At 61.7% G+C, this 115,343-nt stretch carries 93 protein-coding genes and 2 tRNA genes (1 of these 95 only partly in view); 48 read left to right on the top strand and 47 right to left on the bottom strand.

Features of this window, described 5'->3' with window-relative positions; genetic code table 11:
* The first annotated feature begins 98 nt into the window (after positions 1 to 98).
* Together HRF45_03595 and HRF45_03600 are read left to right on the top strand one after the other, a co-directional pair.
* On the top strand, positions 99 to 485 hold the full coding sequence (locus HRF45_03595; protein MEP0765610.1) for a cupin domain-containing protein: 387 nt from the start codon (positions 99 to 101) through the stop codon (positions 483 to 485).
* A 365-nt stretch (positions 486 to 850) separates the two neighbouring features.
* Positions 851 to 3,250, top strand: coding sequence for a hypothetical protein (locus HRF45_03600; protein MEP0765611.1), 2,400 nt, complete (start codon positions 851 to 853; stop codon positions 3,248 to 3,250).
* Positions 3,251 to 3,724: 474 nt separating this feature from the next.
* Here HRF45_03600 and HRF45_03605 read toward each other — a convergent pair whose 3' ends face one another.
* The 4 genes from HRF45_03605 to HRF45_03620 all read right to left on the bottom strand — a co-directional run bounded on the left by HRF45_03605 (position 3,725) and on the right by HRF45_03620 (position 6,337).
* Positions 3,725 to 4,075, bottom strand: a complete 351-nt coding sequence (locus tag HRF45_03605) for a hypothetical protein (protein ID MEP0765612.1) — start codon at positions 4,073 to 4,075, stop codon at positions 3,725 to 3,727.
* Between the two features lie 4 nt (positions 4,076 to 4,079).
* On the bottom strand, positions 4,080 to 4,634 hold the full coding sequence (locus HRF45_03610; protein ID MEP0765613.1) for a hypothetical protein: 555 nt from the start codon (positions 4,632 to 4,634) through the stop codon (positions 4,080 to 4,082).
* A gap of 52 nt (positions 4,635 to 4,686) precedes the next feature.
* Positions 4,687 to 5,148 (bottom strand): hypothetical protein, encoded by a 462-nt coding sequence (locus HRF45_03615; protein ID MEP0765614.1) that lies wholly within the window; start codon positions 5,146 to 5,148, stop codon positions 4,687 to 4,689.
* A 322-nt stretch (positions 5,149 to 5,470) separates the two neighbouring features.
* Positions 5,471 to 6,337, bottom strand: a complete 867-nt coding sequence (locus tag HRF45_03620) for an RHS repeat-associated core domain-containing protein (GenBank protein ID MEP0765615.1) — start codon at positions 6,335 to 6,337, stop codon at positions 5,471 to 5,473.
* Between HRF45_03620 and HRF45_03625 the strand changes: the two genes are divergently transcribed.
* Positions 6,336 to 6,518 carry a hypothetical protein gene (locus HRF45_03625; GenBank protein ID MEP0765616.1) on the top strand — a complete coding sequence of 61 codons (183 nt, stop codon included), beginning with the start codon at positions 6,336 to 6,338 and terminating at the stop codon, positions 6,516 to 6,518. The two genes, HRF45_03620 and HRF45_03625, sit on opposite strands and share 2 nt — an antisense overlap.
* Positions 6,519 to 6,534: 16 nt before the next feature.
* On the opposite strand, the gene HRF45_03630 is transcribed toward HRF45_03625, so the two are convergent.
* The 3 genes from HRF45_03630 to HRF45_03640 are packed head-to-tail and all read right to left on the bottom strand — an operon-like array spanning position 6,535 to position 10,063.
* Complete coding sequence (locus HRF45_03630; GenBank protein MEP0765617.1) at positions 6,535 to 8,757, bottom strand: pyruvate synthase; 2,223 nt, start codon at positions 8,755 to 8,757, stop codon at positions 6,535 to 6,537.
* A complete protein-coding gene (locus HRF45_03635) occupies positions 8,738 to 9,751 on the bottom strand; it encodes a 2-oxoacid:acceptor oxidoreductase family protein (GenBank protein MEP0765618.1) in 1,014 nt (337 codons plus the stop codon). Before HRF45_03635 ends, HRF45_03630 begins: the two co-directional genes overlap by 20 nt.
* A 48-nt stretch (positions 9,752 to 9,799) precedes the next feature.
* Positions 9,800 to 10,063, bottom strand: coding sequence for a YfhL family 4Fe-4S dicluster ferredoxin (locus HRF45_03640; GenBank protein MEP0765619.1), 264 nt, complete (start codon positions 10,061 to 10,063; stop codon positions 9,800 to 9,802).
* A gap of 354 nt (positions 10,064 to 10,417) precedes the next feature.
* Here HRF45_03640 and HRF45_03645 point away from each other — a divergent pair, with 354 nt between their 5' ends.
* The 11 genes from HRF45_03645 to HRF45_03695 are packed head-to-tail and all read left to right on the top strand — an operon-like array spanning position 10,418 to position 20,147.
* Positions 10,418 to 10,777: an NADH-quinone oxidoreductase subunit A gene (locus HRF45_03645; protein ID MEP0765620.1), complete on the top strand. Its 360-nt coding sequence runs from the start codon at positions 10,418 to 10,420 to the stop codon at positions 10,775 to 10,777.
* 4 nt (positions 10,778 to 10,781) lie between these two features.
* A complete protein-coding gene (locus tag HRF45_03650) occupies positions 10,782 to 11,318 on the top strand; it encodes an NADH-quinone oxidoreductase subunit B (protein ID MEP0765621.1) in 537 nt (178 codons plus the stop codon).
* Complete coding sequence (locus HRF45_03655) at positions 11,315 to 11,824, top strand: NADH-quinone oxidoreductase subunit C (protein MEP0765622.1); 510 nt, start codon at positions 11,315 to 11,317, stop codon at positions 11,822 to 11,824. The genes HRF45_03650 and HRF45_03655 overlap by 4 nt, the downstream gene beginning before the upstream one ends.
* Before the next feature lie 47 nt (positions 11,825 to 11,871).
* Positions 11,872 to 12,951, top strand: a complete 1,080-nt coding sequence (locus HRF45_03660; GenBank protein ID MEP0765623.1) for an NADH-quinone oxidoreductase subunit D — start codon at positions 11,872 to 11,874, stop codon at positions 12,949 to 12,951.
* Positions 12,952 to 12,980: 29 nt separating this feature from the next.
* Positions 12,981 to 13,979 (top strand): NADH-quinone oxidoreductase subunit NuoH, encoded by a 999-nt coding sequence (nuoH, locus tag HRF45_03665; GenBank protein ID MEP0765624.1) that lies wholly within the window; start codon positions 12,981 to 12,983, stop codon positions 13,977 to 13,979.
* Positions 13,976 to 14,509 (top strand): NADH-quinone oxidoreductase subunit I, encoded by a 534-nt coding sequence (locus tag HRF45_03670; protein MEP0765625.1) that lies wholly within the window; start codon positions 13,976 to 13,978, stop codon positions 14,507 to 14,509. Before nuoH ends, HRF45_03670 begins: the two co-directional genes overlap by 4 nt.
* Complete coding sequence (locus tag HRF45_03675; protein MEP0765626.1) at positions 14,509 to 15,093, top strand: NADH-quinone oxidoreductase subunit J; 585 nt, start codon at positions 14,509 to 14,511, stop codon at positions 15,091 to 15,093. The genes HRF45_03670 and HRF45_03675 overlap by 1 nt, the downstream gene beginning before the upstream one ends.
* On the top strand, positions 15,041 to 15,355 hold the full coding sequence (gene nuoK, locus HRF45_03680) for an NADH-quinone oxidoreductase subunit NuoK (protein ID MEP0765627.1): 315 nt from the start codon (positions 15,041 to 15,043) through the stop codon (positions 15,353 to 15,355). Before HRF45_03675 ends, nuoK begins: the two co-directional genes overlap by 53 nt.
* A gap of 3 nt (positions 15,356 to 15,358) precedes the next feature.
* Positions 15,359 to 17,257: an NADH-quinone oxidoreductase subunit L gene (gene nuoL / locus HRF45_03685; protein MEP0765628.1), complete on the top strand. Its 1,899-nt coding sequence runs from the start codon at positions 15,359 to 15,361 to the stop codon at positions 17,255 to 17,257.
* A complete protein-coding gene (locus HRF45_03690) occupies positions 17,257 to 18,726 on the top strand; it encodes an NADH-quinone oxidoreductase subunit M (GenBank protein ID MEP0765629.1) in 1,470 nt (489 codons plus the stop codon). Before nuoL ends, HRF45_03690 begins: the two co-directional genes overlap by 1 nt.
* Positions 18,723 to 20,147 carry an NADH-quinone oxidoreductase subunit N gene (locus HRF45_03695; protein MEP0765630.1) on the top strand — a complete coding sequence of 475 codons (1,425 nt, stop codon included), beginning with the start codon at positions 18,723 to 18,725 and terminating at the stop codon, positions 20,145 to 20,147. The genes HRF45_03690 and HRF45_03695 overlap by 4 nt, the downstream gene beginning before the upstream one ends.
* Here HRF45_03695 and HRF45_03700 read toward each other — a convergent pair.
* From HRF45_03700 to HRF45_03710, 3 genes are read right to left on the bottom strand one after another with little or no spacing between them, the layout of a single operon-like run.
* Entirely contained in the window at positions 20,144 to 21,457 is a 1,314-nt protein-coding gene (locus HRF45_03700) for an HlyC/CorC family transporter (GenBank protein MEP0765631.1), read from the bottom strand. The genes HRF45_03695 and HRF45_03700 overlap by 4 nt on opposite strands.
* A 57-nt stretch (positions 21,458 to 21,514) precedes the next feature.
* Positions 21,515 to 22,372 carry a 2-oxoacid:ferredoxin oxidoreductase subunit beta gene (locus tag HRF45_03705; protein MEP0765632.1) on the bottom strand — a complete coding sequence of 286 codons (858 nt, stop codon included), beginning with the start codon at positions 22,370 to 22,372 and terminating at the stop codon, positions 21,515 to 21,517.
* A complete protein-coding gene (locus tag HRF45_03710; protein ID MEP0765633.1) occupies positions 22,365 to 24,149 on the bottom strand; it encodes a 2-oxoacid:acceptor oxidoreductase subunit alpha in 1,785 nt (594 codons plus the stop codon). The genes HRF45_03705 and HRF45_03710 overlap by 8 nt, the downstream gene beginning before the upstream one ends.
* Positions 24,150 to 24,403: 254 nt before the next feature.
* Between HRF45_03710 and HRF45_03715 the strand changes: the two genes are divergently transcribed.
* From HRF45_03715 to HRF45_03725, 3 genes are all read left to right on the top strand, one after another.
* Positions 24,404 to 25,801 (top strand): NAD-dependent malic enzyme, encoded by a 1,398-nt coding sequence (locus HRF45_03715; GenBank protein ID MEP0765634.1) that lies wholly within the window; start codon positions 24,404 to 24,406, stop codon positions 25,799 to 25,801.
* Positions 25,802 to 25,873: 72 nt separating this feature from the next.
* On the top strand, positions 25,874 to 28,321 hold the full coding sequence (locus HRF45_03720) for an alpha-galactosidase (GenBank protein ID MEP0765635.1): 2,448 nt from the start codon (positions 25,874 to 25,876) through the stop codon (positions 28,319 to 28,321).
* A gap of 178 nt (positions 28,322 to 28,499) precedes the next feature.
* On the top strand, positions 28,500 to 31,079 hold the full coding sequence (locus HRF45_03725) for a hypothetical protein (protein MEP0765636.1): 2,580 nt from the start codon (positions 28,500 to 28,502) through the stop codon (positions 31,077 to 31,079).
* A 12-nt stretch (positions 31,080 to 31,091) separates the two neighbouring features.
* Here HRF45_03725 and uvrC read toward each other — a convergent pair whose 3' ends face one another.
* A complete protein-coding gene (gene uvrC / locus HRF45_03730; protein MEP0765637.1) occupies positions 31,092 to 32,912 on the bottom strand; it encodes an excinuclease ABC subunit UvrC in 1,821 nt (606 codons plus the stop codon).
* Positions 32,913 to 33,110: 198 nt separating this feature from the next.
* Between uvrC and HRF45_03735 the strand changes: the two genes are divergently transcribed.
* The gene (locus tag HRF45_03735) at positions 33,111 to 34,499 is read left to right on the top strand and encodes an NAD-dependent malic enzyme (GenBank protein MEP0765638.1); all 1,389 of its coding nucleotides are present in this window, start codon (positions 33,111 to 33,113) and stop codon (positions 34,497 to 34,499) included.
* Between the two features lie 45 nt (positions 34,500 to 34,544).
* On the opposite strand, the gene HRF45_03740 is transcribed toward HRF45_03735, so the two are convergent.
* From HRF45_03740 to HRF45_03795, 12 genes are all read right to left on the bottom strand, one after another.
* Positions 34,545 to 35,048 carry a hypothetical protein gene (locus HRF45_03740; GenBank protein ID MEP0765639.1) on the bottom strand — a complete coding sequence of 168 codons (504 nt, stop codon included), beginning with the start codon at positions 35,046 to 35,048 and terminating at the stop codon, positions 34,545 to 34,547.
* Positions 35,049 to 35,193: 145 nt separating this feature from the next.
* Complete coding sequence (locus tag HRF45_03745) at positions 35,194 to 36,315, bottom strand: glycosyltransferase (GenBank protein ID MEP0765640.1); 1,122 nt, start codon at positions 36,313 to 36,315, stop codon at positions 35,194 to 35,196.
* Positions 36,316 to 36,831, bottom strand: a complete 516-nt coding sequence (rimM, locus tag HRF45_03750) for a 16S rRNA processing protein RimM (protein ID MEP0765641.1) — start codon at positions 36,829 to 36,831, stop codon at positions 36,316 to 36,318. It lies immediately after the preceding gene.
* 5 nt (positions 36,832 to 36,836) lie between these two features.
* Entirely contained in the window at positions 36,837 to 37,070 is a 234-nt protein-coding gene (locus tag HRF45_03755; protein MEP0765642.1) for a KH domain-containing protein, read from the bottom strand.
* Between the two features lie 25 nt (positions 37,071 to 37,095).
* A complete protein-coding gene (gene rpsP / locus HRF45_03760; protein MEP0765643.1) occupies positions 37,096 to 37,599 on the bottom strand; it encodes a 30S ribosomal protein S16 in 504 nt (167 codons plus the stop codon).
* Positions 37,600 to 37,618: 19 nt separating this feature from the next.
* On the bottom strand, positions 37,619 to 38,968 hold the full coding sequence (gene ffh, locus HRF45_03765; protein MEP0765644.1) for a signal recognition particle protein: 1,350 nt from the start codon (positions 38,966 to 38,968) through the stop codon (positions 37,619 to 37,621).
* A gap of 43 nt (positions 38,969 to 39,011) precedes the next feature.
* Positions 39,012 to 41,855, bottom strand: coding sequence for an alpha-L-rhamnosidase N-terminal domain-containing protein (locus HRF45_03770; GenBank protein ID MEP0765645.1), 2,844 nt, complete (start codon positions 41,853 to 41,855; stop codon positions 39,012 to 39,014).
* A complete protein-coding gene (carB, locus tag HRF45_03775) occupies positions 41,848 to 45,072 on the bottom strand; it encodes a carbamoyl-phosphate synthase large subunit (protein ID MEP0765646.1) in 3,225 nt (1,074 codons plus the stop codon). The genes HRF45_03770 and carB overlap by 8 nt, the downstream gene beginning before the upstream one ends.
* Before the next feature lie 261 nt (positions 45,073 to 45,333).
* On the bottom strand, positions 45,334 to 46,626 hold the full coding sequence (locus HRF45_03780; protein MEP0765647.1) for a cytochrome C: 1,293 nt from the start codon (positions 46,624 to 46,626) through the stop codon (positions 45,334 to 45,336).
* A 424-nt stretch (positions 46,627 to 47,050) separates the two neighbouring features.
* On the bottom strand, positions 47,051 to 47,791 hold the full coding sequence (locus HRF45_03785; protein MEP0765648.1) for a glycosyltransferase family 2 protein: 741 nt from the start codon (positions 47,789 to 47,791) through the stop codon (positions 47,051 to 47,053).
* Positions 47,788 to 48,516: a M48 family metalloprotease gene (locus tag HRF45_03790; protein ID MEP0765649.1), complete on the bottom strand. Its 729-nt coding sequence runs from the start codon at positions 48,514 to 48,516 to the stop codon at positions 47,788 to 47,790. The genes HRF45_03785 and HRF45_03790 overlap by 4 nt, the downstream gene beginning before the upstream one ends.
* A gap of 22 nt (positions 48,517 to 48,538) precedes the next feature.
* Positions 48,539 to 49,636: a GNAT family N-acetyltransferase gene (locus HRF45_03795; GenBank protein MEP0765650.1), complete on the bottom strand. Its 1,098-nt coding sequence runs from the start codon at positions 49,634 to 49,636 to the stop codon at positions 48,539 to 48,541.
* Positions 49,637 to 49,739: 103 nt separating this feature from the next.
* Here HRF45_03795 and HRF45_03800 point away from each other — a divergent pair, with 103 nt between their 5' ends.
* From HRF45_03800 to HRF45_03810, 3 genes are all read left to right on the top strand, one after another.
* On the top strand, positions 49,740 to 50,936 hold the full coding sequence (locus HRF45_03800) for a glycosyltransferase (GenBank protein ID MEP0765651.1): 1,197 nt from the start codon (positions 49,740 to 49,742) through the stop codon (positions 50,934 to 50,936).
* Between the two features lie 82 nt (positions 50,937 to 51,018).
* Positions 51,019 to 52,095, top strand: a complete 1,077-nt coding sequence (locus HRF45_03805) for a type IV pilus twitching motility protein PilT (GenBank protein MEP0765652.1) — start codon at positions 51,019 to 51,021, stop codon at positions 52,093 to 52,095.
* Positions 52,082 to 53,290 (top strand): PilT/PilU family type 4a pilus ATPase, encoded by a 1,209-nt coding sequence (locus HRF45_03810; protein MEP0765653.1) that lies wholly within the window; start codon positions 52,082 to 52,084, stop codon positions 53,288 to 53,290. Before HRF45_03805 ends, HRF45_03810 begins: the two co-directional genes overlap by 14 nt.
* Positions 53,291 to 53,359: 69 nt before the next feature.
* Here the strand turns inward: HRF45_03810 and HRF45_03815 are convergent, their stop codons facing one another.
* Together HRF45_03815 and HRF45_03820 are read right to left on the bottom strand one after the other, a co-directional pair.
* The gene (locus tag HRF45_03815; protein MEP0765654.1) at positions 53,360 to 56,566 is read right to left on the bottom strand and encodes a family 78 glycoside hydrolase catalytic domain; all 3,207 of its coding nucleotides are present in this window, start codon (positions 56,564 to 56,566) and stop codon (positions 53,360 to 53,362) included.
* Between the two features lie 117 nt (positions 56,567 to 56,683).
* Positions 56,684 to 57,625, bottom strand: coding sequence for a MerR family transcriptional regulator (locus HRF45_03820; GenBank protein MEP0765655.1), 942 nt, complete (start codon positions 57,623 to 57,625; stop codon positions 56,684 to 56,686).
* A 282-nt stretch (positions 57,626 to 57,907) separates the two neighbouring features.
* Here HRF45_03820 and HRF45_03825 point away from each other — a divergent pair, with 282 nt between their 5' ends.
* From HRF45_03825 to HRF45_03845, 5 genes are all read left to right on the top strand, one after another.
* Positions 57,908 to 58,129: a DUF378 domain-containing protein gene (locus HRF45_03825; GenBank protein MEP0765656.1), complete on the top strand. Its 222-nt coding sequence runs from the start codon at positions 57,908 to 57,910 to the stop codon at positions 58,127 to 58,129.
* Between the two features lie 163 nt (positions 58,130 to 58,292).
* Positions 58,293 to 58,733 carry a fasciclin domain-containing protein gene (locus HRF45_03830; GenBank protein ID MEP0765657.1) on the top strand — a complete coding sequence of 147 codons (441 nt, stop codon included), beginning with the start codon at positions 58,293 to 58,295 and terminating at the stop codon, positions 58,731 to 58,733.
* Between the two features lie 69 nt (positions 58,734 to 58,802).
* Entirely contained in the window at positions 58,803 to 59,204 is a 402-nt protein-coding gene (locus HRF45_03835) for a fasciclin domain-containing protein (GenBank protein ID MEP0765658.1), read from the top strand.
* Between the two features lie 154 nt (positions 59,205 to 59,358).
* Positions 59,359 to 60,348: an NAD(P)-dependent alcohol dehydrogenase gene (locus HRF45_03840; protein ID MEP0765659.1), complete on the top strand. Its 990-nt coding sequence runs from the start codon at positions 59,359 to 59,361 to the stop codon at positions 60,346 to 60,348.
* Positions 60,349 to 60,399: 51 nt separating this feature from the next.
* Entirely contained in the window at positions 60,400 to 62,058 is a 1,659-nt protein-coding gene (locus tag HRF45_03845) for a hypothetical protein (protein MEP0765660.1), read from the top strand.
* Here the strand turns inward: HRF45_03845 and HRF45_03850 are convergent.
* Entirely contained in the window at positions 62,033 to 63,067 is a 1,035-nt protein-coding gene (locus HRF45_03850) for an alkaline phosphatase family protein (GenBank protein MEP0765661.1), read from the bottom strand. The two genes, HRF45_03845 and HRF45_03850, sit on opposite strands and share 26 nt — an antisense overlap.
* 435 nt (positions 63,068 to 63,502) lie before the next feature.
* Positions 63,503 to 63,979, bottom strand: a complete 477-nt coding sequence (locus tag HRF45_03855; GenBank protein MEP0765662.1) for a CopD family protein — start codon at positions 63,977 to 63,979, stop codon at positions 63,503 to 63,505.
* 118 nt (positions 63,980 to 64,097) lie between these two features.
* Between HRF45_03855 and HRF45_03860 the strand changes: the two genes are divergently transcribed.
* Genes HRF45_03860 through rfaE2 form a run of 4 tightly spaced genes read left to right on the top strand, consistent with a single transcriptional unit; the run spans position 64,098 to position 67,505 of the window.
* Complete coding sequence (locus HRF45_03860; GenBank protein MEP0765663.1) at positions 64,098 to 65,000, top strand: lysophospholipid acyltransferase family protein; 903 nt, start codon at positions 64,098 to 64,100, stop codon at positions 64,998 to 65,000.
* Between the two features lie 25 nt (positions 65,001 to 65,025).
* On the top strand, positions 65,026 to 66,018 hold the full coding sequence (locus HRF45_03865) for a glycosyltransferase family 9 protein (protein MEP0765664.1): 993 nt from the start codon (positions 65,026 to 65,028) through the stop codon (positions 66,016 to 66,018).
* The gene (locus tag HRF45_03870; GenBank protein MEP0765665.1) at positions 66,011 to 67,024 is read left to right on the top strand and encodes a glycosyltransferase family 9 protein; all 1,014 of its coding nucleotides are present in this window, start codon (positions 66,011 to 66,013) and stop codon (positions 67,022 to 67,024) included. Before HRF45_03865 ends, HRF45_03870 begins: the two co-directional genes overlap by 8 nt.
* A complete protein-coding gene (gene rfaE2, locus HRF45_03875) occupies positions 67,008 to 67,505 on the top strand; it encodes a D-glycero-beta-D-manno-heptose 1-phosphate adenylyltransferase (GenBank protein MEP0765666.1) in 498 nt (165 codons plus the stop codon). Before HRF45_03870 ends, rfaE2 begins: the two co-directional genes overlap by 17 nt.
* On the opposite strand, the gene HRF45_03880 is transcribed toward rfaE2, so the two are convergent.
* The 7 genes from HRF45_03880 to HRF45_03910 form a co-directional block, all read right to left on the bottom strand.
* Positions 67,413 to 68,102 carry a 1-acyl-sn-glycerol-3-phosphate acyltransferase gene (locus HRF45_03880; GenBank protein ID MEP0765667.1) on the bottom strand — a complete coding sequence of 230 codons (690 nt, stop codon included), beginning with the start codon at positions 68,100 to 68,102 and terminating at the stop codon, positions 67,413 to 67,415. The two genes, rfaE2 and HRF45_03880, sit on opposite strands and share 93 nt — an antisense overlap.
* 65 nt (positions 68,103 to 68,167) lie before the next feature.
* Positions 68,168 to 69,130 carry a class II fructose-bisphosphatase gene (gene glpX, locus HRF45_03885; protein MEP0765668.1) on the bottom strand — a complete coding sequence of 321 codons (963 nt, stop codon included), beginning with the start codon at positions 69,128 to 69,130 and terminating at the stop codon, positions 68,168 to 68,170.
* Positions 69,131 to 69,545: 415 nt separating this feature from the next.
* A complete protein-coding gene (locus HRF45_03890) occupies positions 69,546 to 70,061 on the bottom strand; it encodes a hypothetical protein (protein ID MEP0765669.1) in 516 nt (171 codons plus the stop codon).
* A 35-nt stretch (positions 70,062 to 70,096) separates the two neighbouring features.
* On the bottom strand, positions 70,097 to 70,792 hold the full coding sequence (locus HRF45_03895) for a hypothetical protein (protein ID MEP0765670.1): 696 nt from the start codon (positions 70,790 to 70,792) through the stop codon (positions 70,097 to 70,099).
* Positions 70,789 to 72,006 (bottom strand): MFS transporter, encoded by a 1,218-nt coding sequence (locus tag HRF45_03900; protein MEP0765671.1) that lies wholly within the window; start codon positions 72,004 to 72,006, stop codon positions 70,789 to 70,791. Before HRF45_03900 ends, HRF45_03895 begins: the two co-directional genes overlap by 4 nt.
* A gap of 42 nt (positions 72,007 to 72,048) precedes the next feature.
* Positions 72,049 to 72,186 (bottom strand): hypothetical protein, encoded by a 138-nt coding sequence (locus HRF45_03905; GenBank protein MEP0765672.1) that lies wholly within the window; start codon positions 72,184 to 72,186, stop codon positions 72,049 to 72,051.
* On the bottom strand, positions 72,183 to 72,368 hold the full coding sequence (locus tag HRF45_03910; GenBank protein MEP0765673.1) for a hypothetical protein: 186 nt from the start codon (positions 72,366 to 72,368) through the stop codon (positions 72,183 to 72,185). The genes HRF45_03905 and HRF45_03910 overlap by 4 nt, the downstream gene beginning before the upstream one ends.
* 179 nt (positions 72,369 to 72,547) lie before the next feature.
* On the opposite strand from HRF45_03910, the gene HRF45_03915 reads away from it, so the two are divergent.
* Positions 72,548 to 73,798 (top strand): DUF438 domain-containing protein, encoded by a 1,251-nt coding sequence (locus HRF45_03915; protein MEP0765674.1) that lies wholly within the window; start codon positions 72,548 to 72,550, stop codon positions 73,796 to 73,798.
* Positions 73,799 to 73,811: 13 nt separating this feature from the next.
* Here the strand turns inward: HRF45_03915 and HRF45_03920 are convergent, their stop codons facing one another.
* The gene (locus HRF45_03920) at positions 73,812 to 76,400 is read right to left on the bottom strand and encodes a hypothetical protein (protein MEP0765675.1); all 2,589 of its coding nucleotides are present in this window, start codon (positions 76,398 to 76,400) and stop codon (positions 73,812 to 73,814) included.
* 127 nt (positions 76,401 to 76,527) lie between these two features.
* A complete protein-coding gene (locus tag HRF45_03925) occupies positions 76,528 to 79,425 on the bottom strand; it encodes a hypothetical protein (protein MEP0765676.1) in 2,898 nt (965 codons plus the stop codon).
* 67 nt (positions 79,426 to 79,492) lie between these two features.
* On the opposite strand from HRF45_03925, the gene HRF45_03930 reads away from it, so the two are divergent.
* From HRF45_03930 to HRF45_03960, 7 genes are all read left to right on the top strand, one after another.
* Positions 79,493 to 82,549, top strand: a complete 3,057-nt coding sequence (locus HRF45_03930) for an alpha-mannosidase (protein ID MEP0765677.1) — start codon at positions 79,493 to 79,495, stop codon at positions 82,547 to 82,549.
* Between the two features lie 28 nt (positions 82,550 to 82,577).
* A complete protein-coding gene (locus HRF45_03935; protein ID MEP0765678.1) occupies positions 82,578 to 82,874 on the top strand; it encodes an ATP-dependent Clp protease adaptor ClpS in 297 nt (98 codons plus the stop codon).
* 6 nt (positions 82,875 to 82,880) lie between these two features.
* Complete coding sequence (locus HRF45_03940; GenBank protein MEP0765679.1) at positions 82,881 to 83,267, top strand: ATP-dependent Clp protease adaptor ClpS; 387 nt, start codon at positions 82,881 to 82,883, stop codon at positions 83,265 to 83,267.
* Positions 83,268 to 83,326: 59 nt separating this feature from the next.
* A complete protein-coding gene (gene rpmE, locus HRF45_03945) occupies positions 83,327 to 83,533 on the top strand; it encodes a 50S ribosomal protein L31 (GenBank protein MEP0765680.1) in 207 nt (68 codons plus the stop codon).
* Positions 83,534 to 83,535: 2 nt separating this feature from the next.
* On the top strand, positions 83,536 to 84,702 hold the full coding sequence (locus HRF45_03950) for a DUF1385 domain-containing protein (protein MEP0765681.1): 1,167 nt from the start codon (positions 83,536 to 83,538) through the stop codon (positions 84,700 to 84,702).
* A gap of 363 nt (positions 84,703 to 85,065) precedes the next feature.
* A tRNA-Ala gene (locus HRF45_03955) sits at positions 85,066 to 85,141 on the top strand.
* Between the two features lie 345 nt (positions 85,142 to 85,486).
* A tRNA-Met gene (locus tag HRF45_03960) sits at positions 85,487 to 85,563 on the top strand.
* Between the two features lie 195 nt (positions 85,564 to 85,758).
* On the opposite strand, the gene HRF45_03965 is transcribed toward HRF45_03960, so the two are convergent.
* A complete protein-coding gene (locus HRF45_03965; GenBank protein MEP0765682.1) occupies positions 85,759 to 86,493 on the bottom strand; it encodes a hypothetical protein in 735 nt (244 codons plus the stop codon).
* A 228-nt stretch (positions 86,494 to 86,721) separates the two neighbouring features.
* Here HRF45_03965 and HRF45_03970 point away from each other — a divergent pair, with 228 nt between their 5' ends.
* The 4 genes from HRF45_03970 (at position 86,722) to HRF45_03985 (ending at position 90,159) form a co-directional block, all read left to right on the top strand.
* Positions 86,722 to 88,173, top strand: coding sequence for a tyrosine--tRNA ligase (locus tag HRF45_03970; protein MEP0765683.1), 1,452 nt, complete (start codon positions 86,722 to 86,724; stop codon positions 88,171 to 88,173).
* Between the two features lie 110 nt (positions 88,174 to 88,283).
* A complete protein-coding gene (locus HRF45_03975; GenBank protein ID MEP0765684.1) occupies positions 88,284 to 88,844 on the top strand; it encodes an NAD(P)H-dependent oxidoreductase in 561 nt (186 codons plus the stop codon).
* A 4-nt stretch (positions 88,845 to 88,848) separates the two neighbouring features.
* Positions 88,849 to 89,421: a septum formation protein Maf gene (maf, locus tag HRF45_03980; GenBank protein MEP0765685.1), complete on the top strand. Its 573-nt coding sequence runs from the start codon at positions 88,849 to 88,851 to the stop codon at positions 89,419 to 89,421.
* 69 nt (positions 89,422 to 89,490) lie between these two features.
* Entirely contained in the window at positions 89,491 to 90,159 is a 669-nt protein-coding gene (locus tag HRF45_03985; protein MEP0765686.1) for a hypothetical protein, read from the top strand.
* 298 nt (positions 90,160 to 90,457) lie between these two features.
* Here HRF45_03985 and HRF45_03990 read toward each other — a convergent pair whose 3' ends face one another.
* Positions 90,458 to 91,678, bottom strand: a complete 1,221-nt coding sequence (locus HRF45_03990) for a hypothetical protein (protein ID MEP0765687.1) — start codon at positions 91,676 to 91,678, stop codon at positions 90,458 to 90,460.
* 238 nt (positions 91,679 to 91,916) lie between these two features.
* Positions 91,917 to 92,855, bottom strand: a complete 939-nt coding sequence (locus HRF45_03995) for an ROK family protein (GenBank protein MEP0765688.1) — start codon at positions 92,853 to 92,855, stop codon at positions 91,917 to 91,919.
* A gap of 101 nt (positions 92,856 to 92,956) precedes the next feature.
* Between HRF45_03995 and HRF45_04000 the strand changes: the two genes are divergently transcribed.
* Positions 92,957 to 93,874, top strand: a complete 918-nt coding sequence (locus HRF45_04000) for a glycosyltransferase (GenBank protein ID MEP0765689.1) — start codon at positions 92,957 to 92,959, stop codon at positions 93,872 to 93,874.
* Between the two features lie 65 nt (positions 93,875 to 93,939).
* Here the strand turns inward: HRF45_04000 and alaS are convergent, their stop codons facing one another.
* From alaS to HRF45_04020, 4 genes are all read right to left on the bottom strand, one after another.
* A complete protein-coding gene (gene alaS / locus HRF45_04005; protein ID MEP0765690.1) occupies positions 93,940 to 96,654 on the bottom strand; it encodes an alanine--tRNA ligase in 2,715 nt (904 codons plus the stop codon).
* A gap of 285 nt (positions 96,655 to 96,939) precedes the next feature.
* On the bottom strand, positions 96,940 to 98,109 hold the full coding sequence (locus tag HRF45_04010; GenBank protein ID MEP0765691.1) for a hypothetical protein: 1,170 nt from the start codon (positions 98,107 to 98,109) through the stop codon (positions 96,940 to 96,942).
* 117 nt (positions 98,110 to 98,226) lie between these two features.
* Entirely contained in the window at positions 98,227 to 99,615 is a 1,389-nt protein-coding gene (locus HRF45_04015; GenBank protein MEP0765692.1) for a Sapep family Mn(2+)-dependent dipeptidase, read from the bottom strand.
* Positions 99,616 to 99,713: 98 nt separating this feature from the next.
* The gene (locus HRF45_04020) at positions 99,714 to 101,234 is read right to left on the bottom strand and encodes a DUF922 domain-containing protein (GenBank protein MEP0765693.1); all 1,521 of its coding nucleotides are present in this window, start codon (positions 101,232 to 101,234) and stop codon (positions 99,714 to 99,716) included.
* A gap of 179 nt (positions 101,235 to 101,413) precedes the next feature.
* Here HRF45_04020 and HRF45_04025 point away from each other — a divergent pair, with 179 nt between their 5' ends.
* From HRF45_04025 to HRF45_04040, 4 genes are all read left to right on the top strand, one after another.
* A complete protein-coding gene (locus HRF45_04025; GenBank protein ID MEP0765694.1) occupies positions 101,414 to 102,781 on the top strand; it encodes an NCS2 family permease in 1,368 nt (455 codons plus the stop codon).
* Between the two features lie 127 nt (positions 102,782 to 102,908).
* Positions 102,909 to 104,171, top strand: a complete 1,263-nt coding sequence (locus tag HRF45_04030) for a PAS domain-containing protein (protein MEP0765695.1) — start codon at positions 102,909 to 102,911, stop codon at positions 104,169 to 104,171.
* Complete coding sequence (locus HRF45_04035) at positions 104,168 to 105,376, top strand: HDOD domain-containing protein (protein MEP0765696.1); 1,209 nt, start codon at positions 104,168 to 104,170, stop codon at positions 105,374 to 105,376. The genes HRF45_04030 and HRF45_04035 overlap by 4 nt, the downstream gene beginning before the upstream one ends.
* On the top strand, positions 105,373 to 106,545 hold the full coding sequence (locus HRF45_04040; GenBank protein ID MEP0765697.1) for a response regulator: 1,173 nt from the start codon (positions 105,373 to 105,375) through the stop codon (positions 106,543 to 106,545). The genes HRF45_04035 and HRF45_04040 overlap by 4 nt, the downstream gene beginning before the upstream one ends.
* Here the strand turns inward: HRF45_04040 and HRF45_04045 are convergent.
* Genes HRF45_04045 through HRF45_04055 form a run of 3 tightly spaced genes read right to left on the bottom strand, consistent with a single transcriptional unit; the run spans position 106,542 to position 112,514 of the window.
* On the bottom strand, positions 106,542 to 107,720 hold the full coding sequence (locus HRF45_04045) for an HDOD domain-containing protein (protein MEP0765698.1): 1,179 nt from the start codon (positions 107,718 to 107,720) through the stop codon (positions 106,542 to 106,544). The genes HRF45_04040 and HRF45_04045 overlap by 4 nt on opposite strands.
* 1 nt (position 107,721) lies before the next feature.
* Positions 107,722 to 108,861 (bottom strand): response regulator, encoded by a 1,140-nt coding sequence (locus tag HRF45_04050; protein MEP0765699.1) that lies wholly within the window; start codon positions 108,859 to 108,861, stop codon positions 107,722 to 107,724.
* Complete coding sequence (locus HRF45_04055; protein MEP0765700.1) at positions 108,858 to 112,514, bottom strand: PAS domain S-box protein; 3,657 nt, start codon at positions 112,512 to 112,514, stop codon at positions 108,858 to 108,860. Before HRF45_04055 ends, HRF45_04050 begins: the two co-directional genes overlap by 4 nt.
* 248 nt (positions 112,515 to 112,762) lie before the next feature.
* Between HRF45_04055 and HRF45_04060 the strand changes: the two genes are divergently transcribed.
* Positions 112,763 to 114,043: an alpha-L-fucosidase gene (locus HRF45_04060; protein MEP0765701.1), complete on the top strand. Its 1,281-nt coding sequence runs from the start codon at positions 112,763 to 112,765 to the stop codon at positions 114,041 to 114,043.
* Between the two features lie 76 nt (positions 114,044 to 114,119).
* Here the strand turns inward: HRF45_04060 and HRF45_04065 are convergent, their stop codons facing one another.
* Positions 114,120 to 115,343: the 3' portion of an enterotoxin gene (locus HRF45_04065; GenBank protein MEP0765702.1), read on the bottom strand. The gene runs 666 nt beyond the window's last position; only the last 1,224 of its 1,890 coding nucleotides appear in the window; the start codon falls outside the window, past its right edge; the stop codon is at positions 114,120 to 114,122.

The following is a 115,343-nucleotide window of genomic DNA, read 5'->3' on the forward strand; positions in this document are numbered from 1 at the left end:
CACCACTTGAGCATCGGGGGTCTATCGTTTCGTCGGGATGCGACGGCGGACGTACCTCATCAGTCGAAGCATCCCTTGCAACCTTAGGAGGTAAGACGATGCACGTTTCCATGCGCGACGTGGAAGTGACGATGGAGATTCCAGGAGCCGTGGTCCGACAACGGATGGACTTCGGTGACGCTTCCGGCTACGGCAAGATCAGTGCCGAGTACTTCAGTCTCTCGGAGGGCGTGGATACGACCGCGCTGTTCGAGGGATTGGACGGCAACGCGTGCCAGTGCCCGCACTGGGGCTTCGTGCTCCGTGGTCAGATCACCACGACTGACGCGAGTGGAGCGAAGGAGACGGTTAGACAGAACGACCTTTTCTACTGGGCTCCCGGGCACAACGTGAGGGTAGATGCGGACGCGGACATCATCATGTTCAGCCCTCAGCGCGAACACAAGCATGTCATTGACCACATGTTGGCGAAGGTGCAGGGCTAGGCCTAGCGCAGCGCAGCAGGGCGGATGCATGGGGTGCCGGCAGGTCGCTGGCAGCCACCTCACGCATCCGCCCTCCTGCCTATGTCCCGTCCCCACGTCTGGCTATGCTGCCCGTGCGAGCTACACGTGTTCGGCGACAACGGGCACTCCCTGCGCAAGCCTCGCGATCTTGGCCATCTCTTTGCGGCATCTGCGTGACTATACAGGCCCGCCCGCAGCGCCTGCATTGGCATGATGCGCACACGTTTCGGCTGCCGCTGCCGCGATTCTCTCGGCAGCGCTAGGTCAGCAGCCGAAGTGTTTTTGCACGTAGAACAAGGGCTGCCAGCTCACGTATCTTAGTGGTCGCCCTGTACAATGGGGCCATGAACGGACCCGGACGCCTCAGATCGCTCCCGATCCTCTTCCTCGTCTCAGGTCTGATTGCGCTATCGTGGTCTGCGGGTTGGGCACTGTCGGGGCCACACACCACGATCCTCGTTCCTCTGTCGGCCTCGCCGACCTGGAAGGACATGGTTTTCCTCGCCGCCGTGCCAGCAGCCACTGTGGCTAACGACGGAGCGCCGTCCGTAATTGCCTTGGATGCGTCGCTCCAGATCGGGCCCGAGATACAGGACTATGCGCGAAGGTACCGCCCCGACAGAGTCGTTCTCGTCGCCGACGGGCACGCCGATGTAGTGCTCGGCGCGCGCAAGGCGCGCACGATCCTAGCCAAGTCTGCCGAGGAAGCGGCTCTGGCCCTGAGCAGCGCGTACTGGAAGACGAGTCGCATGGCGGTCGTCTGCTCAGAAGACGATTACGCCTCGGCCCTCGTGGCCGCTCCGCTCGCCTCACTCTTGAGGTCACCGCTGTTGTTCTCCCGGCGGCAGGGTGTGTCCGACGCGACGGTCGAGGAACTGGCGAGGCTCGATGTGCGTGAGGTGATCGCAGTGGGACTGGACCAGAGTCTGGTGCGCAGTCGGGCTTGGAAGCTCACCACTTTGCGGAACGCGCTGGACGTTGCCGCGTGGATGCGGTCGCGTGGGCTCGCGGTCCGGTATCTGGCCGCCGTCAATCCAGAGGACCGAAGCCGAACGGTAATCAGGAAGCTCTCGCTGGCAGGGGCCCTACTGGCGGCTGGGCGCGGTGGCCTCGTCGTTCCTCTCACGTATGACGTTCGCTGGAAGCGAGCAGCCCGATCCTTCGCACTTGACGGAGCGGTTCCGGATGGCGTCCCGAGATCTGTCGCACCCGCCAAGTCAGGCACCATCGTGCTTGATCGAGAGACGTACCCGTACGTCCTGATGGGTGAGCCCGAAGAGCGGAATCTACGCCTATCGCTCGATGCGAATCGAGATGGGCTGTTCGGCCAGGTGGGGGAAGGACCGTTCGCTTCCGGTGACACGGTCCAACTTGGCGGGAAGACCTACGCGATCTCCCTCGGGACGCGCACCAGCTTTGGCAAGACTGATGTGCACCTAACTTGGCCGACCGCAGAGCAACTCTGTAGCGACCTCCGCCGCTTCTACCGCGCGCTGGGAGCACCACCAGAGAGCCTTTGCTTAGTCGGATTCCCGGATGCCATTCCGCAGGCCATCATCGGTCACGGAGCAGTGGTCGAGGAGCAGGCGTCCGACCTGCCCTATGCCAACGCCGATGAAGATCCATTTGCCGAGATAGGAGTGGGGAGGGTCATCGCCGAGAACGTGTCGCTTGCGACGCTCTACGCCAGCCGCGTCCTGACCTACCGCGACCTGCTTAGTCCTGAGTGGCAGGACCGGGCATGTCAGGCCGAGTGGGAGACCACCTACAAAGGGCTGTTCGAGAACGTCGGCTTCGACGCAAGCTACGTACACACGGAGGAGGACCTAGCGTGGGTAGACCCTCCCGCCGACGGAAGCCCTGGCGTCCGCGCACAGAGCTTCAGCCAGCACTCGCCTCTGGCCAACTGCGCCGTGATGAGTCATGCCAGCCACTCCTGGTGGCGTGGCCTGGGCAGCACCTTCTCGTGGGACGCGACGGTGCTGATGGCCCCTGCGGTCGTCGAGTCGGGCGGGTGCGGCACGGCATGCATCGATCGCGAGCCGGACTATCGATCGGTCGTTGCGCGCCTGTTTCGGCAGGGGGCGGTCGCTTTCCGTGGGGCGACAAGGGAGATCCCAGCCGAGGCTGAGCCAGGACGTCAGGAGTTTTGGAACGGAGTCTTAGCAGGTGCCCCCATCGGTCAGGCTCACAGGCGTGCGGTGAACAGTACGATACTAGCAGTACTGGACCTGAAGGAAGGTCCCGATGGGATTTATCGCTACTCTCTACATATACACTCGCTGTTCGGCGACCCTGCCTTCGTTATGCACCTGCCAGCGAAGCCGCGCTCGCGGCCGGCGCACGTGGCCGTGGCGGGTCACACAATTTCCGTTCACGCGCCGCAGCAATGGTGGCCTGTCAAGTTCACTCCTCCCTCGGACTGGAAGGAGTGGGCGGACAAGGATCTGTACGTGATTCGTGGCGCGGGAGCGTATGCGCTGTCCGACTGGTGCGGGCAGGGCTACAACCTCGAGCAGATGTATGTCACCGCGGAACTCACGTCGCGCCGCCGTGTCACGAGTGTGGAGCAGGTCCAGACTCCCCCGGCGCCGCTCGGATGGCGAGGAACCTGGTACTGCGATCCCAACCCGGACGGCTCATACACCTACCGCTGGGCAGTGCGACTGATAGACTTCGACCAGATCGCCGGCAAGATCAAGAACTCGATAGAACGCCTAGACTACGAGGTGTCATTCGAGTAGCTGCACTGCGCGCTGGCGCTAAGCACTGAGCGATGGCAGACCTACCCGTTCCAGCGGAAGGGGTTGTCGTTCACCACGTTCGAGTGGCTCGCAACCAGGCTCCCCCACGCGTGTTGGAGCTCGGTCGGGCTACGCCCTCCCTCTCTCCAACACGCTCCGTGCCACAATCATCACCAACGCGGGAGGACTCACCTTAAGATGTCTTCCAAGAAGGGGGCAGGCCACCAGCTGCTCTTTAGGGGCTCCCCCTCTTCCTATACCACCACGTGCACATGGAGTGTCGCCTGACGGGTCTCTCGATCAACCGCCGCCGGTACTAGGTCGAGCTCTCCATCGTGGATCAGCGATGCCAGTCGATCCAACTCGGCGCTGTCGTGAACCTCGAATAGGACTGTGCGGTCGTTCACCATAGTGTTAGTTCAATCTGTCTCAGAGCGAAGCAGTGTGGGCCCAGGCGCCCAGCCCTAGCCCGTGTCAGGACAGTGACGCAAGTGCAACCCAAGCCAGCACGAAGCCGATCGCCATGCCACTCCCAAGGAGTGCACAGCCGGGTTTCTGGCGTGCTGGGGTGGTCACTCGCCAGGACGGATCGGTGTAGTGCGCGGGCGGGTCTTCATACAACTCGAGCAGCTTCAGCTCGGTCGCCCAGGCCTTTACGTGCGCAGGTCTATCTAGTCCATCCCACACCCGGTAATCTGGATCGTCCGAGTCGAAGAACTCCTGATCCATTGCCAGCTCATCGCCTGAATCGTACAACGTGTCAGCATCGGACGGGTCGTATCTGAACTCCACACGAAACGGTGGCTGTGGTTGCTCCGGTTGCACTACCTTACCACCCTTGCCATGGTCGATGGCGGCCTATGGCGCCACCCGGTCCTTCGAATCCCCTGTGATAGTGCGGCCACCTCCACCAGGGCGCTGGAGGTCCACCCTTCTTCGGCACCCACCTGTGGATGTCTGCCGCGAACACTCGCTCTCCACGGTTGTAGAAGTTCAGGCCGCCACCTCCAGTATTGCGATAGCGCATGAGCTTGGCACCACGCCCCCACGCGGTACCACCAGCCTGGAATCCTCCGCCAATGCCGATCGACAGTCCGGCGCCGGCAACCTGGCCGCCCATGTACCAGCCAGAGCCCGTGTCCACCACATCGCCAAGCCCTCCGAGGTCCCTAACGATCTCCGTGGCGCCGATGGACAGGAAGTCCCCCATCCCCGCGAAGAAGTCGGTGAGGTTGTCGAACCAGTCCCTCGGCTTAGGAGTGATCCGCGAGACAAGGTCGGCGACTTCCTCCATGTCGTAGCCCGGCCCGTCCGTGGTCCAAAGTCCGGCCCACCACGGAGCCGGCGTGGCCGCGCGCAGACCGGCTGGGTCGGCGGCTTCCACAGGGTTGTTGGCGCAGTAGGCACAGAGGTTCGTCGCTGAGTCCCGGAGTCACTCACGGCACAAACTCCATCGTCAGCATCCCGATCCAGGTGTGTCCTGGCGGTGTGGGGCCGTCTGAGAGGTCCCATCCACCCCACGAATGAGCCATGAGATGATCGTGATCGGCCACTCCGCGTGCCAAGTGCCCTTGGAGGACTCCTTGGATGACCGCGAGCCCTCGCGAGTCGGCAGCGATGCGTAGCTCAGTGCGCTCCGCCAGGCTGACCAGGATGTAGTGGTCCTCCGTGGTGGCCTCCGTGGCTGTCAGAATTACGGCGTCTATCAGCCTGTTTCTCCCCCAGCGGGGCGTAGCGCAGGTCTCATCAGCGCCCAACGCCGAACTCCCCAGAAGTCTCTCCCCGCCAGATACTGCCAGCGCGCCGAGCGTGTCGGCCAGCAAGCGTCCACCATCGGCGTTGTAGAACAGATACGCCGTGGGTTCTGGCCGTGAATCGTCAATCTCTGCGCTTATCATCGGGCTTGCTCCACTACCGCATCGGCCAGCGTCGCTTTCTCGGGCCTTGGTTGCCCGGGGACCCTAGGGTAGTTCACATCCACATGAGGGCCATGAGGTGGACCGTGATCAGGATCCAGGTGATAGGAGAAGCCAGACCTTGGGTTGACGTAGCCACCTCGTCCAGAGACCGGATCAGGACCTCTTGGGACAAGCCCCTTCTTCCGAAACATCTCATCCAGTTCCTGTGGTGACTTGCCTTTGAACGGGCTCTGCCACCCTCCGCCTCCTCCGCCACCGGCTGCTGCCCCAGCGAGGCCGACGCCGATCCCGACGTAGTTCTCTAGGACCTGCTCGGCGCCTCTCGCGGCCGTTTGTCCGATGGCACGAGCCCCGTTTCCGTACTGGTCATCAGATCGGCAAGTTCGTCGCCTTCCTCGGTACCGTCGCGGTACGGGTCGCCCGTGATCGCCTCGAAGCCAGCCGTTCCAGGCGCCAGCTTCGTCTGGTTGTACCCCAGAACCCACTTCAGCGCCTTCCACGGCAGGCTCAGGAGCCATTCGGTACCGCCCACGACGCAATCCCACCAGCTCTTCTCATCGGACAGATTGCTCGCCCGCCCCAACGCCGCGAAGTGGCGCAGGCCGTCGGGGTCGGCGGCTTCCACAGGGTTGTTGGCGCAGTAGGCGTAAAGGTTGGGGTGGCCGCCGGACATGCCGATGGGGTCGCGCTGAAGCCAGCGGCCCACCGTGGGGTCGTACTCCCTCGCCCCGGCGTGGTACAGCCCGGTCGGCGCGATGTACCGGTACCCGACCGACCCGTTCCAGCGGAAGGGGTTGTCGTTCGCCACGTTCGAGTGGCTCGCAACCAGGCTCCCCCACGCGTCGTAGGTGAAGGTGCGTGATCCCGCACTCATCAGCCGGTTGGTGTCGTAGGTGAACGTCACCCCGGCCCGACCGGTAAGATTGAAGCCATCGTCGTAGGCGTACGAGTCGGCACCCGGTCCCGACTCGCTGCCGAGCTGCCCGATAACCGGCGTAGGCGGCGCCATGCGTCCGCCGCCGGTAAAGGCACCCCCGGCTCGCCACTGCGTCTGTGGCGTCTGGTCTGGAATCGTGCTCTGCGCCCGGACAAAGGCAGCGCTCGGTGCGAATAGCACTACAAGTAACGCGATTCCTCTTGTCACGAAGGAGACCATCATCGTCCGCATGAACGAACCCTCCGTTGTCGTTTCGCCAGTGACGCTTCGCGAAATGGCGTACACGGTCATTCTGCCAGCATACGGCTTCTTCCTGCCAGGTACTTTTACGGTGTTGCGCTTTTTGACGCGCAGCCCAACCGCAGCCGGCCCGGGGGAGTTGGTTGCCCGGGCCGGCGGTTGTCGGGTCTAAGGAGGAGGGAGGTGCGTTACAGCGTCGGGTCCTCGTGCATCGCCTTCAGGCGTCGCCAGCGGCGGTCCACCTCGGCCTGCAGGTCCGCGATCTCCTGAGCATGGTTCTCACCGCGCAGGTACACGCCGGCTTTGCCCATTTCGCCGAACAGCTGGTCCACCGGGATTTTCTTCCCCAACGCCTCGGGGTCATAGTTCAGCTTCGTGATCCCGTTCTCGATCTCCAGTAGCGGGAAGAAGCAGCTATCCAGAGCCTTTTGCACGATCTGCGGGCCGGACCAGTCGGGTGTCACCCAGTTGAGCGGGCACGCGGAAAAGGACTTGGCGAACACGAAGTTGCCGTCGCGCACCATCTGCTGCGCCTTCCGCGCCTTGCGGATGGCATCCTCCACGTGCGTCTCGGCTATGGTCACGATGTAGCGGCAGTGTGTGCCGCGCATCAGTTCGATCATGTCCTTATGGTGGAAGCCCTTGCCACCCGGCGAGGTGGTGGTGAACAACCCTTTGGGTGCCGTGTAGCACAGCTGCGCGCCGGTGTTCGCATACACGTTGTTGTCGTACTCGAAGTAGATGAACGGGTGATTGCGAATGGCCGCGCTAAGAAGTTGGTCGAGGCCGATGTCGCCCGACCCGTCGCCGCCTACGGCGATAACCGTGGTCTCCTCGGTGATCAGGCCCTTGGAGCGTGCCAGGCGGTACGTCTCGACGATGCCTACCGCGGTGGACGAGTTGTTGTGGAACAGATTGTGCATGTAGGGAACACGGAACGACGTGTCCGGGAAGCCCGTGGTGACAACCATTCCGCATCCGGTGTTGAACAGCAGGACCGTAGGCCCGTCGATCCCCGAGAGGAAGATGTCCAGGTTCACGAACGCGCCGCACCCAGGGCAGGATTGGGGATGCGCGATGCGATGTGGCATGTCCGAGGCCAGCGTGCGAAGCGTCTGGATGTTTACTCGCTCACCCAGCCCTTCGTTCACCACGAAGTCATTCGGGTCTTCCGGTTCGAACCGCTTCGGCGGCAGCTTCTCTGGCGAGCCTGGCCAGTGGCCGTAGTAGTCGAACTTGGGCACGTCTTCACCCCGGTTCGCGGCCATGGCCTGCTCGAACAGCTTCTCCGCATCCTGCCAGGTGAAAATCAGTCCCCCGAGACCGTAAACACGGGTCAGCAGCCGGCAGTGGTTGCGCTTTTCTTGTAGCACAGTGGCGATCTCGTTGGTGACCCATCCGGCCGGGCCACCGTACTGATCGGCGCGTTCGGCTATAAGCGCCGTCTTCGCATCCTTGAACGCGTCAGCGACCTCCCTGGAAGGGAAGGGGCGCAGCACGCGGAGCGAGATGGAGCCGACCTTCTCGCCCTTCTCGCGCAGCTTGTCCACGGCATCGCAAACGGTCTCGGACGCAGAGCAGAGAGAGAACATCACGGTTTCCGGCTTGTCCTCCATCCTGTAGGTGTCTATGACGTCGTACTTGCGGCCCGAAAACGCGGCGTAGTCCTCCAGGATGCCAGGGATAACCTCCATGGCTTCCTTCATTGCCAGGTGTAGTTGGTACTTGTTGTTGATCAGGTCGTCGTTCATGTAGGGCCCGAAGGTTTTCGGGTTATGGATGTCCAAGATGGATGGGCGCGGAGGCTTCGGTCCAACCCATGCTTTCACGTCATCGCGGTTCGCGAAGATCTCGATGCGTCGGGTTCCATGGCTGGTGAAGAAGCCATCGTACACCACCATCGCCGGCAGGCTAACGCGCTCTGCCCACTTCAGCGCGATGATGTTCATGTCGTACACTTCCTGCACGTTGTTGGCGAGCAGGATCAGCCATCCCGTACCCAGCGTGTGTAGGAAGTCCGAGTGGTCGCACTTAATGTTCAGCGGGGCCGACACGGCGCGCGCGGCGATGTTCATCACCATGGGCAGTCGCAGGCCGGAAAGCACCGGCAACTCCTCGAACTTGAGCAGCAACCCTTGCGACGAGGTCACGTCTACGGCCCTCGCGCCTGCCGCAGCGGCGCCCGTACACACGCCGATGGCCGCCAACTCGCTGTTCGCAGGCACGAACACCATTTCCAGCTCGCCCTTGGCGATCTTTGCGGCGACCGCTTCCCCCACTTCGCTGGACGGCGTAATCGGATAGAAGCCCTCGAGGTCGTAGCCGATTGCAGCGATGGCCTCGGCGGCGGCGTAGTTGCCACTCAGGACGGCCACCTTCTGTTCGGCAGTCTTATGCGTTAACAGCGTCACCGGTCTTCACTTCCTTTCTTCCTGCTGGGTTCTCTGCCACCAGGTCTAGATGCTCGGCCTCGATGGCCTGGGTCAGCGCCTTGCCCTTCTTGGTCTCCGGGCAGACATAGATGCACCGAAGGCACCCTTTGCAGAAATCGTAGTCGATCCCGATCATCTGGCCCCCGGAGAACACCACCGAGCCTGGGTCGGGGCAGGTGAAGTAGCACTTCACGCAGTGGATGCAAGCCGCGGCATCGAAGATTGGTATGAGGCCCGCGCGCATCGTCTTCGTAGAGCGGATGTTCAGGTGCTCGACGTTCTCCACGACCGCACCAATCTGCTGGTTTTCATAGCCGATGTCGGGCTTGCGGTCGTAGTCTACGGGCACGAGCGGATACTTGCCGTCCGCTGGGTAGGAGGCAAACACGCTGTGCGTAGCAGCCGCCTCGTAGGCCGCCAAGTTCGCATCCTTCAGCTTCGGCCACTGCCCGGCGATCATCTCCTTCATCTTGTCGTCCGAGAAGCCCAGCGTGTGGGCTAACAGCGCAAAGAGCGGGATGTTGATGCGCGACTTCGTGCTCGTGGCGATCTCTGTCGCGTCCAAGCAGATAATGCGGCCGCTGTGCAGCTTCAAGCGTTCACGCACTTCGTCCGGCGTCAGGCGGGTGTTGACGATCACCGTTGCGTTCTCCTGGAGTCCCTCATTCAGGCGCATTGCCTGGATCAGGTGCTCGCGAAAGACGACCAGAATGTGCGGGGTCCTCGTGGGTCCGACTTGCCGCACGGGCGTGCCTACTTCACACAGCTTCACCGAGACGGAGGTCGGAGTGCCCTTCTTCTCGGAGCCGTATGCCGCGTCGTACCCGCCGTCCAGGTCCATCACCTGAACCGCCGTGTCGAACAGCATCTTGCCGAGCGAATTGGCTCCATCCCCGCCCAACGCCACCATGGAGATGTTGCAGAAACCTAGTTCGTCTCGATAGGGCAATCGAGACTCGTTCGAGTTGGACATGCTTATCGTTCCTCCCTATCGTTGCGGCGGTAGCGTTCCTCTCCGAAGTTAGTCGCGCGGGAACCGTTCCGGGTGGAGTTGGACAGCCTTCGCCATCAGTTCTTCAGACGTCTCACGTCGGTTGGGATCGTCCTGGATGCCGTCCACGGGACAGACCTCGGCGCAATGAGGTCTGTCGTAGAAGCCCACGCACTCGGTGCATCGCTCTTCGCGTACCACGTAGATGGTCCCGTCGAGGACAATGGCGTCATTCGGGCACTCGGGCTGACACAGCCCACAGGCGATGCAGTCTTCGGTGATTAGCCTGGCCATCGTTCTATTCCCCCCTCGGTTCGCTCCGATGACGGTCTCGAAACCCGTCCGCCCCCCACAGGCGAGATCCGGGGCCTGAGCCGGGAACCGACATGGGCTTGCGGGCGGAAGAGGCAACATTCTGAGGCGGTCCCTTACCACCTCTAATTATCGAGCGCGCGCCCAACTCAGTATAGCATGAGCGCGAACCTGCCCGAGGGGATTCGTGCTTTTTTGCGCAACTAAGCAGGCAAAGGTCCCATGGGCCCTGGCCACTTCGCTGCGATGGGGTTCGGACGATTATTGGAAGGAGTGACGAGGGCTCCGCAGAAGTCCTTAGCAACCATTACTTTTCTCATCGGAGAGCCGGCAAAAATGCTGATCGTGCTGATCGTTTTCACGGTGATGGGGTTGGCGTTTATTGCGACGACCCTCTTTGTTTCGCGTCTCTTGAGGCCGTCGAACCCCACGCCGGTGAAGCTGGAGGCCTATGAGTGCGGCCCACAACCGTTCTCGTCCGCATGGCGCCAGATGAACTTTCATTACTACACTTTTCCGCTGCTCTTCGTGCTCTTCGATGTGGAATCTGCGTTTCTTTTTCCCGTAGCCGTGATCGCCTCATCCATGCTTAAAGGAATGCAAGTCGTGGTCTTCGTGGAGATCCTGGTATTCGTGGCGATCTTGGTCGCCGGATGGTTCTACGCCTGGAGGGTGGGAGGACTAGAGTGGGAGTAGTCGGATGAGCAACCTCAGCGACATGCTGGTAAAAGTGCCGGGCGGAAGCATCCTTGTCGGCCCGATTGACGAGATCTTCAAGTGGGCGCGCAAGTCCTCGATGTGGTCACTCACCTTCGGACTATCTTGCTGCGCCATCGAAATGATCTCGACGGCAGCGTCTCACTACGATCTCGATCGGTTCGGGATCCTATTCCGCGCGACGCCGAGACAGGCCGACGTGATGATCGTAGCGGGATGGGTCTCTGTGAAGATGGCTCCGCTCATCCGACGTCTGTACGAGCAGATGCCGGAACCCAAGTACGTGGTGGCGATGGGAGGCTGCGCAAGCGCCGGCGGACCGTACCGAGACTCCGAGACCATCGTGAAGGGCGTGGATAACATCGTGCCTGTAGACGTATACGTCTACGGCTGTCCCCCGCGGCCCGAAAACCTGATCCACGGTCTGCTGATGCTGCAGGAGCGAATCAGCAATGAGTCGCTCGTCCGCGATGTCGAAGACCCGTCCGCCAGACCAGAGCCCATCGTGATCCAAGCATGAGTGAGACCGCGGACCTAGGCTTCCTTCCCCAGTTGCAGGCACGCTTTGGCGATGCAATATCGGCAGCTGAATGGACTGGACGCGATGCCAGGGTCACCGTAACGCTGGATGTCCTGCCGGACCTGCTTCGCTTCGCCCGCGACGAGTTGGACCCTCCGATGACGTATCCCGCGATGCTGACCGCCTACGACACTGGCGAGCAGATGGTCCTCGTCTACCGGCTTGCGTCGCTAGAACGCCGGCAGTCGCTCCTGATTCACACGTCTCTGTCACGAGCGGACCCCGTCGTGCCAACGTCAACCTCTCTGTGGCCCGGGATGAACTGGCACGAGCGTGAGGTCTTCGACATGTTCGGCATACGCTTCGAGGGACACCCCAACCTCGCGCGCATTCTGCTACCGGAAGATTGGGAGGGTCATCCCTTCCGAAAGGATTACGTCTCCGTTCCGAGCGGCGATCCTCTCCGAGGTCCGCAACCTGCGGACCCGGTGGGAGGTGGCAAGTGAACGAGGCACCCACTACCCTCGAAACGCGCGAGATCGTCTCCGAGGGCATGGTAATCAACATGGGTCCGCAGCACCCCTCGACGCACGGGGTGCTGCGGCTCATACTTACGCTCGACGGCGAAGAGGTGATCGAGTGCGAGCCGGTGATTGGCTACCTACATCGTGGTCTGGAAAAGTTTGCAGAGCGCAGACCGTACGCTCACTTCATTCCCTTCACGGACAGGTTGGACTACCTCTCCGCCCTTTCGTGTAACCTTGCATGTGCGCAGGCCATCGAGCGCCTCGCAGGCATCGAAGTTCCCGAGCGAGCCAGCTACCTACGCGTGGCCTTGATGGAGCTCAACCGTATCGCCAGTCACCTGGTGTTCCTCGGCACTTTCGGAGCGGACATAGGCGCAACGACCGTGCTGCTGTATGCCTTCCGCGAACGCGAGCTGTGCCTGGAACTACTGGAGGCTATTACCGGCGCGCGGCTCACCTACAATTGGGTCCGAGTGGGAGGCCTGCCCGCGGACATGCCGGACGGTTGGGATGCCGGAGTACTGGAGTTCTGTGAGCACCTGATAAGGCGCCAGGAAGAGAACGAACGCCTGCTCTCGGATAACCCCATCTTCCGCTCACGCACCGAGGGATTGGGTGTGATCCCACCAGAGATGGCAATAGCCTATGGCTTGTCCGGGCCGACGCTCAGGGGCTCTGGCGTCGCGCATGACGTGCGCCGGTTCTGGCCCTACGAGGTGTATGACCAACTCGACTTCGAAGTGGTCACCGAGGATGTTGGTGACGTGTTCGCGCGGTATCGGGTTCGGCTCCGAGAGATCACCGAAAGCGTTCGAATCTTGCGACAGGTATTCGACCGAATGCCCGAAGGACCCATCCGATCGAAGACGCCGAAGGTGCTGAAGCCACCGGCCGGTGAAGCCTATTCGTTGGTAGAGAGCCCGAGGGGAGAGATCTCCTTCTATATGGTAAGTGACGGTTCGGCAAATCCCGTTCGCTGTCACATCCGAGCGCCTTCTTTCTGCAACCTGACCATCCTGCGCGATTTGGTGTTGGGGCAGAAGGTGGCTGATGTGGTGGCGATACTCGGCAGCCTGGACATCGTGCTCGGCGAGGTGGATCGTTGAAAGAGTGGTTGGCGTCCGTGTTGCAAGGAATGCCCTACGCGCAAGCGTTCGTGCACGGCGCGATCATCATCACATTCATCCAAGTCTCGGTCCTGCTACTCATCTACATGGAGCGAAAGGTGGCAGGTTTCATCCAGAGCCGTGTTGGACCTTTGCGAACCGGGCCCTACGGCTCGCTGCAGACGCTCGCCGATGCAATCAAGCTGATGGCCAAGGAGGACATCGTCCCCGCGGCAGCAGACCGCTTCTTGTTCCTCTTAGCCCCTTTCATAGTGCTGCTACCGACGTTCTTGGTGTTCAGTGTACTGCCGTTTGCCGAGAGCTGGTTGGTGCAAGAGTTCAGCGCAGCCCTCATCTTCATCGTTGGTGCCTCCACGATGGCAATCACTGGCATCATCATGGCAGGTTGGGGCACGAACAACAAGTACTCGCTGTTAGGTGGGATGCGATCTGCTGCCCAACTCATCAGCTACGAAATTCCGATAGTCCTCGCGCTGCTCTGTGTCACCTTCTACGCGGGTTCGATGAACACCGTAGAGATCGTGGCGGCACAGGCCGGTGTGCGATACTTGTTCGGAATCCCGCTGCCGAATTGGTTCATCCTACATCCGCCTCTCATGCTCGCCGCGCTCATCTACTACATCGGCCAGTTGGCCGAGACCAACCGCACTCCCTTCGACCTTCCGGAGGCGGAGTCCGAACTCGTGAGCGGCTTCCACACCGAGTACTCGGGGATGCGGTTCGCGTTCTTTTTCCTCGCGGAGTTCGCGAACACGTTCTTCGCTGCTGGTCTGGGTATCGTGCTATTCTTCGGCGGATGGGACGGTCTCGGTGGCAACTGGGGTGCGCTGTGGTTCCTAACCAAGAGCTACGTGGGGGTGTTTTTCCTGATGTGGATTCGGTGGACCCTGCCGAGAGTGCGCATTGACCAGTTGTTAGGCTTTGCGTGGAAAGTTTTAGTGCCGATGGGCCTGATCGCTGTTCTTTGGACCGCTGCGGCGGTGGTGTTCGGGGGGACGGCACGATGACCGCACTCACCTCGCTAATCGTCGGCTTCGTGAACATTCTGAAGGGCATGAGCGTAACGCTCGCCAACTTCGGTGCGCGCAAGGTCACCGTGCAGTACCCGCAGCAGCGACGAAGAGTCAGTCCTCGCTATCGCGGAATGTTCTATCTCAAATGGAATCCAGAGAAGGAACGTCTCAACTGCGTCGGCTGCACGCTGTGCGCTCAAGCGTGCCCGACGGACGTGATTACAATGCACAAGGTGGGGAAGGGAACTGATGCCGGAGTGGACGAGTTCACGATGGATCTGGGTCGGTGCATGTTCTGCGAACTCTGCGTGGAAGCATGTCCCTTCGATGCCATCTACATGGGGCAAGAGTACGAGTTCGCGACGTACCAGCGGGATCAGTGCGTGATGACGATCGACGCACTCGCACAGGGAGGCGACGCCAACGTACGACTGAACAAAGAGACGCTGCTGCGGCTCGAGCAGGAAGCCGAGAAGAAGCGCGCGGCACGGGCAGAAGGTCATGAAGCGGAGTCGAAGGACTGATGGAGATCGTGCTGTTTTACGGCATAGTGGGATTGGTGCTGGCTTCAGGAGCGGCAGTGGTCCTGCTGAAGAACCTGGTGCACGCGGGACTGTGGCTGATCGTATGCTTTCTAGGAGTTGCCTGTCTATTTCTAATGCTCCAGTCCGATCTGCTGTTCGCGATACAGCTAACCATCTATGCAGGCGCCATCCCCATTCTGCTGCTGTTCGTTCTGATGCTGACGCGAGAAGTGATGAGTGTCGAACAGCGGGCGCACTCGCGCATGTGGCCACTCGGCACGGGTACCGCGTTGGCATTCCTGGTCATCGCGTTGCCGAAAACCGAGGGCATGAGTACTAGCGCGGCATTGCCGCCGGTGCCGACCGACCTAACGGAGCAGATCGGTCGCGGCTTCCTCGGCGAGTACGTACTGCCGTTCGAGGTGGCATCGCTATTGCTGTTAGCAGCGCTGGTTGGCGCGATCTACCTGGCGCGTGCCGAGAAGGCCCCCGCTATGGCGAATCGCGACAAAACACCCACGGAGGAAAAGATTGGAAGGGATACCGCTTCAGCACTGGCTGATCGCAGCAACGTTGCTGTTTAGCATGGGATTGTTCGGCGTCATCGCGCGCCGCAACACCATCGCGCTGCTGATGTCCATCGAGTTGATGCTTGCTGCGGCGAACATCAACTTCTTGGCGTTCTGGCGCTATCGGTGGGTGGGCCGTATCGAAGCGCCGGTGTTCGTTACGATCATCATACTGGTAGCAGCGTGTGAGGTAGCCGTCGGTCTCGGCATCGTTCTCAGCATGTTTCGCCGGTTCCGGTCTGCCGACGTGGAAGACTTGAAGGAGATGCGGGGCTAGGGCATGAGAGAACTGGCGGGGCTCATCCCTCTACTACCGCTGGCTGGTGCGTTCGTGACGGCGTTGTTCTTCGTCACGCGGCGCGACAACGGAACGCTAGCAGCGATGCCGGTCCTGCTGACAACACTAACAAGTGTCGTGCTGTCATGCTTCACGCTTGGAGGCTTACTGCACGATGGACCGAGCGGAGAGATGCAGGCTTGGCTGGCGGTCGGTGACTTTCAGTTGACCGTAGGCTACACCATAGATGCCCTAAGCGTTACCATGGTGTTGGTAGTCACGTTCGTCGCCTTCCTGGTGCAAATGTTCTCCATAGGCTACATGCGTGGCGACGACGGGTTCGCACGGTACTTCACCTACATGGGTCTGTTCGCAGCCGCGATGCTTGGCCTCGTTCTCGCCGACAACCTGTGGCTCATCTACGTGTGCTGGGAACTGGTGGGCATCTGCTCCTACCTGCTGATCGGCTTCTGGTACCGCAATCCTGCCCCAGCGAACGCAGCGAAGAAGGCTTTTATCGTCACTCGCTTCGGCGACCTCGGCTTGCTCGGCAGTGTGATCTTGCTAGGCGGCGCTGCCGGCACCTTCGAACTAGGTGCGTTGCAGGAAAGAATCGCAGCGGGCCCTATCGGTGTGGGTTGGCTCGCGGGTGGAGATTTCCTTACCCTCTGCGCGTTGCTGCTGTTCTTCGGAGCGATGGGCAAGAGCGCGCAGTTCCCCCTACACGTGTGGCTTCCCGATGCAATGGAAGGTCCGACTCCGGTGTCCGCGCTCATCCACGCTGCGACTATGGTGGCAGCCGGGGTGTTCCTGGTAGCACGCACCTACTTCCTGTTCGCCGCCGCACCCGGTGCACTCGACGTGGTGGCATGGGTGGGTGTGATCACCGCAGTGATGGGGGCCACCATCGCTCTAGTTCAGTACGATATCAAGAGGGTGATGGCGTATTCCACCATCAGTCAGCTCGGGTACATGATGCTGGGGCTGGCGGTCGGCGGTGTCACGGTAGGCATCTTCCACCTGGGCACTCACGCGTTCTTCAAGGCGCTGCTGTTCCTCACAGCGGGCAGCGTGATCCACGCCTTGCACCACCGCCAGGACCTGCGGGAAATGGGTGGTCTGCATTCGAGAATGCGTATCACGTCGTTCACATGCTTGGTCGGTGCGCTCGCCCTCGCCGGCATTCCACCACTCTCCGGCTTCTGGAGCAAGGATGAGATCTTGGCGTCTGCTCTGCACGCCAGCACGTTGTTCTACGCGCTCGGGGCGGCAGTGGCAGCCCTAACCGCTTTCTATATGTTCCGGATGTGGTGCCTGGCATTCCTGGGCGAGCCGCGCACGCCTGCGGCAGAGCATGCCAGAGAGAGCCCGTGGGTGATGACGATTCCGCTGACGGTCCTGGCGCTCGTCGCGATCGTAGTTGGTGCGGTCAACCTGCCCTTCGGTGCGTGGGCACACGCACTCATGAGGTTTCTGGAGCCGGGCACGACCCCACATCCATTCAGCTCTTCTGCAGCGTTGCCCGCTTTGGCGCTGTCCCTGCTCGGATTGGTAGTCGGCGTCGTCCTCTATAGCCGTGCGCCGGCCAGGGACCCCGTCACCCGCTTGCCGAGCCCCGTGTACCAGTTTCTAGTGCGCAAGTGGTACGTGGACGACTTCTATGAGAGGGGAGTTGCGCGTGTAGCCGTCGCTTGGGGTGTGGCGGTGGCGTGGTTCGACAAGTACGTAGTAAACGGATTGGTGGACTTCACCGCGTGGTTGTGCGGTGTTGGCGGTGGATTGCTGAGACTTGCCACGAGCGGTCAGCCGCAGTTCTACGTCGCCGTGCTCGTCCTGTTCGCGGTGCTGTTGGCTGTGTGGTTTCGGTTCGGAGGAGGGGTCGTGTGGGTGAGGGCGTGGTAATGGACTTCCTGAATGCCCATCTGCTCTCCATCACGTTCTGGTCGCCCTTCGTAGCCTGCCTGATCCTGTTGATCGTGCCGCCGGAACGAAAGACGCTGTCGCGCATGATTGCACTCGTCGCCGCGCTCATTACCCTATGCACGGCAACCGCTCTGTGCCTGGGCTATGATGGAGCGCGTGGGGGTTTTCAGTTTGTCGAGAACTATGAGTGGCTGCCCGGCCTGCCCGTCCGCTACCTATTAGGCGTGGATGGGATTAGCCTATCGATGGTGCTACTTACCGCTATCATCATCACGGCGGGAGTCTTCGCCTCATGGACCCTGGAGAATCGCTCCAAGGAGTTCCTTACGCTGCTCATGTTCTTGGTCACGGGCGTGTTCGGCGTATTCGTATCGCTGGACCTGTTCTTCTTGTTCCTGTTCTACGAGATCGCGGTGCTGCCGATGTATCTGCTCATCGGTGTGTGGGGCACGGGGCCGAAGGAGTATTCGGCCATGAAGCTGACCCTATACCTCATGCTCGGCAGCGCGCTGATTCTGACCGGCATCCTGGTCTTGCAGTACCTTCATCCGTCGCAGTCTTTGGACCTATCAGAACTCTCGCGCGGGACGTCTATTGCCTTCGAGACGCAGAGGCTGCTGTTCCTCGCTTTCTACATCGGCTTCGGCGTGCTCGCCGGTATCTGGCCATTTCACACATGGTCGCCCGATGGCCACGCTTCTGCGCCGACTGCAGTCTCGATGCTGCATGCCGGCGTTCTGATGAAGTTGGGGGCATATGGTGTGTTGCGGATGTGTGTAGGTGTGTTGCCCGACGCCGCACGCGAGATGATGCCGCTCGTTGCGGTGATCGCTGCGATCAATATCGTGTACGGTGCTTTCTCGGCGATGGGGCAGAAGGACCTGAAGTACGTGATAGCCTATTCTAGCGTGAGCCACATGGGAGTGGTGATGTTGGGCATCGCCGCGATGAACGCCGTGAGCATCAACGGCGCCGTAATGCAGATGTTCTCACACGGCATCATGACGGGCTTGTTCTTCGCACTGGTCGGCTTGGTGTACGAAAAGACCCATATCCGCGACATCACGCAAATGGGTGGATTAGCTCGTCAGATGCCGGGAATCGCTATTGCCTTCGTAGTGGGCGGCCTCGCCTCGTTCGGCCTGCCTCTAACAAGCGGTTTCATCGCCGAGTACCTGGTGTTCTTCGGGTCCTTCCAGACCTTCCCGTTCGTTACCGCAGTAGCGCTGACAGGCATCGTGATCACCGCGGCATACGTGTTGCGCGTAGTGCAAAAGGTGTTTCTCGGTCCAATGCCGGACCGATGGCGAGGAACCCCCGACGCGAGCCGCACGGAATGGGTGGCACTGTCATCCCTTGCCGCGCTCCTGATTATCGTAGGTGTGGTGCCCGGACCGCTCACGGAGCTGATCAACACCGGCATTCGGAATCTGGGAGTGCAACTGTGATACCGATTCAGGTTTGGACGCCCATCCTTCCCCATCTGGTAGTTACTGGCTTCGCGCTCCTGGTTCTCATCCTTAGGGCAGCGCGTGGGCGCGATGGCGGGCCGGACGCCTTTGCCGCATGGCTTGCCACCGCTGGATGCCTCGTGGGCATCGTGTGCTTGGCCGCCATTCCCAGCTCCGAGCAGTCCCTCGTGTGGATGGACGACTATGCCCGCTTCTTCAGCGCGGTCTTCCTCATCGCCGCTGGCGTCGTCTGTCTCGCGTCAGTGCAGCACGGATTCTCGGGGGAGTTTCATTGCCTGCTGCTGCTCTCGGCGGTAGGAATGATGTTCATGGTGTCGGCATCCAGCTTGCTCATGCTGTTCTTGGGCCTGGAGCTTTCGACGATATGCTTGTTCGTGTTGGCAGGTTTCCGCCGCGCAGACCGCAAGTCGTGCGAGGCAGCCGTGAAGTTTCTAACCGTAGGTGCGACCGCTTCCGCACTGTTCATATTCGGCGCGAGCTGGCTGTATGGAGCGGCCGGATCGACGGACTTTGCCGCTTTGCGTGCGCTCTTTTCCGACCAAGTTCCAAGCTACTCTTGGCTCGGTGTCGTATTCGTCCTGGCGGGATTCGGATTCAAGATATCGGCGGCCCCGTTCCACCTCTGGGCGCCGGACGTCTACGAGGGCTCGTCTTCCATGGTAGTAGCGTTCCTGTCCACGGCGTCGAAGGCGGCGGCGCTGGTTGCGCTCGTACGAGTGCTACTCGTGGCGCTAGGGCTCGCGACGTCGGGTTGGTTGCCTATCATCTCGGTGCTTGCCGTGCTGACCATCGTCCTCGGCAACCTCGTCGCAATCGTGCAGACCAATGTGAAGCGGTTGCTCGCCTATTCCGGTGTGGCACAGGTCGGCTTCCTGCTGATCGCCGTTGCGGCAACGGCGGCTCCGGCAGCGCGCTCAGTGGCTGGCATGGCATTGGCCCTCTACCTGCTGCTGTACGTATTCGCAAACGCAGGTGCGTTCCTCTGTGTTCATGCGGTTGGGGAAACCAGCGGCACACACCAACTGAGTAGCTATGACGGACTGAGCAGGCGGAATGCCCCGCTGGCATTTGCGCTCCTAATCTTCCTGCTCTCTCTCGCCGGAGTCCCGCCGCTGGCAGGGTTCGTAGGGAAGTGGTACCTCTTCACGGCCGGAGTGCAAGGCGGCCTTTGGTGGTTGGTGCTGCTCGGCGCCGTTGCTAGTACCGTGTCGCTGTACTACTACCTAATCATCGCAAAGAGGATGTATATCCACGACCCCGTGCAGGGAGCACCTTCTATCAGCGTTTCGCGTGCTCTTGCAGTCTCGATCGGAGTGTGTGTTGCCTTCACTGCCATCATCGGTCTCTATCCGGCCCCGTGGATCGAGTTGGCACAGCTGATAGGACGGACTCTCTAGTCCAACGGAGTGGTGCCATCCGGCAGTCGTGTCACGAGAAGCTTGTCCACACGCACACCGTCCATATCTACCACTTCTATTCGAAGGCCTGCGACCTCGAAGTGGGCTCCGGTGCTCGGCGCACCCGCCAGCGCCCTCCTCGCTAGACCCCCCAGTGTCTGAAGGTCCTTCTCCCCTAGCGCCTGTCTGTCCAAGCCGACTCGCTCGCTGAACTCCTCCAGCGGCATCAGGCCGTCCACCAGCCATGAGCCGTCTTCGCGTTGCTGAAACCAATCCGACGGGTCTGTCACCGAGGGCAGTTCGCCAACCATTGCCTCCAGGATGTCGTTGAGTGTGATCAGTCCCTCGACGCTCCCGAACTCGTCGAGCACCAGCGCGAGACCAGCCCTGCTTCCCCGAAAGTTTTCCAGCAGGCGGAGAACCGTGATGTTCTCCGGGACGTACAGCGCTTCATCGGCCATAGCGCGAAGGTCTGGGTGCTCTCCACGCACTCTCGCTCCATACAGGTCGCGGATGCCTACGATCCCGATAGTCTTATCCAAACTACCTTCGCAGACCGGGAAGAAGGAGTGTGGTGTGTCTGCGATCTTCTTGTCATTGATATCCCACGCCGCGAGCGCATCGAGCCAGACAATGTCCGGTCGCCGCGTCATCAGTCTCGCGGCCTTCGTCTCGTCGAGACGAGCCGCCCGTTGCAGTATCTCGCTCTCGATTGGTTGTAGAGCGCCAGACTCCGCACCTTCCTGCAGCGCCAGGCGCACGTCCTCCTCGGTGACTAGGTGTGTGTCGGTGGGCCGGAGTCGCAACACGGCAAGCACGCCGCGGCTGCTCACCGATAGCAGCCACACCAGTGGAGCCGAGAGCCAGGAAATGAGAAGCATCGGTCCCGCAACCGCCTTGGCGACACCCTCAGGCGCGCGAAGGGCGATCTGTTTGGGGACGAGTTCTCCAAAGATCAGCGAGAAGTACGTTATGATCACTACCACGATGGCGATGGCCACGGCATCCGCTCGTCCGTGCAGCCAATCCATTCCTCGGAAGTACTCTGCTAGCTTCCCCGCGACCGTCGCGCCGGCGAACGCACCCGCCAGCACACCGACCAGGGTGATACCGACCTGTACGGTCGAGAGAAAACGCTCTGGTTGTTCCGACAAGCGCAGAGCTGCGAGGGCGCTACGGTCTCCCATCTCCGCCCGAGCACGCAGCCTGCTTTTCCGCGCGGCAACGAGCGCTAGCTCCGACATGGCGAAGATGCCGTTCAGAAGAATCAGTACCCCGATGATACTTAGCTCGGCAGCGATGGAAGACACCTGCAGAGAGTATTTTGCACCAGCCGGCAACTCTCCCGCTGATCGGAGCAGAGCGTGCTAGACAAACCGGTTGAACAGGTCGTCTAACGTGTCGCCTCGTGCTAGACCGTGCTCCGCCCGCTTCACCAATACCTCTTCGAACGTAGGTTTCCTTACCTGCAGTAGAAGCCCCAAGTAGATGGGATTGGTAGATGCGGCTCGCTCGAAGGCTTGGACGCGGTCCGAGACGTCGTGGTCCTCGGGAAGCGGCGCCACCTTCTCCTTGTACGCGTCGAACGTGTCCTGCTTATTGAATGTCACGCACGGGCTGATCACGTCTATCCACGAAAAGCCTTTGTGCTCGATGGCCGCAGCAATCAGTTCTGCAAGGTCGTTCGGCTTGCCAGAGAACCCGCGTGCGATGAAGGTGGCACCGTACGTGATGGCCATTTCCAATGGGTTGATGGGATTCTCGATGCTTCCTTCTGGCGACGACTTCGTGACGAAGTGTAGGGAACTCGTTGGCGAGACCTGGCCCTTGGTCAGGCCGTATATGCTGTTATTCATCACGATATAGGTGATGTCCGGGTTGCGGCGGCAAGCGTGAGGTAGGTGGCCCGCACCGATCGAGTATGCATCGCCGTCGCCGCCTACCGCCACAACGCACAGGTCAGGACGAGCGGCCTTGATCCCGGTTGCAGTGGGCAGCGTGCGCCCGTGAACGCCATGAAGCCCATAGGAGGCGATGAACAGCGGCAGCCTGCTGGAACAGCCGATTCCCGACACCATCACCAGCTTCGCGGGGTCCAGGTTCAGCTTGACATACGCCTTGACCACCGAGCTCACGACGCCGTGATCGCCGCAGCCTGGGCACCATATGGGCTTCAGTTCGGCTCGGTAGTCGCTCGTAGACCTCGCGGCAACCGTGTCAGACATGCGCAGCCTCCTCCCTGTAAACGGTGCGGATGTACTCCAGCGCAGTTGCCGGCTCGATAGGCATGCCGGTGTCCCTAGTGAATGACTTCACTGACAAGCCGCATTGCGCCCGTACCATGTTGGCGAGCTGCCCGCTCCAGTTCATTTCGATGGCGAGCAGCTGGTCCACTCTTTCTGCAAACCGCTGGATCTGCACGAACGGCAGCGGATGCACCATCTTCGGCGCGCACACCGCAACCTTGATCCCCAGCTCCCGCGCGCTTTCCAGTGCCTCGCGAACGGGTGCAACGCACGAGCCCCACGCTATTACTCCCACGTCTGCGTGCCCCTCCTCTCCGAATGTGTACACGAACTCGTCCGCATGGTGCTCGAGAAGGTGACTGAGCTTCCGGAATCGCTTGGCGGTCATCAGCGTGGTCGCTTCGGGGGAATAGGCGGGGTCGCCGTGTTCGTTGTGCTCCAAGCCGGTGGCGGTGTACTGGAGCCCGGGGGTGCCCGGCCGCGGCATGGGCGAGATGCCGTCCGGCGTGTTCTCGTATCGCCGGAACACGTGCCCGCTCTCCGCCTGGCTTCCATCCGAGCCGAGCCATCCGTCCGGGACAACTTTTCGCTCCCACCGAGGAATCCGGTCGGGGTCGAAGCGAGGCACCGAAACCTTCGATGCGGACAGTGCTTGCTCCGACAGAATGATCACCGGCACCTGGTAGCGCTCCGAGATGTTGAACGCCTCTATGGTCGTGTAGAAGCAGTCCTCGACGCTGATTGGCGCGAGCACTACTCGGGGCGACTCGTTGTGCACACCGAATGCAGCGAGGTTCAGGTCACCCTGTGAGGTCTTGGTCGGCATGCCCGTGCTAGGACCGCCGCGCTGCACGTCCACGATCACTACCGGGATCTCGGCCATTCCCGCCAAGTTGATCTGCTCTACCATAAGGGACAGCCCGGGGCCCGAGGTGGCGGTCATCGCTTTGTGCCCAGCGTAGGAGGCTCCGATGCACATCCCTAGAGCGGCGATCTCGTCCTCCGCTTGGATCATGTGGCCGCCGAATCGCGGAAGCTCCACGGCCAGCGTCTCCATGATCTCGGATGCGGGCGTGATCGGATAACCTGCGTAGAGGTGCATTCCCGATGCGATGCCTGCGAGCGCCACAGCCTCGTTGCCAGTTACCAGCATCGCGTCCACCGGGTCGCCGACGGGCAATGGCTCGATCTCGCTGGCTGACTGCTCCTTGATCTTGTCGCGGCCCGCCCGGAAAGCGCGGAGGTTCAGGTCAACTACCTCTGCACCCTTGCGCTCGAACTGAGAGCTGACGAAGGCTTCGGCAAGGTCCGCCGGCCCGCCCAACGCGGTCCAGATGGAGCCGAAGCACACTACGTTCTTGGCGAGCCGGAACCCGATCTCCTTGGTGGCGATGTGGGTGAACGGAACCGGCATCAGGTGAACGCCGGGTGTCTCGTCTATATGCACGGTATCCACGTCGTACACCAGAATGGAGCCTGGCGCCATGCCGGACTTGTAGCGGTCGTACCCTTCTTGGTTGAGGGCGACCATGATGTCGGCTTGGTCTCCGGGGGTCAAGGGGGAGTCGCGATCGATGCGAAGCTTGAACAGCACCGTGCCACCGCGAATCTCTGCGGGGAAGGTCCGGTAGCTGAACACCTGATAGCCGATCCGCGTGCACGCCCGTGTGATCATTTCCCCGAGGCTTACGATGCCCTCGCCCGATTCGCCCGCAATCCACACGGACAGCTTGACCTGCCGGTCCGACTTAGCCATTTTACCGGTTAACCTCAGATGAACTCATCTTCCTGCGCGCGAGGCGATGCTCCAGCCTATACCATTCCATTATGCAACGGCTAAAACCCCTTCGCTACTCTAAATGCCGATTCCTGCCCAGCAGGGTAGGTTGGTGCTAGGCTGGCGACCGGTCGAATGATACCCGTTGCACTTGAGTGATATTTCACAAAGGCCCCAAATGCCCTCGACGCCCTTGCGCGATAATACACAATGTTAGTGGAGCGTGTTGTCCAATGCCTGCTTGCTCGCCATCCTTCAGCCTCACGGTTCGATTGCGCATCCCGAACGTGCCCGGCATGTTTGCCCGTATCGCAGAGGCCATCGGCGGATCGGGAGCGGCTCTGGGCTCTATTGACTTGGTTTCCGCCAACCACACCCACAAGGTGCGGGATGTAGACATCCTGGCATCGAGCGAGGAACACCAGTATCAGATTTTGGAAGCCATCGCAGGAGTTGGGGGTGTCGAAGTGCTCGAGGTGCACGACCGAACCACCCAAGTGCACGTTGGCGGCAAGTTGGAAGAGCATCCCCGGTATGCCTGCAAGACCTACGACGACCTTTCCATGCTCTACACGCCCGGCGTCGCTCGAATATGCAAGATGATCAAGGACAACTCCGCGTTGGCACGGCGATACACCATTCGCGGCAACACCGTGGCCATCGTCACCGACGGAAGCGCGGTTCTCGGCCTGGGCAACATCGGTCCGATTAGTGCTCTGCCCGTCATGGAAGGCAAGGCCGTCCTGTTCAAGCAGTTTGCAAACGTGGATGCCTTCCCGATCTGCTTGGACACGCAAGACGTCAACGAGATTGTCGAGACGGTCGAGCGCATCGCACCGGTTTTCGGAGGCATCAATTTAGAGGACATCTCCGGGCCGCGATGCTTCGACGTGGAGGAGCGCCTGGCCGAGCGACTGGACATCCCGGTGTTTCACGATGACCAGCACGGAACTGCGGTTGTCGTCGTTGCGGCTCTGATCAACGCGCTGAAGCTGCTCCGCAGCAGGGCCGAGGACCTTCGCGTGGTGGTGGCCGGCGCGGGTGCTGCCGGGACGGCCGTGAGCGCGCTGCTCCTCGAAGTGGGCGTTCGTGACCTGACCGTTGTGGACGTGACCGGAATCCTTCACCCCGACGACATGCAGGGAGCGCACCCGAAGCGTAGATGGCTGGCCCAAGTCACGAACCCGCGACGGCTTCGAGGAAGCTTGGAGGATGCCGTTCGAGGTGCAAATATGTTCGTCGGTGTTGCCGCCCCGAACATTCTGTCGCTCGATGCCTTGCGCACCATGGCCCCTGATCCCATCATCTTCGCGATGGCCAACCCCGACCCCGAGATTCTGCCAGAACTCGCTCAGCAGTATGCCGCTATTGTCGCGACGGGCCGTTCCGACTATCCAAATCAGATCAACAACGTCTTGTGCTTCCCGGGTTTCTTCCGCGGCCTGCTCGATTGCGGAGCGCAGCGCGTGACCCTGAAAATGAAGCTAGCTGCTGCACACGCGATCGCCTCCGTAGTCTCGGATGAGCAGCTCTCGGAGGACTTCATCGTGCCAAGCGTCTTCAATCCGATGGTGGCAGAGGCTGTGGCTAATGCTGTCTCGGCCAACTGCGGGTCCTACAGGAGATTGTAAGCCACGCAGCTGTTGCAGTCGCAGGGTCTTGACACCCGGGCCGTTCGCCTGTATTATGTTGGGATGCGGTTGATGCTCCGAGCGGCACTCATGCTTGCGGCAGTGTTCTCCGGTATTGGCGCGTTGGCCGAAAACCCCTGTCCGTTCTTCGAGGGTGACTTTGCACAAGTCTCGGTCGGCCCCGAGGGTTTCGTTCTCGAGAACGACATCTACCGCCGGGTGATCTCGCCAGAGATGCGCACAGTGTCACTGCAATACCAGGGCACGGAATTGCTGGCTTCTGCGACCGGCGAAGGAGAGGTTGTCCTCGCGAGTGGTGAGACGATCGAGGCGGCAGGCAGCACGGTTCTTGGCTCCGACGTGTCCGAGGCACGCGATTCGCTCGTTTTGAGGGTCCACTTGGAGCGCAACGGGCTCCGCTTCACACTGTGCTACAGGGTTTTTCGCGGCGATCGCCCGTGGCTCGCAAAGTGGTTCGAGTTTGCGGAGCCAACCGATGTATACAAGGTGCAACTGGACGACTTGCGCTTTCGCCCCGAGTTCGACCGCCAGGTGTACGGGGACTGGGGCGATAACGGCATCGTCGTCGGCGGGTCGGGTTACGCGTTCGGGATCCAAGTCAACGAGGGTATGCCCCTCGCGAGCTGCACCCGCTATTCGCTGGGCATCCGCTCGAGTCTGAAGGTGCAGGCGCAGGTGACGGAGACAGAGCCCTCGGTGCTCGCAATATGCCGTGGCAGCCGATTCACAGCGGCGTTCGCTCTGCAACTCTATTGGGGCGCCTACCTGTCCCACGCAAGAATGTCCAATAGGCCTATCGTGTTCAACACATGGTACGGCTACAAGTGGTGGCTGACTGAACAAGATTGTCTACGTGCGCTCGACAAGGTGGCCGATCTCGGTTGCGATATTTTCGTCGTAGACGACGGTTGGCAGAAGAAGTACGGGGACTGGGTGGCGACCCGTGATCGGTTCCCGGGCGGTCTCGAAGCACTAGGTGCCGCGTGTCGTGCTAATGGAATGGATTTCGGCTTCTGGATGGCACCGGCCCTGACTGCTCAGGATGCTCAAAGTTATCAGTTCAGTAACCTGGTGCTGCACCCTAATCAGACCCCCTACGCTCCTGGAGCAGGGTCCTTCCACGTCAACTGCTTCGCGAGTGCGTGGAAGGAACACATCACGGCACGCATCGTGGACGAGGTCCGCGCTTCCGGCGCGACGTTCATGAAACTCGATTTCACGCTGTTCGTAGAAGGATGCTACGCGCCGAACCACGGCCACACGCCCGGGGAGGCCACGGCTGCTCAGACGATGGCATGGAAGGACTTCATCGCAGCCGTCCGAGCCGAGGTTCCGGACTTCCACATCTACAGAACCGGAACGCGCGCGGAGCGGACGTCCTACAACGACTTTGGGTGGTACTCCGATTGGCTCCTAGCATCGTTGTACGATCCGCGCCGCTACGAGAGTAGATGGTGGTATCGGAACGCCGATTCCACGCGGTATGCCGCCTACTACTCGGGTTTGCTGACTCCCAACTGGTGCCGTACAGGTACTTCGCCGATATCCATCCCATTCTGCGCCGACTCCCTCGGTGCCCTCGAGTACAACCTCACGTCGGTGTGTGCGTTGTTCTGCAACTTCGAACTCTCGAACATGGTGGAGTATATGACTTCAGAAGAGGAGTCGCTCGTTCGAAAGTGGATCGCCTGGTTCCGGGCAAACACCGACTACCTGGCGTATGCCCAGTTCGACACGGCCACCCCTCGCCCTTACGACCCCTGGAATGAGAGCCTTCATGGATCCGAGTGGGTGGATGGCGTGTACCACCTGAGACCCAAGCTGCGTGGCCGCTACGGTTACCTGTGTTTCTGGAATCCTAGCGAGACCTCGAAGGTCGTCTCGGTGGATATCCTACCAAGCGAGTACTTCCTGCCCGAGGACATAAACACGGCTTGGTTCCATGCGATGAAAGGCGGCTGGCAAGCACAGAATGATTCGGATCGTGTGAGGTGTCAGTTCGAGATGCCACCGCTTAGCTGGGAGATTATCGGTTTGATAGATCCTAGCGACCCCGAGTATCGCGACTTCGTGACCCTGCGCGGGCGAGTGGAGTTCAGCAATCGTTCAGAGCTGGCGCCTCCCGTGCCGATGATTACACTACGGATCGCCTCTGCAGCGGGAGTGATGTATCGTGAGGCTAGGCTGAACGAGGATGGGGAGTTCGATGTGTTCGTGGAACTGCCGCGTGGTGAATATACGGTGTCTGCGAAGCCGACTCACTACCTCCGAAGCACATGCCGACTAGTTAATGACGGACTCGTCGGGGGATCGGCCGACCTCTCGCTAGTGAATGGCGATACGAACGGCGACAATGCAGTCGATATGCAGGACCTGAACTCGGTTCTGCTACACTTCGACCAGGCAGACGACATGTCCGACCTGGATGACGATGGCCAAGTGGGGGTTCCAGACTTGGCGATCGTTCTAGTGTCGTTTGCACGATTCGGTGATCCCTAGTCTGGGCCACCAGGTTGCGGCGTAGGTTGGGGACGGCACGAGGGAATGTTGTGTTGGCGTTGTGAGGCTTTGCGGCACAGTGGATAGGTATAAGCAGGACGGGCCCGCGTATCATGGCGGTCTGAATTCGACGCTATCTACGAGATACCGCATGCGACTTGAGATCAGGTGATATCCGATGGCGACTCTGCATCCCGTGCCAGCTTTGAGCAAGAACACATATCTGGAAAAGCTGCGCTACATAGCCGACTTTATGTCGGGTCAGTACTTGCCCGATAAGCCGTGGTGGTACGGAAACTCGCCGGACTACCCTTACGTGATGCCTGTAGGCACCATTCAGACCACCGATATCGCTGCACAGATGATCATTGCGATTTCGGTCCTGAAGCAGCATGGTATGGCCAGCCCGACGCTTATCGCGCAGGCAGAGGCGGCCGTGCAACAGATGATCTGGGTAGCTTATCAGCCTTCTGGGAAGTACGTGGACCGCATCATGGACGGCACCTTCGGTGGCACTCATGGTGCTACCTACTGCTGGACATGCGAAGCGCTGTCGAGGGCATACTTCACCTTCGACAACGTGGATAAGGACCGAATTCGTCAGGTGTTGGGGAACCTCTGGATGCATGAGCCCAACAGCTGGATGCCGAGAGAGCGCGAGCAAGCGATGAAGTGGGGTTTCATCCCAAAGTACTACTCGCATCTCGTCGGCACTCCGGGAATGCCTTCGAGGATGCAAGCACACCTCGACACTTACTGTGAAGTCGAAATGGCTCCGGGGGCGAGCTACTTCGACGGCTGGGAATATCACTATGGAAGATGGAGCCCTCAAACGTTTCACACATCGAACCTCGCCTACTACGCCATTCAGGCCGTAGCCGGAATACGCCATCTGGATAGGTGGATTTCGGAGGGCTTGCTGACCGTCACCCCGGAGCAGTTGGAGAAAATCCGAAACGGTGCTGCACACATCCTCGCATCCTTCTCGATGGCTGGGAATCTGGTAGACGTCGGTCAGTACATCACATCGCTCGACGGCGGCCTGGCATATCGCTCCACTCAAGGTGTACGAAACCGCGCTGATGCAATGGCGACGATTGCGGTCAACCCGTCTCTGCACTGGTGGCCCGAGCTACCTAACTACTGCCGGTACCTGTGCGACCGCTGGCTGGAGCACCTAGGCGCACTGGATGGCGAGCTGCTCGGAGCAGGCGGCGCCCAACACCCTTGGCCAGGCGTGCCACCTGTCTGTGAGCACGGTGGACTGATGTACTCGTCCGGGGTTCCGTCCTATATCCAAGGACCGAATAGTGCCACGCATACAGTCTCCGAGATGGCTATGGCGCTTGCCACGATCATAGATCTCGGTTCGGCCTTCTTCAACATTCAACCGAAGCATGTGGACGTATCGTTCCGCTACAACCATGGCACCAAGGCATCGGTGGTGGTGACCCCCTCCTACGCAGCCGTGTTCCCATTCGGCAGTCTGCCTGCACAACAGAACTGGCCAGGGAATCGGGGTCCAGTACCATGTAACATCATAGATGCGAAGGGCGGAATGATCGGGCCTACCACTGCATACGGTGGAATGGTGATGCATGCCGACAACGCAGCCAAAATGTTTGCCGCAGGCTACTCGAACGCTGCCGGCACCTCCTTCTGGTCCTCGCGCGGTGGCACCACGGGCGCCGACTCGTACCGCATCACTGATGCCAGTGGCGTAATCGACTCGTTCGACTACAATCCGCCTCCCCTCGACTTGGTGCAGCACCTCAGGACGCAGTGGACCGGAATGGCCATCGTCAGTTCGCGAACTACCCTCAAAACCGCCGATGCCTCCGTGGCAGCGCCTTACGACGTGGAGGAGACGTGGACCTGCTATCGCGACTTCCTTCACCGCAACGTGCGATGGCGCCTGACGGGCCAGCTCGAGACTGCGGCCACCCCGTACCTTTACTTTGCGGCGGCGCTTAGGCCGGGCAGAATCATCGCAATGTTCCATGACGGCCCAGAGACGCTGTGGGATGGCACCACACCGCGCCAGCAACTACAATCCGGCCACAGCATCGCGACTTTGTCGCATATTCTTTTCAAGCGTGACAGCAGGGGTGGAACAGACTGGAACCACGGATACGTCGCAGTACCCCTCTCATCCAGCTTCACGCTCCCGACCACACAGAACAGCGTGCAGGGTAGGCGACCGGCTGAGTGGAACCATCCCATCAACCGTTGGTCGGAGTGTGGCGTTCGAGTTGTGTACGGCCAATCGGTGCCTCTGCCCGACGCTTCGGAAGCCGATTGGCTACTGATCCCTTTGCATCCTTCGGACGGCGATTTCGATTCGACGGCCGTGCGTGCGGCGCTGTTCGCACGCACATGGTGGTTGGAGGGACGCAACTCCCACGCCTTCCGAATGTTCTTCCCTAACGGTGACAGCTGGGGCGCCACGCACGCATACGTGCAGGGTGACCAGGACTGCGTGCTCGCCTTGCCGGCCACCGGTCACTGCATGCTGTGGATCTCTGCAGGGCGCTCCTATCGTCTGATGACATCGGAAGACACGGTTGTCTCACTGTCCATCGCAGGGATGGATGGTGCTGCCGTGCGCGTACTCGGCTTGGGCCCGGTTCGGGTGCTCATGCTGCGGGAAGGGCGGGCATTCGTCGGTACGTTCGCACTGCAGGGCAGTACGATGTACGAGTTCGTCTTGCAGAAGGTGAGCGGGATCCAGACGTCGCCGCCCGTGCAGGATATCTAGCTGCCTTACTGGTCACACCTCTTGGAGGTACTCCTTAATCCTACGGGCCATGCTTTCGGTCATCGTAGGCACTGCAGCTAGCGCCTGAATCGAGGCATCGCGTATCGCCGCGACCGATCCGAACGTGCGAAGCAACAGTCGCCGCCGACGCGGCCCCACACCCGGGATCTCCTCCAGGACCGAACCCACCGCCCGCTTGGCGCGTAGCTTGCGATGGTAGCTAAGAGCGAAGCGGTGTGCCTCGTCTCTGAGGCGTCGCAACAGCATGAGACCTCGGGAATTGGCAGGCAGTGCAAGCGGCTCGGGGTTATCGGGTCGGAAGATCAGTTCCTGTCGTTTGGCTAGGCCTACTGCAGGCACCGATAGCTCTACCTCCGACATCGCTTGCAGCGCGGCGTTCAGTTGTCCTTTGCCGCCGTCTATCACCATGAGGTCGGGAAGTTTCGTGAACTTCTCGTCACCCTCAGCGGCGGCCCGGAGCCTGCGCAGAATCACCTCTCGCATCATCGCGAAGTCATCGGGACTCTCCGGGTTGAAGCGGATGCGAAACCTCCGATACTCGTCTTTCGCCGCCTCCCCGTTCTCCATCACTACCATGCTGCCCACTGGGGCTGTGCCTTGGATGTTCGAGATGTCGTAACACTCGATGCGCATGGGCAGCGTCTCCAAACCTAATACCTCCTGCAACTCCGTCAGCGCCTGATCCACCCAAGCCTCTCGCTGCTCCAGATCGCTGCGGAATTCTGTCAATGCGAGCTCGGCATTGTTCGCTGCCATCTCCACGAGCTCGAGCTTCTTTCCCCCACGAGGCACGTTCACCGTCACCGTGGTACCGCTCTTCTGGCGAAGCCACTGCTGAACGATGTTTCGCTCCTCGATCTCCACTGGCAGTAGCACCTCGCGCGGCACTTCTGCGGCGTCGGCATAGAATTGCTTCACGAATTGCTGCACGGCAAGTTCCGGGCTGTCGTCAGGACCCGCATCCAAGAAGAAGCTGCGCTGGCCTACCAGCTTGCCGGAACGTACGTAGAACATCTGCACGCACGCCCCTCGCTCATCCTTTACGAGTGCTATGACGTCTTGGTCGCTATCCGGATCACCGAGCACCTTCTGCCGCTGCATCACGGCCTCGATGCTCGCTAGCTTGTCGCGAAGGGCGGCGGCACGCTCGAACTCCATGGCTTCGGCGGCGTCTTCCATCTCTCGGCGGACGCGCTGGGCCAGCTCCTCTTGTTTGCCTTCCAAAAACAGGACAACGTTGCGTATCACCTCGCGGTACTGACGCCGATCCGAAAGCCCGGCGCACGGCCCCAGACACTGCCCGAGGTGGTAGTAGAGGCAAGGTCTTTGCTCCCTCTTGTTCGTCCACACCTTCTGGCAAGGTATTAGCGGGAACAGCTTGTGCAACAACCGCACCGTGTCCCTCACGGCAAACGCGCTGGAGAACGGACCAAAGTACCGCGTGCCCCCTTTCTTACGCAACCTGGTGAACATAACACGAGGGAACGGCTCGCCTAGCGTTACGGCGATGTAGGGATATGATTTGTCGTCCCGCAGACGCACGTTGAACGGCGGCCGATAGCGCTTAATCAGGTTGCACTCTAACACCAGCGCCTCTAGCTCCGTGTCGGTTACGAAGGTCTCCAGGTCGGCGACCCGTGACACGAGGCGTGCCACTTTGAGCGAGTGCTTGGCCGACTTCTGGAAGTAGGAGCGGACTCGAGAGCGCAGAGATACCGCCTTGCCGACATAGAGCACGTCGCCGTCCGCGCCGCGAAAGAGATAACAGCCCGGCTCCTTGGGCAGGGACTTCAACTTAGCGGCTAGATCCATACCCCCCTCGTAGGCCATTCAGTAGGGCGAGTATGTGGTTCTAGGCTGCGCCGAAGATTGCACGAACACTTGTGCAGAGTTTCGCCCACTGTCCCAGAAAGACCAGGCCATGGGCGAATCTTGTGACGCCGAGCGCGGACTTGCGTGCAATCTGCCAGCCGTTTGGGCCACAATCGGACCCGAGGAGTGACAGCGAGAATGATCACCACAGGTTCACCGTCCTATAGTTTAACCCTTCGGATACGACTTCCGAACCGCCCGGGGTCGTTCGCGTTGGTGGCGGAGGCCATTGGGTCTACCGGCGCCATGCTCGGTTCGATTGACCTCGTATCCGCCGACCGCAACAACAAGGTTCGCGACGTGGTGGTTCTCGCGAGCAGTGAGGAACACGAGCAGAGAGTCGTCACGGCGGTGAAGGCAGTGCCTGGCGTGAAGGTGCTGCACGTCCACGACCGCACCACCCAGGTGCACATCGGCGGCAAGCTGGAAATCCAGTCGAAGCGCCCCCTTCGCAACTACGACGACCTCTCCATGGTGTACACCCCTGGCGTGGCGCGCATCTGCAAAATGACCGAGAAGGACCCCGCTGCGATGCGACAGCTCACGATCAAAGGAAACTCAGTCGCCGTGGTCAGCGACGGCACCGCGGTCTTGGGACTCGGCGACATCGGCCCATGTGGCGCGATGCCGGTTATGGAAGGCAAGGCAGTGCTGTTCAAGGAGTTCGGCAATGTGGACGCCTACCCCATCTGCCTCGCTACCAAGGACGTGGACGAGATTGTGAGGACGGTGGTGAACATCTCGCCCGGATTCGGCGGCATCAACCTCGAGGACATCTCTGCACCGCGTTGCTTCGATGTGGAAGACAGGCTGATCAGAGAGTGCGACATCCCGATCTTCCACGATGATCAGCATGGAACCGCCGTAGTGGTTCTCGCGGCGCTCCTAAACGCCCTCAAGGTGGTGGGCAAGACCATCTCCGAACTGCGGATCGCGGTTGCCGGAGCGGGCGCATCGGGCACGGCCGTGACGTCGCTGCTCATAGACGCCGGAGTGAAAGACATCGTGTGCGTGGGGCGTACGGGCATCCTGCATCCCGACGAAGTGAAGGACGCCCACCCGAAGCGAAAGTGGCTCGCCGAGGTGACCAACCCGAGGCGCATCAAGGGGAGTCTCGCCGATGCAGTTCGTGGCGCCAACATGTTTATCGGGTTGGCACAAGCGGGGCTCCTCTCCGTGGACATGCTGAAGACGATGGCGCCGGAGCCGATCATCTTCGCCATGTCGAACCCCGTACCGGAGATCATGCCCGAAGAGGCTGCTCCCTATGCCCGTATCATCGCCACCGGAAGGTCCGACTATCCGAATCAGATCAACAACGTGCTGTGCTTCCCGGGGTTCTTCCGAGGAATGCTGGACTGCGGTGCGCGAAAGGTGACGACCGAGATGAAACTCGCGGCAGCACACGCGATCGCCAGTAGCATTCCAGAGGACCACCTATCGGAGGAACTGATCATCCCGAGCGTGTTCAATAAGCACGTGGCCCGCGACGTGGCGAAGGCGGTAGCCTCCGTCGCCTGCGGGTAGCGATCACTGCCTGACACGCAGGACCACTATGCCGAACACAACTCGCTACCGACGGCGGAACAGCGAGGGAGCAGCCAGCGCTAGCAGCGGTAGCACTAACATCGGCGACGGTTCCGGAACCAGCGTCGAGAGCCACAGGTTGTACCGATAGCTGCCACCCACGTTCTCCTTGTACAACCACAGCACATCGCCCAGCTCGTTCGTCGCCCATGCCTCGGGGAAGGGGGCGTTCGGAATGCCCGCGTCCACCGACAGGTTGAGCGAGCCGACGAACAAGCCGCTCTGCAGACTGCCATACCCGTACCACAACGGCGACTCCCCTGCAAAGCCGAGGGCATACGCGAACCTACCGCTGCCGAGCAGTTCCACCTCGTGAGGCTCGGAACCGAATACGCGCGCCGAGAGGTTCTCCTGACCTCGGAAGATGTTGAGGCGGCCTTGGGTCGTGGCACCGGCACCTTCCCATGCGTACGCCCCACTTCGGTTGACTGCGACCTCGCCTACCCCGCGGTTCGCACCCAGCAGGTCCTCACCGTCATAGGCGCCCAACTGCGCCTCGTGGCTCCGGCGTCCCGCCGGAGAGGGCCTGGGTCCCCGCCTTCGCGGGGACGACACGGTGCTGCGGCGTCCCGCCGGACACAATCATCGCCTAGACGGCGAAACCACGCTGGGTGATTGCCTGGCACCCACCGCCCTACTGCTGGCAGAGGTACCGTGTGATAGTGCTGGCCCGCTCCGACCAAGAGTTGGCTACCGCTGCTGCCCGTCGGTCGGCTTCTCGTTCTGGGTGGGCAAGCTCGTCCTCGAGCGCTTCGACGAACTGCGAGGCGTCCGCAGCCACCCGGACTAGAGGTCCGGCGGCATCGGCGAACGGTAGTGGGGTCGTTACCACCCCCTTGCCTGCCGCGAGATACTCATACAGCTTGAGGGGTGACACCCCTTCCGTGTAAGCGTTGATCGCATAGGGGATGATCCCGACGTCCATAGCTGCCACATACGCTGGCAGGATGTCGTAGGACCGAAAGCCCAGATAGTGCAGATTCGGCGCAGTGGGCAGCGCAGCTTCGGCGGTATCGTCGCACACTCCCACCTTGCCTACCAGCACGAAGCTCCACTGCGGCCGCATTCGCGCCATCTCCGCCAGCAGCCCAAAGTCCAACTTATACGCATCCACCGCACCAGAGAAGCCGATGATAGGTCGCGGCAGGCCGGCCATTTCCTCCGGCACGGCGAGGTCCGTGCGGGCGAAGTGTTCGTAGTCCACTCCGTTCGGCACGAGTAGGTGTTTCGGATTCAGGTGCTTGCGCTGTTCCAGCAGCTTCGGGTTGCTAGGGAACACGGCGATCGCTTCCCGACAAAGCCTCTCATCCTCACGCCTGCAACCCTCCGGGTCCGCAGCGTAGAACGGCATCGTCGGATAGTCGTCGATGACGCGATAAACGAATGACAGTTCCGGGAATACAGCTCGAAAACGTGCCTCGTTCGGGCTGAAGATCATCAGGTGTGTAGGCGCATCCCCCCACAGCCGCCCAGCGCAATCCAACACGGCTCGCCTCATAATCCGCCGCTCCATACCCGCTGTTAGCGCGAGGCGAGCGGGTAGGGAAGGGATGTAGGTCATCACCGCCATGTTTTCTCTCGGCGAGCGTGTAGCGGTGCGTCCCCACTGCCAGGGTTGCAGTGTGCGGCTGTTCTGCCTATCGTGAACTTCGACCATCAGAACCCGATGCCCGATAGCGGCGAGAGCTCGCGGTAGCAGGACTGGGTTGGTAGGTATGGCCGGGTCCGCGTTGCCGACGAAGGTGATGAAGTTCATCTACCGTTCATCATCGTCCAGCAGTCCTGGGATGGGGTGAATCACGATTCGGCCCCCTTCCAGATCAATCTGGGTGACCACGTGCTTCACGACAGGGATCAGAATGCCTGCGACCTCGTACACGTCGTTGGCAGCGTTGTGGTGGATGTGTTCGAGACTCCCTAACAGCCTGCCGTCGTCCGTCCACACGGGTAGCCCGATCAGGTCGTCATCGTAGTACACGCCGGGTGGCAGATCGGCACGTTCCGAGTCGGGAAGGAACAACTCCATTCCACGCAAGGGCTCGACGTCCTCCACCCGATCCACTCCCTGGAACTTCACCAGCACGCGCCCCTTATGCCATCGCACCCTGTCCACACGCATCTCGTGGGCGGTAGACGGATGTCGCCCGACCCAACAGCGCAGACCCTTCTCGTAACGCTCGGGTAAGTCGGTTAGGCACTCGACCTTGGCCTCGCCCCGCAAACCGAAAGGGGCCACTATCTGGCCGATCACGAACCACCCAGTTCGCGCCACCGCTCCTATCCCGTGTCGAACTTGATGTGCACCTGCAGGTGCTGCTTCTGTGCCGCGGCACCTACGATGGTTCGGATTGCATCGGCTACGCGTCCCCGACGGCCTATGATCTTGCCCACGTCGTCGGGTGCAACTTGCACTACGTACTCCAAGGAGTCACCGCGACGGGATTCTCGAATGCTGGCCTGCTCCGGCAGGTCCACAACCCGATGCACAAGGGTTTCCACCAGCTTTTTCATGGGTTCATCCCCTCTTCGCTATGCCTCAGGACTGCTGCTCGGCGTCGCCCTCTACCGTTGCGGCAGGCTCGTCGCTGGTTGCTTCGGCAACTTGCGCTTCCGGCTCCGCGGGGGTCTCGGGCGAGGGCTCCTCGGCATGAGCCTCTGCGACCGGTTCCTCAGGTGCCACCTCCGCAGCGACTTCTTCCACAACGGGCTCGGGTTCCGGCGCGGGTCCGGCGGCAGGTGTTGCAAACGGCACGCTCTTGGGCTTGGGAGTGTACTCCTTGCCCTTCGCCTTCATGAAATCCGCCCAGACACCGGCTTCCTCCAACAGATACTTCGCGGTGTCCGTCGGTTGCGCTCCGACCGACAGCCAGTGCAACGCTCTTTCATGAACGATGCGGATCGTCGCCGGCTCGGTCAGCGGGTCATAGGTGCCGATGACTTCCTTGCTGCGTCCGCCGCGAGCGCGCTTGCTGTCCGTAACCACGACCCGATAGAAGGGGCGCTTCTTCGCCCCGATCCTGCTCAATCGAATACGAACCATGCTTCTCTGTCAAGCCTCCCTACGATCTATGAACCTTTCCTAGGTGCTTCATGCGCTTTCTCATGCCCATGACACCCTTCATCATCCGGCGCATGTCATGCAACTGCATGATCAGCGCGTTCACATCTTCCAGCCGCACGCCGCTTCCCGCAGCGATCCGACGCTTTCTCGAACCGTTCAGTATCTCCGGGTTCCGGCGCTCCTCCGGGGTCATGGCGAGAATGATCGCTTCCACCCGCGACATCGTCTTCCCCTGCAGCGCTTCCTTCGCCCCTTGCACCTGACCCATGCCCGGGATCAAGTCCACGAGCTTCTCCAAAGGCCCCAGCCTCTTCACCATCTTTAGCTGGTCCAGCAGGTCTTCAAAGGTGAGCTGACTCGTGCGAAGCTTGGCCTCGAGCTGCATCGCCTGCTCCTGGGAAATGGCCTGCTCCGCCTTCTCGATGAGCGATAACACGTCACCCATACCCAGAATGCGGCTCGCCGCCCGGTCCGGGTAGAAGGGCTCCAGTGCGTCCGTCTTCTCGCCCGTGCCCACGAAGCGGATAGGCTTGCCGCACACGGCCCGGATGCTCAGCGCAGCCCCCCCACGCGCGTCTCCGTCCATCTTCGTCAGGATCACGCCGTCCAGTCCCAACCGCTCGTGGAACGTCTGCGCCACGTTCACCGACTCCTGGCCCGCGCTGCCATCCACCACCAGCAGCGTTTCGTGCGCGCAGGTCGCCCGCTTCACCTCCGCGACCTCGGCCATCAGATCGTCGTCGATCTGCAGTCGCCCGGCGGTATCCAGAATCAGCGCGGACATGCCTCCGTCGCGTGCGGTGGAGGCCTCCAAGCAAGCCGCCAAGGCGTTTTTCGCCACGAGAACCGGGTCCGCTCTGCCCTCGGCCACGAACACCGGCGCCCCAACCTGCTCTCCCAGAACCTGAAGCTGCTTCACAGCGGCGGGACGTTGGAGATCGCACGCCGCGAGCATCACCGTCTTACCGAGACTCTGAAGCCACCGCGCCATCTTGGCCGCCGTCGTAGTCTTGCCCGAGCCCTGCAGCCCGCACAGAAGGAAGACTGTAGGCCCATCCGGGTTCCAGTTGACCTCGACTGGCTCACCACCAAGCAGTTCCACTAAGTGGTCGCGAACGATCTTCACCACCTGCTGGTCGGGCTGGAGCGATTCCCACACCCGCTCCCCCACCGCCTTCTCGCGGACGGCCTGCACGAAGTCCTTGACGACTTTGTAGTTGACGTCCGCTTCGAGCAGCGCAACGCGCACCTCACGGAGGGCGTCCGTTACGTCCTTCTCCGTGAGACGACCCCGACCGCGCAACCGGCCGAAGATGCCACCTAGCTTCTGGGTAAGCGATTCGAACATGGAGCGGGAGCAGTATACCCAGGGCCATGCGCGTACCGGTCCCCTAAGGCTCGGCTCGCGGCAGTCGGAGGGAGTGCCTGCCCGCTTTCAGCTCGGCAGGCTTGCTGCTCAGCAGGTATCCCAGTGGCGCCTCCACTACGCCGACTACTCCTTCGGGCAACTCCGCCTCCAACTCCATGCCGTCTTCCGTCAGGCTCCACCGAACCCCAATGGGCCCGTGGGGGGTGGGCACGCGCCCTTCGGCCCACGAGAGCCCCCGTACCGATGGAGCGATGGACACCCGCGCAAAGCCTGGCTCCAGTGGCCGCACTCCGAGGACGTGAGTGCCGAGGAAGTACGCCGGCCCCGCACCCCATGCGTGGCAGTGGCTGCGGGTCCACCTGCCGCTTTCATAGAACGATGGGAACACCTCCCAGCAGGTCGTAGCGCCGCAATCCAGCATGAAACCCCACTTGTCGCGAATTACGTTCAGCATGTCCTCTGTCCAGCCCATCTCCGCCAGCATCTCCAACCAGAAGAAGGCGAAGAACGGCGTACCGACACGCACCATGCCTGGCGGCGGATTCGTGAGTGCATCGTGCAATAGGATGGCGCGGTCCTTGCGTGCCGCGCGGTAGCGCAACGCGAGAATCTGGGTCTGCTGACTCACCACGTTGCTCAGGGAGCCGTCCGCCTTCAGGCAGTCCACGTAGGCACGCTTCTCCTCCGACCATAGGTTGGAGATAATGGCGTCGATGAGGACGTCGGCGGCACCGTCCCATTGTGACGCCTCAGTCTCGTTACCGAAGGATCGTAGTAGCCGCGACAGGCTCCGCCACGATCCGGCCAGCAACAGGTTTTGGGGCGTGACCACTCCCTCGTTCGGCTGGTCCATCGGTGCCCAGTCGGTCAGATTCCACGCTTTGATGGCGAACAGTCCTTCTGCGTTTAGCATGGCCTTGGCGTTCTGCGCTTGTTTGACGAGGGCAGGCAATAGCTCTTGGATGAGTCCGCGATCCCCGGTGTGCATGTAGTAGTCTTCGCATGCCAGCGCCCACAAGAAGGACCAGTTAGGGATGATGTTCTGCCATGCGCTCGGGCACTGCGACTCTACGAGCTTGGAGCGTTTGAGAGAGCGGGCCGCCAGGCGCAGGCAGCGCGCGCTCAGGTCGTACGCGCCGAAGCAGTAGTAGGCTGCGAGTGCCTCTGGTCGGCTGTCACCCACCCAGAAAGTCTGCTCGTAGGTAGGGCAGTCCGTGAATGTGTCCTCCATGCACATGCGCGTGGTGTGTGCGCACATCTCCCACACCCGATTGAGTGTGTCGTCGCTGCAGTGGAACGCGCCGACGGGCTCAGTGGGATAGGTGGCCTGAATGATGCGCACGGCGTGCAGCTTCACCGGCAGGGAGTGATTTCTCACCGTGACGATCAGGTACCTCGCCCCACGACGCACGAACGAGCGGAAGGTCTGCCTGCCTCCCCGGCAGCGGTACCGCAGAGTGTTCTCCATGTCCCAGGGCAGATCGCGCACGCCCTCTTGATATGCCTCGAAGCCGAGGATGTCAATAGTCGTACCCTCTTCTGCCTCGACGTCGATCTCCCAGTAGCCGATGGTTAGCTTCTCGAACTCCAGAACGATCTCGGTGTCCCCGCCACCGGATGGCTCGATGGTAGTTCCGGAACCCCTTACCAACCCCTCGTAAACCATGCGGTCAAGTGCTCGCACTTCTTCGGCATAGGCAACGTCCGCAGTCACGCAGTTGTGATGTACATCGAGTGCTGTCACCGCTTGAGTCATGGGTGCAGCAAGGGCGTTGAAGTCCTCGACGTCCCTACATCGCAAGAGTTTGTCGTATCTGAGGTCCGTTTTCGACAGGGCAATCGTAACGAACTCGGCACCGGGTACGTTCGGTGCGCGAACACCCATCGAACGGCCTGCTTCCAGCACTGTTTGCATACGCCACTCGTGATGCTCCCCCGACAAATTCCAGATGAACAGGTTCGGCCCTTGAGCAAGCGAAGCTCGGTACCTGCGCGAACCAGCCCAGGCAGGCAGTCGCGACGGTACCTGTTTCACTTGCTCCCCATTCACAGTAAGTGCGCCTGGCTCCGAGCCGACCCCGCGCATCTCCATCTCGATGGGCTGTCCGGTTGTCGACTCGGCCACCGTCACCAGCAGGCCCGACATCTCACGGAGATTTGAGGCGCGATAGCCGGGAAGTAGGTTTCGACGCAACGAAACCGACCATACCGTGCGAGGAGCACGCACAATCCGGGCCTCACGTACTGCGATGGGTGTTAGTGGTTCCTCGGTCAGGAAGGGCACGTCCCTCGGCGAGATTCGGCTCCAGGGAGGGGCCCCCACGGGGCCGATGAGCGTGGCACGGTCCCAGAAAGAGTGATCGAACTCGGCACTGGTCCAGCTGTCGGTCGCAAGAGCGGCATCATACGCTTCGGCCCACCCCTGTTGGCAGCTAATCCTCAGCGTCTCACGAGAATACGCCGCAAACTCCCGAACGCGCCACGTCTGGTCAGAGGCCAAAATCGTACCGTCCGGGCCATCAATCTGCGCCAACAATCCCCCCCGACTGGGGATGTACTGGAAGTTCCCCACACCGAATTCGTGCACTAACACGGAGATCGCGTTTCGGCCGGTGTGAAGAAGGTGGCCCACGTCGTAGATGTCGTAACGGTAGTCGTCAGGCCAAGCCCTAACAGGCCCCTGGCCCAAAAGCTTCCCATTCAGCCATACACGATATCGCGAGTCTGCCGTGATCCTCAGCTTCGCATCGGAAGCGGGATTCTGCAGGTCGAAACTCTTACGAAAGCAGAGCCACTGGTTCCACTGTGGCTCTTCGTGATCCGACCATATCCAACAAGCCTGCCATCGAAATCCATCCTCAGACACTCCTCTGTCCTCCTGCAGCAACATAGTCGGTCAGAGCCCGACAGCTCACTCGTGTGGGTCTGCGCTTCGCCTCGAGCGTTTGCACTAGCGCCTCTGCAGTGTCCAGCGACGTCAGACACGGGACTCCATGCTCCACTGACGCTCTGCGCAACAGCCGTGCCTGCTTCTCCACGACCCGGTCCGGCGATGCAGTGTTGATCAAGAGCGCGACTCGTCCGCTCCGAACCAGATCCATGACGTCCGGTGAATCCTCCCCCATTCGCATGACACGCTCGGCTACGAGCCCCGCATCACGCAGGGCTGCGAACGTGCCTTGCGTGGCAGCCAGCTCGAAGCCCTCGGCAGCCAACCTCCGAGCGATCTCGATGGCTCGAGGCTTGTCCCGATCGGCCACCGTCAAGAGAGCCAGCCCTTCTCGCCTCGGGTACAGCCCTGCGGCCTCGATTGCTTTGGCCAACGCAGAAGGGTAGTCATCGTCTACGCCCATGATCTCGCCGGTGGACTTCATTTCCGGCCCCAGCATCGGCTCCACTTTCGTAAGTTTCTGGAAGCTGAAAACGGGCGCCTTCACCGCGAAGATCTGCGTGGGCATCTCCGGAGCCTCGGGCAGCTTCTCGCCAAGCATCACTTGGACGGCCAGCCGAACGAGCGGCACCCCCGTCACCTTGCTGATGTAGGGCACCGTTCGACTCGCCCGAGGGTTCACCTCCAGTACGAACGGCACATCGTCGGCGATCAGGAACTGGATATTGAGCATCCCTCGCACGCCCAGTTCCAGGGCGATGCGCGCCGCGCTGTCTCTAATCCGCTCCTGAACACCAGGAGACAGCGAGATGGGCGGGAAAGATGCCATGCTATCGCCCGAGTGAATGCCTGCAGCCTCGATATGTTCCATGATGCCCGACAGGATCACGCGCTCCCCATCGCACACGAGATCGACTTCCGCTTCGCGACCCTGGATGAACTTATCCACCAGCACCGGCGCGTCGGACGAAGCTGCAGCCGCGTTCATCCATACCGCCTCCATCTCGGCCTCGTCATACACTACCGTCATCGCTCGACCGCCGAGCACGAATGACGGACGGACTAGCACCGGATAGCCGATCTCTTTGGCCACCGCCATCGCATCTTCCACCGTCGAGACGCCTTTGCCAGGTGGTTTTGGCAGGTCCAGCCGAGACAGAAGCCGCTCGAACTGGTCACGATCCTCGGTCGCGTCCATCACATCGGCAGGTGTACCGAGAATACGCACTCCCGCCTCCGCCAAGGGTCTTGCCAGGTTGACGGCGGTCTGGCCGCCGAACTGTACGATCACCCCCTCCGGCTTCTCGTGGTCCACCAGGTTCAGCACATCCTCGAGTGTGACCGGGTCGAAGTAGAGGGCATCCGAGATGTCGAAGTCCGTGCTGACCGTCTCCGGATTGCTGTTGATAATGACCGCCCGGCGCCCCATCTCTCGCAGGGCCTTCACTGCGTGCACGCTACAGTAGTCGAACTCCACGCCTTGCCCGATGCGTATGGGGCCGGACCCCAGCACGAGCACACCGGAGCCGTCGCGCGGCGGCGTATCGTCGTTCTCACCCCAGTACGAGGCGTAGTAGTAAGGGGTTGCCGCCTCGAACTCCGCGGCGCACGTGTCCACCATCTTGAATGCCGGGGTCACTCCCAGCTCGAGCCTCGCCGCGCGCGCCTCCGACTCCGTGCGCCCTGTCGCGACACCAATCGTCCGATCGGAGAATCCCAAGCGCTTGATCCGGCGGAGCTTTACCGGGTCGCTTAGCACGGCTTTTCCGCTGCCAAAGAGTTCTCGTTCGGCCTCGACCAGGTTGCGCAGCTTACTCAGGAACCACCGGTCAATGCCGGTCAGTGCAGCCAGGTCCTCCACCTCGTTGCTGCGGCGCAGGTATTCGAGTACTGCCCAAAGTCTCTCGTCGGTCGGGACCCTTGCGGCATCGCGCAGTTTGTCGTCAGGGAGCTGCTGCATGACGGGGTAGCTCAGCCCGTCCGTGCCCAACTCCAGGCTGCGAAAGGCTTTCATCAGCGCGGCCTCGAAGGTGCGACCGATGGCCATCACTTCGCCCGTAGCCTTCATCTGCGTGCCCAGCCGACGGTCGCCATGCCCGAACTTGTCGAACGGCCATCGCGGTATCTTCACCACACAGTAGTCGAGTGCCGGCTCGAAGAACGCCTTGGTCCTCTGGGTAACGGCATTCGGTATCTCGTCGAGACGAAGCCCCACGGCTATCTTGGCGGAGACACGTGCAATCGGATAACCCGTTGCCTTGCTCGCCAACGCCGATGAGCGAGACACGCGCGGATTGACCTCGATCACGTAGTAATCGAAGCCGCTCGGGCTGACTGCGAACTGTACGTTGCAGCCGCCCTCTATGCCGAGGGCGCGAATGATGCGGAGCGCGGCGCTACGTAAAAGCTGATATTCGACGTCGGAGAGTGTCTGGCTAGGGGCGACGACGACGCTGTCCCCCGTGTGCACCCCCATCGGGTCCAGGTTCTCCATGTTGCAAACGGTGAGGCAGTTGTCCGCCCCATCGCGCATCACTTCGTACTCCAGCTCTTTCCAGCCGAGAAGGCTGCGCTCCACCAGGATCTGGTTGCGCATCGAGAGGGTGAGGCCCCGCGCTCCGATCTCCAGCAGTTCCTCTGGAGTCTCTGCAACTCCTCCGCCTGTTCCACCGAGCGTGTACGCAGGCCGAATGATGCAGGGATACGGCGCGAACTGGGAAAGCTTCCTGAGCTCGTCCACGCTCTCCACGATCCAGCTCTCGGGTACCGGCTCATTGATCTGCCGCATGGTCTCACGGAATAGCTCCCTGTCCTCCGCCCGATGGATTGCGTCGAGGGGGGTGCCGAGAAGTCGAACGCCGTACCGTTCGGTAATGCCGGTGTCGGCAAGTTGCGCCGCGAGGTTGAGGCCCGTCTGCCCACCGAGCGACGGGAGCAGAGAGTCCGGTCGTTCCTTGGCGATGATCCTTTCCAGAAACTCCGGGGTGAGCGGTTCGATGTAGACCCGATCCGCCATCTCGACGTCGGTCATGATGGTCGCGGGGTTGGAGTTGACCAGCACGACCGACACGCCCTCTTCACGAAGCGAGCGGCAGGCTTGGCTGCCTGCGTAATCGAACTCGGCGGCCTGCCCAATGACGATCGGACCGGAGCCGATCACTAACACCTTTCGAATGGAGGGATCGCGTGGCACTCTTCCACCGGCCTGCGTGGCCTCGGCATTGTAGCTAGCCGCAGTTGCCAAAGGCAAGGTAAGCCTAGGGCTACGTCGGCCACACGGCACGATACTGCCGCGTACGAGAAGGTCCCACACTAGGGCAGCGGCGCCAGTTGGCTGTGAGGCTTCGCCACGCCCACAGTAGCCTCAGGTGATAACTGACAAACACGTGATGCTGCTCGGCACCACAGGGCAGTGCCGAGCAGCACCCAGTTGGAAAGCAACCCTTATCCGCGCCTAGTTCGCCTGCTTCTTCGCCCTACGCATCTCCTCGGCCAGAGTCTTGATCTCCGTTAGGTCACGCTGCATTTCGCTCCACCCGTACCACAACGCGTAGTCCGGGTTGGCGTGAAACGTGCCCTGGAAAGTACGCATCCGATGCTCGAGGAACATGACGAACAGCTTCTGCTCGATCTTCGTCGGTGCATCGTGGAAAGTCAGTAGGTCCGGGAAAGCTGCTCCGTAGCCTTCGGGCTTCTGCAGGGTTCCGTCCGCATAGAGCCCCGCGACGATGCGGATAGCCTCTGCCATCAGGTGGTCCGCTTCCTTGATCATCTCATCACCCTTTGCCAGCGCGTGACCAGCGAAGTTCGCCGAGTGGCACTGGTTGCATGTCTTGAGCATCTTGTCCCGCTCTCTCTGCCAGTCCTCTTGGGTCAAGCGGGCAATGTCTGCGGCCTTCACGGCTTCCAGCCTCGCCGTCGGTTTGCCGTCGGGGTCCAGCACGCCGAGTCCTTGGAGTATCGTCACCCTGTCTGCAGCCCACTGCTTGTCCTCGGGCATGGGCAGCCTAACCGCAAGAAAGCCCCAAGCGGTGCGCACGCCGTGATGCCCGTCCTGCATGTGGCACGTCTGGCACGTCGGAGCCGCCGTGCCCTCCGGCAAGACTCCGTTCTGCTTCAACAACGCCCGCACGCCATGCTTCGAAGAGGAGTACATCTCCCAGTGTGGATGGTCGAAGCCCATATGGCAGGTTTGGCAGGCTTGAGGCTGCCGCGCCTCCGCCAGCGAGAAGGCGTGACGGGTGTGACACGAGTCGCACGAGGCCACGCCGAAGGTGTTGGGGCCGCCTTTGATCTGCTTGATCTCCTCCTCCGACTTGAGGCCGATCTTGTGGCAGCCGCCACATCCAGCCATTCCGATGGTCAGCGCCATCGGCTGATAGTGGATTGTCGGCATTGCCTTCATTGCAACCCAAGCCTTCGCGTGCTTGCCGCTCTTGAACTGCTCGACCTGCTCCTCATGGCAGTCGTTGCAGGTGTTCGGCGTCGGAATCTTTACCTTCGCCACGTCGTCTGCGGACTTGTGTTCGTTGCCGTGGCACACCGAGCAATCTATGTCGTTCTGACTGTGCTTGCTCAGCTTCCATTCCGCCACAATCTGGGGGGTCACCTTCAGATGGCAGGAAACGCAGTCGCTAGCTTGGTCTTGCTCGCCCTTCTTCGTGAAGTTTGCCAGTCCGAACCACGGCAGCGCGCTACCGATTCCCACAGTCGCCAGCGCAGCCAGTGCCGTTCTGCCAACACGCATCGTTGTCCTCCTACACCAGTAGAGTAGTACTTCGCTGCTTCGGAGACAAGCCGCCTGTCGGGCCAAAGCATGCGAACCTCGTCAGGATTCTGCGCATGCCGACATGAATCCTGCCCGGTTCTGAGTGAAAAAGCCCCTGCCCAAAAAGGGTGGGGAGAAGCGGTGCGGGGGAGGGCCGCTTCTCCCACAGGGGTGATATGGTGGGGTGGAGACCGGGTTTACGGGTGCATGGTATCACAGGGTCCGGGCATCTGTCAAGGCACTTTCGGATAGCTTTTTGGCAAATCTAGGCAAATTGCTCAAGATTCGGCACCATGAGTTCAAACTTCAGACATTTATCTATGCTAAGTATTCGCCCGTTAGCGCGATCTACGAACGCATTGGTCCTAAGATCGTTCTGCCAGTGAGATTGCCCGCGACAGGCTTAGGGGGTTGGCAGTTTCGTGCCCGACCCGCTCTCCACACCCCCCGGTTCGTGACGCACGAGATTGGCCGCTGCGAAGTCGGACTGAGGATCGGATCTGAATCCGTTCCGGTCGAGGAGCACCGTGAGAAGAATGTCGCGGTACATGCGAGCGCGTTCTATCGCACCCCGGAGGAGTCCCAACTTCTCTTCCTTCATCGGGTGCGTGACGCCGTGCAAGGGAACACGTCGGACGGGCCACCGTCTGCGCCTGGCATAGCGGTTGATGCGCACTTCGACGTCCATCCGCGAGCAGTCGAGTCTCGGAACTTCGAGGAATAGGCTACGACGAATCGCTCGTTGGCCGCTGATGTTCGGAGAGACGCGCTGTGCGAGGTCCGTCAGAAAACGCCCGCCGCAGAAGCGACCGATAGACATGGCTGCCTCGCCACTCAGCACCGGCTCGAGCAACACGCTAACGTGGCAGGGCTGCAGGTTCAGAAGGTCCGCATCCAAGAAGAGCAGGACGTCCGCCGAGGTGACTGTCGCGCCGGCCCGCATCGCTGCGCCCTTCCCCACGTTGTGAGGGAGGCGGTAGACGCGGACGTCCGGGTGGCGCATTGCGGCCCCCGCGGTTCCGTCCGACGAACCGTCGTCCACCACGATGATCTCGGACACCAACGGACACGCCGCAACGGCTTCCAAAACCTGGCAGATACGACCGGCCTCGTTGAACGCCGGGACGATGCAAGCGACCCTCATTTCTTCGGGTCGGCTCCCTGTTGCTTCGCGATTTCCTCGTTTGCCTTCCTGATCCGGTCTTTGGTCAGAGGGTGGGTCCGGAGCATCTTGTCCAGATCTGAGGTGCCGCCCTTCTCTTTGCGCTCCAATTTGGTAAAGAACCGCGTCAGTCCGTTGGGGTCGTAACCTGCGTTGTGGAGGAACCGAATTGCCAAACGGTCAGCCTCGTACTCATCCTCACGGCTGAAGTGAAGCTGCCCCAGTAAGGCGCCGATCTGCGCTACGTCCTGCGTCGTGCCCTTGGTGCCGAGTCCGATGATGAGGTCTAGCCAGAACCCCTGGGTGTACATCTTAGCGATGTGTCGTGCGTGGATGTGGGCAATCTCGTGTGCGACAACGGAGGCGACCTCGTCCACGTCGCCCTCCGACAGGTCGAGCAATCCCTTGAACAGATACACGGGTCCGCCAGGCAGGGAAAAGGCGTTGACTTCCTTGGAGTCGAGCACCTTGAAGGTGTAAGGGTACTCCTCCACCTTGTTGCTCGCGAGAACGCGCTGCCCAATCTCCTGCACCAAAGCCTGATCCGCAGGGTTTGGCGAGAGCTTGTACTCCTTCTCGACTTCCTGCGAAGCCTGCTGTCCGATGCGAATCTCCTCGCTCTTGGACATCAGCGCGGTACTCTTGCAACTCGATGTGACGCCGACCACGGCAAGCAGGCCAAGTGCGGCCAGCTTCGCCAGACGCACCGCCCCCCGACATCCTCGTGGACTACTCAGGCTTCGCAAAAAGGCTTCCCCCTTCGAAACGCGCTTTCAGACGACTCTCCACCACGTGCAGCCGCCGCTGCAGTTCACACTCCGCCTGGCCGAGCCAACCTCGGAGTGGCATTAGCAGCCGCCAATGCATCTCGGTGTGCTCAGCTTTCCACCTGCTCTTGTACTTCTCCTCCCCTCGGAGGAAGTCGAACCAGTCGCAGCCGTCGTCGATCGCGTCGCGAATCGCTCGGCCGACCAGCAGGGCACCAGGGCTTAGCCGGCTGTACGCGGGATCGAACCCTGCCTGGTAATACGCGAAGGTGCTGCCGTACTGCACTCCGTAGAGCATGGCGACCTTGCGACCCGACACTTCGAGTGCGTACAGCTTGAGCCAGCCGCGATCAGCGGCCTGCCGGGCCCAGTCCAGATGAAATGCGCGTGCTGCCCGGCTGGCAAAGGACCCGGGTAGGCCACGTCTGCGCCACCGGCTGGAATGGAGAGCGAACAACGCATTCATTCCTTCCTCGACTTCGCCACGATCCAGTAGCCTGATCCGTCCACCCAAGGAAGCGAGATCACGATGCCCACGTTTCAGGTTCGAGCGCATTTTGGCCGACAACATGCGGCTGTACTCGTCCCAGCTGCGCGGCAGTCGTAGTTGCACGGCTCGGGCGTCGGGCGTACAGTGCTCGGCATAGCGCACATGGATTGGACTCCCGTCGGGAATCTGGCGCAGGTCCAAGTAGGCCGCCGAAGCTCCTTCGAGTTCTCGCGCTACGAGATTGGCGACTACATCCAAGTGGCCGGGTAGGGCTATGACTCCCAAGTAGTCCGAGTTCCCGGAACCGATCCAGCGGAACGGTCGGCCCGGCGAACGACCAACGAATCCCGGCGCGATGCCAATGGTCGAGTGACCATCCATGACCCGCAAAACCAATGGCGTTCCCGACCCGAAGTGGCGCCACCACGTCGAGTTCCATTCCCATGTCTGGAAAAAGGTGCGGACGCCCCCCCTGTCTTGCAGGTCGCACCACTCCTCTCGAAGCGAGGCAAGTGCCTCCGGTCCCGCGATGAACTCGATGCTCGGGGCGGGTCGCTCAAGCGTAAGCACGGAGCGGAGTATAGCACGCCTTCTCTCGGCGCGCCGCCGATAATCCTAAGGGATATCCGCCCCGAGAGCCTATCGGGGTGCGACCGCAGGGGAGGGGGCAAGGATGAAAGGTTGCGTCGCCCAGTGCAAGCGATTCTGGCTTTCTGAGACCGAGACTGCGATAGACAGGCACGTGCGAGCGCTGCGCCGACATGCGGCCATCGTGTTCGCCCAGCAGAGACGCTTGCGGGCCGACTACCCGTATCCCGTACTCACCCCGCCGTCGAGAGCATCCCGAGGTCTGATCGAGTGGCTTACCAAGGGCCGACTGATGTCGCCGGCTGTCCGAGATTGGCACTGCCTGGAGTTCCTTTGTCGCGACGTTCGCCTGGTCCATGCACACTTCGCCACCGATGGCATCTTCTATTCACGTGCAGCCGAGACAGCCGACGTCCCGATGCTTGTCTCTTGCCACGGCCACGATGTGTATCGCTTCCCCAAGCTCCTGGGCGGACTCGGAAGCCGGATGCTCCGGCGGCTGTTCTCGAGAGTCGCGATGATTACCGCCGTGTCGGAGCACATGCGCCGAGCGATCATCTCGCTAGGCTGTCCGCCGGACAAGGTCAGAACCGTCCGCGTGGGAATTGACCTTACCGGGAGGGAGTTTCGCCCCCCGACGCCTAATCCTCTGCGCATCCGGATTGCCTGTGTAGCTGGACTGCGACCGAAGAAAGGCATCCCCTATCTCATCGAGGCGTTCGGCAAGGTCGCAGCCGAGCGCCAGGATGCAGAGCTAGTAATTGTGGGGGACGGCCCGATGCGCTCGAAGATCGAGTACTGCATTGAACGCAACCGCCTGTGGGGCAAGGTCGTGCTAACCGGTGCCCTGCGTCCTGACGAGGTCATGAGGGTGCTAGACACTGCTCACATCTACGCCCAGCCCAGTGTCACTGCGCCTGACGGCGACCGGGAGGGTATTCCGGCTACGCTGATGGAGGCGATGGCCCGAGGCTTGCCGGTCATCGCTACCAGGCATTCGGGCATCCCGGAACTCGTGGAGGACGGGGTCAGCGGCATTCTGGTAGACGAACGCGACGGATCAGCGCTTGCAGAAGCCATGTTGACCCTGATGGAGCGATCGCGAGATTGGGAGACAATGGCACAGGCCGGTCGCGCCTTCATCGAGCGCGAGCACGATCTGACGAAGCAAACCGCAGTCATCGAGGACCTCTACGACGAACTGCTGACCGTTCACGACAGTGCCGTCGTCATCCCCATCGGCCAGGTGAGGCCGGACGAAGCCTCTCGACCTGCTGCATAGAGTCTTGGCCTGAAGGAAGCTTCGTGCCGACGGTGAACCACGAGGCGGAGGTATTATCACCTTGCCGGTTCACATAGACGACATGCTGCGCGACCTGGTGGCACGGGACGCGAGCGACTTGCACATCAAGGCCGGGAAGCGCCCCGTGATGCGCATCCATGGCCAGCTCACGGACACGGACTATCCTGCGCTGTCTGACACAGAGACCCAGGAGTTCTTGTACAGTATCCTGAACGACGAGCGTCAGCGGCGATACGAAGAGTATCGCGAGTTGGACCTCTCGTACGAGGTCAAAGGGGTTGCCCGCTTCCGCGTCAATATGTTCTGGCAGCGCGGGAAGCCAGGAGCCGTATTCCGAGTGATCCCGTTCAAGATCCGCACGATCGACGAGCTGCTGCTTCCGGAAGTGACCAAGAAGATTGCGTTGTTGCCGCGAGGGCTGGTGTTGGTTACGGGCCCGACCGGATGCGGCAAATCCACATCGCTGGCCGCGATCATTGACTACATCAACACGAACCGGCGCTGTCACGTGATGACCATCGAGGACCCCATCGAGTATTGGCACGAAGACAAGATGAGCATCATCAACCAGCGCGAGGCCCACGTGGATACCCACTCCTTCCCGGATGCGCTGCGGCACGTGATGCGCCAGAACCCGGACGTCATCTTGCTCGGCGAGATGCGCGACCTGGAAACCATCTCGCTGGCAATCACCGCTGCGGAGACCGGGCACCTCGTTTTCTCCACCCTGCACACCGTAGACGCAGCGCAGACGATTGACCGAATCGTGGACGTGTTCAACCCCGAGCAGCAGGAGCAGATCCGAACGCAGCTCGCGGTGACCATTCAGGCAATCCTCTCACAGGCTCTTCTCCCTCGAAGGGACATCGCAGGGCGCGTCGCTGCCTTCGAGGTGATGGTGGCGACCCAGGCGATCCGCTCGCTGATCCGAGACGGCAAAACCCCACAGCTTTACCTCGACATTCAGACCGGTTCCGAGCACGGCATGCAGACGTTGGACGGCGCGCTGCTGAAGCTGGTCAAGGAAGGACTGGTGGATTACGAGGTTGCACTATCGAAGTCCTCATTCCCGCAGGAATTCATCAAGCGGGCAAGTACGCTCGGACTAGTAAAGGAGCCCCCCGGTGCAGTCAATTGACGACCTATTGCGATACACGGTCGAGCACGACGCCTCCGACCTGCATCTGAAGGCCGACTCCACTCCCTATGTGCGTATCTATGGCGACCTGTACCCGGTCGGCGAGAAGACCTTCACCTCGGAAGAGCACACCGCCATGATCCGGGATATCCTGACGGAGCATCAGTGGCTGCAGTTCGAGCACGATCTGGAGCTGGACTTCGCGCACGAGATTCCAGGGCTCGCCCGATTCCGAGGCAACATCTATCAGCAGCGCAACCGCATTCAGGCCGCGTTTCGCGTCATCCCGCTGCGCATCCAGACGCTGGAGGAATTGCAAGCTCCCAAGGTGTGCGAGTACTTTGCCACTCGTCCTCGTGGCTTCGTGTTGGTGACCGGGCCTGCAGGGTCGGGGAAGTCCACGACGCAGGCGGCCATGATCCACCTGATCAACCACACGCAGGCACAGCACATCGTTACCGTCGAGGACCCCATAGAGTTCGTCCACGAGGATGCGCGCTCGCACATTAACCAGCGCGAAGTGGGGCACGACACGAAGTCCTTCGCAAACGCCCTGAAGTTCGTGCTCCGTCAAGACCCGGACGTGATCCTCGTGGGTGAGATGAGAGACCTGGAAACCATCCACCTCGCCATCACCGCTGCGGAGACAGGACACCTCGTGTTCGGTACTTTGCATACGGTGGACGCCGTGCAGACCGTGGACCGCGTGATTGACGTGTTCCCGATGCACCAACAGCAGCAGGTCCGGATGCAGCTCTCGGTCAACCTGGTGGGGGTCATCTCGCAGACGCTGATCAAGCGGGCCGACGGCAAGGGAAGGATCGCCGCATTCGAGACCCTGGTTGCCACTCCTGCCGTGCGCAACCTGATACGCGAGAACAAGAGCTTCCAGATCGGCTCCATCATCCAGACCGGCGCACGCCAGGGAATGCAGACGCTCGACCAGAGCATTGCCAAACTGGTTCGGGCGGGTCTCGTCACTCAGGATGATGGGTATGCGAAGTCGAAGGACCCCGGCGAGTTCATGCGGCTGATTCAGAGTTTCGGCGATCAGCCTGGGCCGCAGCCTCCGCAATCGGGTCAGCCCTCCGGCCCTCCCCGACCGCAAGGCGGAGTCCCCGGCCAACCGAATCGCCCCTCGGTCGGCGGGTACCGACCTCCTGACCAGCAGGGTGGCCCGGGCCAGGGGAAGTAGGGACCAGGCAGCAGGAGTACGACCCGCCAGCACCGAGCCTCCGGGCGGATAGAGGCAGATGTTCTGAGCTCACTTCGCTGCCGTGAAGCTGTACTCCCCGGCCCGAACCCTGCACACCGCGGCACCGGCGATGGGATCGAGAGCCTTCACACCCGGCGCCTCGCTGAAGGGCCTGCCCGAAATGCGCGCGCTCGCGGGGTCACTCGTCGGCACGTACACCGTCGCTTCGCACCCCGCCGGCACGGTCACCCGCATCTCGAACTGGCCGTCAACCAAGCTCCATCTCACTCGAATCGGCCCGCGGATCGATCGGTATTCCGCCGTCGCCGTCGTGAGCGAGCCTCCCGGTACCGGCCGAATCTCGAACCGCCTCATCGCGTCGCCGTCCTCTATAACTCGGATGCCCGCCACTGCCTCGACCAGCCACTCGCCAATGCACCCGAAGGCATAGTGGTTGAAGGAGTTCATGCCAGGGTTCTGAAAACCGCGGCCGGCAACATACCCATCCCAACGCTCCCAGATGGTGGTTGCGCCTTGCTCGATGGGGTAGCGCCAAGAGGGTGGCGTGCGGTTGTTCAGCAGCTTGTACGCCACATCGGTATACCCCCGCGCCACCAGTTGCCTCATCAGACAGCGCGTCGCGTGGAAGCCGGTGGAGAGGTGTCCGCCGTATGCCTCGATAGCCGCCAGCAGGTGCTCCACGGCTTTGGGCCGCAGCTCCTCGGGCAACAGGTCGAACTCGAGGGCGATTGCGTATCCGGCCTGTGTGTCACCGAGGATCTTTCCGTCCGGCTGCACGTACTGCTGCACGAAGGCTTCCTGCACTTTGCGCCAGGCCGCTTCGTACCGTTTCTCCTCGTCGGGCTTCCCGAGAACCCCCGCCATCTTGCCGAGCAGGCGTGTGCTCTGTGCGAGGAACGCGGTGGCGAAGGCCTCCTTCGGCATCTCGCCTGTCACCTTCGGCATGTCCGGCAGCACAAGCGTGTCAGAGTTCAGCCAGTCACCGTAGTCGTTACCGCGCAAGTTCCGCCAGATGCCGTCCGGATTATTGGAGTGCACGAACTCCACCCACTTCTTCGCGGCATCGTATTGCTCGGCGAGTAGCCGCTTGTCGCCATAACGAACGTAGGCACTCCACGGTACGAACACCCCGGCATCCGCCCACGCCGGAGCTCCAGAGAAGCGGTGATTCGGATCGTACGGGTGGGGCGAGACGTCTCCGAACCGTCCGTCTCGGGCCTGGGCCTCGCGCACGTCTCTCAGCCACTTGGTGAAGAACGCTGCCATGTCCATGTTGAACATGGCCGTTTCGGCGAACGCCAGAATATCCCCCATCCAGCCGAGCCGCTCGTCCCGTTGTGGACAGTCGGTGGGCACGCTATGCATGTTGCTGCGCTGCGTCCAAAGCACGTTCTGCATCAGGCGGTTCAGCTGCGGGTCCGAGCACGAGAACTCCAGCGTCTCCATAGGGTTGGAGTGGACCACGCACGCCGTGATCTCGGGAGCCTCTGCCAAGCCCGCCACTTCGACGTACCGGAAGCCGTGATAGGTGAACCTTGGTTCAAACACCTCTCGTCCGCCGCCGCGGAAGATATACACATCTTGTTGGGCTGCAGTCCGCAGGTTCGTGGTGTACAGGCCGCCGTTCTCATCCCTCATTTCACCATGGCGCAGCGTCACCTGGGTTCCGGCAGGAGCACTCGCTGACATCCGGCACCAACCGGTCAGGTTCTGCCCGAAGTCTACGAGAAAGCTGTAAGGACCGAGCCGGGCGACCGATTGCGGCCTAACCTCTTGAGCCACGCGTATCGGCTCGTTCGGCTGCGGAGACATCCGAACGTCGGGCCGTGCCAGCGCCACCGGGCCCCACGCACTATCGTCGAAACCCGCAATTGTCCAACCAGGCATCTCTCGCCGAGCATCATAGGACACGCCGTCCAACAAGTCGGCGAGGCGCCACGGCCCTTCTCGCGTACAGCGCCAACTCTCATCCGTCGCAATCGTCTCACGCCTTCCGTCCGCGAGTTCGAGCTCGATCTGGACAAACAGTGCCGGTGTCGGTCCGTAGATTCTCCTCGGAGGACCATCCGGCACTATCCCGGCCAAGCCGAGCCGTCCCGCGTACCATCCGTCTGCAACGACGGCGCCAATCGCGTTCCCACCCGCGCTCAGCAGGTCAGTGACGTCGTAGGCCTGATACTGCACGCGCTGTCTGTAGTCCGTCCACTCCGGCGCTAGCATCCGATCTCCCACGCGCTTGCCATTGACGAATAGCTCGTAGATGCCGAGCGCCGACACGTACGCCATCGCGCGCACTGGCGCGGCATCCAGGCTCACCTCGCGCCGAAACATCGGTATGGGCAAGGGTTCGGTGCCGAGTGGTCCGTGTGAGAGTAGGTCCCCATCTACCAGGAACTCACTCTTCCAGTGCGGGTCCTCCAGAGCATGGATGGACCAGACCTGGGCACCCTCCGAGACTACGGTATCGCCGTTCAGCACCTGTAGCTCGGCAAGGGCGAACGCAAACTCCGCTGGGCCGCGGCCCGCTAGCCTCGTCACTTGTAGCTTGACGTACCGGCAGTTGACGGCCGGGAAGCGGTACGTCTGGGCCTGATCGCCGGGGTTCGGGATGTCCTGCCCGGTCTCGTCCAGCACGATGTCCGAGCGTTTGAAGTCTTCTTCATCGCTGATGATGATGCGGAACCTGACCGGATAGAGAAAGCCGGGTGTGTCCTGCCAGTCGAAAGGTCGCGCAGGGAACAATCGCACGCCATCCACTCGCTCGGGCCGACCTAGGGCGATGGTAACCTCCTGCGTCGTGTCGGGGTTCCCCACCAACTGCGTGTGAAAGCCGTTCCGAGCTGGCCTGTACTCCGGCACTGGCGTTGGCTCGATGACCCACTTGCCCTTCCAATCGCCGGGTTGGAGGAGACCCATGGCCCAACGGGCAGGGGCACTCCATTCCGATTTCCGCCCGGCCTCGTCCCAAATGCGGACCCGCCACCAGCAGACCTGACGAGACTGTAACGGCTTGCCACCGTACTCGATGTGGATGCTCTCGGGCGAGTCCACCTTGCCCGAGTCCCACAGATCGGCTATGCCGCTCCGCAAAGCCTCCAGTCTCCCAGCGACCTGGACCTGATATGCAGATTGACTCTCGCCTGCCGGTATCCAGTACAAGCGCGGTCTGGCGGAAACCACCGCCAGAGGCTCGGGCAGGTACTCACAGCGAAGGCTCGTCGGCGCACCAGGTGGGGAAGTGGTTTGGGCAGTCATGACGACTCCTAATAGCGCAATCAAGGGCTGAAGCACTTTGCAACCTCGCCCTCGACTTCGACGCGATAATGGGGCTCCCTTCGTGCCCCCGCGTGTTGCCCCCCAAAGTCCGAGATTCTAACTGCCGGGAGGTGCAGCCTGCAGTAAGCCGTCCAGCGCCCGCCGCAGGTCGTCCACGCTGAAGATGGCGATCGCGCCAACATCATGCAGTGCCGCGAGATAGCTCCTAGAACATCTTCCGCCTACCAGAATCGGATAGTCGGCGCCGACGCAAGCTCGGAGGGCGCGCAGCTCGTTCACGGTAAAAGGGTCGTCCGGCGGATAAGAGATGCTCAGAGCGATAGCTCGCGCTCTCGACTGCTCGGCGGTAGCGGCCAGCTCGGTGGCCGGAGTGCTGGCTCCCAGGTACACCACGCGCCAGCCCCAAGCGGTTGCGAGCAGCGATGCGGACAGTGCGCCGATTTCGTGCAGTTGCCCGGCAGGAGTGCCGGTCACTAGGACTGGAGCGCCAGGCGCAGGTCGACTCTCCTCCAACAACCCACCGAGAAACGTCCGAACGACCGACGAGGCCACGTGCTCCTGTCCGACCCGTACATGCCCTTCTGCCCACGATTCGCCAATCCACTCCATCAGCGGGGCGATCACCTGGGAGACGAGAATAGGGCGGCTTAGGGCGACGGCAGCTCGCCGAAGGCCCCGTTCCAAACCTTCCGGGTCAAGATCTGCTACAGCATCCTTGCATCGCTGGAGAAGGTCGCCTGCGTCCGACGAGAGTGTCTCCTTGGCCGGGAGACTGCTCACGGAGCGGGCCGTTCGGGCCAACTCCCTCAAGGTCTCGGTAGGCAGACGGGCGATTTGACCTATGCTGTGTCCCGCAGCGACGGCATCGCGCAGCAGGGCGAGGCGCTCGAGGTCCTGGTCGGAGTAGAGACGACGGTTGGTCCCCGTGCGGACCGGATCCACAGCGGCATACCGCCTCTCCCACATGCGGATCAGGTGGTGCGACAGCCCCGTCGCCCGCGATATCGCACGAATCGTATACATGGGTTCGTCGGGCATGCCTCCATATTACTCGGCCGTCTAGATTTTGTCAACGATCATCTTCCTCGCAATGGCGCCGGCTTCTTGTCGCTCATGGCGCCCGGTGAGGGAAAGCCAGCAATGCACCCCGGCCAGAAGGCTGGGAGAGTGGCCGACGAAAAAAGTAGAAAAAATATAGACAGGACCTTGACAAACTTTTAGCGATGCTATATAATTCGCCTCGTCAGTTCGCTGCAGCGGCGCACGACCCCGGGCGCTCGATGCAGCCGAGAAAAACATCGCGCACAGGAGACGCAAGAAATGAAGACACTAGACGTTATCGCAGCCATTCTACTAGTCATCGGCGGCCTCAATTGGGGCTTGGTCGGCGTCATGCAGTTCGACCTCGTTGCCACTCTGTTCGGCGAAGGCTCCATCCTGAGCCGCATCGTGTACAGCCTCGTCGGTCTCAGCGCCCTGTATCAGGGACTGCAGTGGAAGGCCATCCAGACCCGTTGGAACGTCGCGCCCTCTATGGGCTAGCCCCGACTCGAATCACGCAACCAACATCAACCAAAGCACAGGAGGAAAACCAATGACCAACTCAGCCACCAAATTCGGGATTCTCGTTTTCGCATCAATCGCGGCAGTCACCGTCAGTCTCGTTCCGCCCGCAAACGCGGACAGCTCTTGCTCCTCAGGCGGCATGAAAAACGTTGCCTATGCGCCCGACGCGAAGAAGGACATCGTGGACACCGCGATCGCTGCCGGCAACTTCAAGACGCTCGTCGCGGCCGTCCAGAAGGCCGGTCTGGTCGAGACCCTGAAGGGTGACGGCCCGTTCACCGTGTTCGCTCCGACGGATGAGGCCTTCGCAAAGGTTCCGAAGGCCACGCTCGACGCTCTGCTCAACGACAAGGCGAAGCTGACGCAGGTGTTGACCTACCACGTCGTTGCCGGCTCGGTCAAAGCCAGTGACGTCGTCAAGCTAAAGTCCGCCAAGACCGTGAATGGTCAGTCTCTGAGCATCTCCGCTACTAAGAACGGCGTCAAGGTCGGTAATGCCAAGGTTCTCAAGACTGACATCTCGGCTTCGAACGGTGTCATTCACGTGATTGACACCGTGCTGCTTCCCAAGTTCAAGTAATCGCATCATCGGGGGCGGTTGTTCTGGCCGCCCCCCGGAAGAAACCTAAGTACAGAAAGGAATCGCAGAATGCCAAACATCGTAGAAACCGCCGCCAACGCAGGGACCTTCCAGACCCTAGTCACCGCCGTACAGCACGCCGGTCTGACCGACGCTCTCTCCGGCTCGGGCCCGATGACTGTCTTCGCACCGACAGACGAGGCTTTTGCCAAGTTGCCCGCCGGCACTGTCGAAGGCCTACTTCAGGACATTCCGAAGCTCCAGGCAATTCTGAAGTTTCACGTCGTGCCCGGTCGCATGGGATCGGCAGAGGTGGCAACCGCACGGGAGATTCCAACGCTCAACGGTCAGAGCATCTCGGTAGACACATCGAACGGAGTGAGAGTCAACGACGCTAACGTAGTTACCGCCGACATCGAGGCAGAGAACGGGATCATTCACGTGATCGACTCGGTCATCTTGCCGAACTGATTTCACACTCCTGCCGCGCAGGCTCGCGCCCCGGCCCGAAGAGCCGGGGCGCGGCCATTGCCTTGCGTGAACCGAAGGACATCGACCGCTCACGACGAAGCTAAGTTGGCCAACACCCCGAGGACTGAGGAGCATAGCGATCATGATCCACTGTATGGCCGCCTTCGAGCCCAAGTCCGAGCTGCGACCGCACACCTACGAGCCTACGCCCCTAGGCCCGTACGACATCGAGATAGGGATAACTCACTGCGGGATTTGCCATAGCGACATCCACTTGATCGACGATGATTGGGGCATCAGTGAGTATCCGCTCGTGCCCGGCCACGAGGTTGTCGGGACCGTGCGGCAGCGAGGTTCTCTCGTCAGCGAGCCCGACCTCGGTTCTCGTGTGGGCTTGAGTTGGCAGTGCGGAAGCTGCCTGCAGTGCGAGTGGTGTGTGGCAGGAGACGAAGCCAACTGCCCCACGCAAGTGGCAACATGCGTTGCCCGTCCAGGGGGCTTCGCTCAGAGCATCCGAGTGGATAGCCGGTTCGCCTATGCGATCCCTGAAGCGCTGGGATCGGAAGGGGCCGCGCCGCTGCTCTGCGGTGGCATCACCGTCTACACACCTCTCCGCAATCATGTTCGTCCTGGCCACCGCGTGGGAGTGATCGGCATCGGCGGACTGGGTCACCTCGCGCTTCGGTTCGCTAACGCGATGGGTTGCCATGTGACGGCATTCTCCATCTCTCCGAACAAGCGGGAAGAGGCGAAGCGGTTCGGTGCGCACGAGTTCGTCGTGTCCACGGACGAGAATGCCATGAAGGCGGCGAAGCAGTCGCTCGACCTCTTGCTCACTACGGTACACGTGGACCTGAACTGGCAGGAGTGGCTGAAGCTGCTGCGTCCCCACGGCACACTGTGCTTTGTCGGGGCGTCGCCCAGCCCGGTGAGCATTGCTCCAATGAGCCTTATCGTGGACGACCTGAAGGTGAGTGGCAGTCACACAGGCAGTCGGCACGAGATGCGCGAGATGCTTAGCTTTGCAGCTCGTCATGGGATCGAGGCACAGGTCGAAGTGATGCCTTTGGCAGAGGCTAACGCCGCCATCGCAAGAGTGAGAGAGAATAGAGCCAGGTACCGGATGGTGCTGTCCATCGGCTAGGCGGTCCCGGCGGTTCCCCGGGGCTGCAGAGGGCTGGTGTACACTTGCCGCATGAGCGCGAACCCCCGCTGGCTGCAGTCCTATTCCGGAGTCCGTGCCGTAGTCGGACAAGGCCCTGACGTTCTCGACGAGGACAAGCTGTTCGCGTTTCGCCATGCGTACTGCTATGCTGTCTCGCGTCTCCAGGCGTGGCCTTCTCCCGAGGCACGATTCGTCTTCGCGCGCGACCCTCGGCCGACCGGCTCAGCTTTGGCAGCCGAACAGGCGGCAGGGGTCGCGGCGGCATGCAGAGACCTCGGTGTGCAGGTCGAGGTGATCGACCTGGGTGTTGTCACTACGCCGGTATGGCAACACGCTGTTCGTGTGTTCGAGGCTCATGGTGGGGTTATGGTAACAGCCAGCCACAACCCGCTCGACAACAACGGGTGGAAGTACGCGACCGGTGTGGAGACCCACGGCGTGGATCCTGCACCTCCCGGCGCGCTCCTCTCGCCTGCCGAAATGGGCAATCTCATTCGCGCTGCGAACTCCTTCTCCCCGAAGCGCACCTCAGTCGAAGTGCAGCGCACAGAAAAACGGGCCGAGGCAGTCCAGCATTATCTCCAGTTCATCCGAGATGCGTTCCGGGTACGAGCCTCTGCTGGATCGGTGGTTCTCGATCCGAACGGGGGTGCGGCCTGTGGTATCGCAGAGGAGCTGTTCGAGTCGCTGGGTGTGAAGCCGATCGTGGTGAACGGAGAGATCGGTCGGCCCGGTCATCTGATCGACGTAGAGGCAGGCGGGCCGCCGGGTAAGGGGCATGTGCTGGATGCGCTCGCCGAGCAGGTACGCGCAGAGGGCGCGCTGTTCGGGCTCGCTTACGATTTCGACGCCGATCGCGGCAACCTAACCTACCTTCGGACGGATGGCGCGACGGCTATCCCATCGCCTCAGGCGGTAGCGGCTATCAACACGGCCATCGCCCTCGCCGTCCACAAACGATCCGGTGACTCGCGGCCTGCTGCGGTCGTGCTGTCGGACGGCACCTCGTGTCGCGTCTGGCGCATTGCAGAGGCGTTCGGAGCGCGGGTCTCCGAGGTCGAGACCGGCGAGATCAACGTGGTGACCCAGATGCGTGAGCTGGAGGAGCAGGGTTACGCTGCGGTCGTCGGGGTCGAGGGACCTAACGGCGGCACTGTGTTCGCCGGCACGACCTGTCGCGACGGGTCATTGGTCGGAGCCGGAGCCTTGCTCGCAGGCACCGATGAGGCTTTGCGCTCGCTCGTACGTGAGACACTTGCCCCGAACAAAGCGCCCGGTCCTGGGCTCGCGGGCTTCATCTCGCTGCTGCCGTATGCACGCTCCATAGCCGAGCGGCGGACCACCGAACCCATGGAATGGTCGCGCTTCGTGGACCTTCTGGAGCAGCGTACGCGGGAGCGCTTCGCCGAGCGGCTGGCGTCGGACTGGAGCGACTACGCTTTCAGCTACTCGTACACGCGCTACGCAGGACCAGAGCGACCCCATGTGGCGCTCTACGGCTGGAAGCTGTGCCTGTCGAGCACGGAAGGGCAGGGGTTCCTCTGGGTCCGCGCATCGAAGACCGAGGCTGGAGTGCTACGTATGATAGCGGATGCGCCCGACGAGCCGCGCGCTATCGCACTGCTTGCGTTCGGCTCTCATCTGCTTGCGGGTGAGAGCCGAACTAGGGCTTCTTTCTCGGCCGACTAGGCTCCGCCACCGCGCCTTTCTCTCGGATGAGCGACTTGCCGTCCAGGCGCGGATGGAAGGACGCGAGGTCGAGGCCGAAGGCATCCAGAATCGTCGGTGCAACGTCCACTCGCTTACCAGGTACCAAGCCTCGAGGGTCGTTGGTCGCGAGTGTCACGTACGGTGCGTTCCTGTGTGTCTTCTGTCCCTCGTCGAACCCGTGGTCGGCGGTGACGTACACGATGGTCTTGTCGTAGATGCCCAACTTCCGCAGCTTGGCGAGGATGCGCCCCGTCCACCGGTCATTGGAGATCAGCGCATCGTTGTACTGCTTCGAGTTCTCGCCGAACTTGTGACCGTTGTGGTCTACGGAAGCGAAGTGGACAAAGAAGAAGAACGGCCGGTCGCGATACTTCTCCAACAGCTCGAGCGTCAGCTCGCCGACTTTGTCGTCTTCGATTAGCCCGTTGCGCCAGAAGTCGAGTGTGGACGAGACATTGTAGTAGGGCTTACCCGGCACCACGAGGTACGGTTTACCGCCTTCGTTGACGATGCTGCCTCCCCCTTGCAGAAGCTGCCGTCGGCGTTCCGGCGTGATGTTCGGGCGCACAGGTCGCTTAATCGGCGGCCCGTCATCAACGTTGCCCATCTTCCCCACGACAGCGACCGTAACGAAGCGGCTCGGTCCGAAGTGCTGCTCCAGCCGCTCGAATACGGTGAGGCCCTTTGGGATGGGCTGGAAGCGGCGGTTGCTGTACACCCCGGTGACCTCGGGGCTGTAGCCCGTCAGGATCTGACTCCATCCAGCCTTCGTGTCGGTGACGCCCTCGATATCTATGTTGACCAGCGCGCCTTCCTTGGAGAGCCGTGCTAGGGTCGGCAACTCGCCTCGATGCAGGCACTCCTGGATGTGCGCACGCTGAGCCCCGTCCCAGCCGACTAGGATTACGTTGCGCGTGGGCTCACCCTCAGTGGGCCCCCAGGCGCCTGCAGCGAGCAGTAGTAGCACCCATGCACCCAATAACCTCATTGCCTTGCCACCTTTGTGCCTCTTTGCACAATAATTGGTAGACGTCGCCTGCTCCCCAGAGTTCAGGTTGCTCAGTGCCAGTCGTGTCATTTCCAGCTAGTGGCGTTCGAGCCTCCAGGATAGTACACCTGCCCGCTGACGACCGATCGGTCGTTCTTTGACCACTTCTGGAAGTCCTGTGCACTCGCCCTCACGGTCGAAGGTGACGAACATCGGGAAAGCGATTCCTCGGGATCACCGAGGTGGTCGTCACGCTGCCGGCTTCTCAGGGGGATGGGTGGACCTGCCGGATAGATTGCGATGTCACGGAGACCGGCTTGGTCGGGGCCGTTGGCGCGTTGTCGGGTGTGCGCGGCAGAGGGCGAAACGGCTCCTACGAGCGGTTTGGGCCGGGCAGGGGCTTTCGGACCAGTCGGGCCGGCTCTCATCGCAGGTCTAGAACGGTTGGACGCGGATTAGCACGAGGATGCAGGCGAGTGCGAGGACCGCGAGCACTGGCACGGCAGCCAACCATGATGGCCGCGTCGCCTCGGGGGAGCGAATCAAGTCGTACAGTTTGGTCGCAGCCACGAAGTGTACGGCGACCAATACAATGACCAAGCCCAGCTTGGCGTGGAACCAGCCCTGCTGTAGCTTGTGGGGCTCGAAGACGATCAACGACCACAGCCCGCCAACGAGCAGGAGCAGAAAGCCCGGAGCAACCGCCCAGTTGTGCAGAGACCGTACCACCGAAAGCGCGGCTCTGCGTTCGTCTGTGTTTTGCGTTGCTGCGGCGCGCCAGACGAGGATGGTCATGCTGAGCAGCCCGCCAACCCAGGAGATCACCCCGAAGACGTGCAAAATCCAAGCTGCATGGTGAGCCGCTACTGCTCCCTCCGGTGCGGTAGCCACCGGCAGCAATCCGAACAACATGCTTTTCCTCCTTCTGGCCCGATCGTACCGGCTTCGCGACCTCCCGGGCACGAGGGGACGGGATGGAAGGAACGGAACCGCGCTCCGGCGTGACACAATGGGGCCGGAGCATCGGTACTTGAAGAGGACGATCCTATTCCTTTCCGGGTTGGCCCTCTGGCTGTTTCGAGGGCTGTTTCGACTGTTGCCCCACCGTGTCGCGGTGGGCCTCGGCGCGGTCGTCGGCACGTTGGTCTACGCCGTCGCGCGCCGTAGGCGGGCTTTGGCCCTGGCCAACCTCGGTGCCGCATTTCCGGAGAAGGAGCCGCAGCAGATTGCCGAGATGGCCAAGAGGGTCTTCGAGAACTTCGGGCGCACCGCGGCGGAGTTCCTGCGAACCAGACACCTCAGTGCCGAGACGGTGTCCAACCTCGTGGAGATTGAAGGTCTTGAGAAAGTGGACCGTGCCCTGCAAGAAGGAAAGGGCGCACTGATGATCACGGCCCACTTCGGCAACTGGGAGCTGATGGCGCGCTACTTGACTGACCGAGGCTATCGGCTGTCTGTGGTCGCGCGGGACGCGAACGACCCCCGAACAACGGAAATCGTCAACGAAATTCGGAGAGAAAACGGGTATCAGGTGTTTAGTCGAGGGAACGCCGCCAAGTTCATCCTGGGGTGCTTGCGCCGCAACGAGTTGGTCGGCATCCTACCCGATCAGAACGCAGGAGATGTCTTCTTACGGTTCTTCGGGAGGGAGTGCGGTAGCGTGGTCGGGCCTGCCGTCATTCACCTCCGGACCGGCGCACCGCTGATTCCAATATTCTGCGTTCGGCTTCCAGGTGACCGCCATCGCATCGAGGTGCATCCGCCCATCGAAACGGCTCTAACCGGCGATACCGACCGGGACGCTAAGGCAATAATGGAGGAGGTCCAAGCGGCGATCGAACGGCAGGTGCGGCGCTATCCCGATCAGTGGCTGTGGTTCCATGACAGGTGGAAGTCCGCGCGCAGAAGGGAAGAGGCTGCCGGTGTCGGTTGATATGTCCTCGGTTCGGAATGTCTTGATGGTCCGGCTGTCGGCCATCGGAGACGTGATGCATACGATGCCGGTGGCGGCTGCGTTAAAGCGCTCTTTCCCGCACATCCGTCTCACCTGGGCCGTGGAAGATCGTTGCGTGGAACTGGTCGAGTGTAACCCCTATGTGGACGAGGTCTTCTCGCTCCCTCGCCACGCATGGCGAAAGCGTCGCTTAAGCCCAGGTACATGGCTCAACGGTGCGACACGGCTGTTCGAACTGCGGCGCAGACACTTCGACCTGGCGCTAGACTTACAGGGTCTGCTTAAGAGCGCGGTCGTCGCCTTTGTCTCGGGGGCGCCAGTGCGGCTGGGCTACCATTGGCAGAGGGAGGGCGCGCGGTTTTTGGTGAAAGGGGTGCCACCAACCAAGGGTTCTGCGCACGTCGTGCAGCAGTATCTCGACGTAGTTCGCTACCTCGGTGGCGAAGCGGAGCCTGTGGACTTCGGCCTCCACGTTCCCGATGCGGCCACGACCTCGGCCAGGCGCCTACTGCAAGATCTCGGTGTGTCCTCCCCCTACGCAGTCATCAACCCTTCCGCAGGGCACCCAACGAAACGTTGGCCTCCGGAGAACTTTGCCGTCGTGTGCGAGCGATTGCACGCAGAGGGCGTGGCACCGGTGCTGGCTGGACATTCTTCGGACGCGCCGATTGCCGCTGCGCTCCGGACCGCCTGCCCGTCCCCCGTGGCAGACGCAGTTGGTCGCACCAGCTTGGTCGAACTTGCAGCGCTGCTTCGCGATGCGTATGTGCACATCGCGGGCGACACGGGTTCTATTCACATGGCTGCAGCCCTCGGGGTCCCGCTCGTGGCGCTCTATGCGGCGACGGACCCGTCACGAAGTGGTCCTTACGGTAGGCTGGATAGTGTGGTCTCTGCGTATCGTCCCGACGGCGGGGGTGCTATCGAAGAACTATCGGTAGACGCAGTCTGGGAACGAACTGTCCAACATCTGCACTCGGTGAGGAGCAGTGCTTGATCCCAAACGCATCCTCTGTGTAACCAAGTCCAGGTACATCGGTGACACCGTCCTCGCGGTCCCGGCTATGCGCGCCCTACGCGAAGCCTTCCCGAATGCCGAGATGGATCTGCTCACCGGTCCAGCCGCTGCTGCCACCATGGCCGAGTGCCCATGGTTCAGTCGGATACTCGTCGAGAAGCCAGGTGCGGAGCGCTCACCCGTTGCCGTGCTTCGTAGGGCTCGTGAGCTGCGAACTCGTAACTATGACCTGTCCGTGCTGTTCAATCGTTCTGTCCGGAGCGCATTCCTCGCTTGGCTCGCAGGCATCCCAACGCGGGTCGGCTTTTCCGTAGAGATGCGTGGGCCACTTCTGACTCACAGGGTGCCCTACGACCGATCGCAGCACGAGATCGAGTGCATGATGGACATTGTCGAGGCCGCGGGCGCCAGATCCGACGATCTCCGGCTGGAGCTGTGGGTCAGTCCAGAGGAGCGTGGAATCTGCCACATGCACGGTCTCTCGCCAAAAGCATACGTGTGCTTCGCCTGCGGCGCAAACGAGCCGCATTTGCGGCTGTGGCCGTCGGAGTACTTCAGTCGCGTTGGAGAAGAGATCGCGCGTTGGGGATTTCGCATCGTTCTCCTGGGTAGCGAAGGAGAGCGAGCCGCAACGAGGCCTGTCGTCCAGGCGCTGGGGAACGCCGCACTAGATTTGTCCGGACGAACGACCATTCGAGAGGCTCTCGGCTGGGTATCGGAAGCTGCCCTCTACGTCTCGGCGGAAACAGGTCTCTCGCACTGCGCAGTCGCGCTCGGAACCCCGAGCGTCGTGGTCCACGGCCCAACGAAGTGGCAGAGATGGGGACATCAGACGGAGACCGCCGTTGCGCTTTGGACCGACCTTGGCTCACCCAATCCAACGCCACAGGAAATCCAAGCTTGTCTTCGAGCCGTTCATCCCCAAAGAGTGATCGAGGCAGCGCGGACACTGATCAAGGAGCCCTCTTTTGCCCCGCGCCCTTAGGAGCAAGATCATCCCGCCGGAGGAAGTGCAATCACTTGCCGACCGGCTGCGGCGAGAGGGCAAGAGCATCGTGTTTACCAACGGCTGCTTCGACCTTCTGCACACCGGCCACGTATGCTATCTGGCAGAGGCCAGGCTGCTGGGAGACTGTCTGATCGTGGGGGTCAACTCGGACGAGTCGGTACGGGCCATCAAGGGACCGGGCCGCCCGTTTTTGCCACTCGAGGACCGGCTCACGATGCTTGCTGCCCTAGAGTCGGTGGACGCAGTGACGTGGTTCGAAGAATCGACCCCGGACTTGCTCATTCGAGCTATTCGGCCGACAATCCATGCGAAGGGTGGCGACTATCGGGTGGAGGACCTTGGCGAGGCCGATCTGGTTCGCGAGCTAGGAGGTCGCGTCGTCGTTCTGTCCCTCGTGGAGGGCAGGTCCACCTCGTGGCTTCTGGATCACATCGGGCGGCGCCTGTCCGGTAAGTGAGGCCAGATCCTCCCCGATTCGCTGTACGATGTCCTGGATGCTGGGAGGCCCGTCAGTTCCCTCGAATGCGAGGGGCTTTCCGAAGCGGATGGTAACGGGTCCGCGGGCCTTGCGCGGTCGCAGGGTGCCGTACCGGACAATCTGGTTCGTGCCGACGATTCCCGCGCATACGCACGTCGCGCCCGTTCGGCGAAGAATCAGTGCTGCCCCAGGGAGGATGGGCAGCAACTTGCCGCTCTGCGAGCACTCGCCCTCCGGGAAGATGATCACACATTCGCCGCGAAGCAGGAGTTCCTCGGCTCGTCGCAGGGCCCGGCGATCCGGGGCACCCCTGCGCACCGGGATGCTGCGGTACAGCCGCACCACCAGCCCGATGACGCCCATATTGAACAGCTCCTCTTTGGCCAGGAACCAAGATGGGCGGGGTACGGCATGAAACATGGCAGGTGGGTCGGCGTCCGAGATATGGTTTGCACAAACTAACACCGGGCCGCGACGCGGGACGTGTTCGCGGCCCTCGACACGCAGCGGCCCGAAGATGAGGAAGGCCACTGTGGTGAGCAACTTGCCGAACGGATAGAGCAGCACAAGAAACAAAAGGCTCGACAGACCGGTCCTAAAGCGGGCGCCCGGCTTCGAAGATGCTCGATCCACTGCCTTTGCTAGTAGGTGGACGGCTGGTGAGGGAAGCGATGCGAAGTTCGTATGCGCCTTATCGTGCCGGACCTGGACCGCATTACGATGGACTCGGTGGTCGCGCCGCGCCTCGAGTATTTCACTCCTCTCATCATCGGCCCATCGGTTACGCCGGTCGCGCAAAAGAGCACGTCGCCTTCGGCAAGGTCGGTCACGGAAAAGATACGGTCGGGGTCGCCGCCCAGCATCTCCCTAGTCCGCTCCCGCTCCTCCTCGTTTCGGAACACGAACCTGGCCTGCATGTCTCCTCCCATGCTTCTAACGGCGCAGGCGCTAATCACCCCTTCCGGCGCCCCTCCGATGCCCATCAGAGCATCCACGCCCGATTGCTCATCGCACGCGGCGATCGCGAGAGAGAGGTCACCGTCGCCCACCAACATCACGCGCGCTCCGCAAGCGCGGAGCTCTTCGATCAACTCCTTGTGGCGATCGCGATCCAGTACCCCGACCGTAACCTCGTGTACATCCTTGCCTAGGCACTTCGATAGAACCTTGACCGTCACACGTGGTGGCAGCGTCATGTCTATCGCGCCAGCGGCCTCGGGCCCCACCACCAACTTATCCATGTAGATGTCCGGCGCGTGCATCAAATGGCCTTTGCCTTCCACCGCCGCCCCGATTACGCTGATGGCGTTCGGGGTGCCGTTCGCGCACAGGTTGGTTCCCTCGAGGGGATCCACTGCGATTTCGACCCTCGGCTCTTCGGAGCCACCGACCTTCTCGCCGATGTACAGCATCGGTGCTTCATCGCGCTCGCCTTCGCCGATGACGATGGTGCCGGCCATGTCTATCGAGTCGAAGGCGCGCCTCATCGCGTCGGTGGCGGCTTGGTCTGCTGCGTGCCGATCCCCCTTGCCGACCCATAACGCGGATGCAAGCGCTGCAGCTTCCGTGACGCGAACAAATTCAAGAGCTAGATTTCGATCCATTCTTACCTCCCAGACGGCAAGCGGCCTCCGCGGGTGACCCCCCGGGGGGCCGCGTCCAATGTACCCGTCCGAAGGCTGACGGGCCACGCGTAGACGCGTGCGGCATCGGTTCATCGTCCTCAGCGGCGTAGGTAAGCACGAATCTCAGTGGATTCGTTGCGGAGGTATGGCAGAATCCGCAAATCACTGCTATAATTGCCTGGTAGGCGGCTCAGCGAAGTCGGGCTACCACCGGTTGAAAGCGGCGCTTGACAGAACCAATCTCCGGGCGACGTTTTCGAGACAGCCGTTGACTCGGGAAGGTGACTCATCCAAGGCGCCGGCCCCCTAGGGCCGGCGCCGACTTTTTCGGCTCGTCAATCATCGGCTTCGACGGTCCCCATCGTTCGGCCCAGTGACTGGCTAGCCGAGGGCGCTAGCTGCCGGTAGTCTTGATTACGTGAACCTGCGTGACCTTCTTGTCGCGAGCCTCGTTGATCGTGATCGTCACATGTCCATCTGGTGCCTCTAGGTGGAAGAAGGCAATCTTCCCCTCGGGAACCGTGGTCACCGATTGACTCTTGACGTCCTTCAACTTGGACTTGTAGAACGCGACGACGTCGTCGAAGGAGTCCGGAGTGGTCAGCAAGTGCTGCCGCATCGTCTGCGACTTGCCTTCCTCGCTGCCTTCGTAGGTGCTCGTCATTTCGCCGGTGGCACCGGGATAGACGGGCACCCCGAGCTCGGCTTCGGTGATCGGTCGCTTCTCGGTGGAAGCTGTTGCCTTGGAATCGCCGTCCTTGGACTCGATGGTGACGGAGCCGTTTTTGTTTTCTTCGGTGACGGTCACGGAGCCATCGGCGGTCGTGACGGTCCGCTTCGAGCCCCCGCACCCGGTGAGGATGAAGGTGCCGACGAGTAGCGTGACTAGGAATGCTGCTGTGAAACGCATGGTTTCCTCCTTGCCCGGACGCGGAACACGTACTTCTATGGGGAAGTATCGGTTCCTCGTGTGCCGCTCCCACTTCCAGCCGCTTGCTCCATGCGCTGAAGGTGGTACAGCTCGTGCCACACCGCCCGGCGCAGGGTCTTTCGCGCGGTCCACTCCTCGCCATCTGCGATGTGCCGGCGCTCGCGCGGGAGCACCGAGAGCACATAGGGCACGTGGCGCGTCACGAACATCTCCCGCGACAGGCGCAGACATGCCCTAGAATCGCTCGTGGTTGGGAACTGCTCGATGTCTCCCGGAGAGCCCGGGATGCGCGACGCGTACCACCACTCTGCCTTGGCGATGTGCATGAGAGTCCAGGTGAGCTTCTCGCTGGGCGGCAGAGCCTGTGCAATGGGTAACAGATCGGCGCGTGAGAATGTCAGAATCTGCACACACTCCTCGGCATACTCGTCTGTGAGTGGTAGGGCATCCTCTTGGAAGAACCCTTCCGTGTCGCCAGTGTTCGGGTACCCGGTCGCTGTCACACTCTCTGCGACCTCGATACCTGCTCGTTCGATGGGCGCGAGGTGGTGTCGCCTACGCCAACCCGCGAGCCACTCAAGGGTACGCTGTAGATCCCTCAGCGCGTCGTTCTCGTCGGCGCCTTGTCCAGATGCGCCGGGCATTTCGAACGCCCACGCCATGCTGGAACCGTCGTCCTTGGTCTCGATGGATACTTGCCAGGGTTTCATGCTTGCTCACCCGATCGGATGTGTGGAGCAACAGGGGCGCGTGTAGCAGGCAGGGCCAGTAGGGCGACGAAGGCGAAGGTTGCGCCCGCCGCGAAGGTCGCCGATGGGCCATAGCTATGCCACAGCGACCCCGCTATGGTGCTGGCGGCGAGTGCCGAGAAGCCTAGCACCAGATTCGTCATTCCGAACGCCGTGCCTCGCAGTTCCGAGGGTGCGCGATCGGCCACCATCGCAGACAGCACGCCTTGGGTGAACCCCATGTGCAACCCCCAAAGTGCCACGCCCACGAGCAGTACCGTCACGCCGCCCGCGACGGCCAGCAGAGCGTCGGCTAATACTAACAGCACGAGGCCCACTGCGAGCGCACCCGCGCGCCCCAGACGATCGGAAGCCGCACCCGCAGGCCAAGCCGAGACCGCGTACACCGCGTTCATCACGATCATCACGATGGGTACTGCAGCGAGCTTCATGCCCAAAGACTCGCCACGTAGAAGAAGAAACGCCTCGCTGAAACGCGCGAGCGAGAACGTGGCAACGATAAGCATCACGACCCAATAGGGCCGACCGAGGCGGCGCAGCGTGCGTAGGCTCATGGTGGGAGTCGCATCCGCAATTTTACGTGTCGCGGAGGGCTCGTGCACGGCGCTCACGAGCAGCAGCACGGCGAGCGCAGCAGGGACGGTGGCAACCCAGAAAGTCAGGCGGAAGGAGTCTCGTGAGAGCGACATGACGACGAGTGCTAGGGCAGGGCCTAACAGCGCACCCACCGTGTCCAGCGACTGCCTCAGCCCGAACGCCGCGCCCCTGATCTCGGGAGGTGTCAGATCTGCGACCAATGCATCGCGAGGCGCACCACGGATGCCTTTGCCGACACGATCGGTGAATCGCGCCACAATCACCCAATCAATCCTGCCGGCCAGCGCGAACACGGGCTTAGTGATCGCCGAAAGGCCATACCCGGTCACCGTGAGCAGCTTGCGCTTGCCGAGCCTGTCGCTGAGCGTGCCAGAGAACAGCTTGGTGATGGAGGCAATCGCTTCGGCGAAGCCCTCGATGAGGCCCACCGCGATGGTGGAGGCACCCAGCGTTGAGACCAGGAAGAGCGGCAGGACCGCATGCACGGCTTCGGATGACGTGTCCATTAGGAGGCTCACGAAACCGAGCGCCCACACACTGCGCGGAATGCCCGGACGCCGGTTCGCTGGTTCACTCATAGCAGCGAGATTGGCCACCGGCTGGTGAGGTCCTTCTCCGGGTCAACGACAATCCAGCCGGCACTCGACAGCGGCGACCGAGATTGGGGGAAGTGTGATAGTGTTTTCGGTGACAGCGAGCGGTGTGGTGCGGATGCGCGTGGAGGCGGTCCAGTGGTTCATCGCATCCATCTGCTTCATATCTTGGGTGTCCCGCACCACCTCCGCAGAGTGCACGATTGGATGATGCCGTCCATCAGACTATTGCACATGTTCGAGCGACAGGTAAGACGGACGAAGTCGCAGTTCCGGTGGAACATGTTCAGGAAGCGGGCGGTCATGAGTGCCGACTCGACGGTCGCGAGACTCGTGCGTCGTTTCACAATGTCGGCGGTTCTGCGACCAGCCTCCGGGTCCTGCCTAAACGGCCCCGCGTTGAAGGACTGTGGTCCGGAAGACCAGTGAGGCAATTGGAAGTGTGCTAGAGGCGGAGGTACCCTACGTAGGAGGCTTGTGCGGAGCGCACCCGCCCCTTTGCAGCGTCTGCAGGAGAGGAGAACGAATGAGCGAGCTAATTAACAACCGCGCAAAGCGTATCGCCACGCTGAAGGAGATCATCCAGACCCTTCATAGGGGGGCCGATCCGGAGAGCGTAAGGCAGCAGCTCACCGAGATCGTTAAGGAGGCCGATGCGGGCGAGATCGCCGCGATGGAGCAAGAGATCATCGCATCGGGTGTCTCCGTGGAGGAGGTCAAATCCATGTGCGACCTTCACGCCGCGGTGGTTCAGGACATCCTCAAAAAGCCTCTCGTGCAGATATCGGCGGGCCACCCGGCCGACACCATCCTCCGGGAGAACCGAGCGATTCGCGAACGGTGCGCCCGGATGCGTGCTGCGATGGAGCAGATCCGGCAGCTTCCGGACGATGCGGATGCCGACCAGCCCCTCCAAGAGTGGAAGAACGCCCTGAACGACTTAATGGACGTGGACAAACACTACCGGCGGAAGGAAGACCTGTTCTTCTCGGTGTTGGAGAGGCATGGCGTCACCGGCCCGTCCAAGGTGATGTGGGCGGTACACGACGAGGCGCGAGCAGCGCTGAAAGCACTCGATGCTGGCTTGAAGCAGGCCGCTGCGCGTGCCGGGGACCTGAAGCCCATCGCCGATACGGTCGCGACCCGCGCGCTCACCATCGTCGAAAACATGACTTCGAAGGAGGAAGACATCCTCCTCCCCATGATGCTTCAGTTATTAAGTGAGGACGAGTGGGGAGAGATATGGGAGCAATCGCCGAAGTACGGCTGGTGCCTGGTCGAACCGGGTGATACCTACCGACCTCCACAGGCGAGGCAGCGCGAGGACGTTGTTAGCATTCCATCGGACCGTGCACTGGTCTTTCCGACCGGGCAGCTGGACTTCGAGCAGATTAGGGGCATCTTCGCCACGCTTCCCGTGGATCTCACCTTTATAGATGCAGAGGACCGGGTGCGGTTCTTCTCCGAGGGTGAGCGCATCTTCGCGCGGAGCAAGGCCATCCTCGGCAGAGCGGTGCAGCACTGTCACCCACCGAAGAGCGTTCACATCGTGGACCAGATCGTCTCCGACTTCCGCAGTGGGCGTCAGAACGTGGCGGAGTTCTGGATCGACTTGCACGGCAAGTTCGTCCACATCCGCTACTTCGCAGTTCGAAACACAGAGGGCGAGTATCTTGGCACGCTCGAGGTCACGCAGGACCTGACACCGCTCCGCGCACTAACGGGCGAACGACGCCTGCTGCAGTACGACTCCGAGCCCGCGTCCGGCGACTCCTAACTCACGCACGGCGCTAGTTATCCAAAGGCGTCCACCCATCGGAGAGCGTGCCTTTCATCCAGTACTTCTCGTTGTCTCCACCCTCGGTGCAGATGAGGGTATTGCCGCGGATGGCGATGCCCCACACCTGACGGCCCTTGTCGTTGAACGTGCTATGCCAGCGCGCTACCCTGCGTCCAGATTCGTAGCGATCGATGCCGTCTTGCGTTCCGACATACAGCCGTCCGGTTTCGTCATAGCACACGCTAAGCGGCTTCATGGCGTTGTCTACGATGGCAGTGCGTTTCATCTCCCGCAGGGAGTCGGCATTCAGCGTGACCTCGGTGACACGGTTCGCTCCGAACTCGGCGATGGCTACGACGAGGCGATCACCGATGATATGCACCGCCAGGTCGCGAGCATCTAGAAACTCACCCTCGATGGTGCCGAGGGACTTGCCATCCGGATCGTACACTTCGATACGTCCGAGGTCGGGATACGAGGCGAACAGTCGATTCTGGGAATCGGAATCGATCCGAGCGGGGTAGGCAAAGTCGTCGCGGCCTTCCCCGATACGTCGCGAGTCGCCGAAGCGGTTTGTCACCTTGTGTGTCTTAGTATCTATCTCCACGATACCCTGCCGCCAGCGAGCGGCCACGAAGATGCGGTTAGAGGGTGTCACCGTGATGTCCGTGATGCTACCACTGCCGATTAGCGCTGTGTCGGACATGTTTATGAGGCTGCCTTCGGCGTCCACCCCGAAGACGGTGCCTATGTGATTGTCAATCACATACATCGCACCGTCCGGCCCGAAGGCGGTGCCGATAGGACGTACCAGTCCCATCTTCACCTGCTCCACCTCGGGCCACACGATGGGTTCGGCGATGCGGCTCTCCGTCCCGTCTTCGGCGACCGCTGTGACGGTGAACCAGATGTAGCCCTGGCGCGGCGGAAACTCGACGGTGGCGGTGCGAACGTTCGCGGCAACCTCCTGCACGGTCTCATAGGTGGGCTCGTGCAACGCGCACTTCCAGTCTCGATTCCACCGCACGCGGTACTTGGAGATGCGCTTGCCGGCGACGCTGGGAGCATCCCATGCTAACACAGCCCTGGTGCGATCGCTCCGGTCTGTCAGCACCCGAAGGTTCTCTACGGGTGGCGGGGAGCCGAGAGGCGCGATGTTCGTCTGGTAGACGTAGGTGTGCGACTTCTTGCTACCACGCCAGTAGGCGATGTTGAACTCTCGCACGTCCACGAAGTGGTACTCCTTCTGGCCGTATGCGCGCACGCAGTACATGATCACGCAATTGCCCCCTACCACCCATAACGTGTTGTATGGGTTGGCCCCCAGGTTGAATCTACCTTCAGAGTCCAGCCGCACGTGCTTCGGCGTGACGATGTCGGTCTTGCGGCTGAAGACGTTCATATCGTACGGCGAGGCCCACTGCTGGAAGATGGTCAGCGCCGCACCGGCGAGGGGCTTTCCCCGGTTGTCCAGGAACTGCACGAAGTTGCTCTCCGGCATGTCGAAGAGGTAGACGCCGTAGCCTGCGTGATTGCCCCAGGTTCGCAGCGTAGCATCGAACGCCGCGGCCTCGTGCTCGCTGAAAGCGCCACGGATCTCGTCACGGAACCCACCACCCATGATGGATCCGTGGACGGCCCGGTGATCGGAGTAGGGGATCTCGATGGTCTTACCGGTGTCGGGATCCCGCGCGAGGTTGTCCAGCATCCCGAGTCCGATCTGGTAGCTGTCAATCACACCGCACTGATGCACCAGTTCGTGAATCAGCCCGCCATCGATCCCCTTGGCGTACTCGGGGATGCGGTCGAGGTCCCAATGGATCGTCCAGTTGCACCACCCACCCTTCGCGCTGTATGCCTTGTGCTCCGCTCCTTCGTACTCCGGGAAGATGTAGTTGAAGCGAATTCCCGCCTGCACGCCCTTGGGAGTGGAGGGGTATACGGCCAGGCGGAAGTATTCCCGCCACTTGTCTATGTGTGCCTGACACCAGTCCTCGAAGGAGTAGGACCCGACCAGATTCTCGCTCTTGCCAAAGGCTTCATACTCCCCGTTCGGCCCCGCCGCGATGGTGAGCACGAATCCGAATGTAGGGTCCTCGCGTTTGTTGTTCGTCTCGGATATCTCTTTGATCTCGTTCTGCGAGTCCGCCTCGAAGGAGACGAAGTGCCGCCCGGGGTCGTAGGGCCACTGAATCGACACGGTGGTCTTCTCGCCCGGGTCCAGTGTTGGCAGCGTGCCCTTCTTCACCACTTTGCCGTCCATCTTGAATTGGTACTCGCTCGCAAGGGCTCTCGCGCCGCCTTTGTTGGCTACGTACGCCGTCATCGTCACCGGCTCGCCCTTGTCTGGGCGGGTCTTGACGTTGGCCTCGTACTCGTCCCGGGTGAAGTAATAGACGAAAGGCCGCCCGCCGCTCCCCGAGCCTGGCTTCACCAGCACGGGCAGGTTGCCGGGATAGTTGAACCCGTAGTTAGGGTACACGGGCCACTGCTCGATGAACAGCACGTCCAAGTCGGGCATTGCGGGGACGTCGGCCCAGAGGGAGGGAGCAGGACCTGCGAGAAGAGGGAAGATTGCCGAGACGAAGAGACGGATCATGGGTTCGACCTCCGGGACGCTGAGTTCGGCTCTGGGTTTCTGTTTCCGCAGGGGCGCGGAGAACTCCTGTCGGCAGACACTGTGCCTGCCGAGTCTCGCAAGCCCGTCTTCGAGGCCCCTGGCGTCTCTAGCGCAGCTTCACCACGCTGTGCGTGCGCGAGGGTGCACCGGCCGGGTAGGCGACTGTGGACGCGTCGGCCGTGCGCACCTCGATCCAGTACTCGAAGTCACCAGATCGCTCGCATGACAGCATCCCATCGTACACACCCCTGGCAACACGCACTACCTTCGCCTGCCGCCACGCACTCTCACCCAGCGGCCGCCAGTGGAGGGCGACGGCGGTTACCTCGGCGGCGCTCAGGACATGGATGGGGATACGCAGTGGTGCGCCATCTTCCAGCAGCGTGCGCTTGGTGGGAACGCACAGCAGGGTCGGTCCATCATACGACTTTTCTACGGAGTACTCAGCCGGGAGCGGTTCGCCGAGCATGGCTTCCAACTCCTTGCGCTGGCGCTCCACGGTCCTTGGCAAGATATGCTGCTCCCAGTTAGCTAGGGTGCCCAACTCGCCCTTCGTGCCGATGGTAGGTAGCAGATAGCGATACACTTCCTCGAGCCTATCCAGTAAGGCCTTATAGAGTGGTAGTGCCGTACGGGCCGCATTCCTCCGCACCTCGCCATCCTGACTCTCGTGAGCGGGTCTCAACACTTCCTCCACGCGATGACCCGCGTGGGCCATCCTAGCCATGGCGCGCAGGTAGCGGAACGAGTTCAGCCAGTAATCGAACCGCTCCAGGTTGCCCGGTCCTTCGACTCTGGGTCCCATCGCCTCAAGCTCCGCTACGAAGCCGTACTGCTTTTCGATCTCCTCGATCGGGCGTCCGTCGTTCCACAGCCCTCCCGGGCCGTCCATCCACCCTGCGGGCCGGGGAAGCTTGCCGTCCAGGCGCGCGAATAGCCTCGCAGCGTCCTGCGCCACCTGCGGTCCGAACTGATGCAGTGCCCAGTCGCCATAGAAAGCATCACATGGAAGGTCACGCTCCATCTCCCTATCCGCGGCATAGGCTCCCACCGCAGGACCGGCGCAGTTGATACGCATGGACTGTCCGGCACCTTCTACTACCACTCCTGCAATGCACGGCATCTCGACCACTGGTACGAACTCTATGTCTAGTCGTCCGTCCTCAACGCTAACATGATAGGTCATGTCGAGAGCACGGTTCTGCCCTACCTCGGCAAACACGTCTAGGCGCGATACCACCGTCTTGCCCTCGATCTGCACGTCGAACACTCTGCGGCCCGGCTCGGAGTAGTAGGGTTCGCAGAACTTGAGAGTGACCTGGTACTCGCCGTTCGGCACCATGAAGCGGTAAGACGACAAGTCATAGCGAACGTGTTGATACACCATCGGCTCATCGGCTCCCTCTATTCGGTTGCCTGGGAAGTGTGCGAGCTTGCCACCTAACGCCCCAGATACCGATGGAGCATCGGGTGGCGGAGGCAGTTGCCACGCAGCTCCCGCCAGTGCCGCGACGTTCGGCCCGATCACGCGAGTTCGCCAGTGGATACCCATAAGGCCGTTGCAGCCGTACGCGTGCGCGTCGGAGGCGTCACGGAGCATCCGCCCTACCCACAGCTGCGGGGTAGTCAGCGCGGGGTCGTCTTCGAGCCACGGTATGGCCCACTTGTCTCTTCCACTCACGCGCGCGAAGCCTGCCTCGACGGGGGCCATGCCGACTTCTCGATTGATGCAACTAACACCTACGTCCGCCGGTAGCTCGCGGGCAAAGAGATCTCTCGCATACTGTGGTCCCAACACCCAGCCGCACGTGGCCATAGCGAAGGGCTTCCCGAGTTTGTCCAGAGCGCGGAGCGCCGCCCTGATGTCGGCGAGAGTGCGTTCCACCTCCTCGGGCGTGGTGCCGCTCCACGTCCATCCCTCGGGTGTCCACAGCCAGTAGTAGTCCACCGGCGAGACGAGCGAGAGCCTGCGAAAGATGCCTTCGTAGAACTGCTCGGTCGTGGCCTCCGGATAGCGTTCGCGCACCCTTCGCGGCACGGTCAGTGGCGTCTCGGTGCCTACACAGGTTCGGATCCCGAGCTCCTCCGCAAAAGCGAACGCTCTACCGAGCATGTCACCCGTACGATTGAACAGCCGGGTGCAGGCATCGGGGTCGTAGGGCTTCGGCGTTAGGCCGCGCATGACATCCGTGCCGTAGTCGTCCCTGTCGAAGAGAGCCCCGGCTCCGAATAGGAAGTCCGAAGTCTTCTTGGGGTCGTACCCCCAATCACCCCTGAGGGTGTTCTGGTAGGAGGCGGGATAGGCGAGACGCACCCGTCCCTTCTCGTCCACATCCTCGGACACACCTATCCACACGGTCGGCTCGGCGATGTCCTCGGGGTAGGTGTGCAGGCCGATGAAGTTCATGCGCAACTTCGGGAGCTGTGCGAGGACCGCCTTGTAATCGTCCAAGCTCCACCAGTCCGGCCCTTCCGGGAAGTCGTGGAAAGGCTGTATGCCGCGCAGCGTGAACTTCGGCCGCCCCACCTCGTCCACGTCAACCCGACTCAGAGGCGCGTGCCGGTCGGGCAGCACATCTCCGTCCAAGTAGAACCGTACCCCGAGCTTCTCGGCAAAGCGATAGGCCCCGTATAGGGTGCCCACATCATCGCCACCGACGACAAGAGTGACGGTCCGGGTCCCCATGCGAACCGTTCGCAACATGTACTCCTCGGAAATGAGCGAGTCGAACGCCGGGAGCAGGCCGGCCTGCTCCGCAAGGGCTCTCACAAGCCCCCTGTCGCTGCGACCGACGACGACCGCGTACCCCGATTCGGACGGCAGAGCGTCGTCCGTCGGAATGAGCAGGGGCAGGGAGCCAGTGACGTGGTAGAGGTATCGCCGTACTTCGCGAGCCGCCAGATCCTCAAGCGAGCTCGCCTGGCGGGGCAGGACGACGACGGTCTGGCTCTCGGTGGCTGGGCCGAGCGACAGGAAAGCGAGCAGAGGCGACAATATGAACATTGGGGGGTTGGATTCGTGTCGCGCTGGGCCTATCCTTTTCGGGAGCGGCAGGGAACATCGTGTCCGCATGGTAGTCGAGCGTATGCACAAGCATCCCGACGTCACGGTCAAACGCCTTCGGCGGTTCCTTTCCGACAGACTCGTAGGCCACTTCTACGGCCGTAAGGTCCCCTTGTCACTCGCGGTCTCCCAACAGCAGGGGATACGCGACGAGCGCGCCGCCCGTGCTGCGCGGTTCCTTCCCGTGGAGCCAGGCTTCCGCTGGGGTCCAGTGTGGTCCACAGCCTGGTTTCGCATCACGGGAAACGTGCCAGAAGAGTGGAATGGCGAAAACGTGCTAGCAGCGATCGACCTGGGAGCTGAAACCACCGTGTGGTGGAACAATGCGCCGCGCGAGGGCCTGGATCGCAACCACCGTTACCACCATTACGAAGGCGGGCCGGAAGTGGACCTGATCGCCGAAGCCTACGCGATCAATCCGCTGGTATCGGACTGGGGCCGCCCGAAAGACCCTCCCGCGACTCCGTGCGAGGTGGGTGAGTGCTTCCTCTTCTTGCCGGATGCGAGATTGTGGTCCTACTACCACGACTTCCGCGTGGCTTTGGGCCTACTGGAGGAGCTTCCGAGGGACGAGCCGCGATTCGGACGCCTCTTGTATGCCATGAACGAATCGGTTAATGCATTCAGTCGCGAGGGGATTGACGCCGCGACGGAGGTACTGCGCGAAGAGTGGTATCAGCCTGCGTGTGCCTCGGCGCACAAGGTGAGTGCCATCGGCCATGCGCATATAGACACCGCGTGGCTTTGGCCACTTCATATCACCATGAAGAAGTGCGCACACACCTTCTCGACGGCTACGCGATACATGGAACTGTATCCCGACTACAAGTTTCTTTGCAGCCAAGCCGCACAGTACGAGTGGATTCGTGAGCAGTACCCAGGGCTCTTCGAACGAATCAAGGAGATGGTGAAGCGCGGGCAGTGGGAGCCCACTGGCAGCATGTGGGTAGAAGCCGACTGCAACGTACCCTCCGGAGAGTCGCTCGTGCGTCAGTTCCTATACGGCAAGCGCTACTTCCTCGAGCACTTCGGAGTGGAGACCAAAGACATGTGGCTGCCGGACGTGTTCGGATACAGCGCCGCGCTGCCGCAGATTCTGAAGCTGGCCGGGGTGGACTACTTCCTGACTCAAAAGATATGCTGGAACGATACCAACGTTTTCCCCCACCACACCTTCCGTTGGAAGGGTATTGACGGCACCGAGGTGCTCTCTCACTTCATGCCCGCCAACGATTACTGCTGTAACATGACACCGAAGCAGCTCTTGTTCAGCGTGCATAACTTCAAGGAGCACGGGCGATCCGATCGGTCACTGTACGTATACGGCTACGGTGATGGCGGCGGTGGTCCGACGGTGGACATGATCGAGGCCGGCCTGCGCATGAGGGATGTGGAAGGGCTTCCGCGCGTAGAGATGGAGTTCGCCAGGGACTTCCTGCGCAAGACTTTCGAGGAGGCGAGGGACCTCGCTACGTGGTGGGGGGAGCTGTACTTCGAGCTGCACCGCGGCACCTACACCACCCAAGCAACTAACAAGAAGCACAACCGCAAGTGCGAGCTGCTACTTCGCGACGCCGAGATGCTCGCATCGCTGTTCTGCGGTGCGTCCGCCTATCCTCGCGACGCGCTGGAAGAGGCGTGGAAGCTGGTGCTGCTCAACCAGTTCCACGATATCCTTCCTGGCTCGAGCATCGAGGAGGTGTATCGAGACAGCGACAGGGATTACACGCGCGTGTATGACCTCCTTAGGCCCGTGGTAGATGGAGTGGTGCAGGAGAGCCGCGGAGAGCATGTCGCCCTGTACTCGACACGTGAGGCAGGATTCGGTGATCTCGGCACTGTGAGGCTCGCGGGCGGTAAGAAGTACCAAAGCATCGAGTGGGCGGAGGGAGGAGTATCTCCGCTGCAGCAGTTAGGCGAGGAAGCCTTGTTCGCGGTTCCACCATTCGGCATCGGGCGACTGTCCGGAAAGCTCTCGGAAACCGTGGTTCCTGCGAGCATCCTGTCAGTGGACGAAAGGACGCTGGAGAACGAGCACCTGGCTGTTCGGATTGATGATGCAGGCAGCATTGCTTCGCTGGTTCTCAAGGCTAGCGACCAGCAGGTGGTCGCGGAAGGGCGCGTGTGCAACGAGATACAACTCCTAGAGGACGTGCCGAACAACTGGGAGGCATGGGACATAGACCTCTTCTCCCACGAGACCGTGCGGTCGTTGCCAGGTCGAGCGGAAATCGAAGTGGTCGAGCACGGCCCGGTGCGAGCAGCTGTGCGAGTGACGAAGACATTCGGCTCCAGCCGGATAGTCCAGGACATCCGTCTCGCGGCAAGTGCTCCGTTCGTGGAATTCGCTACCACCGTGGATTGGCACGAGGACCGCAAGATGCTGAAGGCGGCCTTCCCGGTACGCGTGAACTCCCCCCGAGCCACCTACGAGATTCAGTTCGGCCATGTGGAGCGTCCTACGCACTATAACACCAGTTGGGACCAAGCGCGTTTCGAGGTATGCGGTCACAAGTGGGCGGACCTGAGCGAGGGCGGATGGGGCGTAGCGTTGATCAATGACTGCAAGTATGGCCACGACACCTATCTCGACACGATACGGCTCACACTGTTGCGCGCACCGCAAGCCCCCGACCCGACAGCCGATAGAGGCACTCATCACTTCACCTATTGGCTGTACCCACACCTCGGCGACTTCCGGCAGGCTGGAGTGGTGACCGTGGCCAACCGGCTCAACTCGCCCGTCCGGTGCGTCCGAACCGCGAGCCCTGTCGACACGCACTCCTTCCTCGAGATCACCGCCCCGCCGGATGGCCCGAAGCTGGTGGTGGAGACACTGAAACGAGCCGAGGGCTCGAACGACCTGATTCTTCGCCTGTACGAAGCGCACAACGCTAGGGGGAAGGCCGGCATCCGGTTCGGGTTCCCCGTTGTGCAGGCACAGCGCTGCGACCTGCTAGAGCGCGCTGTAGGGGAAGCGATCGAAGTGCGGGACGGCACCATCACACTAGACGTGCGCCCCTTCGAGATTATTACTCTCAAGCTCGGGCAGGGGCTTGCCTAGCAGCATGTTTTCCGATAGAATCGTACGTATGAGAGAGGGGATCGGCGTTCTCGACCTTCCGGCGCGCACCGACGCTCCCGAGCTACAGAGCGACCGGTGGTTGTGCTGGATCCTGAACAACGAAGTAACGCCGTTCGTAGATGTGATCGTGACGTTGATGCACGCCACCCGGTGTGACTACTCCGAGGCCTATGCGGAGGCGTGGGAGGCGCACATGTTCGGCAAGGCGGTGTGTCACATCGCCGACCGCGAGGAGTGCCTTTCGGTCGCCGCTGCGATGAGCGGCATCGGCGTGCAGACCGAAGTGGTTCGCGAATGGGAGTAGGTCCGAATGCGTATTCGAGCACCGCAAACCCTACAGTGTGTGGCTGAACGGCTGGGACCGTCGCTGGGCGCGCAGGTGCCGCCCGGTCAGCGTGGGCCCGGCAGAACGCTCGCGCCCGTCCTCCCCGACGTGGCCGAAGAAGAAGACCTAGAAGGCTACGGTGCGGGGCATTGGGTAGTCGTAGTCTATGACAATGATTACAATACCTTCGACGAAGTGATCGCTATTCTCCTGATCGCCACCCGCTGCAGCCTTCGCGAGGCGCAAACCGAGACCTGGGAAGTCCACCACCTGGGCAAGTCGGTGGTGCACTTCGGCTCGGAAGAGGAGTGCAAGCGGGTCGCCGCGGTCATCTCCAGCATCGGCATCAAGGTCGAAGTCCGCGAGGAGTAGGCCGCCCGGAGTCGCGGGGTATAATTCCGCCTCGATTCGTCCGAACAGGCTAGAGGAAGATGAAGGAAAACATCCACCCGAAATACGTGAAGACCGTCGTGAGCTGTGGCTGCGGGAACACCTTCGAGACCATCTCGACGAACCCGACGGTGAACGTCGAGATCTGCTACGCGTGCCATCCCTTCTTCACCGGCAAGCAGAAGTTGGTTGACACCGAGGGCCGCGTCGAGAAGTTCATGCAGAAGTACGGAATCAAGAACAAGTAACCATGCCAAAGGCCGAGTACCTTCAGTACGGCGGTCAGGCGGTAATCGAGGGTGTGATGATGCGCAGCCCTCGTTTTTTTGCTGTTGCCTGCCGCGCGCCCAATCAGGAGATCGTCCTCCGCACCGAACCTGTAGAAAACACCTGGATCGGCAGGCAGAAATGGCTCAAACTGCCGTTTCTCAGGGGCTCGTTGGCGCTCCTGGACGCCATGGCGCTCGGCATCAAGGCGCTGCAGTTCGCCTCGCGCGTGCAACTGGATGAGCAGTACGAAGGCGACGGGCCGCCGAAGGAAGAGCGGATCGGACGGAACGCGCGCGAGATCCCCTTCTGGCTCGGCTTGATTGCCGTGAACGCCATCGTAGGGATACTCATTGGCCCCACCATCGGAAGCGCGGTGGTCGCCAAATTGGTGTCCCTGTGGCACAGCCTCATCTCACCGAAAGGGCTAATCATCCTCGGGGCTGCCGTGGTGCTGGTGCTCGCTCTGGTCTTGCGCCCGAAGAAGGCCGAGGAGCAGGCGGACAGCAAAGGCGCCATCAACGAGATTGCAGTGGGCGGCGCTATGGTGATGGGCCTCGGCTTTGGCGTCTTGCTCTTCGTGGTCCTCCCCACCGCAGCCGTGGATGCGTTCAAGGCGTACGAATGGACCACCGCCCAACTCAACCTGCTCGACGTAGGCCTCCGGTTCCTGATCTTCCTGGACTACGTGGCGCTCATCAGCCTCATGCCGGACATCTACCGGGTCTTCCAGTACCACGGCGCCGAGCACAAGGCGATCAACACGCTGGAGGCTCGGCAGGAACTGACGCGCGAGAACGCGCTGCGCCAGACACGCCTGCACCAGCGTTGCGGCACCAGCTTCATCGTGATCGTGCTGTTGCTCAGCCTACTGGTGTTCCCGTTCCTTCCGCGGCCCGAGATATGGTTTCGGGTACCGCTGCATATCGCGATCCTCTTCCCCATAGCGGGTGTAGCGTACGAGGCGCTGCGGCTGGCGGGACGAATGAAGGGAAGCCTGCTGTGCACGGTGCTCTTCTGGCCTGGGCTGCTCACGCAGTTCCTCACCACCCGAGAGCCGAACGAGCGGCAGGTGGACGTCGCTTTGGAGGCGCTGCGCTCGGTGGTGGACCAAGAAGGCGTCCGCCCGACCGAACTGGTCGTCGCCTAGCCCCGTTCTCGAGCTACTTGCGGCGTCCCCCGAGCGCGATGACGCTCATCGTGCATAGGCCTGGATTCCCGCGCAGGCGGGAATCCAGCGATCTCCATGCCCTGGCCCGCGTCCGCCGGGTTGCACCCACTGGACGCACACGGAAGACTCAAGGACCGCGCCGGGGCATGATTCGAACTGCCGCACGGGTGCATTCCTTGGCTATTCCGACGGGTCCAGAGGCTGGGACCCAGCTCCGTGAATTCTCCATGCCCCGCCGGGGTACTAGCGACAGTCACCGTTCCGCGGCCCGGACTGAATCCGCGGCTTTCGAGTTCCCCCGAACGTCACGCGCTGCGAACTCGCGGTACAATGGCCGCCCGTGGGGGCTTAGCTCAGCTGGGAGAGCGGCTGCTTTGCACGCAGCAGGTCAGCGGTTCGAATCCGCTAGCCTCCACCAGTCCCGGGCGGCCCGATGCACGTTCGTCGTCTAGAGAAGGTTGGCCTCGGGCCAGTATCCTCGCTGCTCCCAGTCAGTCGGGTTCTCCCACTAGAACCGCCATGCTGAGTGCGGATGAATGTTGTTCGATGAGACCTTCAAGCTTCATGCGTCGGTGTGTGTTCAGCTAGGAGCCGCTGAACCTAGAGGGATGGCCGGACGACTTCCAGCGGAGGAGGGAAGGGTGCCAGATGCCGGCGGCTGCCGAGAGCCTCCGTGTCGCGATGTCGCACCAGCCGGGCTCAGCCCCCGCCGAACGGGCAGTTGCGCGCATAGGCCCGAATATGCTATTCTATAACCCGAGGTCGCGGGGTAGAGCAGTCTGGTAGCTCGTCGGGCTCATAACCCGGAGGTCGTTGGTTCAAATCCAACCCCCGCACCCATTCTCTTTTGGTCCCCCCACTCACTCGCCCCATAAGGTTTCCATGCCCCCGTCGCTGCCGCGGGCTCGGCCCCCACAGTGCGTTCTATCCTGTGGGCGAGGCGGGAGGCCATGCTCCGGGAGCACGCCTCCGCCCCGGCCTACTGAAGCATACGAGTGCGCGAGCCTGCTCGGGCTTTGGCTCGTCATAGTGGTGTCAGCACTCCATCCGAGGGCGAATGGCGTGATAGGTGGAAGCACGAAAACGTGGAGCACGTGGTCGGCGGAGCAACACCAGCCCGCCCAACAACCCCCACAGGGCCGAGGGCTCCGGCACGACGCGCACGAAGTTGTCGGTCGGATCGTGCGTCACCGCGAGCGAATCGATCACCCGCGTGGAGAGACCCGTCCCCGTGATTCGTCCGGGGAAGCTCCAGTGAAGTTCCTCTCCGACGGAGCCCGGCCGGACGGTGAACTCGAACAGCTTGCGGTCGGAGTTCTGTGCCCCGCTGCGGTCGGTCGCGCCAATCAGCGCATAGAGCCCGCGCTGGGACACGAGTGGATAGCTGGGGTCCGTAGGCTCGACGGCATTGTCGTACATCGGCCCGTAGTCGGGCTGGTGGAACACCCTTATCGGATACCAAGTAGGGGGTGAGAAAGCGCTAGAGGCCTGGGCCACCCAGGAGTTCGCGTCGTCGTCGCCCATCAGGCTCAGTCCGTCCAGAATGAGTGTCGCCTGGAACGTCCCCCACTTCATCACGAACAGGGGGTCGACCTGGGTCATGAAGCGTATCGCGATGCGGTCACCCGGTTCGGCGAGCAGCGCGCCGGCGTTGTCCGTGCCGCGCGTGAGGTTCTCGAACCAGAGGCGCGTGACGAGCCAACCCTGTCCTGCGGCGCTTGAAGCCACACAAGACCAGCTAAGAAGAGCCACCATCCATCGGGCAATCATCACAAGCCAATCCTCTTCAGAAGATCGCCTATCCATTATACGCCCGTTTTCGCCCCTGTGCAACTTACGGGCGCGCGAGAGTGGTCTCTTCTCTGCAGGCACTCGCAGACGAAGATGGGGATAGAGGATTCTAGACGGTAGTTGGTGCTGGTGCCATGGGCAACTCGTTGTCCCTGAACAGGGGTCAGGCCGATGACGGACACTGTGATCACGGGCAACGAGTTGCCCATGGCACCCAATCCGCGTACGCAGACTCCCTTCCTTCGGCGAGTCGGGGTGAAGGGTGCAGCAAGGGCCACTGAGCTCGACTTGGAAGGGGACCTCAGAGGCGGTAAGCCCGTTGGGGCTGCCGGCGATGCCGACACTCCGGGTAGGTATCATCTCGGATGCCGCGAAACCGACCTGCCGCCGCATAGCCGGTCGGAACTCCGCAGACGACACCGAAGGAGCCTTCTCGTGACCGTTGACGAACAACTCGAGGTCCTGCGCAGAGGAGCCGAGGAGATCATCTCCGAAGAGGAGCTTCGCGCCAAGCTGGAGCGTTCGATAGCCACCGGCAAGCCGCTCCGCGCGAAGCTGGGTGTGGACCCCACCGCTCCTGCGGTCACGCTCGGTTGGGCCGTGGTGCTGCGCAAGCTTCGCCAGTTCCAGGACCTGGGTCACGAGGCATGTCTCATCGTCGGCGACTTCACCGCGATGATTGGAGATCCGAGCGGCAAGAGCAAGACAAGGAAACAGCTGAGCCGGGAAGAGGTCCAGCAGCACGTGCGCGCAGTGGAACCGCAGCTCTACAAGATCCTAGACCCCGAGCGCACACGCATCTATTACAACGCCGACTGGTTGGGCAAGATGGACTTCGCGGACGTGATCCGCCTCGCCTCCAAGACCACCGTCGCACGTATCCTGGAGCGGGACGACTTTACCAACCGTCTGCGCGAGGAGAAGCCGATCGGCCTGCACGAGATCCTTTACCCGCTGTGCCAAGGACAGGACTCGGTGCAGATAGAGTCGGACGTCGAGCTGGGAGGGACCGACCAGAAGTTCAACAACCTGGTCGGACGCAACCTACAGCGCGAGATCGGCCAGGAGCCGCAGGTGGTGCTGCTGATGCCGCTTTTAGTGGGCCTGGACGGCGTGGAGAAGATGTCGCAGTCGCTGGGCAACTACATCGGCATCACGGAAGAGCCGTTCCAGATGTATGGCAAAGTGATGTCCATTCCGGACCACCTCATCGAGAACTACTTCACTTTGGCGACGGACGTGCCGTTGGACGAGGTCGAGCGGCTGGTACGCGGCATCGAGCAGGGCACAGAGCATCCGATGGAAGTGAAGAAGCGGCTGGCGCGCGAGATAACCACCATCTACCACTCGCAGGCGGAGGCACTGGCGGCTGAGGAGCAGTGGCTAACCCAGTACAGTAAGCGCGAGGGACCGACGGAAGTGCCCGAGGCCGACATACCCGCAGCTGCAATTCGCGATGGACGGGTGTCTTTGGCAGCGCTCATCGCGGGATTGGGGCTGGCGTCCTCGAACGGCGAGGCGCGACGGCTGATCCAACAGGGCGGGGTGCAGCTCGACGGTGAACGTATCAGCGATCCGATGGCGACGCTTCTACCTGTCGACCTAAGCGGCAAAGTGCTGAAGGTAGGCAAGCACCACTATCGGCGAATGCGATCGTAGTTTCGCCGTCTCGGCGATAGCTGATCCGGCGGCACGCGAGCAGCGCATCGGCCCTCTCTGGTCCCGCGGCAGGTATCCTATGGCACCGACCACCCTGCAAGGAGCCTGCGATGAACGTCTGCGTGATCCACTCCCACCCCAAGCCGTACGGCAGCCTGAACTACGCATTCGTCGAGGCCTACGTGCGGGGTGCCGAAAGCGCGGGCCACGTGGCGAGAGTGCTGGACCTCTACCGCATGCACTACGAAACGTGCCTCGTCCTTGCCGACGACTGGGTGCAGCCGCTGGAGCCCGATCTCGTTCGCGCGCAGCAGACCATCCAGTGGTGCGACCATCTGGCGGTCATCTTCCCGCTGTGGTGCAACACCACGCCGGCCCGCCTGACGGGCTTCATCGAACGCGCCTTCGCCCCCATCGCCGCGGAGTTCAAGAAGGACAAGTGGCATCCTCTGCTCACCGGTCGCAGCGCACGAGTGCTCATCACCGCGGACGCACCGAAAGAGAGCATCGAACAAGCAAACTCCGCACGCATCCAAGTGTGCAGCATGCTTTCCTGGGCGGGGATGGACCCTATCGAGTACCGCCTTTTCGACTTGGTGGCGAAGTCCACGATGAAACAGCGCAAGGAGTGGGTCAGAGAGGTCGAGCAGTTCGGTGCGAACCTCCCCTAGTGCCGTGCGGCCTCGTCTCATTCTGGCTTCGGCCTCGCCCCGCCGGCGCGAGCTGCTGGCCTCGCTCGGCTTGCGGTTCGACGTGATCCCGAGCGAAGTGGACGAGACCGTGCCCGACCTGCTTCCCGACCCCTGCCTTACAGCGCGGCGGCTCGCGGCGGCCAAGGCCGAAGCAGTCGCGCGTCTCCATCCCGATGCCGTGGTTGTTGGTGCAGACACCCTGGTGTGCCTCGGCCGCCGCTCGCTCGCGAAACCCGCCGATGAGGCCGATGCGGCGAGGATGCTACGGCTGCTCTCCGGCAAGACGCACCGCGTTATTACCGGGATTGCGGTATGCGGGAAGGGACGGACAGCGCGCGCATCGGAAACTACATGGGTGACGTTTCGCCCGCTCATGGAACAAGAAATCCTGGAGTATGTCCGCACCGGCGAACCATTGGATAAGGCGGGTGCGTATGGAATACAGGCGGGAGCTGGGAGCTTTGTTGCGCGCGTCGAGGGCTGCTACAATAACGTGGTCGGCCTTCCGGTAGCGCGACTGGTTCGCCTGCTGCGCTGGGCGGGCGTTCTCGACTAAAGCGCCCCGGTCGTCGCAAGATGTGATCCGCGGCTCGGAGTGGGGTCGCGTCCATAGGAGGAAACTCAGGTGAAGAGAGTTTTGTTATCGTTGGCTGTTTTCGGCCTGTTGAGCGTGGCGCTGGCCCAGACCACGGCGCCGCCGCAAGGACCGCCCAAGGGACCCGTCGTGGGACCGGGGCAGACTAAGAACGAGACTCCGCAGCAAGTCGGCTCCACGGACTGGGAGCATCCGGACAACCTCAAGCGATTTCTGAAGCTCACGGATGAGCAATTCGCCAAGGTCAAGACGAACTACGAGAAGATGGAAGCGGCGAACGCCGCACTCGATCTCAAGAAGCTCGGCGACCTGGCCTACTACAAGGCGCAGAACGATAACCGCGCCAAGTTCCGGGAAGGGCTGAAGACCATCCTGACCCAGGAGCAGTACAAAAAATACAAGGAGCAGCTCGACGAGCGCTCGCCCTACGAACTGGACGAAGTAGAGGCTGCCGGCTTGGCTGCGCTATCCAGAACCTATCGCGAAGAGGCACAGCGCATCCAGAACGACCCGAACCTGACCAAGGAGCAGAAGGAGAAGAAGCTCCAGGAGGAGCAGATGAAGCTGCTCCAGGGCTTCGCTAGCCTCTGCAAGGGGCCGAAGAAGGAAAAGATGGAGCTGGCCGTCAAGCAGTACAAAGAGATGCTGGAGAAAAACAAGGAGTCCAAGTCAGACGACAAGTCGAAGACCGGACCGTAACACCTCAGTCAGCTTCCGGCTAGTTTAGTCGTGTCTCGGGCGGCAGAAGGATCGCCGCCCGTTGCTTTTGTCCCGCCCCTCGCCGGTCGCCACGCGGGCCCGGTGGGAATGGCTCGGCCCATGCCTTGGAGTTACACGGCTGCCGATTGCTAGGGCTTCGTCAGGGTGCACCTCGACCTATCACGCGGAGTACTCGCAGAGTGTATAGGCTCACCCGATAGCATGTGGCGAAGGAGGTAAGGTGTTTCGGCAGCACCGCTGCGCTCTGCTACCGAAGCATACCAACGGGGATGCTGTGTCACATGCCTTGCACGAGCACTACGTCGGAATCGGAGTTGCCGCCGTCGTCTTCCTTGTTAGGCCCGGCTGAGTAGAGCTTGTAGCGGTAGTCGTCCAGGCGCTTATAGATCAGCGGTTTGCCGGTGAAAGGGTCGGTGACGAGATCGCCGAGGTTGAGCCTCGAGAGGTCTTCGGGAGTAGAGCCGTACATCCAGCGGTACTCCAGGATTGCGGCGTGGACTGCTAGTAGCTGTAGCCTCGCATGCTCGGCGCAGAACTGCTCGAACGCGATACTCCAAGAGGGGATGAGAGCCTCCAGAATAGCGGAAGCCCACGAGCTGTCGTCGATCTGCTCCGGCTCCGGCAGACTTCGCTCCCAAAACGGCTTCTCGAGCTCTGCGAGCAACTGGCGATGGAACTCACGCAAGACGGTCCCGACGCGGCGCGCGTCTTGCTCGAAAAGTTCAGGATGTTTCGTCATCCTCTCGTAGAGGGCGTCGCGCTCAGGATCATCTGCGTCGTCCTCCAGTGTCGGGGCCGCGGCCTGTAGAAGATCCACGAAATCATCCTCCCTTGCTCGTGCTAGGAAGTCTTGCGCGATGACTATCTCACCCGTGATGATGTCTGCAAGATCGCTCTGATGTTCTAGGAGCTCCTCGCACACCTTTCGAAGGTACTTGCACTCCTCATAATCGAGTTGGTCCAAACGACGTGCGAGAGGGGAAACACTTAAGGCTCGACACGCTTTGCCAACGAGTCCAGCCAGCAGCAGCTTCTGCTCGATGACCTGGCCCAGCCGATATCCGTCCTGAAAGCTGCCGATGGCCTGCCTCTCACGCCCGTCGGCAAAATGCACTTCCTGCTCGGTGTAAAGGAGCCGGGCAAGTTGTCGGTAGTGGCCTAGCTCTATGAGAGGAGTGTTCCAGTCTACGTTCTCCCGAAGTAGGAAGTTCTTTCGAGCGAGGCCGACCCTAACGCGGGTTAGGACGGCCTTGCAGGACGCGATCGCCCTTCGCTTGTCCTGAAGCGTAACTCGCTTTTCGGCGTCGAGCTGCTGAAGACGCTGGTATCCGCGGTTTGCTCCCAGCGTTTCTGCCGCGACAAGGAAGTCCTCGATACCGTTCTCGCCGGTCGGGTTAGGGAAGACCTGGTTCAGCAGCCACCCCGGCTCACGTCGTTCCACGGGCTCACCCTGTACAGCGGTGCCGAGGAGTAGCAACGAGCCAAAAAGCCACAGCATGTTCGTCTCACCTCACTCCAGTTGGCCAGGACATATGCCCCGGTGGCGCTCCTCGCGGTCACGCCTCGCGATGGACCGAGTGCACATCGCAAAGACAGTCGGCACCGACGTCGTTACCTTCGGATGCTGCGGAACGCAGAAGATATCGGTCTTCGCGCATCCCCATGGTTATAGACGGCTTGCTGGTGTGCGAATCGTTCGCGAGATTTTCTGGGCAGCATTCACCGACCTCGACGGGTTACTCCAGCCACAGGCTGATCCCGGCGTAGTCCTGCGCCCGGTCACCCAAGCCGCAGGGCAGGATCTCCACACCTTCCCATATGCTCGGCCAGCAGTGCGCCGCCACCGAACTGCGCACGGCTTCCAGATACTCCTCGCCCGCATGGATGGCGATGGTGCCGAGGATGACCCGCTCGAGGTCCAGCGTGTGCAACAGATTGGCGATGCCGATACCGAGGTACGCAGCAGAGCGAAGCACGATCTCGCGTGCCTGTGGGTTACCCCGGTGGAACGCCTCCACCACTTCGCGTCCCGAGACCTCGTGCGAAGATGCGGACCCTTGCGTTCGGCCGTGGAAGAGGGCGGTGGCGGTGCGGCCGAGCGCCGAGCCGGACGCGAGTGCCTCGAGACACCCGACCTTGCCGCAAAGGCATGGTGGCCCCTCGGGAAGGATGGTGGCGTGGCCTATCTCGCCCGCCAGGCCCCGCTTACCGCGATAAAGATTGCCGTCGAGAATGAGGCCCGCGCCGATCCCCGTGCCCACAGTGAGAAACGCCATCGAGCGGCAACCGCGGCCTGCACCCAAGCGCCACTCGGCCAACGCGGTTGCGTTCGCATCGTTCTCCACCTTCACGGGCAAAAGCAGTGCTTGTTCCAGGATCTCCTTCGCGGGCACGGCATCCCAGTCGGGCAAGTTGGGCGGCGATAGGATCATGCCGGTCTCGGAATCGAGCGGTCCTCCGCACGACACGCCGACGCCGATCACATCTTGGCGCGACACCCCGATCCGGTCGGTGGCAGCGTCGGCCAAATGGGCTAGGCGTCTTAGTACTGCCTCGGGACTTGGTTCTTCTTCCGTCGGAAACTCCCAGCGACCTACGATCTCGCTGTGGCGAGCGAGGCTAACGGCACATTTGCTTCCGCCAATGTCTATGCCGATGATGTAGGGTGCAATCATGATGGGCATCCACAGGGCCGAGCCAGACTGACTGCCCGTAATGTTGCCAGCGTGACCGACTCGACAGGACCGACCACGTCGAGCGAGAAACACACCAGTGCGTGAGCGATCCGCCTAAAGTCAGCGCCGTAATCACCAGCTACAATCACGAGCGATTCCTTCGCGAGTGCATCGAGAGCGTCCTGTCACAGACCGTACCGCCCGATGAAATTCTGCTGATTGACGACGCAAGTAGCGATGCCTCGCCGGCCATTGCTCGCGAGTACGAAGGCCGTATCCGCGTCATGCTCCTGGACGACAACGTCGGAACGTACGCTGCTTTGAACCGCGCAATCGAAGTGGCCAGCGGACACCGGATTGCGATCCTGAACTCGGACGATGCCTGGGAGCCGCGCAAGCTGGAGGTGCAGACCGCTGATCTGGGGGACCGGCGTTTCAGCTTCACCAACGGCCACTTCGTAGATGCAATGGGTGTCCCGTGCACGTACCATGTGTTCGGGCACACGCTGATGCGGCTGCCGAGCGGGAACGCCCTGGTACCCCTCATTTACCACAACCACTGCTTTCCGAGCACCGTAATGTTCGAGAAGAGCTTGTGGGAAGAGTGTGGCCGTTTTCGCGAAGACCTGCAGTGCCTCGGGGACTGGGACCTGTTTCTGCGGATGGCGGAACGCACGGAGTTTGCCTTCGTGGACGAGGATCTGGTGCGTTACCGAGTGCACGAGGCGCAGACGAGCAAAGTGCGTGTGGAGCGGATGAACCGTGAGGAGATGGACATCAGGCACACCCGCGTTCACTCACGAGAGATCGAGTTGATGGAGCGGGCGGCCGACAGGAAGGCGATGGTGCGAGCGTTGGCGCACTCGGCCGCCGCACTCGGGACGCTGAACCACCTCTTCGGCGATGCGAGAACGGCAAGGCGTTGGTACCTGCACTCGTTGCGCCTTTACCCGCTGAGAGGTAAGAGCCTCCTCCGCCTCGGCTTGGCTCTGATCTTGCCTCGCATCCGCACGCCGTGAGGCAGGCGGCGCTGCAACGTAATTCCGGCGTCTCGCCGGATGGTTGTATCGCCGGGACGGCGAATTTACGCCTCTTTGTGGATCTGCTCAGCGAGCACGGCCGGCGCCGTGGACAGCGCGTCGTTCATGCGGGATGGGTCCTTCGCGCCCGCCTGAGCGAAATCTGGCCGACCGCCCCCAGAGCCGCCTGCCACAGCAGCGATCTCCCGCACCAGATTGCCGGCGTGCGCACCGTGCCGGCGAGCGCCTTCGGGAACCTTAGCCACGAAGGTAACCTTGCCGTCTCCGGCAGCACCGACTAGCACTACCGCGTCCTTGTGCTGGTCCGCCAGCCGGTCTGCGATACCCGAAGCGGACGACAGCGGTACATCCTGCAGGGCCTGGACCACCAGTGGGAGGCCGTTCACCTCACAGATCATTGCAGGCTGCTGGGCAGCCCCGCCTTGGACGGCTCGCTCTAGCCGGCGCTTCAGGTCCCGGATCTCGCCTTGCAGCCGCTCGATTGCCGCGCCTAGTTCAGCAGGCCCGGCCTTCAGCTTGGCAGCCGCGTCCTTTACCAGTCTGTCCCGCTCCACTGCCCACCGATAGGCGTACTCGCCCGTCAGCGCTTCGATGCGCCGCACACCGCCTGCGACGCTGCCTTCGTGCACAATTTTGAATAGCCCTATCTTGGCGGTATTCGAGACGTGGCACCCGCCGCATAGCTCGATGCTGAACCCCGGCACCTGCACGACTCGCACCGTCTCACCATACTTCTCGCCAAACAGCGCCATAGCGCCCCGCGCCTTTGCCTCGGCGACCGGCACCTGCGTCTCGATGACGACGTCGACCTCCTGCAGCACCCACCGATTCACTATGCGCTCCACCTCGGCGATCTGCTCTTCGGTCATGGCTTGGTGGTGCGTGAAGTCGAAGCGAAGGTATTCGGGTGCAACCAGCGAGCCGGCCTGATGTACGTGGTCGCCCAACACCTGCCGAAGCGCAGCGTGCAACAGGTGCGTTGCCGTGTGGTTGCGGACGATGTGACGCCTTCGCTCAGCGTCCACGGTAGCAGTCACGCCGCGGAACAGATAGCCGGAGCCGAGCAGCTCGCGCTGTCGCTCCACCGGCACGCCGACCAGCGGCTCGTCGGACCGAACCACCGAACAGCGATGCCAGGTGATCTCCTGCGCTCGCCGGGTGTCTTCGACCCTCAGTTCGAAGGCTTTACACGAAATGGTGCCTGTGTCCCCGACTTGCCCCCCCGCTTCCGCATAGAAAGGCGTGACGTCCAACGCGACATCGAACAGCTCGGCGGTATCGCCACAATCGTTGGGCAGAGGGCTCACCTGAACGATGCGAGCCGATACTTTCAGCTGGTCGTAGCCCACGAAGTGCGTGAAGGGCTTCGCCTCACCCGAGGTGTACAGCTCGATTTGGTCTTGGCAGAACAATTCGTCAGCAAGCCCGTGACCCGACTTCGAGCGGGTCCGCTGTTCCTCGAGCGCCCTCTCGTATCCCGAAGTGTCCACGGAGCCATCCATCTGCTCTACCAGCTCGCGCGTCACCTCCAGCGGGAAACCGAAGGTGTCGTATAGCTCGAATGCTGCCTCCCCTGGGAACACCCAGCCCGCGGGTCGCTGCTCGCCTGCGATGGAGTAGAAGCGGTCCGTCCCGGCACGCAACGTTCGTCGGAAGCTTTGCTCTTCCGTAGCCAGGGCCCGTGCGATGTGGTCGAAGCGCTCGACCAACTCAGAGTAATGATCGCCCAGCGCCTCGACAACGGCAGGGAACACCTCGGCCAAGAACGGCTGCTGGAACCCAAGCACCATCTGCCCTTTCAACACCGCGCGGCGAATGAGGCGACGCAACACGTATCCGCGCCCGGAGTTCTGGGGTAGGACACCGTCGGCGATACAGAACGACGCTGCACGCAAGTGGTCGGCAATCACCCGGGTGGCACGGGTGGAGCGCTCATCCGCATAAGGGGCCGTTTCGGCCAGCCTCCCAATCGCCTCGACGATTGGCGCGAAAGTATCTGTGTGATACACGCTGGGCAGCTCGGAGAGCACGCGAGCGGTCCGCTCGAGCCCCATTCCGGTGTCAATACTCGGCTTGGGGAGCGGCAGCATTGCAACATCCTTTGAAAGGTCGTTGGGGTCCGAGCATCGCTGGAACTGCATTAGCACCAGGTTCCAGATCTCCAGCCAACGCCCGGCTTTGTCGTCCTCGCGAAAGTTGCCACTGAGCTGCTCTGGCGGCACCGTACGATAGAAGATCTCGGTGCAGGGTCCACATGGTCCGTTCGGGCCCTCGCTGATTGCATTGGCGGGCCAGTAATTCTTGTCCTCGCCAAGACGGTTGATGCGGCTCTCCGGCAAACCCACCATATCGCGCCACAGTTCGAACGCCTCGTCATCCGTCTCGAAGACGCTGACACATAGCCGGTCGGGGTCCAGTGCGAGCCATTTGCGATCGGTCAGGAACTCCCACGCCCAAGCGATGGCCTCGCGCTTGAAGTAATCTCCGATACTGAAGTTTCCCAGCATCTCGAAAAACGTCAGGTGGCTGGGGTTGCCGACTTCTTCGATGTCCGTGGTCCGGAGGCACTTCTGAGAGCTGCTGAGACGGGGGTGCGGTGGCTGAGCGATGCCAAGGAAGTACGGTTTGAACTGAACCATGCCCGCGCTCGTGAACAGCAAAGATGGATCGTCAGGCACCAGGCTGTCGCTCGGCATCCGGCGGTGATCCTTGGTGTCGAAAAACTCTAGGTATTTGGTTCGCAGCTCTCGGGCGTTCATGACTTTGGGAAGCGTGGTCGCTCTCGGAATGTTCGAGCCGGTCCTGTCGTGTGGGGCGAGAGGACAGCACCGGCACGCTTCCGATTGTACCCGCCATCTACGACCGGCGGCCTAACCGGAATGCAATGTCCGATAATAAGTATTATGTTGAGTACAGGCCTAAGCCGAGGGCTGGCCCGCATCACTGCGGACCAGCCACCTTGCCGCCGACTTCTCGATGGCACGGGCCGTACTCGGCGCTTGCCACGTATCAAGACCGCAAAAGTCCAAGCGCGACCAAAAAAGCTAGCCTCCGGGTAGATAGAGCGTCCAATTGCCATTCGCCGGCAGCGTGCTATGTTCGCTCTCGAAGGAATAGGTTCCCGAGATCTTGCCGTCATAGGTCAGCGTGGCTGTCGCTTGAAATGGGTTCTCGGTAGCATTGAGCAAGTCGTACAGGGAGGTCATCTCTGCTGTTCCGCCTTGCATCGGATCGTCTTCGCTGTTGAGCACTATGTCTCCGCCGTAGATGTCCACGATGTTTTTGTTGGCATCTGTCTTCGCTAGGATAAACACGCCATGTTCGGCTTTGCCGCCTCCCATGACGAGCCCGTTCCACCCATTCGCCTTTAGCGGGCAGACGGTTCGCAAGGCGTAGGCGGTGCCGGTCAGCAACCCATTCGGATCCTGCACATACCAGGTCAGCGTGGACTTTTGCGGGTTGTCATACTCATAGGTGCCTCCGAGCTCGAACTCGCCGTCGTACCAGGAGTAGAACTCCCCTCCTTGCCCATCAGCGTCATCCACGAAAAAGCCCAGGTTGTCGTTACTGAACCAGATGCCCGTGGCGTTCTTCCCGTTCGGCATTGGGATCTCGTAGGGCAAGTGGCTCAGGTCCAGATACACGGCATCTACCCATCTCGGCTCCAGTACTCCCGAGTCGGTCCCGTTGGCCTGGTGAACTGTCGTCTCGTTCAGAACCAAGGCTTCGTCTTGAAGCTCGAATGCGGCAAGAGGAAGAATTGCCCTCAAGAGCGCTTTGCGCCCCGCGAGGAGTCGCATTTCGAGCGGGAACTCGAGTGTCCAGTCCACATCCTCGTCCCAGGTGCCTAACTCGTCATCCACCAGGCGCACGTGTGAGAGAGTCACACGGATCGCATTGTAGTCGCCGCTCGTGCCGTCGCCGAAGTCGACCTCTGAAGAGAACTTCTGAGGGGATGAGCTGAGAAGGTCGACCTGCCTCGAGCCCGACCAGAGGGTCCGATAGTCACCGCTAGCCGCGTCCATAAGCTCGAGCTTCGTGGCGGTCACGATGGCGGTGGTCACGTCGAGGCCAGATACCCCACCGCCGAGTTCGAACTCTAAAGATCCCTTGTAGGAGCGTCCTGTGTCGGTAAGGGCCCCGCCGCCGCCGCACCCCGCGACGAGCAGCACGATGCCAACTAAAGGCAGTGCCTTGCCTAACAAACGATACATAGAACACCTCTCCAGAATCAGCTACGCTGTCACAAGAATGATTCGCATGAGGCGTTCGGCTCTTGAGGTCACGGAATGAAGGAAGAGCCTTGGAGAAGGCGCTCGGTACGTCCGGGTCTAGCCAGCAAGCTGGAGCAGGATCCGGGCGTAGACCTTCGCGGCCCGTAAGTAGGACGAGATGGCGTAGCGCTCGTTCGGCTCGTGGGCTACGCCGTCGCCCGGCCAGTGTGTTCCTACTGCAACCGTGTTGGGAACCGCTCGGGCATAGGTGCCGCCGCCCAAGGTCTTCGGCGTTTGTGGCTCGCCGAACTCTTCCTCCAACACGGCCAAGATGCTGCGCACTGGCTCACGGTCCAGAGGCATGTGCAACGGCTTGCTGTCGGTGAGCGTCTCTACTTGAAAGCCGCTGGCTTGCACGAAATGCGAGACGCGCTCTATCAAGGAGTCGCCACTCCACTCCACCGGGTAACGAATGTTGAAGAGGGCCGTCACCACACCATCCTGAAGTCGCAGGATGCCCAGATTCGAAGTAAGGTCCCCTACGATCTCGTCCCTGCCGTGAATACCGAGGCCCGTGCCAGCGGGATCCGACGCCCGGAACAGGGCTTCGACCCATGGTCCATCGTTGGGCAGTTCGAGCGAATGAAGGGCTCGGAGAATGCGCGTCGCTGCGCTGTCGCCGAGGAAAGGAGTCGACGCGTGCGCAGCTTTGCCCACTGCCTCGACGCAAATGCCATCGGGACGCAGCGAAGCTGTAACGTTACGATCCCAGTACTCCGCCAGCTTGCGCGCGGCGACCTGAAGATCCGTATCTGAGCCGACCAATACTGCGACGGCTCGATCCGGGACGATGTTCGGCCGTTCTCCCGACTGAAGCGAAGCGATTCGAAGCACACTTCCCTGCTCCAATCGTTGTGAGAATGTAATATTCGCTACACCCTTCTCGGCGTAGATAAGCGGCCATTCGGCATCCGGCGCGAACCCGTATGTTGGAGCTTCTTCTTGCTCGAAGTAATGCTTCACGCATCGGAATCCGCTCTCCTCGTTACATCCGAACACCACACGTACGCGCCTCCGTATCGGCAGGCCCAGTTCTTTGATTGCGCGAGCAGCGAACAGGGCGGCGTACGTCGGCCCTTTGTCGTCTACCGCCCCTCGGGCATAGATGTAACCATCGTCAATCTGTGCCCCGTAGGGATCGAACTTCCAGCCCTCTCCCTCCGGCACTACGTCCAAGTGTCCGAGCGCCATGACAAGTTCCTTCCCATCGCCGAACTCAGCGTGTCCGGCATAGCCGCCTAGGTCTCGAGTTCTTAAGCCACCGGACTGGGCGACGGCGAGCGCGTGGTCGAGAGCTCGGCGGCACTCAGCGCCGAACGGTGCCCCCTCGGAGGGCGGGCCTTCCTTGCTGGGGATACGGAGCTGCTCGCGGAGAGCCGCGATCATCTCGTCGCGGTGCTCCTCAATCCATGCTGCGATGCGGTTGGCTTTGTCGGGGCTGTTCACGGAATCTGTATACCCTGTATAGGAAGCCCGCGAGATTGGTCGGCCCGGCATCGCCACAGGTGCCGGGCCGTCTCGAACCCGCAGTCGTGCCGTTTGGCCTAGTTGTCGCCGTTCCTGCCGAAGTTCACCAGCACGATGTTCAGATCCGTGAGGGCTACCAGACCGTCCCCGTCCAGGTCCGGGCTAGCTCCGCCGAAGCCGATGAGCACCGCGTTGAGGTCCGCCAGGCTCACTGCGTTGTCAGCCGTGCCGTCGCCATTGGTTAGGGGCACTGCACCCACGTCGTTGTCCCCCCATGAAAGGCTCACGCTGGGCAGCCGCTTCCAGAGGAAGTGCTGCGCGCCGAAACGCAGGTCGTAGGTGCCGGGACTCACGGTAAGAGGCGCCGAGAACCCTCCGACGGAGGTCAGCGACAGCGACACGATCTCGATGGGCACGATACCTCCCGGTTCGTACACCTCCATCACTCCCGTCACGTTATCGGGAGCGACATGGAACTCGAGCCCCAGCGTGCCCTTCACTGCGGGCGCGGCCATGGCAGTGCCCACTCGCACCTGTGCGGGCAGGAATGCCGGCAGCGTGAAGTTGCCGGTGGCCTCCTGGAGCGGGATGGGCGTGACGACCTCGATGCAGAAGAGGGCGGCCCCCGTTGCTCTATCTTGCTCCACCTGCTGCAGGAAGGGCGAGTACGGGACCAGCTCCTCGATGACATCCAGTTCCTCTATCCAGCCGGTAATCGTGTTGGCGTGACCGACCATTAGCCGCAGGTTGCCCCGAACGATGCCGCTGCCTACGGTGAACCATGGGGCCTGCTCGTCTGGCATGAACTGAGGCAGCTCCGGGAACACGTTGCTCATGTGGAAACCCGTAAGATGTAGGGGCACGATCTCGATTGGGGCGTTCTGCAGAAGGAAGTCGTTAAAGGGCACTCCGAGGTCGTAGAACACGTCGAAGAACGAGTTGACGATCGCCATCTCGTTCCTCGTGGGGTCGTATTGTAGGCCGCTCTGCGACGACTCCCCGACTGCCTTGTTGGGGGCTGGCGGGTTCAGCAGGTCGCCGATCTTCTTGCACCACTCCTCCTGCTTCTCGGCGTTCTTGCTGTGGTCCGTCTCCTCGTCGTACTTCTCCTGCATCGCGTCGTGCTTCTGCATATAATCGTTGTACGTTTGCTCGTACTTCTGGGCTAGGTCCGCTTCGGCCTCTTGGGGAGTGTTGCCGACACCTTCGAGCCCGTCCAGCGCCTTCTGGAGCTCCCTAGCCCAGTATTCGCTGATGTCGAAGTGATACTGTTCGTGCTTAAGTAACTCGTCCGTCTTCTTGTCCGGCTTCACCCACGACTGTGTCTTGTCCATCGTGGAGGTGGCTTTCGCCCCTTTGAGCTTAGAGTGCCACTTGTTGTCAGCGCCCTTTTTGGTGTCGTAAGTGGACTCAGATACCTTGATACCGGAACTCGTCTCTGCGTCGTGCGGGCTGTTCGCGGGGGGCTCTCCCTTGAAGTCTTCCCATTTCAGCTTGTGATAGGGGCAGTCGGTGTCGTCGGCGTACGCGGTCCAGGCGCCGAGCAGGACCGTGCAGACCGCAAGAATCGCTACACCTCGTGGTGCGAATCGTTTCACAGCTTCCTCCTTTTTTTGGGCGTCTTTCGAGTCAAAGGGGCCCTCGACAGGGACGTCCGCTGCGATATTGGTTAGCCAATATATCACAAGTTTCGTCAGCCGGGTATGACGGAGCTCCCGGGATCGCCATCTTGACATTCGCGCCCATTTGCGCAAAGCTAGAGATGAGGAGGCCTGCGATGAATGCTGTGCTGAACCGTTTGTTTCGGCTCGAGGAGGCGGGCACCACCGTTCGAATCGAGGTGCTGGCTGGCGTCACCACTTTCCTCACCATGGCGTACATCATCTTTCTGCAGCCTGCGATCCTGTCAATCGACTTCAACGGTAACCCTACGGGCCTCGACTTCGGGGCGGTGCTGCTTGCGACGTGCCTTGCCTCGGCCCTAGCCTCGATCGTGATGGGGCTGTACGCTCGGTTTCCCATCGCCTTGGCACCCGGCATGGGGGAGAACTACTTCTTCGTCACCGTCGTGATGACGCTGACGGCCGCCGGCATTGTCGGTGCATGGCAGGTCGCGTTGGGCATCGTGTTCGTAGCGGGCGTCATCTTCCTCGGCCTTTCGCTGTTCGGGGTGCGGGAGCGTATCATCGAGGGCATCAGCCCTAGCATGAGGCACGGAATCGCCGGCGGCATCGGCCTGTTCATCGCCTTCATCGGCCTGCGAAACGGCGACGTATTGGTGTCCAAGCCGGGCGCCTGGCTCGGCTTGAATCCGCATCTGGCGTCCCCAAAGGTCGCCGTGTTCGCGCTCGGGTTGGCGGTGGCGGGCATATTGCAGGCGCGAAAGGTTCGGGGCTCCATCTTGTGGGGCATCGCCGCGGCCGGCGTGCTCGCGCTCGCGACCGGGGAACTCACATTCGCAGGACAGGGACTCGCAGCCGTGGTGGGCTTTCCCTCGGTTGAGTCGCCTGCGGCCTTTCGGCTCGACATCAGGAACGCGCTGACGCTGTTCTGCCTTCCGTTCATCATCATCTTCACTCTGATGGCGCTGCTGGACGCTACCGGCACCTTGGTGGCCGTGGCGCAGCAGGCTGGAATCACTACCAAGGAGGGCAAGACCCCTCGAATCGTCCAGGCGCTGGTCGTGGACTCCGGGGCGACGGTGGTAGGCGCGGCACTCGGCACCAGCACCGTCACAGCGTACATCGAGAGCGCTGCTGGTGTGGCCTATGGTGGCCGCACGGGGTTGACGGCGGTGGTCGCGGGTCTGTTGTTTCTGGTGGCACTGCTATTCGGTCCGCTCATCCACGCCATCGGCGGTTATCCTCCTCTCACCGCCCCTGCCCTGGTCGTCGTGGGCGTGCTGATGCTGCAAAGCGCCCGGCACATCGAGTGGGACGACTTCTCGGAGGCGCTTCCCGCCTTTTTGGTGCTCGCCGGCATCCCCCTCTGCTACTCCATTGCGGACGGGTTGGCCCTCGGCTTCGTCGCCTACCCCATCGTGCGGGTAGCCTCGGGCAAAGGCCGACAAGTGCACTGGCTCATGTACGTGCTCGCACTTGCCCTGCTTGTCTACCTGCTGACGGTCAGAGAGAGGTTGTCCTAGCACCAACAGTCGCTGTGATAACTGCCGATCCGTCCCGACAATAGAAGTGTGGGGCGCAGCTCTCGCGGGGCCGTCCATGCTCTACGCGATGACATATGCGGCACCATGCGGAGGCCAGTTGCAGCCGATGGAACACATGGAATCGGAGACCCGGTGTCACACGCTTCGAGAGCCGTGGAAGGCCGAGGACCTTCTGGCCACGATTCCCTCGCTGCTGATAGCGGTAGACCTCGAGGAGCGTGTCACCCTGTGGAACGCCTATGCTGAGCGCACGCTCGGATTCGCCGCCACTGACGTCCTAGGTAACAAGCTGGCCGAATGCCCGCTGCCGTGGGAGTGGAGTCGGCTCGATCCAGCCATGAACGAGTGTCTGGCCACTGGCGAGAGTCGCTCGGTCGAGGACCTCAAGTACACGACTCCTACCGGTCAGCAGGGAATCCTCGGCCTCGGCCTGCATCCAATCCGTGTTGGTCGCGGTCTGGCTGGTTGTCTGCTCTTTGGAGCAGACGTAACAGCCCGCAAGGCCATGCAGTCACAGCTGGCCCATGCGCAGAAGCTCGAGGCGATCGGCCTGCTGGCGGCAGGCATCGCCCACGAGATCAACACTCCGACGCAATTCGTTGGCGACAACACGCGCTTCCTCAAGGACGCCTTCGGGGATATTATGCCCCTGCTAGAGCTAATCACCACGATGGCAAACCGCGCGTGGCAAGGCGCGAGCACGCACGACCTCCTGACCCAGGTAGAGGAACTCGCCCATCGCGCGGACGTGCCCTACCTCGTCACGGAGATCCCCAAGGCTATCGAGCAATCGCTGACTGGGCTCGAGCGTGTGGCCAAGATCGTGCGTGCCATGAAGGAATTCTCTCATCCCGGCACCGAGGACATGACCTACGTAGACCTGAACCGCGCTCTGGACAGCACCATCACCATCTCCCGAAACGAGTGGAAGTACGTCGCCGAGGTAGAGACCGATTTCGATGAGGACTTGCCTCCGATCCCTTGCATCCCCGGCGATCTCAACCAGGTGTTCCTAAACGTGATCGTCAATGCTGCACACGCGATAAGGGATGTGGTCGGAGAAAGTCGAGAGGAGAAAGGCCGTATTCGTATCTCCACCCGCCGCGATGGCGCATGGGTGGAAGTGCGGATCGCAGACACGGGCACGGGCATCCCGGAGGACATCCAGCAGCGCATCTTCGACCCGTTCTTTACTACCAAGGAGGTCGGCAAAGGCACGGGCCAAGGCCTAGCTCTCGCACACAACATCGTCACTGAGCGCCATCGGGGAAGCATCGCAGTGGAGAGTGTGTGCGGCAAGGGTGCGACCTTCGTCATCAGGCTACCGACCGAGCAGCCGGCATCGGCACGGAGTGAACGATGTGCATGAAGCGCGTTCTGTTCGTGGACGATGATCCCAACGTCCTGGAGGGACTCCGGCGCATGCTGCACGCGATGCGTGACACATGGCATATGGCGTTCGTGCAGAGCGCTGCCGAAGCCCAGGAGATCCTAGCGGGCGACAGCTACGATGTTATCGTCACCGATATGCGCATGCCCGGCCTGGACGGTGCGGCACTGCTGGCTTTCGTTCGCGACAACTATCCCCACATGGTCCGCATCGTGTTGTCGGGACAGGCGGACATGGAGTCGATTCTGCGGACGGTCGGCCCCTCCCACCAGTATCTGGCGAAGCCCTGTGATGCCGACACGCTAAGGAAAACGGTGGACAGGGCCTGCTCACTCAGCTCCTTGCTTTCGAGAGAGGAGTTGAAAGGCCTCATCGCGCGCGTCGGATCGTTACCAAGTCTTCCGGCTGTGTATACAGAGCTAGTGCAAGAGCTCGCTTCCGAGGATGCCTCCATTCATCGTATTGGCGAGATCGTCTCCAAGGACGTCGCGATGAGTGCCAAGATCCTGCAGCTTGTCAACTCGGCATTCTTCGGCCTGCCTCGCCAGGTTGGCAGTCCCTCCCAGGCAGCGGCTCTTCTTGGAACGGAGACCCTGCGAGCGTTGGTGCTATCTGTGCATGTGTTCTCGCAATACGATGCCTCGCGTCTCCCCGGCGTAAGCATAGAGCAGCTCTGGCACCACAGCTCGCGCACGAGCGTCCTCGCCAAGCGCATCGCCGAGATGGAGTCTGCCGGCAAAAGGTGTGTCGAGGATGCGTTCATCGCCGGTTTCCTCCATGCCGCAGGAACTCTGGTTCTTGCTTCGGGGCTGCAATTCGGTTACCTGGATGCTAGGGAGATGGCGGAGTCGGAAGGCCTGCCACAGCATGTAGCCGAAACTCGCAGGTTAGGTGCAAGCCATGGCGAAGTCGGTGGTTACCTTCTCGGCCTCTGGGGGCTGCCGAATCCGGTGGTGGAGGCCGTTGCTTTTCACGATAACCCCAGCGACTCGGAAGCACCCGGCTTCACCCCGTTGACGGCGGTACACGTCGCCTGTGCGCTGCACTGCGAATCGGACCGTGCTGACCCCGGTCAACGGTCCGGTACTGATCTCGACTATCTTGCACGGGAAGGTCTGTCCGAGCACCTCGATGCTTGGCGAGGTCTCGCAGAAGAAAGCAAGGAACAGGAGGATGCCGCATGAGCGACAAGGTGCTCTGTGTGGATGACGATCCCTCGATTACTGATGGATACCAACGAGCCCTCCGCAAAAGGGTCAGCATGGACACGGCGAACGATGGGGAGCAAGCGCTCCAGATGCTGGCCGATTCCGGGCCCTATGCGGTCATCGTAAGCGACCTCAAGATGCCGGGCATGGATGGCGTGCAGCTGCTTTCCAGGGCAAAGGAGGTCTCCCCCGAGACTGTCCGCATCATGCTTACAGGCTTTGCCGATCTCCAGACGGCGATTGCCGCCGTGGATCAGGGCAACGTCTTTCGCCTCCTGACCAAGCCATGCTCGTCAGATGAACTCGCAGCGGCGCTCTTTGCCGGCATCGAGCAGCATCGGCTGGTCACGGCGGAGCGCGAGCTCCTGCAGAGGACGCTAAGCGGCACGATCAAGATACTGATCGATATCCTATCGATGCTTTCGCCGGACGTATTCGGTCGCGCCCAGCTGCTGCGGGCCAACGTCCGAACACTCGCACGGGCGTTGCTCGGTAGCAGCTCGTGGGACATCGAGCTTGCCGCCATGCTTTCGCAAATCGGCCTCGTGTCCGTCCCTCCTGCACTCCTGATACGTTCGCGCGGACGAGAGGAGCTGACTGCCGCCGAACAAGAGGTGCTAAACCGCGTACCCGAGGTGGGACGGGATCTCCTGGCAAATATTCCTCGGCTCGAAGAGGTAGCGCAGATCATCCTCTACCAGCACAAGCACTATAACGGCGGTGGGCACCCACCACACTCCGTGAGCCGCGAACAGATACCGATAGGCTCCCGCATGCTGAAAGTGTGCCTCGATATGTCGGATCTCACTGCCAAAGGATTTTCAGTTTCCGAGGCCCTCCAGATGATGGAGTCGCGTCAAGGCTGGTACGACCCCTCGGTGCTGGAGAAGGCGATTGCCTGCTTCGCCGATGCAGAACAGCACCTGAGCGGGCACGAGCACGGCGCGCTCACAGTCGGCGACCTGAGGCTCGGACAGACGGTCGTCACCGAGATCGTGGCGAAAGACGGCACTGTAGTGGTACCCGCTGGCCAGGTCCTAACCGTAAGCCTGCTCGAGAAGGTTCGGAACTATGCCAGAACCACCGGTGTAACCGAGCCCATCTACGTGCGACGTGCCGACGCCTCGGACCTGCAAGCGGCCTAAGCTGCGGAAAACTGGGTCAGCCGCTCACATGCTGCATGCAGATCGGCGGCTTTCTCTCTAGCCTCACACCCCTCCGGCAGGGCCGAGAGGTCCGGTTCTCCCTGTGACCCTGCCCGCGCGAAGGCATCAGCGAGATGCACGACTATAGCTGGGCACGGACCGTCTGTGGGCGGCGCGTGATGGAATGCGACTGCGTCCACCACTTCGTCGGGGAGCCCCCAAAGGGCCAACAGATAGGCGCCCACTTCAGCGTGTGTGCCGCCCAGCACCTCCGCCTCGACCTGAGCGCCGGCTAGACCGCCTTGTCTGGTCACCGGTGCTATCTCGCTGTATCTCTCAGGGGAGCGGGTGGCCAGGATCACCTTTCCAATATCGTGCAGCAACCCGGCCGTGAAGGCCGCATCGACAGAGCAATTGCAACCGGTCAGCCTGGCGATTTCTTGCGCGTATCTTGCCACGGTGAAGCTGTGCTCGAACAGGGAGCACACGTCCAGACACGATGTCGGAACCCGATCGGCCACCGCGAAGGCCTCCACCGATAGCACCACCGCCTTCAGTGTGTTGAAGCCGAGGAAGGCGATCGCCCGGTCCAAGCTCACCACCTTTCCGAAAAAACCGAAGTAAGCAGAGTTGACGAGATGCAGGATCTTCGCGCCGAGGGCCGGGTTTCGGCCGACGATAGCTGCCGCGCGCGCTAGCGAGGGTTCCTCGGATCGCAGCTCTCTGAGCAACTCCACGTAGATACCGGGCGGGCTCGGAAGGGCACCGATCTGCGATACGAACGAAGCAAGTTCGGGCCGGTTCAGCAGCCTACGTGTTGACAGCGCCGCCCGGATGGCCGCATCGAGGGCCGCGGCCTCGCATGGCTTCTGCAGGAACAGGTGAGAACTGGTGACGGTATTCAGGACCGCCTCCTCGTCCGCCTGGCCGGAGAGCACGACGCGCACGGCGCTCGGCCAGCGGCGCATCACCTCGGCGAGAAGTTCCGAGCCGCTCATCCCGGGCATACGAATGTCCGAGACCACCACGTCGTAGGTCTGACGCTCGAGGAGCAGCAGCGCCTCATCGGCGGACACCGCATAATCGGCTTCCCAATCGGTCCCCAGCACATGCAGTGCCCTTCGCAGACCCTGCAACACCCTCGGCTCATCGTCCACGAACAGCACTCGGCACATGTCAGGCAGCCTCGGCTAGCGCGTTGCCTCCAGGATCGTCTCCAAACCCTGCGCGAATCTCGCGCAGCATATGTAATGACTGCTCGAACGCGTCGTATACCTTCGGGTCAAAGTGCGTGCCACGTTCCGCGCGCATGATGTTCAGTGCCTCGGACTCGCAGAGCGCGCTCTTGTAGGGTCTTTCGGACAGCAGGGCGTCCCACACGTCGCACACTGCCAGGATGCGCGCCTCCATAGGGATGTCCTCTCCTGCGAGCCCTCGTGGGTAGCCGGTCCCGTCCCACTTCTCGTGGTGGCTGAGCGCCAGACTAGATGCCATGACGAGGAACTCGTTGGCCTCCCCGTCGTTGCCTAGCTGCGTGCCGGGGGCGATGTACTGCGAGAACCATGCCGTGTTGGCGGGCGAGGGTTCGAGGATCTTGGCTCCGATGAGAGTGTGCTCTTCCATGACCTTGCGCTCTTCGGGAGTTAGTTTGCCTGGTTTTAACAAGATGCTGTCCGGGATGCCGATCTTACCGATATCGTGCAGGGGTGCGGCGAGCGCGAGTAGGCGTGCGAACCGCTCGGCCAGGCCGAGGGTCAGGGCTATGGCCCGACTAGCCAGGGCTACACGAATGACGTGGTTGCCCGTCTGCGCATCCCGGAATTCCCCCGCCTTTGCGAGTCGCCAGATGACATCGAGCCGCGCCTTCTCTAGTTGGATCGTACGCTGTGCCACGCGCTCTTCCAGTTCGGCGTTGAGCGAACGGAGTTCGTCCTCGTACTGCTTCAGGCGCAGCATGCTGCGAAGGCGAGCGCGCAGGTCCTCTGGATTCACCGGCTTCGTCAGCAGGTCGGTGGCGCCCATGTCCAACGCTCGCCGCTTGAGATCGGTCTCCTCCGAGCCTGTCAGCACGGCGGTGGGAATGCACCCGAGTGATTCCTGGCCGTTGATCCAGGCGAGCAACTCCAGCCCGTCCCGACCAGGCATACGCACGTCGGTGACTATTGCGTCCGGTGGGTTGGCGAGGATCTTTGCGATGGCATCGTCTACTGAGTTTGCAAACTCCAGCTCGAGGTCTGGTGCATTCACCCACAGAGTGCGGCGTAGGCCATCGAGAAAGTGACGCTCGTCATCAACGAATAGGATTCTGCTGCTCACGCAACCTCCTGGCTCCCAGCTTCGTGGCGCGTAATGGGGAGCGCTAGCGTAAAAGTGGTTCCCTTTCCGGGATCCGAGACGAAGGTGAGCGTCCCGCCGTGCTTCTCGGTCAGCGAGTGCGCAATCCATAGCCCTTGCCCCGTGCCCTTCCCAACCTCCTTCGTGGTAAAGAACGGCTCGAAGATTCGGTCGCGAATTTCCTCGGGAATCCCGCATCCGTTGTCGGTCACGGTTACGATGACGCACTCAGTCGTAGCGCTGGTCCGCACCGTGATCGTTCCCTTCTCACCCGTGCCGGCCCCGACACGCTCCTCGACTGCTTGCGCGGCATTGACGACCAGGTTCAGCACAATCTGATTGATATCCCCCGGCTGACAATCGACGGTCGGCAGATCTTCGGCTAGGTCGGATTCCAGCTCCGCGACGTACTTCCACACGTTGCGTGATACCGTGAGCGTCGCGGACACGGCTGCGTTGATGTCGGTGGGCTGCATCTCGCTGCCGCCGGGATGGGAAAACTCCTTCATCGCGCGAACGATCTTCGCGACTTGGTCCAAGCCTTCGAGCGCTTCCTGAGCCGCTTGAGGAATCTCTCGAGCCAAGAACGGAACGTTCACACGCTCGATTTCGGCCCGCAGCGCAGCGATCTCGTCGCCGGTCAGCACTCGCTGCTCAGTCACCTTAGCAAGATCTTCGAAGCTATGTAGCAGGCCGAGCATGCGCGAGAAGCTGCTTTGAAGGAAGCGCGCGTTGTCAGCTACGTACTGGATGGGAGTATTGATCTCGTGCGCAATCCCGGCAGCCAGTTGGCCAATGGCGGTCAACTTCTGAGCTTGGCGAAGCTGTACTTCGAGCGCCTCTTCTTTGCTCACATCGCGCTGAGTACACACGATAGCCCCGAGTTCACCGGAAGGCTGGCGCACCGGGAACGCGTGAACCTCGGCACGGTACCGCCCACCGTCGGCACGCTCAGCGCTGACCACAGCGCGCCAGAAGTCCCCTCCGCTCATGATGTGCTCAATGGCCTCGGTCAACGAGGCATCCGGCAAGATCGAGAGGGCAGCCGTACCCGACCAGCACTCTCCCGCCGGCAGACCCCTCATTCTCTCGAAGGCCGCGTTAGCATACATGGGGCGGCCCATCGGATCGACTATCAATACGCCTGCCTCGGACTGCTGTACAACCTCGGCGAGCAATCGCCTCTGCTCCTCGGCAGCCTGTCGCTCGGTAATATCCCTCAGGATGCCTACTGCGTGCCAGTTCTGTCCTATCCTCACAGGGGCGACGGAGAGCTCTACAGTGAACTCCTCGCCACTTCGTCGGAGCGCCTGGATCTCGAAGACCTTGCCCACAGCCGCGCCGGTGCCAGTCCGATAGAACTGCTCTAGGCCTTCCGATGCGGCAGCATGGAATCGCGGCGGGGCTAGCAATTCATGAACTGGCTTGCCGAGAGCTTCGTCCGCTGGGTATCCGAACATGGTGGCTGCAGCACCGTTCCAAAATGAGATGTTGCCGCGCTCGTCCATCATGATAACGGCATCCATTGCAGCGGCGGCAATGGCCCGCATCCTCTCCTCGCTCTCCCTCAGGCACCTTTCGGTCTGCTTTCGCTCAGTAACGTCAAATCCAACGCCGACAAAGCCTGCTGGCGCACCGTCGGGGTCGTAGTAAAGCCCTTTGGTGTACAGGATATCGCGGAGTTGGCCATCGGGTCCCGCCACGCGCACCTCATGCACGACTCGCCCGCCGGTAGTCAGCAACTGGCTCTCGAAATCCCCTAACTCGTCGGCGACTTCCGGCGGCAGAACCTCGTGTGCGGTCTTGCCTAGGATGTCTTCCGGGTCCAGGCGCAGGAATCGAGCCGCTGCCAGGTTACAGCAGGTGAACCTGCCTTCGAGGTCCTTAGCAGTGATGAAGTGCGGCATGGTGTCCAGAAGGCCTTGAAGGAAAGCCGCCTGTGCCTGAATCTCGGATCGGGCGTGGAACAGCGAGGAGACGTCCGACCCCGTGCAAATGATCCCCTCGGTGCCTCCGGAGGGGTTCAGTACGGGGCGGACCGCAAGGGACAGATAGCGTAGTCCGTCGGGGCCGGGAACGGACACCTCGTACCTGCCGGCTTTGCCCTGCGCAGCCGCCTCGACGGCTTGTGACACTCTCGGCCGCAGATCTTCAGGCCACACTTGCTCGAAAGCCGTGCCGCCGATGGGTGTGCCCTCGAGGCCGAGATACTCCCTGCCCCTCGCGTTGAGCGAAACAACGTTGCCGTGAGCATCCAACAGCGCAATCATATTGGGGGAGTGGCGGACGAGAGTTTCGTACTGCCTGCGCGACTCCGCGAGCGCATGATCCGTGGAGTGTCGCTGGGCGGTGCTCACGGCAGTGGTGGCAAGGCAAAGCAGCAGCACGAGGAGGAGGACGCCGAGGCGCGCCCTGGACAGGGCGCTCTTCCACAGAAGGGCATCTGCGTCTAGACCCAGCAGGGCGAGCGGCCTCGACACACCCGGGAGACGGATAGGCGCGAACGCGCTGATCCAGGTTCCCCATTTGTCGCCGTACGGCCCTTCGACAAGAGGTTCGCCCGTGTTGAACGAATTCAGCATTCCCGGGGTAGTGCTTTCGTAGATGTCGCCCGGCAGCGACACGTCGGGTGACGCGTCGGGCTCGGCGTCCGCGAGGAAGACCACCTGACCATCCTTCAGCGCCATCACATATGCGAAGGAGTTCGTGGGATCCGCGGTCAAAAGCTTGATCAGCACACGCTTCAGGGCCCGGTACTCGGGGGTCTGCATGTCGGACTTCTCGCCAGCGAGGGAGGTTATGAGCGCCGGGTCCAAGCCACTCGCGGCGGACAGCACCCTGCTCTTCATATCCCCGCGAAAGGCCCGGTCCGAGGCGTTGCCGACCTCGACCGTTGCAATCCATCCGACCAGCAGCACCGAGGCGATGACCGCCGGCAGACCCCAGGCTCGGCGCAACTCGGAACGCCCGACCAGACAAGCGCAGAGGCACCATGTCGAAGCAGCCGACAGCAGCGCGGTGATCATGAAGGCTATGACACTGATGCCCGGGCTGAGGCTCTCGGCATAGCCCGATGCGATGTGGAGTGGCCCCGCGACCGTGATATGTAGGCTCAGCAATGCTGAAGTCGCCACGGACCGGCGCAGGTAATTACCATCTGCGGCAGGGTGGCTCGAGAAGCGCATCGCGGCAACGAGCCCAAGGACGCAACAGACCAGTCCCAGTGTGCTTGCCATCAGGGCGGTGCTTTCGACGCCGGGAGTGGTGACGGTGACGACAGAGATGCCTGCGACAACTGACCAGCCATGCTTCATCAGAGCGTCCAGTCGGCCCGACATGTGAACTGAGCGGCGGGCAAACTCGAAGTAGAGCACCGGAACGGCCGCGAGAGCCGCTTGCCCAAGGAGGCGTGACACCGACGAGTCGCCGAAACAGCCGACGAGGAACTGCTGCCAGTGCCAGGCTCCCGCCACAGCGGCTGACCACACGAGCCAGATCCACGGCGCATCGGCCAGGTTGGCTCGCCTGGCCTTCAGGCAGCTCCAGGCCATCCAGATGAGGCCGAAGCCAGCCAGAAACAGCCAGTAGTCCACGTGGCCGAGCATCGTTGCCGTAGCCGATGGAGTGTCTGACAAAGTTGCCCCTCTCGATGGATGGAGGACCCGTGCAAACAGCCGAATAGCGCCGTAGCGCCAGTCCGTCCATCTAACACAATTCTCGGCTAACAGTGTAACGTTGCGAAGGCAAAGCTCAGGAGAGCTTCACACCATTCGGCATCTATTCCGGCTCGTAACCCACGGCTGCAGGGAGCGGCCCATGGCCCGACGAATCGGACCCAGACCGCCTCCTCTGTTCACAACCGGGCGGTCGAAGGAGTGTACCGATGGCCCATACTCCCGATTCCGTCCCTGAACACTGGCAGTGGTTCACCCACGGCAGGTTCGGCATGTTCATCCACTGGGGGCTGTACGCCCTCCCCGCCAGGCACGAGTGGGTGAAGAGTGCCGAACGGATCCCGGACGAGCAATACGACACCTACTTCCGGCACTTCGATCCCGACTTGTACGACCCGCAGGCTTGGGCGCGGGCTGCCAAGAATGCTGGGATGACCTACTTCGTCATCACCACCAAGCACCATGAGGGATTCTGCCTCTGGGACAGCGCCTACACCGACTACAAAGTAACCAACACCCCCTACGGCAAGGACCTCATCCGACCTATGGTCGAGGCATTTCGGGCCGAGGGGCTCCATGTGGGGTTCTACCACTCGCTGATTGATTGGCACCACCCGGACTTCCCCGTGGACCGATTTCACCCGATGCGCGACGATGCCGAGTTCCGCAAGGCTGCAGAAGGTCGCGACGTGAGGCGCTACGCCGAATACCTCCACAACCAGGTACGTGAACTGTTGACGCAGTACGGAAAGATAGATTACATTTTCTATGACTTTTCCTACCCCGGTCCCGACGGCAAAGGACGTGACGACTGGCAGTCGGAAAGCCTGTTGAGGCTGACACGCGAGCTACAGCCAGAGATTATCGTGAACGATCGCCTGGACATGATGGATGTGCCTGGTGGCTGGGACTTCCTGACGCCCGAGCAGTTCATGGCGCGGGAGTGCCCGACGCGAAACGGCAAGAAGGTGCTGTGGGAGACCTGCCAGACGTTTTCTGGCTCTTGGGGCTATCACCGCGACGAAGCGACCTGGAAAAGCGTCGAGCAACTCGTGTTGCTGCTGGTAGACACGGTGGGCAAGGGCGGGAATCTGTTACTCAATGTGGGCCCTACCGCACGCGGGGAGTTCGATGACCGAGCGATGGACCGGCTCGTGGGCATCGGGGAATGGATGAAGCGTCACTCGCGGGCCATCTATGGCTGCACGGAGGCGCCCGAAGGCTTTGCCACGCCGCAGGACTGCCGGCTGACCTATAATCCAGAAACCAACCGGCTGTACGTCCACGTGCTGGCCTGGCCCATCCGCGACCTGCATCTGGAGGGGTACGCGGGAAAGGTGGAGTACGCCCAACTGCTGAATGACGGCTCCGAGGTGCCTATGGTGGAGCGTGGCGGGCACGAGCACGACGTTCCCGGTCTGCTGACGCTGCGCTTGCCCATCTTGCACCCGAGGGTCACGGTACCTGTCGTCGAGCTATTCCTGAAGTAGTCTCGTCGTCCCGTTGAGGCTCGCGACCGGAGAATCCCGGCCCTATACATCGGCGAGGGCACCGATGCTCTCGGTCTCAGCGCGCCGTAGCAGCCTCCAGCACCAGCACCTCGAAGGGCGAGAGTTCCAACGCGTACTCCCCTTCTACCGCCACTTCGAATGGCTTGTGGTGGGTGGCTGAGGACCATACTTGGTGGAACCTATATGAGGGCGCCCCGTCCATAGGCTGCCACAGCAGCCGTGGGCACAGTGAGAACCGATTGGGGACGTCCGCCGGATTGCGCACGCAGACGATCTGCAACTCCGGCGACCAGCCGGCCCATCCGTAAGGTTCGATCTCGCCTGGATCCCCGCCTATCCAGTGGGTATCGCGCAGCACTTCGGCTCGGCTTCTTGCCCATCGAGCAGCTGCCGCCAGCACGTCCCACCTCTCGGGTGTCATCAGCAACGGCGACACGTACAGCTCCAGTAACTGCGTTCCCGAGGCGAACAGTGACCAGATCTCGGACGGCAAGTCGTTGCCGGGGTCGTCGGCCAAGCCTGGCGCGTGAGGCGCAAAGGTGACCCCGTGCAGCATCACAGAGTTGATGGGGAACAGCGGCCCGGCGCGGACCACGTTGGCATAGGTCGCCGCGTCCCGATAGGTGATCCACTGCTGCCGCTTGGTGCCGGGACCGAAGAAGCCGTAGTCTTCCCCGCCCCGCCAGATGGAGTCCGCGTGAAGCAGCCAGAAGGGAGAGGCCCATGTGCCGGTGGTCAGGTTGACATAGAGATCGCCTCGTAGCCGCCGCAGTTGGCTGATCATCTCGATGGCGGCGTCGAAGTCGCTGCCAAAACGGCTGCCTGCCGCCACCGTGCTCGTGTCTCCCATACCGTCGAACTTGAAGTGGTTGACACCGTACTCGGTCACGAACCGGCTGCACGTTTCCAGGAACCTCTGGAAGTACACGGGTCCGGAGAGTGCCAACCCGTGCTCGTTCATCTCGAAGCCCTGCTGCCGAGCATACTCCAAGCGTCGCTGCTTCGGGGTGCTATAGCCACCCCAAGGCGACAGCCAGACCCCCGGCGCCGCCCCGATGGCGACTGCCGCTTCCCGTAACCGGGTGAAGCCGTTCGGGAAACCCTCGTGGAACCCCCAAAGCGTCCTCGGATCGTCCCACCCGTCGTCGAACAGGAAGCCATCCATTTGTACGCCCCGCCTGCGTACCATCTCCTGGCTGTACGCCTCGATGGCTCCAAGGGCTGCCTTCTCATCGAACGGCGTGAAGAAACCGAGGTCGTACCACGAGTTGTAGTGAAG

The organism is Fimbriimonadia bacterium (assembly GCA_039961735.1).
GTDB lineage: Bacteria > Armatimonadota > Fimbriimonadia > Fimbriimonadales > JABRVX01 > JABRVX01.

Bases quoted from the DNA above. Each gene is read 5' to 3' on its own strand.
- HRF45_03595 (MEP0765610.1), top strand. From the start codon at position 99: ATGCACGTTTCCATGCGCGACGTGGAAGTGACGATGGAGATTCCAGGA.
- HRF45_03600 (MEP0765611.1), top strand. From the start codon at position 851: ATGAACGGACCCGGACGCCTCAGATCGCTCCCGATCCTCTTCCTCGTC.
- HRF45_03615 (MEP0765614.1), bottom strand. From the start codon at position 5,148: ATGATAAGCGCAGAGATTGACGATTCACGGCCAGAACCCACGGCGTAT.
- HRF45_03625 (MEP0765616.1), top strand. From the start codon at position 6,336: ATGAACGAACCCTCCGTTGTCGTTTCGCCAGTGACGCTTCGCGAAATG.
- HRF45_03620 (MEP0765615.1), bottom strand. From the start codon at position 6,337: ATGCGGACGATGATGGTCTCCTTCGTGACAAGAGGAATCGCGTTACTT.
- HRF45_03635 (MEP0765618.1), bottom strand. From the start codon at position 9,751: ATGTCCAACTCGAACGAGTCTCGATTGCCCTATCGAGACGAACTAGGT.
- HRF45_03640 (MEP0765619.1), bottom strand. From the start codon at position 10,063: ATGGCCAGGCTAATCACCGAAGACTGCATCGCCTGTGGGCTGTGTCAG.
- HRF45_03645 (MEP0765620.1), top strand. From the start codon at position 10,418: ATGCTGATCGTGCTGATCGTTTTCACGGTGATGGGGTTGGCGTTTATT.
- HRF45_03650 (MEP0765621.1), top strand. From the start codon at position 10,782: ATGAGCAACCTCAGCGACATGCTGGTAAAAGTGCCGGGCGGAAGCATC.
- HRF45_03655 (MEP0765622.1), top strand. From the start codon at position 11,315: ATGAGTGAGACCGCGGACCTAGGCTTCCTTCCCCAGTTGCAGGCACGC.
- HRF45_03660 (MEP0765623.1), top strand. From the start codon at position 11,872: ATGGTAATCAACATGGGTCCGCAGCACCCCTCGACGCACGGGGTGCTG.
- nuoH (MEP0765624.1), top strand. From the start codon at position 12,981: ATGCCCTACGCGCAAGCGTTCGTGCACGGCGCGATCATCATCACATTC.
- HRF45_03670 (MEP0765625.1), top strand. From the start codon at position 13,976: ATGACCGCACTCACCTCGCTAATCGTCGGCTTCGTGAACATTCTGAAG.
- HRF45_03675 (MEP0765626.1), top strand. From the start codon at position 14,509: ATGGAGATCGTGCTGTTTTACGGCATAGTGGGATTGGTGCTGGCTTCA.
- nuoL (MEP0765628.1), top strand. From the start codon at position 15,359: ATGAGAGAACTGGCGGGGCTCATCCCTCTACTACCGCTGGCTGGTGCG.
- HRF45_03690 (MEP0765629.1), top strand. From the start codon at position 17,257: ATGGACTTCCTGAATGCCCATCTGCTCTCCATCACGTTCTGGTCGCCC.
- HRF45_03705 (MEP0765632.1), bottom strand. From the start codon at position 22,372: ATGTCTGACACGGTTGCCGCGAGGTCTACGAGCGACTACCGAGCCGAA.
- HRF45_03710 (MEP0765633.1), bottom strand. From the start codon at position 24,149: ATGGCTAAGTCGGACCGGCAGGTCAAGCTGTCCGTGTGGATTGCGGGC.
- HRF45_03715 (MEP0765634.1), top strand. From the start codon at position 24,404: ATGCCTGCTTGCTCGCCATCCTTCAGCCTCACGGTTCGATTGCGCATC.
- HRF45_03720 (MEP0765635.1), top strand. From the start codon at position 25,874: ATGCTCCGAGCGGCACTCATGCTTGCGGCAGTGTTCTCCGGTATTGGC.
- HRF45_03725 (MEP0765636.1), top strand. From the start codon at position 28,500: ATGGCGACTCTGCATCCCGTGCCAGCTTTGAGCAAGAACACATATCTG.
- uvrC (MEP0765637.1), bottom strand. From the start codon at position 32,912: ATGGATCTAGCCGCTAAGTTGAAGTCCCTGCCCAAGGAGCCGGGCTGT.
- HRF45_03735 (MEP0765638.1), top strand. From the start codon at position 33,111: ATGATCACCACAGGTTCACCGTCCTATAGTTTAACCCTTCGGATACGA.
- HRF45_03745 (MEP0765640.1), bottom strand. From the start codon at position 36,315: ATGAACTTCATCACCTTCGTCGGCAACGCGGACCCGGCCATACCTACC.
- HRF45_03755 (MEP0765642.1), bottom strand. From the start codon at position 37,070: ATGAAAAAGCTGGTGGAAACCCTTGTGCATCGGGTTGTGGACCTGCCG.
- rpsP (MEP0765643.1), bottom strand. From the start codon at position 37,599: ATGGTTCGTATTCGATTGAGCAGGATCGGGGCGAAGAAGCGCCCCTTC.
- ffh (MEP0765644.1), bottom strand. From the start codon at position 38,968: ATGTTCGAATCGCTTACCCAGAAGCTAGGTGGCATCTTCGGCCGGTTG.
- HRF45_03780 (MEP0765647.1), bottom strand. From the start codon at position 46,626: ATGCGTGTTGGCAGAACGGCACTGGCTGCGCTGGCGACTGTGGGAATC.
- HRF45_03785 (MEP0765648.1), bottom strand. From the start codon at position 47,791: ATGAGGGTCGCTTGCATCGTCCCGGCGTTCAACGAGGCCGGTCGTATC.
- HRF45_03800 (MEP0765651.1), top strand. From the start codon at position 49,740: ATGAAAGGTTGCGTCGCCCAGTGCAAGCGATTCTGGCTTTCTGAGACC.
- HRF45_03805 (MEP0765652.1), top strand. From the start codon at position 51,019: ATGCTGCGCGACCTGGTGGCACGGGACGCGAGCGACTTGCACATCAAG.
- HRF45_03815 (MEP0765654.1), bottom strand. From the start codon at position 56,566: ATGACTGCCCAAACCACTTCCCCACCTGGTGCGCCGACGAGCCTTCGC.
- HRF45_03820 (MEP0765655.1), bottom strand. From the start codon at position 57,625: ATGCCCGACGAACCCATGTATACGATTCGTGCGATATCGCGGGCGACG.
- HRF45_03825 (MEP0765656.1), top strand. From the start codon at position 57,908: ATGAAGACACTAGACGTTATCGCAGCCATTCTACTAGTCATCGGCGGC.
- HRF45_03830 (MEP0765657.1), top strand. From the start codon at position 58,293: ATGAAAAACGTTGCCTATGCGCCCGACGCGAAGAAGGACATCGTGGAC.
- HRF45_03835 (MEP0765658.1), top strand. From the start codon at position 58,803: ATGCCAAACATCGTAGAAACCGCCGCCAACGCAGGGACCTTCCAGACC.
- HRF45_03840 (MEP0765659.1), top strand. From the start codon at position 59,359: ATGGCCGCCTTCGAGCCCAAGTCCGAGCTGCGACCGCACACCTACGAG.
- HRF45_03845 (MEP0765660.1), top strand. From the start codon at position 60,400: ATGAGCGCGAACCCCCGCTGGCTGCAGTCCTATTCCGGAGTCCGTGCC.
- HRF45_03850 (MEP0765661.1), bottom strand. From the start codon at position 63,067: ATGAGGTTATTGGGTGCATGGGTGCTACTACTGCTCGCTGCAGGCGCC.
- HRF45_03855 (MEP0765662.1), bottom strand. From the start codon at position 63,979: ATGTTGTTCGGATTGCTGCCGGTGGCTACCGCACCGGAGGGAGCAGTA.
- HRF45_03865 (MEP0765664.1), top strand. From the start codon at position 65,026: ATGGTCCGGCTGTCGGCCATCGGAGACGTGATGCATACGATGCCGGTG.
- glpX (MEP0765668.1), bottom strand. From the start codon at position 69,130: ATGGATCGAAATCTAGCTCTTGAATTTGTTCGCGTCACGGAAGCTGCA.
- HRF45_03890 (MEP0765669.1), bottom strand. From the start codon at position 70,061: ATGCGTTTCACAGCAGCATTCCTAGTCACGCTACTCGTCGGCACCTTC.
- HRF45_03895 (MEP0765670.1), bottom strand. From the start codon at position 70,792: ATGAAACCCTGGCAAGTATCCATCGAGACCAAGGACGACGGTTCCAGC.
- HRF45_03900 (MEP0765671.1), bottom strand. From the start codon at position 72,006: ATGAGTGAACCAGCGAACCGGCGTCCGGGCATTCCGCGCAGTGTGTGG.
- HRF45_03905 (MEP0765672.1), bottom strand. From the start codon at position 72,186: ATGAAGCAGATGGATGCGATGAACCACTGGACCGCCTCCACGCGCATC.
- HRF45_03915 (MEP0765674.1), top strand. From the start codon at position 72,548: ATGAGCGAGCTAATTAACAACCGCGCAAAGCGTATCGCCACGCTGAAG.
- HRF45_03920 (MEP0765675.1), bottom strand. From the start codon at position 76,400: ATGATCCGTCTCTTCGTCTCGGCAATCTTCCCTCTTCTCGCAGGTCCT.
- HRF45_03925 (MEP0765676.1), bottom strand. From the start codon at position 79,425: ATGTTCATATTGTCGCCTCTGCTCGCTTTCCTGTCGCTCGGCCCAGCC.
- HRF45_03930 (MEP0765677.1), top strand. From the start codon at position 79,493: ATGGTAGTCGAGCGTATGCACAAGCATCCCGACGTCACGGTCAAACGC.
- HRF45_03935 (MEP0765678.1), top strand. From the start codon at position 82,578: ATGAGAGAGGGGATCGGCGTTCTCGACCTTCCGGCGCGCACCGACGCT.
- HRF45_03940 (MEP0765679.1), top strand. From the start codon at position 82,881: ATGCGTATTCGAGCACCGCAAACCCTACAGTGTGTGGCTGAACGGCTG.
- rpmE (MEP0765680.1), top strand. From the start codon at position 83,327: ATGAAGGAAAACATCCACCCGAAATACGTGAAGACCGTCGTGAGCTGT.
- HRF45_03950 (MEP0765681.1), top strand. From the start codon at position 83,536: ATGCCAAAGGCCGAGTACCTTCAGTACGGCGGTCAGGCGGTAATCGAG.
- HRF45_03965 (MEP0765682.1), bottom strand. From the start codon at position 86,493: ATGATTGCCCGATGGATGGTGGCTCTTCTTAGCTGGTCTTGTGTGGCT.
- HRF45_03970 (MEP0765683.1), top strand. From the start codon at position 86,722: ATGGCACCCAATCCGCGTACGCAGACTCCCTTCCTTCGGCGAGTCGGG.
- HRF45_03975 (MEP0765684.1), top strand. From the start codon at position 88,284: ATGAACGTCTGCGTGATCCACTCCCACCCCAAGCCGTACGGCAGCCTG.
- HRF45_03990 (MEP0765687.1), bottom strand. From the start codon at position 91,678: ATGCTGTGGCTTTTTGGCTCGTTGCTACTCCTCGGCACCGCTGTACAG.
- HRF45_03995 (MEP0765688.1), bottom strand. From the start codon at position 92,855: ATGATTGCACCCTACATCATCGGCATAGACATTGGCGGAAGCAAATGT.
- alaS (MEP0765690.1), bottom strand. From the start codon at position 96,654: ATGAACGCCCGAGAGCTGCGAACCAAATACCTAGAGTTTTTCGACACC.
- HRF45_04010 (MEP0765691.1), bottom strand. From the start codon at position 98,109: ATGTATCGTTTGTTAGGCAAGGCACTGCCTTTAGTTGGCATCGTGCTG.
- HRF45_04025 (MEP0765694.1), top strand. From the start codon at position 101,414: ATGAATGCTGTGCTGAACCGTTTGTTTCGGCTCGAGGAGGCGGGCACC.
- HRF45_04030 (MEP0765695.1), top strand. From the start codon at position 102,909: ATGGAACACATGGAATCGGAGACCCGGTGTCACACGCTTCGAGAGCCG.
- HRF45_04035 (MEP0765696.1), top strand. From the start codon at position 104,168: ATGAAGCGCGTTCTGTTCGTGGACGATGATCCCAACGTCCTGGAGGGA.
- HRF45_04040 (MEP0765697.1), top strand. From the start codon at position 105,373: ATGAGCGACAAGGTGCTCTGTGTGGATGACGATCCCTCGATTACTGAT.
- HRF45_04045 (MEP0765698.1), bottom strand. From the start codon at position 107,720: ATGTGCCGAGTGCTGTTCGTGGACGATGAGCCGAGGGTGTTGCAGGGT.
- HRF45_04060 (MEP0765701.1), top strand. From the start codon at position 112,763: ATGGCCCATACTCCCGATTCCGTCCCTGAACACTGGCAGTGGTTCACC.